At 65.5% G+C, this 115,343-nt stretch carries 82 protein-coding genes and 2 other RNA genes (1 of these 84 running past the window's edge); 55 read left to right on the top strand and 29 right to left on the bottom strand.

Translation table 11 applies throughout. From position 1 onward, the window contains the following. Positions 1-12,487 (bottom strand): non-ribosomal peptide synthetase (locus MF6396_RS10065; protein ID WP_078480227.1); only part of this gene is annotated, 12,487 nt, incomplete at its 3' end. A 251-nt stretch (positions 12,488-12,738) separates the two neighbouring features. On the opposite strand from MF6396_RS10065, the gene MF6396_RS10070 reads away from it, so the two are divergent. The 9 genes from MF6396_RS10070 (at position 12,739) to MF6396_RS10110 (ending at position 20,072) form a co-directional block, all read left to right on the top strand. Continuing rightward, positions 12,739-13,701 (top strand): siderophore-interacting protein, encoded by a 963-nt coding sequence (locus MF6396_RS10070; RefSeq protein WP_043862414.1) that lies wholly within the window; start codon positions 12,739-12,741, stop codon positions 13,699-13,701. Between the two features lie 198 nt (positions 13,702-13,899). Then, positions 13,900-15,099 carry a PepSY-associated TM helix domain-containing protein gene (locus MF6396_RS10075; protein ID WP_078480228.1) on the top strand — a complete coding sequence of 400 codons (1,200 nt, stop codon included), beginning with the start codon at positions 13,900-13,902 and terminating at the stop codon, positions 15,097-15,099. After that, positions 15,096-15,635: a thiamine pyrophosphate-binding protein gene (locus tag MF6396_RS10080; protein WP_078480229.1), complete on the top strand. Its 540-nt coding sequence runs from the start codon at positions 15,096-15,098 to the stop codon at positions 15,633-15,635. The genes MF6396_RS10075 and MF6396_RS10080 overlap by 4 nt, the downstream gene beginning before the upstream one ends. Then, positions 15,635-15,973 carry a hypothetical protein gene (locus MF6396_RS10085; protein WP_078480230.1) on the top strand — a complete coding sequence of 113 codons (339 nt, stop codon included), beginning with the start codon at positions 15,635-15,637 and terminating at the stop codon, positions 15,971-15,973. The genes MF6396_RS10080 and MF6396_RS10085 overlap by 1 nt, the downstream gene beginning before the upstream one ends. Further along, positions 15,970-16,548 carry a DUF6162 family protein gene (locus MF6396_RS10090; RefSeq protein ID WP_054915566.1) on the top strand — a complete coding sequence of 193 codons (579 nt, stop codon included), beginning with the start codon at positions 15,970-15,972 and terminating at the stop codon, positions 16,546-16,548. Before MF6396_RS10085 ends, MF6396_RS10090 begins: the two co-directional genes overlap by 4 nt. A 35-nt stretch (positions 16,549-16,583) precedes the next feature. Further along, positions 16,584-17,510 (top strand): metal ABC transporter substrate-binding protein, encoded by a 927-nt coding sequence (locus MF6396_RS10095; RefSeq protein WP_078480231.1) that lies wholly within the window; start codon positions 16,584-16,586, stop codon positions 17,508-17,510. Next, the gene (locus MF6396_RS10100) at positions 17,507-18,268 is read left to right on the top strand and encodes a metal ABC transporter ATP-binding protein (protein WP_078480232.1); all 762 of its coding nucleotides are present in this window, start codon (positions 17,507-17,509) and stop codon (positions 18,266-18,268) included. Before MF6396_RS10095 ends, MF6396_RS10100 begins: the two co-directional genes overlap by 4 nt. Continuing rightward, entirely contained in the window at positions 18,268-19,167 is a 900-nt protein-coding gene (locus tag MF6396_RS10105) for a metal ABC transporter permease (protein WP_043862407.1), read from the top strand. The genes MF6396_RS10100 and MF6396_RS10105 overlap by 1 nt, the downstream gene beginning before the upstream one ends. Further along, positions 19,164-20,072: a metal ABC transporter solute-binding protein, Zn/Mn family gene (locus tag MF6396_RS10110; protein WP_043862406.1), complete on the top strand. Its 909-nt coding sequence runs from the start codon at positions 19,164-19,166 to the stop codon at positions 20,070-20,072. Before MF6396_RS10105 ends, MF6396_RS10110 begins: the two co-directional genes overlap by 4 nt. Before the next feature lie 75 nt (positions 20,073-20,147). Here the strand turns inward: MF6396_RS10110 and MF6396_RS10115 are convergent, their stop codons facing one another. Continuing rightward, the gene (locus tag MF6396_RS10115) at positions 20,148-21,674 is read right to left on the bottom strand and encodes an MFS transporter (RefSeq protein WP_054915568.1); all 1,527 of its coding nucleotides are present in this window, start codon (positions 21,672-21,674) and stop codon (positions 20,148-20,150) included. Positions 21,675-21,888: 214 nt separating this feature from the next. Here MF6396_RS10115 and MF6396_RS10120 point away from each other — a divergent pair, with 214 nt between their 5' ends. Beyond that, positions 21,889-22,761 (top strand): LysR family transcriptional regulator, encoded by an 873-nt coding sequence (locus MF6396_RS10120; RefSeq protein WP_078480233.1) that lies wholly within the window; start codon positions 21,889-21,891, stop codon positions 22,759-22,761. A 15-nt stretch (positions 22,762-22,776) separates the two neighbouring features. Here MF6396_RS10120 and MF6396_RS10125 read toward each other — a convergent pair whose 3' ends face one another. The 4 genes from MF6396_RS10125 to MF6396_RS10140 form a co-directional block, all read right to left on the bottom strand. Beyond that, positions 22,777-24,189: an aspartate aminotransferase family protein gene (locus MF6396_RS10125; protein ID WP_054915569.1), complete on the bottom strand. Its 1,413-nt coding sequence runs from the start codon at positions 24,187-24,189 to the stop codon at positions 22,777-22,779. Between the two features lie 125 nt (positions 24,190-24,314). Continuing rightward, positions 24,315-24,788 (bottom strand): GNAT family N-acetyltransferase, encoded by a 474-nt coding sequence (locus MF6396_RS10130; RefSeq protein WP_078480234.1) that lies wholly within the window; start codon positions 24,786-24,788, stop codon positions 24,315-24,317. A gap of 68 nt (positions 24,789-24,856) precedes the next feature. Then, a complete protein-coding gene (locus MF6396_RS10135) occupies positions 24,857-26,188 on the bottom strand; it encodes an ATP-binding protein (RefSeq protein WP_078480235.1) in 1,332 nt (443 codons plus the stop codon). After that, positions 26,185-26,868, bottom strand: a complete 684-nt coding sequence (locus MF6396_RS10140) for a response regulator (protein WP_043862400.1) — start codon at positions 26,866-26,868, stop codon at positions 26,185-26,187. The genes MF6396_RS10135 and MF6396_RS10140 overlap by 4 nt, the downstream gene beginning before the upstream one ends. A 175-nt stretch (positions 26,869-27,043) precedes the next feature. Here MF6396_RS10140 and dsbD point away from each other — a divergent pair, with 175 nt between their 5' ends. From dsbD to dsbG, 3 genes are read left to right on the top strand one after another with little or no spacing between them, the layout of a single operon-like run. Then, positions 27,044-28,762, top strand: coding sequence for a protein-disulfide reductase DsbD (gene dsbD / locus MF6396_RS10145; protein WP_078480236.1), 1,719 nt, complete (start codon positions 27,044-27,046; stop codon positions 28,760-28,762). Beyond that, positions 28,762-29,607: a TlpA family protein disulfide reductase gene (locus MF6396_RS10150; protein WP_043862398.1), complete on the top strand. Its 846-nt coding sequence runs from the start codon at positions 28,762-28,764 to the stop codon at positions 29,605-29,607. The genes dsbD and MF6396_RS10150 overlap by 1 nt, the downstream gene beginning before the upstream one ends. Continuing rightward, positions 29,604-30,359 (top strand): thiol:disulfide interchange protein DsbG, encoded by a 756-nt coding sequence (dsbG, locus tag MF6396_RS10155; protein ID WP_043862397.1) that lies wholly within the window; start codon positions 29,604-29,606, stop codon positions 30,357-30,359. Before MF6396_RS10150 ends, dsbG begins: the two co-directional genes overlap by 4 nt. A 153-nt stretch (positions 30,360-30,512) precedes the next feature. On the opposite strand, the gene MF6396_RS10160 is transcribed toward dsbG, so the two are convergent. Both MF6396_RS10160 and MF6396_RS10165 read right to left on the bottom strand, forming a co-directional pair. Further along, positions 30,513-31,886, bottom strand: a complete 1,374-nt coding sequence (locus MF6396_RS10160) for a sodium:proton antiporter (protein ID WP_229590412.1) — start codon at positions 31,884-31,886, stop codon at positions 30,513-30,515. 160 nt (positions 31,887-32,046) lie between these two features. Beyond that, positions 32,047-44,997 carry a non-ribosomal peptide synthetase gene (locus tag MF6396_RS10165; RefSeq protein ID WP_078480237.1) on the bottom strand — a complete coding sequence of 4,317 codons (12,951 nt, stop codon included), beginning with the start codon at positions 44,995-44,997 and terminating at the stop codon, positions 32,047-32,049. 329 nt (positions 44,998-45,326) lie between these two features. On the opposite strand from MF6396_RS10165, the gene MF6396_RS10170 reads away from it, so the two are divergent. Then, entirely contained in the window at positions 45,327-45,866 is a 540-nt protein-coding gene (locus MF6396_RS10170; RefSeq protein ID WP_043862395.1) for an RNA polymerase factor sigma-70, read from the top strand. Positions 45,867-46,011: 145 nt separating this feature from the next. On the opposite strand, the gene MF6396_RS10175 is transcribed toward MF6396_RS10170, so the two are convergent. Both MF6396_RS10175 and MF6396_RS10180 read right to left on the bottom strand, forming a co-directional pair. Beyond that, the gene (locus MF6396_RS10175) at positions 46,012-47,025 is read right to left on the bottom strand and encodes a GNAT family N-acetyltransferase (protein ID WP_058542023.1); all 1,014 of its coding nucleotides are present in this window, start codon (positions 47,023-47,025) and stop codon (positions 46,012-46,014) included. Positions 47,026-47,090: 65 nt separating this feature from the next. Next, a complete protein-coding gene (locus tag MF6396_RS10180; RefSeq protein WP_078480291.1) occupies positions 47,091-47,846 on the bottom strand; it encodes a substrate-binding periplasmic protein in 756 nt (251 codons plus the stop codon). Positions 47,847-48,035: 189 nt separating this feature from the next. Between MF6396_RS10180 and MF6396_RS10185 the strand changes: the two genes are divergently transcribed. Next, on the top strand, positions 48,036-48,587 hold the full coding sequence (locus MF6396_RS10185; protein ID WP_078480238.1) for an exonuclease domain-containing protein: 552 nt from the start codon (positions 48,036-48,038) through the stop codon (positions 48,585-48,587). Between the two features lie 70 nt (positions 48,588-48,657). Then, on the top strand, positions 48,658-48,942 hold the full coding sequence (ppnP, locus tag MF6396_RS10190; protein WP_043862392.1) for a pyrimidine/purine nucleoside phosphorylase: 285 nt from the start codon (positions 48,658-48,660) through the stop codon (positions 48,940-48,942). An 81-nt stretch (positions 48,943-49,023) separates the two neighbouring features. Here ppnP and MF6396_RS10195 read toward each other — a convergent pair whose 3' ends face one another. Next, on the bottom strand, positions 49,024-49,713 hold the full coding sequence (locus tag MF6396_RS10195; RefSeq protein ID WP_043862391.1) for an alpha/beta fold hydrolase: 690 nt from the start codon (positions 49,711-49,713) through the stop codon (positions 49,024-49,026). Positions 49,714-49,762: 49 nt separating this feature from the next. On the opposite strand from MF6396_RS10195, the gene ccoN (MF6396_RS10200) reads away from it, so the two are divergent. The 14 genes from ccoN (MF6396_RS10200) (at position 49,763) to hemN (ending at position 63,855) form a co-directional block, all read left to right on the top strand. Continuing rightward, positions 49,763-51,187: a cytochrome-c oxidase, cbb3-type subunit I gene (gene ccoN, locus MF6396_RS10200; protein WP_043862390.1), complete on the top strand. Its 1,425-nt coding sequence runs from the start codon at positions 49,763-49,765 to the stop codon at positions 51,185-51,187. Between the two features lie 10 nt (positions 51,188-51,197). Continuing rightward, on the top strand, positions 51,198-51,806 hold the full coding sequence (ccoO, locus tag MF6396_RS10205) for a cytochrome-c oxidase, cbb3-type subunit II (protein ID WP_043862389.1): 609 nt from the start codon (positions 51,198-51,200) through the stop codon (positions 51,804-51,806). A gap of 5 nt (positions 51,807-51,811) precedes the next feature. Next, on the top strand, positions 51,812-52,009 hold the full coding sequence (locus MF6396_RS10210) for a cbb3-type cytochrome oxidase subunit 3 (RefSeq protein ID WP_043862388.1): 198 nt from the start codon (positions 51,812-51,814) through the stop codon (positions 52,007-52,009). Then, positions 52,006-52,941, top strand: coding sequence for a cytochrome-c oxidase, cbb3-type subunit III (gene ccoP, locus MF6396_RS10215; RefSeq protein WP_043862387.1), 936 nt, complete (start codon positions 52,006-52,008; stop codon positions 52,939-52,941). Before MF6396_RS10210 ends, ccoP (MF6396_RS10215) begins: the two co-directional genes overlap by 4 nt. A 489-nt stretch (positions 52,942-53,430) precedes the next feature. Then, positions 53,431-54,873 carry a cytochrome-c oxidase, cbb3-type subunit I gene (ccoN, locus tag MF6396_RS10220; protein ID WP_043862386.1) on the top strand — a complete coding sequence of 481 codons (1,443 nt, stop codon included), beginning with the start codon at positions 53,431-53,433 and terminating at the stop codon, positions 54,871-54,873. Then, positions 54,873-55,481, top strand: a complete 609-nt coding sequence (gene ccoO / locus MF6396_RS10225) for a cytochrome-c oxidase, cbb3-type subunit II (RefSeq protein WP_043862385.1) — start codon at positions 54,873-54,875, stop codon at positions 55,479-55,481. Before ccoN (MF6396_RS10220) ends, ccoO (MF6396_RS10225) begins: the two co-directional genes overlap by 1 nt. Positions 55,482-55,486: 5 nt before the next feature. Next, a complete protein-coding gene (locus MF6396_RS10230) occupies positions 55,487-55,684 on the top strand; it encodes a CcoQ/FixQ family Cbb3-type cytochrome c oxidase assembly chaperone (protein ID WP_043862418.1) in 198 nt (65 codons plus the stop codon). Continuing rightward, a complete protein-coding gene (gene ccoP, locus MF6396_RS10235) occupies positions 55,681-56,661 on the top strand; it encodes a cytochrome-c oxidase, cbb3-type subunit III (RefSeq protein ID WP_043862384.1) in 981 nt (326 codons plus the stop codon). Before MF6396_RS10230 ends, ccoP (MF6396_RS10235) begins: the two co-directional genes overlap by 4 nt. A gap of 293 nt (positions 56,662-56,954) precedes the next feature. Beyond that, on the top strand, positions 56,955-58,370 hold the full coding sequence (ccoG, locus tag MF6396_RS10240; RefSeq protein ID WP_058542067.1) for a cytochrome c oxidase accessory protein CcoG: 1,416 nt from the start codon (positions 56,955-56,957) through the stop codon (positions 58,368-58,370). Between the two features lie 12 nt (positions 58,371-58,382). Next, a complete protein-coding gene (locus tag MF6396_RS10245) occupies positions 58,383-58,919 on the top strand; it encodes a FixH family protein (protein WP_043862382.1) in 537 nt (178 codons plus the stop codon). Between the two features lie 113 nt (positions 58,920-59,032). Continuing rightward, positions 59,033-61,486, top strand: a complete 2,454-nt coding sequence (locus MF6396_RS10250) for a heavy metal translocating P-type ATPase (RefSeq protein WP_078480239.1) — start codon at positions 59,033-59,035, stop codon at positions 61,484-61,486. A gap of 12 nt (positions 61,487-61,498) precedes the next feature. After that, positions 61,499-61,714: a cbb3-type cytochrome oxidase assembly protein CcoS gene (gene ccoS / locus MF6396_RS10255; protein WP_054915579.1), complete on the top strand. Its 216-nt coding sequence runs from the start codon at positions 61,499-61,501 to the stop codon at positions 61,712-61,714. Beyond that, complete coding sequence (locus MF6396_RS10260; RefSeq protein WP_043862379.1) at positions 61,707-62,390, top strand: sulfite exporter TauE/SafE family protein; 684 nt, start codon at positions 61,707-61,709, stop codon at positions 62,388-62,390. Before ccoS ends, MF6396_RS10260 begins: the two co-directional genes overlap by 8 nt. A gap of 82 nt (positions 62,391-62,472) precedes the next feature. Next, positions 62,473-63,855, top strand: a complete 1,383-nt coding sequence (hemN, locus tag MF6396_RS10265; RefSeq protein ID WP_058542025.1) for an oxygen-independent coproporphyrinogen III oxidase — start codon at positions 62,473-62,475, stop codon at positions 63,853-63,855. A gap of 1 nt (position 63,856) precedes the next feature. On the opposite strand, the gene MF6396_RS10270 is transcribed toward hemN, so the two are convergent. Further along, positions 63,857-64,321 carry a hypothetical protein gene (locus MF6396_RS10270; protein ID WP_043862377.1) on the bottom strand — a complete coding sequence of 155 codons (465 nt, stop codon included), beginning with the start codon at positions 64,319-64,321 and terminating at the stop codon, positions 63,857-63,859. 159 nt (positions 64,322-64,480) lie between these two features. Between MF6396_RS10270 and fnrA the strand changes: the two genes are divergently transcribed. Together fnrA and MF6396_RS10280 are read left to right on the top strand one after the other, a co-directional pair. After that, on the top strand, positions 64,481-65,215 hold the full coding sequence (fnrA, locus tag MF6396_RS10275; protein WP_043862376.1) for a Crp/Fnr family transcriptional regulator FnrA: 735 nt from the start codon (positions 64,481-64,483) through the stop codon (positions 65,213-65,215). 54 nt (positions 65,216-65,269) lie between these two features. After that, entirely contained in the window at positions 65,270-65,818 is a 549-nt protein-coding gene (locus MF6396_RS10280; protein WP_054915581.1) for an adenine phosphoribosyltransferase, read from the top strand. Between the two features lie 94 nt (positions 65,819-65,912). Here the strand turns inward: MF6396_RS10280 and recR are convergent, their stop codons facing one another. The 3 genes from recR to dnaX all read right to left on the bottom strand — a co-directional run bounded on the left by recR (position 65,913) and on the right by dnaX (position 69,069). Then, positions 65,913-66,515 (bottom strand): recombination mediator RecR, encoded by a 603-nt coding sequence (gene recR / locus MF6396_RS10285; protein ID WP_078480240.1) that lies wholly within the window; start codon positions 66,513-66,515, stop codon positions 65,913-65,915. A gap of 98 nt (positions 66,516-66,613) precedes the next feature. After that, positions 66,614-66,940, bottom strand: coding sequence for a YbaB/EbfC family nucleoid-associated protein (locus MF6396_RS10290; RefSeq protein WP_010226011.1), 327 nt, complete (start codon positions 66,938-66,940; stop codon positions 66,614-66,616). 65 nt (positions 66,941-67,005) lie between these two features. Next, a complete protein-coding gene (gene dnaX, locus MF6396_RS10295) occupies positions 67,006-69,069 on the bottom strand; it encodes a DNA polymerase III subunit gamma/tau (RefSeq protein WP_078480241.1) in 2,064 nt (687 codons plus the stop codon). A 493-nt stretch (positions 69,070-69,562) separates the two neighbouring features. Here dnaX and bcsQ point away from each other — a divergent pair, with 493 nt between their 5' ends. The 9 genes from bcsQ to MF6396_RS10340 are packed head-to-tail and all read left to right on the top strand — an operon-like array spanning position 69,563 to position 84,477. Then, complete coding sequence (gene bcsQ, locus MF6396_RS10300) at positions 69,563-70,777, top strand: cellulose biosynthesis protein BcsQ (protein WP_078480242.1); 1,215 nt, start codon at positions 69,563-69,565, stop codon at positions 70,775-70,777. Then, complete coding sequence (gene bcsA, locus MF6396_RS10305; protein ID WP_043862371.1) at positions 70,774-73,002, top strand: UDP-forming cellulose synthase catalytic subunit; 2,229 nt, start codon at positions 70,774-70,776, stop codon at positions 73,000-73,002. The genes bcsQ and bcsA overlap by 4 nt, the downstream gene beginning before the upstream one ends. Continuing rightward, entirely contained in the window at positions 72,999-75,332 is a 2,334-nt protein-coding gene (bcsB, locus tag MF6396_RS10310; RefSeq protein ID WP_043862370.1) for a cellulose biosynthesis cyclic di-GMP-binding regulatory protein BcsB, read from the top strand. The genes bcsA and bcsB overlap by 4 nt, the downstream gene beginning before the upstream one ends. A 4-nt stretch (positions 75,333-75,336) precedes the next feature. Further along, positions 75,337-76,575 carry a cellulose synthase complex periplasmic endoglucanase BcsZ gene (bcsZ, locus tag MF6396_RS10315; protein WP_078480243.1) on the top strand — a complete coding sequence of 413 codons (1,239 nt, stop codon included), beginning with the start codon at positions 75,337-75,339 and terminating at the stop codon, positions 76,573-76,575. Further along, complete coding sequence (locus tag MF6396_RS10320) at positions 76,551-80,534, top strand: cellulose biosynthesis protein BcsC (protein ID WP_078480244.1); 3,984 nt, start codon at positions 76,551-76,553, stop codon at positions 80,532-80,534. The genes bcsZ and MF6396_RS10320 overlap by 25 nt, the downstream gene beginning before the upstream one ends. Before the next feature lie 18 nt (positions 80,535-80,552). Then, a complete protein-coding gene (locus MF6396_RS10325) occupies positions 80,553-81,212 on the top strand; it encodes an SGNH/GDSL hydrolase family protein (RefSeq protein WP_043862368.1) in 660 nt (219 codons plus the stop codon). Continuing rightward, a complete protein-coding gene (locus MF6396_RS10330) occupies positions 81,209-81,880 on the top strand; it encodes an alginate O-acetyltransferase AlgF (RefSeq protein ID WP_078480245.1) in 672 nt (223 codons plus the stop codon). Before MF6396_RS10325 ends, MF6396_RS10330 begins: the two co-directional genes overlap by 4 nt. An 18-nt stretch (positions 81,881-81,898) precedes the next feature. After that, complete coding sequence (locus MF6396_RS10335; protein ID WP_043862367.1) at positions 81,899-83,314, top strand: MBOAT family O-acyltransferase; 1,416 nt, start codon at positions 81,899-81,901, stop codon at positions 83,312-83,314. Next, positions 83,314-84,477 carry an alginate O-acetyltransferase AlgX-related protein gene (locus tag MF6396_RS10340; protein WP_078480246.1) on the top strand — a complete coding sequence of 388 codons (1,164 nt, stop codon included), beginning with the start codon at positions 83,314-83,316 and terminating at the stop codon, positions 84,475-84,477. The genes MF6396_RS10335 and MF6396_RS10340 overlap by 1 nt, the downstream gene beginning before the upstream one ends. 53 nt (positions 84,478-84,530) lie before the next feature. Here MF6396_RS10340 and MF6396_RS10345 read toward each other — a convergent pair whose 3' ends face one another. Further along, positions 84,531-84,863 (bottom strand): hypothetical protein, encoded by a 333-nt coding sequence (locus tag MF6396_RS10345; protein ID WP_043862365.1) that lies wholly within the window; start codon positions 84,861-84,863, stop codon positions 84,531-84,533. 362 nt (positions 84,864-85,225) lie between these two features. Here MF6396_RS10345 and MF6396_RS10350 point away from each other — a divergent pair, with 362 nt between their 5' ends. Further along, positions 85,226-85,552, top strand: coding sequence for a hypothetical protein (locus tag MF6396_RS10350; protein WP_043862364.1), 327 nt, complete (start codon positions 85,226-85,228; stop codon positions 85,550-85,552). Between the two features lie 163 nt (positions 85,553-85,715). Here MF6396_RS10350 and ffs (MF6396_RS29450) read toward each other — a convergent pair. Beyond that, an RNA gene (ffs, locus tag MF6396_RS29450) (signal recognition particle sRNA small type) lies at positions 85,716-85,800 on the bottom strand. Positions 85,801-85,940: 140 nt separating this feature from the next. Here ffs (MF6396_RS29450) and MF6396_RS10355 point away from each other — a divergent pair. After that, a complete protein-coding gene (locus tag MF6396_RS10355; protein WP_078480247.1) occupies positions 85,941-86,288 on the top strand; it encodes a hypothetical protein in 348 nt (115 codons plus the stop codon). A 67-nt stretch (positions 86,289-86,355) separates the two neighbouring features. After that, positions 86,356-86,904 (top strand): hypothetical protein, encoded by a 549-nt coding sequence (locus tag MF6396_RS10360; RefSeq protein WP_153046073.1) that lies wholly within the window; start codon positions 86,356-86,358, stop codon positions 86,902-86,904. A gap of 466 nt (positions 86,905-87,370) precedes the next feature. Here the strand turns inward: MF6396_RS10360 and MF6396_RS10365 are convergent, their stop codons facing one another. The 9 genes from MF6396_RS10365 to MF6396_RS10405 form a co-directional block, all read right to left on the bottom strand. After that, the gene (locus MF6396_RS10365; protein ID WP_078480249.1) at positions 87,371-87,790 is read right to left on the bottom strand and encodes a hypothetical protein; all 420 of its coding nucleotides are present in this window, start codon (positions 87,788-87,790) and stop codon (positions 87,371-87,373) included. Between the two features lie 79 nt (positions 87,791-87,869). Further along, positions 87,870-88,880, bottom strand: coding sequence for a reverse transcriptase family protein (locus tag MF6396_RS10370; RefSeq protein WP_238596428.1), 1,011 nt, complete (start codon positions 88,878-88,880; stop codon positions 87,870-87,872). A 186-nt stretch (positions 88,881-89,066) separates the two neighbouring features. Next, positions 89,067-89,318 (bottom strand): hypothetical protein, encoded by a 252-nt coding sequence (locus tag MF6396_RS10375; protein ID WP_078480251.1) that lies wholly within the window; start codon positions 89,316-89,318, stop codon positions 89,067-89,069. A 594-nt stretch (positions 89,319-89,912) separates the two neighbouring features. Further along, positions 89,913-90,009, bottom strand: an RNA gene (gene ffs / locus MF6396_RS10380) — signal recognition particle sRNA small type. A 97-nt stretch (positions 90,010-90,106) separates the two neighbouring features. Next, a complete protein-coding gene (locus MF6396_RS10385) occupies positions 90,107-91,264 on the bottom strand; it encodes a zinc-binding metallopeptidase family protein (RefSeq protein ID WP_078480252.1) in 1,158 nt (385 codons plus the stop codon). A 159-nt stretch (positions 91,265-91,423) separates the two neighbouring features. Then, entirely contained in the window at positions 91,424-93,778 is a 2,355-nt protein-coding gene (ligA, locus tag MF6396_RS10390) for an NAD-dependent DNA ligase LigA (RefSeq protein ID WP_078480253.1), read from the bottom strand. A 117-nt stretch (positions 93,779-93,895) separates the two neighbouring features. Beyond that, entirely contained in the window at positions 93,896-94,765 is an 870-nt protein-coding gene (gene zipA / locus MF6396_RS10395) for a cell division protein ZipA (RefSeq protein ID WP_043862361.1), read from the bottom strand. A 203-nt stretch (positions 94,766-94,968) separates the two neighbouring features. Next, positions 94,969-98,457: a chromosome segregation protein SMC gene (smc, locus tag MF6396_RS10400; RefSeq protein ID WP_078480254.1), complete on the bottom strand. Its 3,489-nt coding sequence runs from the start codon at positions 98,455-98,457 to the stop codon at positions 94,969-94,971. Between the two features lie 2 nt (positions 98,458-98,459). After that, the gene (locus tag MF6396_RS10405) at positions 98,460-99,119 is read right to left on the bottom strand and encodes a GntR family transcriptional regulator (protein ID WP_043862359.1); all 660 of its coding nucleotides are present in this window, start codon (positions 99,117-99,119) and stop codon (positions 98,460-98,462) included. A gap of 279 nt (positions 99,120-99,398) precedes the next feature. Here MF6396_RS10405 and xdhA point away from each other — a divergent pair, with 279 nt between their 5' ends. The 4 genes from xdhA to guaD all read left to right on the top strand — a co-directional run bounded on the left by xdhA (position 99,399) and on the right by guaD (position 105,509). Continuing rightward, positions 99,399-100,853: a xanthine dehydrogenase small subunit gene (xdhA, locus tag MF6396_RS10410; RefSeq protein WP_078480255.1), complete on the top strand. Its 1,455-nt coding sequence runs from the start codon at positions 99,399-99,401 to the stop codon at positions 100,851-100,853. After that, positions 100,846-103,245: a xanthine dehydrogenase molybdopterin binding subunit gene (gene xdhB, locus MF6396_RS10415; RefSeq protein ID WP_078480256.1), complete on the top strand. Its 2,400-nt coding sequence runs from the start codon at positions 100,846-100,848 to the stop codon at positions 103,243-103,245. Before xdhA ends, xdhB begins: the two co-directional genes overlap by 8 nt. 103 nt (positions 103,246-103,348) lie before the next feature. Next, positions 103,349-104,194, top strand: coding sequence for a xanthine dehydrogenase accessory protein XdhC (xdhC, locus tag MF6396_RS10420; protein WP_054915594.1), 846 nt, complete (start codon positions 103,349-103,351; stop codon positions 104,192-104,194). A 10-nt stretch (positions 104,195-104,204) separates the two neighbouring features. Further along, positions 104,205-105,509, top strand: coding sequence for a guanine deaminase (gene guaD, locus MF6396_RS10425; RefSeq protein ID WP_058542039.1), 1,305 nt, complete (start codon positions 104,205-104,207; stop codon positions 105,507-105,509). On the opposite strand, the gene aqpZ is transcribed toward guaD, so the two are convergent. Next, a complete protein-coding gene (aqpZ, locus tag MF6396_RS10430) occupies positions 105,506-106,204 on the bottom strand; it encodes an aquaporin Z (protein ID WP_043862354.1) in 699 nt (232 codons plus the stop codon). The genes guaD and aqpZ overlap by 4 nt on opposite strands. 204 nt (positions 106,205-106,408) lie before the next feature. Next, positions 106,409-107,176, bottom strand: a complete 768-nt coding sequence (locus MF6396_RS10435) for a GntR family transcriptional regulator (protein WP_043862353.1) — start codon at positions 107,174-107,176, stop codon at positions 106,409-106,411. 353 nt (positions 107,177-107,529) lie between these two features. Between MF6396_RS10435 and MF6396_RS10440 the strand changes: the two genes are divergently transcribed. After that, positions 107,530-108,879, top strand: coding sequence for an NCS2 family permease (locus tag MF6396_RS10440; protein ID WP_078480257.1), 1,350 nt, complete (start codon positions 107,530-107,532; stop codon positions 108,877-108,879). Positions 108,880-109,041: 162 nt separating this feature from the next. Here the strand turns inward: MF6396_RS10440 and uraH are convergent, their stop codons facing one another. Next, positions 109,042-109,395, bottom strand: coding sequence for a hydroxyisourate hydrolase (gene uraH / locus MF6396_RS10445; RefSeq protein ID WP_043862351.1), 354 nt, complete (start codon positions 109,393-109,395; stop codon positions 109,042-109,044). Between the two features lie 383 nt (positions 109,396-109,778). Here uraH and puuE point away from each other — a divergent pair, with 383 nt between their 5' ends. The 6 genes from puuE to MF6396_RS10475 all read left to right on the top strand — a co-directional run. After that, complete coding sequence (gene puuE, locus MF6396_RS10450) at positions 109,779-110,708, top strand: allantoinase PuuE (protein ID WP_078480258.1); 930 nt, start codon at positions 109,779-109,781, stop codon at positions 110,706-110,708. Beyond that, on the top strand, positions 110,705-111,220 hold the full coding sequence (gene uraD / locus MF6396_RS10455; protein WP_043862349.1) for a 2-oxo-4-hydroxy-4-carboxy-5-ureidoimidazoline decarboxylase: 516 nt from the start codon (positions 110,705-110,707) through the stop codon (positions 111,218-111,220). Before puuE ends, uraD begins: the two co-directional genes overlap by 4 nt. Positions 111,221-111,295: 75 nt before the next feature. Beyond that, a complete protein-coding gene (locus MF6396_RS10460) occupies positions 111,296-111,799 on the top strand; it encodes an ureidoglycolate lyase (RefSeq protein ID WP_043862348.1) in 504 nt (167 codons plus the stop codon). 47 nt (positions 111,800-111,846) lie between these two features. Continuing rightward, positions 111,847-113,172: a urate hydroxylase PuuD gene (locus MF6396_RS10465; protein ID WP_043862347.1), complete on the top strand. Its 1,326-nt coding sequence runs from the start codon at positions 111,847-111,849 to the stop codon at positions 113,170-113,172. Between the two features lie 117 nt (positions 113,173-113,289). Further along, positions 113,290-114,645: a nucleobase:cation symporter-2 family protein gene (locus MF6396_RS10470; RefSeq protein ID WP_043862346.1), complete on the top strand. Its 1,356-nt coding sequence runs from the start codon at positions 113,290-113,292 to the stop codon at positions 114,643-114,645. Positions 114,646-114,781: 136 nt separating this feature from the next. Then, positions 114,782-115,343 carry the 5' portion of an outer membrane protein OmpK gene (locus tag MF6396_RS10475; RefSeq protein ID WP_043862345.1) on the top strand. 224 nt of this gene lie beyond the right edge of the window, so the window shows 562 of its 786 coding nt (coding positions 1-562); it begins with the start codon at positions 114,782-114,784; its stop codon lies off the right edge, out of view.

The raw sequence follows: 115,343 nt of genomic DNA on the forward strand, positions 1-115,343 counted from the left end.
GCTCGCCGAAGGCCACCGCGATGGCTTGCGGGGTCCTGTTCGCCTGCGCCGCGATGTGCTGGTGAATGCACGGCCCGGGCGCGTGCTCCGCCTCGACCGGGTTCCACGCCTGCACGATGCGCGCCTGTTCCTGGCCATCCAGCAACGCCAGTTCGGCAATGCGCTGCTGCGGCTGCTCGACGATACCCTGCAGCAACTGTCGCCAGTGGCTGGCCAGGCGCTGGATGCTCGCCTCGTCGAACAGGGCGGTCGCGTAGTTCAGCGTGGCGCCGAGCCCGTTCGCCTGCTCGACGGTCTCCAGGGTCAGGTCGAACTGTGCAGTGCCCTGCTCCCACGCCAGGCTCTCCACGGTCAGGCCCGGCAAGCTGTGACGCGCGCCCTTGACCTGGCTCTGGTGGCTGTACATCACCTGGAACAACGGCGTGTGGCTGAGGCTGCGCTGGGGATGCAACGCCTCCACCAACTGCTCGAATGGCAGGTCCTGATGGCCCTGCGCGGCCAGCGCCGTGCGCTGTACCTGCTGCAGCAACTGGGCAAAGGTGGTGTGCGAATCGAACTCGGCCTTGAGCACCTGGGTGTTGACGAAGAAGCCGATCAGGCGCTCGGTCTCCAGCCGGGTACGGTTGGCGATCGGCACCCCGACACGAATGTCATCCTGCCCGGTGTAGCGATGCAGCAAGGCCTGGAAGCTGGCCAGCAGCAACATGAACAGCGTCACGCCCTGGGCCTTGGCCAACTGCTCCAGCGCGCTGGCCAGCGAAGGGTCGAGTTCGATGCCCAGGTTGGCCCCGGCATGGCTTTGCGTGGCGGGGCGCGGCCGGTCGGTGGGCAACTCCAGCAACGCCTGGCCACCCGCCAGCTGCGTGGTCCAGTAGGCCAGTTGGCGGGCCTGCTCACCGGCCTCCATCCACTGACGTTGCCACACCGCGTAGTCGGCGTACTGGATCGCCAGCGCCGGCAACTGCAGCGGCTGGCCCCGGCGATGGCCTTCGTAGAACTGGATCAGTTCCTCGACCATCACCGGTATCGACCAGCCATCGGAAACGATATGGTGCAAGGTGAGCACCAGCACATGCTCGCCCTCGGCCAGGGCCAGCAGCTTGACGCGCAACAGCGGCCCCTGCTGCAGATCGAACACGCGACGGGTTTCGGCCTCCACCAGCATCTTGACCCATGCCTGCGCATCGGCACCGGCCGGCACGCCGACCTGCTCGACCTGCAGGGTGAATGGCGCGGGTGCATGGATCACCTGCACCGCCTGACCATCGGCCTGGCTGAAAGTGGTGCGCAAGGTCTCGTGACGTTCGATCAGCGACGTGAAGCTGGCCTGCAGGGCATCGATGTCCAACGCGCCCTTAAGGCTCAGTGCCAGCGGCATGTTGTAGGCCGTGCTGTGGGCATCCAGCTGCCAGAGGAACAGCTGGCGTTGCTGGGCATACGACAGCCGCAGTGGCTGGTTGCGCGCCACGTGCCGGAAGGCCGGCGCCGTGGCACGGCTGGCGCCCTGCACATCGGCGATGAAGTCGGCCAGCAGCGGTGCCTCGAACAGCGCACGCAAGGGCAGTTCGACCTCCAGTTGCTGGCGTAGACGCGACACCACCTGGGTCGCCAGCAGCGAGTGCCCGCCCAGCTCGAAGAAGTTGTCGTTCAAGCCCACCTGCTCGACCTTGAGCACCTGCGCCCAGATCGCCGCCACCTGCTGCTCGAGCACACTGACCGGTGCCACGAACTGCTGCTGCACCTGGCTGGTATCCGGTGCCGGCAGGGCCTTGCGGTCCAGCTTGCCGTTGGGGTTGAGCGGCAGCGTGTCGAGGAACACGAAGTACGACGGCACCATGTACTCGGGCAGCATCGCCTTGAGGTGGTCGCGCAGCGCACCGCGCAACTCGGCCTGCCCTGCCCCGCTGGCCACCACGTAGGCCGCCAGCTGCTTGCCGCCCAGGCCCTGCACAGCGAGCACCACTGCCTCGCGCACGGCGGCATGCGCCTGCAGCGCGATCTCGATCTCGCCCAGCTCGATACGGAACCCGCGAATCTTGACCTGATGGTCGGTACGCCCGACGTATTCGAGTACCCCGTCGGCACCATGGCGCGCCAGGTCGCCGCTGCGGTACAGGCGCCCGCCACCCTGCACACTGGTGTCGAACGGATCGGGCAGGAAGGTCGCCGCGGTACGCCTGGCATCGCCCAGATAACCGCGCCCCACACCGATGCCGGCCACGAACAGCTCGCTGATGGCGCCGTTGGGCACCGGGTCGAGGTTGCCGTTGAGCAGGTACAGGCGGTTGTTGTCGGTGGCCACGCCGATCGGCAGGCGAATCCCCGTGGTCGAGGCCGGCAGGACGTTGAACAGCGCCACGTCGTCGGAACACTCGGCCGGGCCATAGGCGTTCACCAGGCCCACCTCGGGATAACGCTGCACCCAGCGCCGCGCCAGCTCCGGCGCCAGCGCCTCGCCGGTGGTCAGCAGCCAGCGCAGCCGACCCAGTTCCTGGCCGGGGCTGCCCAGTTGTTCAAGCTCGTCGAGCATCACCTGCAATAACGACGGCACGCTCTCGAGCAGGGTGATGCCGCGCTCGCGAACGTAGCTGAGCAACGCCCGCGGGTCATGCGCAATGCGGTTGGGCACGATATCCACCTGCGCGCCGAACAACGGCGCGGCCAGCAGCTGCCAGACCGAAATGTCGAAGCTCTGCGAGGCGGTCTGGGCGATCACGTCCGCGTCGTCCAGTTGCAGGTAAGGCACCTTGCTCAACTGGTTGTTGAGCATGCCGCGCTGCTCCACCTGTACCCCTTTGGGCGTGCCAGTGGAGCCGGAGGTGTAGATCAGGTAGGCCAGCGCTCGCCCGCCCGTATGGCGACCGGGGTAATCGATCGGCACGTCCACCGGCGGCAGTGCATCGTCGATCAGCAGCGTCGCTCGGCGAGCCTCGGGCAGCAGGGCCAGCAGGCCCTGGGCACGGGCCGCGAAGTCGCTGCTGGCCAGCAGTACCGGCGCACCGGCCAGGGCCAGCACCTCGGCCAGGCGCTGGTCGGGCAGTTGCGGGTCCAGCGCCAGGTAGGCACAGCCGGCCTTGAACACCCCCACGGCCATGCCCAGCAGCTCCAGATTACGCTCGCTGAGCATCGCCACCGGCTGGTCCGGCTTGGCCCCGGCGGCCATCAGTGCCTGCGCCACCCGGCTGGCGTGCGCGTCCAGCTCGCGGTAGGTCCATGCCTGCGTTTCGCAGCGCGCCACCACCTGCTCGGGGTGGGCCGCCAGTTGCGCCTCGAACAGGTTCACATACCCGGCCTCCAGCGGGTATTCGGCCAGGGCCTCGGGCTGTTCATGCACCTTGGCCAGCTCCGGCGCGCCCACCAGGGCCAGCTCGTCGAAGCGACCATGAAAGCCCTCGGCCAGGGCCAGCAGCAGGCGACGGAAGTCTTCCAGCAGCGCGGCAATGGTGGGCTCGTCGAAGTAGCTCTGGTCGTAGGACAGGTGCAGGCCCAGCTCGTCGCCGGGGTAGATCACCACTGTCAGCGGGTAATTGGTGTGGGTTCGCGACGTGGAACCGGCCACGTTGAGCTGCTGCGCATTGCTCAGCACCTTGCTTTCCATCGGCGCGTTTTCATACACCAGCAGGCTGTCGAAGATCGGGTGCCCCGCTTCTACCGCACTGCACGCCTGGATCTGCACCAGCGGCAGGTACTCGTATTCGCGCAGGGTGAAGTTCTTCTCGAACAGGCGCTGCAGCCAGGCCTTCACGCTCAGGTCGTCACCGGCCTGCGGAATGTCCACGCGCAGCGCGATGCTGTTGATGAACAGCCCCACGGTGCTCTGCATCTCCGGGCGATTGACCGGGCGGCCCGCCACCGTCACCCCGAACAGTACGTCGTGCAGGCCGCTGTAGCGGTGCAGCACCAGCGACCAGGCAGCCTGGGCGAAGGTGTTGACGGTGATCTGATTGCGCTGGGCCAGTTCATGCAGCAGGCGCCCCTGCTCGGGGGCCAGGTACACGTAGTTGTCGCCGATGCCGGCCGACTCGCCATCGCCCTTCTTGCGGTCGAACGGCAGCGCGGTGACTTCGCTGAAGTCCTGCAGCTCTTCGCGCCACATTGCCAGCGCGGCCTGCTCGTCCTGTTGCTGCAACCAGCCGATGAAGCTGCCGAAGCGCTCGGCGGCCGGCAGGGTCTGACCGTTGTAGAAGGTGAAGAAGTCTTCGAACAGCTGCGAGTGGCACCAGGCATCCAGCAGGATGTGGTGGTTGCTGAGGATGAACCAGTAATGGTCGGTTTCACGGCGGATCAGACGCACCCAGATCGGCGGCTGCTCCAGCAGCCTGAAGCCCTGGTCGCGCTCCTCGCGCAGCAGCGCCTGCAACGACACCTCCTGCTGCTCAGGCGTCTGCTCGCTCCAGTCCAGGAAGCTCACGCTCAACTGCGCCTGGCGGTGCACGATCTGCAGCATCTGGCCATCACGGTCGAGGCTGAACGAGGTGCGCAGCGGTTCGTGACGCTGCGCCACCGCACGCCAGGCCACGGTGAAGCGCTCGAAGTCGATGGGGCTGCGGATGCTCTTGCGCGCCTGCATGAAGTAGATGCCCGAATGCGGGTCCATCAGGGTGTGCAGCAGCATGCCCTGCTGCATCGGTGACAGCGGGTAGATGTCTTCGATATCGCGCGCGGCAACCGGCAACTCGTCCAGGCGTGCCTGGGTCAGGCCGGCAATCGGGAAGTCCGATGGGGTCAGGCCGAAGCTGTCTGGCCGGACGCAATGCGCGATGAGCGCCTTGAGCTCTTCGGCATACGCCTGGGCCAGGGCCTGGATGGTCGGTTCGTCGAACATGCGGCGGCTGAAGCTCCAGCCCAGTTTCAATTCGCCGCCATACACCTGGCCATTGATCGCCAGCCAGTTGCCCAGCGGCGCCTCGGGGCTCTGGTTGGCCCCGGCGTGCTCGCTGGCCGGAGTGAGGAAGGCGTCCTGGCCGTCTTCGGCAAAGCTGCCATCGAACTGGCCCAGGTAGTTGAAGGTGATACGCGGCACCGGCAGCGCGGCCAGTGCTTCGCGGGCCTGCGCGTCACCCAGGTAGCGCAGCGCACCGAAGCCGATGCCTTTGTCCGGCACCGCACGCAACTGTTCCTTGATGCGCTTGATCGAGCCATCGAGGCTGTCGGTGGGGCTCAGCTTGACCGGGAACATGCTGGTGAACCAGCCCACTGTGCGGGTCAGGTCCACGTCATCGAACAGGTCTTCGCGACCATGCCCTTCGAGCTGGATCAGTACCTCATCACGCTCGGTCCAGCGTGCGATCACCCGCGCCAGGGCGGTCAGCAGCAGGTCGTTGACCTGGGTGCGGTAGGCGGCCGGGGCCTGTTGCAGCAACTGGCGGGTGGTGGCCGCGTCGAGCACGGTGTGGGCCGTGGCCAGATGCACGCCCTGCAGCGAACCCTGCGGATGGTCGCACGGCAGTTCGGCGCTGACGCCCGCCAGCTCGGCGGTCCAGTACGCCAGTTGCGGTTGCAGGGTGGCGGCATGGGTTTGCAAACGTTGCGCCCAGGCCTGGGTCGAGCTGGTCTTGGCCGGCAGGGTCACGGCCTGTCCGGCAGCCAGTTGCGTGTAGGCCGTTTGCAGGTCCTCCAGCAGAATGCGCCACGACACGCCATCGACCACCAGGTGGTGGATCGCCAGCAACAGGCGCTGACTGCCATCGGGCAGGGTCGCCAGTACCGCACGCAGCAGTTCACCGCGTTCGAGGTTCAGGCTGCGCTGGGCCTTTTCGCACAGCGCCTGCAACGCCTCGGCGTGTTCTGCCGCAGCCGCCCACACGATGGTCTGTTGCTGGGCCACGGCACCGTAGTGCGCGGCCCATTGGCCGTCGGCCTGGAGGCTGTAGTTCAGGCGCAGCGCATCGTGCTGGGTGGTCAGCGCCTGCAACGCCTGCTCCAGTGTCTGCGCCTGCAATGTCTGGCCGGGCTTGAGCAGCACAGCCTGGTTCCAGTGGTGCTGTTCGGGCATCTGCGCGCCGAAGAAATACTGGTGCACCGGCAGCAGCAGCGCCTGGCCGCTGGCAGCGCCCTGGTCGATCTGGCGGGCCTGCTCGCCCTGGCGCGCCACCGACGCCAGGCCCTGCACGGTCTGGTGCTGGAACAGCTCCTTGGGGCTGAAATGGATGCCGGCCTGGCGCGCGCGGCTGACCAGCTGGATGGAGATGATCGAATCGCCGCCCAGTTCGAAAAAGTTGTCGGTGACGCCCACCTGCTCGACCTTGAGCACGCCCGCCCAGAGGGCGGCGAGCTGATGTTCCAGGTCGCTCTGCGGCGCCACGTAGGCCTGTTGCAGCAGGCTGGCGTCCGGTTTGGGCAGCGCCTTGCGGTCGAGCTTGCCGTTTGGGGTCAGCGGCAAGGCGTCGAGCACGATCAGGTGCGCCGGTACCATGTAGTCCGGCAGCACTGCTTTGAGGTGTTCACGCAAGGTGTTGCGCAGCTCGGTGTGCTGCTGCGCATCCGGCGCGGCCACGGGCACCAGGTAGCCGGCCAGCTGTTTGCCGCTGGGGCCGGGGATGTCGACGACCACCGCTTCGCGCACCTGCGGGTGTCCCTGCAGACGGGCCTCGATCTCGCCCAGCTCGATACGAAAGCCGCGAATCTTGACCTGATAGTCGATGCGCCCCAGGTAGTCGACCAGGCCGTCGGCGCGCACCCGCGTGAGGTCGCCACTGCGGTACACGCGCGTGCCGTCGGCGGCGAACGGGTCGGGTACGAAGCGTTCGGCGGTCAGGCCGGGGCGGTCCAGGTAACCGCGTGCCACGCCCTGCCCGCCCAGGTACAGCTCACCGGCAAGGCCGTTGGGCAAAAGGTTCAGCTCGGCGTCCAGCACATAGGCCGTGCGGCGCCCCACCAGGCTGCCGATGGGCGCGTAGGCGGCGCCACAGGTATCGCCTTCACGGGCCTTCCACAGCAGCGGCGTTACCACTGTTTCGGTCGGGCCGTAGCCGTTGACGATGTACTGCGGGCGCAACACACGCCAAGCCAGTGCATAGCTCGCCTGCGGCACGGCATCGCCGCCAAAGCAGTAGATGCGCACGGCCGGCGGGTTGCCGGCCTGTTCGACATGCTCGGCCACCTGCTGCAGGTATACCGGCGGCAGCGCAGTGACAGTCACGCCCTGCTCGCGCATCACCTGGCAGGCCTGCTCCGGCGACCACAGCTCGTCGCCGCGCAGCAGCAGGCGGGCGCCGTGGCTCAGGGCGGTCAGCCAACGCTCGTGGGCACCGTCGAAGGCCAGCGACATGAACTGCAGCTCGCAGTCGCGCGGGGTCATTTCATAGCGCTCGCCGATGGCCAGCACGTGCGCCACCAGCGGGCCATGCGCCACCGCCACGCCCTTGGGCTGGCCGGTGGAACCGGAGGTGTAGATCACGTAGGCCAGGTTGCCTTCGTTCAGCGCCACCTGCGGCGTGGTGTCGGCCCGCTCCTGCCAGGCCTGGGGCTGGTCCACCAGCAAGGTCGCCATCGCGCCGGGCAGCGCCAGCTGGTCGAGCACGTCGTGCTGGGTCAGCACCAGTGCAGCCTTGCAGTCCTCGATCATGTAGTGCAGACGGTCCTGCGGGTAGGCCACGTCCAGCGGCACATAAGCACCCCCGGCCTTGAGCACCGCCAGCAGGGCCACCACGGTGTCGACCGAGCGGCGCAACGCCACGGCCACGCGCACCTCGGGGCCTACGCCCAGTTCAATCAGGTGATGCGCCAGGCGATTGGACTGGGCGTTCAGTTGCGCGTAGGTCAACTGGCGCCCTTCGCAGAGCACCGCCACCGCGTTCGGCGTCAGTGTCGCGTGGTCTGCGATCAACTGGTGAACCTGGCGCTGGCTCGACTGCTGGCCGGGCTGCCACTGGCCGAGGATCTGCCGGCGCTCGTCGGCGCCCAGCAGGCTCAGTTGCGCCAGGCGCTGACGCGGGGCCTGGCAGATGCCTTCGAGCAGGTTCTGCCAGTGCGCGGCCATGCGCTGGATGCGCGCGGCGTCGAACAGGTCGGTGCAATAGTTGAAGGTGGCCACCAGCCCGCTGGCGCGCTCGAAGGTGTTGAGCGAGATATCGAAATGCGCGGTCTGCTCGACCAGGTCGATTTCCTCGACGTGCAGGCCGTGCAGGCTGTCGGCCGAGACCTGGCCGCCAACGTCGCGCAGGTGGTTGTACATCACCTGGAACAGCGGGTTGTAACCCAGCCCGCGCTCGGGCTTGAGTTCATCGACCAGTGCGTCGAACGGTACGTCCTTGTTGGCCTGGGCCTGCAAGGCAGTGTCCTTGACGGCCTCCAGCAACTGGCTGAAGGTCAGCGCCGGGTCGATGCCCACCCGCGCCACCAGGGTGTTGACGAAGAAGCCGATCAGCCCTTCGAGCTCCAGGCGATTGCGGTTGGTGACCGGGATACCGATGTTGACCTTGGGCTTGCCGCTGTAGCGTGACAGCACGATGGCAAACGCCGCCAGCAATACGTGGAACAGTGTGGCGCTGTGCTGCACCGCCAGTTCGCGCAGGCCGCTGGCCAGCGTGTCCGGCAGGCGGATGTCGATACGCCCGCCCTGATGGCTCTGCTCCTTGGGTCGGCTGCGGTCGGCCGGCAGTTCGAGCACCGCGAAGTCGTCTTCGAGCTGGGCCTTCCAGTACTCGAGCTGGGCCTGTTGCAGCCCCTGGGCCAGACGCTTGCGCTGCCAGGCGGCGTAGTCGGCGTACTGCACCGGCAGCGCCTCCAGGTGCAGCGGCTCGCCGCGCACACGGGCGTTGTAGGCGTTCGCCAGCTCGCGCATCATCACCCCCATCGACCAGCCGTCGGAGACGATGTGGTGCAGCATCAGGCCCAGCACATGCTCGTCACCGGCGCACTTGAACAGGCTGACGCGCAGCAGCGGGCCGTGCGCCAGGTCGAACGGGGTGGCGGCCTCTTCGTCCAGGCGCTGCATCAGTGCCTGTACAGGCTCGGCGCTGAGGTCGTGAATCGCGATGGCCAGCGGCGCAGGCGGCAACACGCGCTGCCACGGCATGCCGTCGCGCTCGTCGAACACGCTGCGCAGCGACTCGTGGCGGCCCACCAGCGCATCGAAGGCCGACTGCAGGGCCGACAGGTCCAGCGCGCCGCGCAGACGCACAGCCAGCGGCGTGTTGTAGGCCGCGCTGTGCGGGTGCAGCTTCCAGAACAGCCACTGGCGGTACTGGGCATGCGAAACCGCCAGCGGCGCGCTGCGGTCCAGTACCTCGAAGTCGGCTTGCGTTACCGGCGCCAGGGCTTGCGCCACGTCGGTGAAGGCCAGCAGGTCGGCGCTGTCGAACAGCGCGCGCAGCGGGATATCCAGGCCCAGTTGCTTGCGCACCCGCGAGACCACCTGGGTGGCCAGCAGCGAGTGTCCGCCCAGGGCGAAGAAGTTGTCGTCCAGGCCCACCTGATCCATGTGCAGTACTTCGGCCCAGATCTGTGCCACCACTGCCTGCAATGGTGTCTGCGGCGCACGGTAGGTAGTCTGTGCCGCTGCCGGCTGCGGCAGGGCCTTGAGGTCGAGCTTGCCGTTGGCGGTCACCGGCAGGCGTTCGAGCAACGACAGGTGGGTGGGCACCATGTGTTCGGGCAGGGCCTGCTTGAGCGCGGTGCGGCTGGCATCGAGCAGGGCCTGCTGCGCGGCATCGCCGTGTGGCGCGTCAACCGGCACCAGGTAAGCGGCCAGTTGCTGCGCCTGGCCCTCGCCCACCACACGCACCACGGCAGCACGAATGCCGGGCAACTCGCGCACGCGACTCTCGATTTCTGCCAGTTCCACACGATAACCGCGAATCTTGACCTGACCGTCCATACGCCCGGCGAACAGCAGTTGCCCCAGGCCGTTGCGACGCACCCAGTCGCCGGTGCGGTACAGGCGCCCGCCGGCAGCGTCATCCGGGTCGGGCACAAAGCGTTCGGCGGTCAGCCCGGCACGCCCCAGGTACCCCCGGGCCAGCCCGGCCCCGGCGATGTACAGCTCGCCTCGCGCCGCGCCTGGCACCTGCTGCAGGCAAGCATCGAGCACCTTCACGCGAAGGTTGTCCAGCGGCGTGCCCAGCACCGGCTGGCCATCCATTGCATGGGTCAGCACACCCACGGTGGTTTCGGTGGGGCCGTAATGGTTGATCACCGCAAGCGTCGGGGCCAGCCCCGCGATGCGTTGCAGCAGAGCAGGCGTGCAGGCTTCGCCGCCGAGGATCAGGCACTGGCGGGGCAACGCTGCTGAACCTGCAGGCAGCATGGCCTCCAGGTGCGAAGGCACGATCTTCAGCGCATCCACCGCGTGCTCGTGCAGGTAGCGGGCGAAAGCGTCGGCATCCAGCACCGTCTGCTTGTCCAGCAGATGCAGGGTCTTGCCGCTGCACAGTCCACCGAACAGCACGGTGTGGCCCAGGTCGGCGGCAGGCGTGGTAACCATCGCCAGGCTCCGGATGGCCTGCATCGGCAGGCGTCGACCGACCCCGCGCACGTAGTTGGCCAGCGCGCCATGGCTGATGCCGACACCCTTGGGCCTGCCGGTGGTGCCGGAGGTGTAGATCACATAGGCCAGGTTGTCCGGCGCGACCGCCACTACCGGCGCGGCAGCGTCGGGGTACACGGCATCGGCGTGCATCAGGTGTACCTGCACCGGCAATGTTTCTGCCCAGGTCGAAGCGGCCAGCACCACGCGCACGTTGCTGTCAGCCAGCATGAAGTCGAGCCGCTCGCGCGGCTGCTCGGGCTCCAGTGGCAGGTAGGCGGCGCCTGCCTTGAGCACAGCCAGGATGGCCACCAGCATGTCGATGGAGCGGTCGGCAACCACGCCGACCCGCTCGTCCACCTGCACCCCGGCCTGGCGCAACGCCGCAGCCAGTGCGTCGCTGCGCTGGCACAGAGTGGCATAGGTGATCTGCCGACCGGCGCTGATGGCCGCGATGCCCTGCGCAGTGGCTGCGCCCGCCTGCTCGATCAGATGATGGATGCAGGTGTCGTCCAGCGCGAGGGCCGGCGTGTCGATGTGCGGGGTACCGGCGACCAGCAGCGGCAGCTCACCGACGGCACACGACGCGTCCGCCACCAGGCCTTGCAGCAATTGCACCCAATGCTCGCCCATGGCGACGATGGTGGCCGCATCGAACAGGTCCAGCGCATAGGTGAAGGTGGCGTGCAGGCGACCGGCGCTTTCGTAGGTGTCCAGCGCCAGGTCGAAACGCGCGCTGTGCTTGTCCAGCGCGACCTTCTCCAGGGCCAGGCCCGAGCGGGTGGTGATCTGCGCGGCATCGGCGATGTTGGCCTGGTGGTTGAACAGCACCTGGAACAGCGCGCCCTGGTTGGCGCTGCGTGGCAGATCAAGCGCTTCGACCAGGCGCTCGAACGGCAGGTCCTGATGAGCCTGGGCGCCGACAGCGGTGTGCTTGATGCGCTGCACCAGCTCGGCCACGTCGATCAGCGGGTCGATATCGGTGTGCAGCACCTGGGTATTGATGAAACAGCCGATCAGGCCCTCGACCTCGGCGCGGTTGCGGTTGGCCACCGGCACCCCGACGCGGATCGCGCGCTGGCCGCTGTAGCGTTGCAGCAGCAGCTTGAAGCCGCCCAGCAACACCATGAACAGCGTTGCGCCCTGGGCGCGGGCGAGGCTGCGCAACTGCTCGGCCAGCGCCGGCTGCACTTCGAAGGCATGTCGCGCCCCGCGCTGAGTCGGTATGGCCGGACGCAGGTGGTCGAACGGCAGCGCCAGCGGCGCATGGTCGTCACCGAGCTTTTCGCGCCAGTAGCCAAGCTGGCGTTCCTGCTCGCCGGCCTCCAGCCAGCTGCGTTGCCACAGCGCGTAGTCGCGGTACTGGATCGGCAGCTCGGGCAGGGCCGCTTCGCCCGAACTGCTGGCGGCGTCGTAAAGGCGGATGAACTCGTCGATCAGCACGTTCAGCGACCAGCCGTCGGCGACGATGTGGTGCAGGGTCAGCAGCAGCACGTGCTCGCACGCGTCGAGCCTGAGCAGTTGCACGCGCAGCAGCGGACCGTTGCCCAGGTCGAAGGGGCTGCCGGCATCGGACTCGACCCGTGCGCCGACTTGTGTTTCGCGGTCTGCGGGTGCGAGATGGCTCAGGTCATGGGTGACGATCGTGACCGGTGTGGGCGGCAGAACGCGCTGACGGACCTGCCCGTCGCCCTGTTCGAACAGCGTGCGCAGGGTTTCATGGCGAGCCACCAGCGCATCGAAGGCCTGTTGCAGGGCATGGTTGTCGAGTTCACCCTTGAGGCGCACGGCCATCGGCAGGTTGTAGGCGGCGCCTTGCGGATCGAGCTGCCACAGGAACCACATGCGCCCTTGCGCGTAGGACAGGCCGTCGCGCTCGCTGCTGGTGGCGTTGGCCGGGATCGGGAACTGCGAGAAATCGACGCCCTCCTTGCGCAGTGCTTCCAGGAACAGCGGACGCTTTTCGGTTGGCAGTTCAATAAAGCGGCGAGCGAGTTTCAGCGAGTCTTGGGCATTCATGCAATGCGTCCTTGTCGATAGGATGCGGGACCACAAGGTCCAGTCGTATCCACAAGAACGAAGCAGGTGCAGGGTGATTTAGGCTGTGAAAGCGCCGGCGCATGCGTTGGCCAGCAAGGCTGGCGCCTGCATAGCGTGCACACGGCACATGCAACGTGCCGGGGCCTGCGGAACTGGAGTGGCCAGCCCCCTAATTTCCCCCCGTCTTCCCTCGTCTCCAAAGAGAACCCGCTGCAAGAAAGGCCTATGCCATGTCCACCGCCTCCTCCCTGACCCGCGCCGTCGGGCGCGGCCTGCGCAAGCTGGCCGGCGCACAGCCCGAGCGCGCCTACCGCCTGTTCGATGTCACCCTCAAGCAACGCATCCAACTGAGCCCGTCGCTGAGCCGCCTGGTGTTCACCGGCCCGGACGTGGCCCGGATGCACACCCTGGCTGCCGATCAACGCGTCAAGCTGTTCTTCCCCGCCGCCGACGGCAGCCCGCCCGAACTGCCCAACGACCTGCACTGGAACGAAGCCCGCCGCGCCCTGGCCGAGGCCAGCCGCCCGCCCATGCGCACCTACACCATCCGTGCCCTGCGCCGCGAACAGGCCGAGGTGGATATCGATTTCGTACTGCACGGGGTCAACGGCCCCGCCTCGGCCTGGGCCACCCACGCCCGCACAGGCGACCGTCTGCAGATCCTGGCACCCAACCTGGCCTTCGCCGGCGACCCCGGGGGCTACGAATGGAACCCGCCCGCCGGGGTGCGCAACATTCTGCTGGTGGGCGATGAAACCGCCTTGCCAGCCATTGCCGGCATTCTCGAAACCCTCGCCGGGCAAGATGACCCGCCCCAGGTCGAAGCCTATGTCGAGGTGCCGCTGCAACAGGACTGCCTGGCCCTGCGCTGCAATGCCAGCACCACCTTGCACTGGCTGCCACGCGACCAGCAACAGCGCATCCAGGGCCAGGCCATGGTGCATGCCGTGACCCAGCTGGCCACCCTGCCCGCCAGACGCCCGCCCGCCGACACGCGCCTCGAGGAGGTGGACATCGACCAGCAGATCCTCTGGGAACGTGCCAGCGCCAGCCACCAGAGCTTCTACGCCTGGGTGGCCGGGGAATCGGCTGCGGTGATGCAGATCCGGCGCTTTCTGATCAACGAACAGGGCCTGGACCGCAACGCGCTGACCCTGATGGGCTACTGGCGCGCCGGCCGCACGTTCGAGTAGGACCGCAGGCGTTTTCCAGGGCTCCGGGCGGCAGGCCGGGAGCCTTGGAAACATTTGCTTGCATTTTTTAGTGCAGGATTTCTGCTTCTCATTCGTCCTAACAATTACCACTGCACCCTTTCGAGCGAGCCTGAGCCCAGACACCCCGTGCTCCGGAACCTCATGCTCACCACACTCCGAATCGAAGTTGCCTGCCCAATGTCGAAAAAGTCACGTTCAAAACTCTGGTTTCTGGTCCACAGCTGGCTAGCCCTGCCGATCTGGTTCTTCGTGCTGATCGTCTGCTTCACCGGGACGCTGGCCGTGGTCAGCCAGGAAATCGTCTGGCTGGCGCAGCCCGAGGTCCGCGCCTCCAAACCCGACGGCGACCCGCCGATGCTGGGCTTCGACCAGGTGCGCGCCGCCGTCGAGGCCGCGCAGCCGGGGGTGTATGTCAGCACCATCGTGCGCCCGGACGAATCGCATTTCGCCCTGACCGTCAGCGTCACCTACCCCGACTCGCGCTCCACCACGCTCTACGTCAACCCGTACACCGGGGTGGTCCAGGGCGAGGCGGCGCAGTTCAACTTCCAGGCCTTTACCCGCGCCCTGCACGGCTGGTGGCTGGTGCCGTTCACCAATGGCTACAGCTGGGGCTGGTACCTGGTGTCGCTGCTGGGGCTGCCGATGCTGGCCTCGCTGGTTACCGGGCTGGTGGTGTACAAGCGCTTCTGGAAGGGCTTTCTCAAGCCGACCCTGCGCCTGAAGCACGGTGCGCGGATTTTCTGGGGCGACTTCCACCGCCTGAGCGGGATCTGGTCGATCTGGTTCATCGCAGTCATCTCGATCACCGGTACCTGGTTCCTGATCCAGGCGATTCTGTTCGACAACCAGATCTCGATTTCCAGCAACCAGGTGCTGCCGGTGATCGCCCGCGAGAACGTGCCCACCGCGCCCGCCGGCCAGCCGGCCCCGGTGCTGAGCCTGGATGCCATCGAAAAGATCGCCATCGACAAGATCCCGGGGCTGGACGTGAGCTTCATCAGCCTGCCGAGCAACGCCTACAGCCACACCTCGGTGGGGGGGCGCAGCTGGTACCCGCTGATGTTCCAGACCGCATCGGTCAACCCCTACAGTGGCGTGGTCGAGGCCCATGAGCTGCTGTCCGACCGCAGCAAGCTCGAATTCGTCACCGAGTCGATGCGCCCGCTGCATACCGGCGATTTCGGGGGTATCTGGATCAAGCTGATCTGGTTCGTGTTCGGCCTGCTGCTGAGCATGATGGTGCTCAGCGGCCTGCTGATCTGGACCAAGCGCACCGCCATCGCCACGGCCACCGCCCTCAAGCGCAGCGAAAAACCGGCACGCGCCAAGCGCGCCGCCGCTGCCACCCCTACCCCTTCGGAGAGCCAGGCATGAGCAAGGCAATCGCTGCACAACCGCCTTCGCGCCTGCGCCAGTTCTGGCTGAAATGGCGTTTTCACATCAACATACTGCTGTTGTTGGTACCGCTGGGTTTCATGCCCAAGTACTTTGCTGATGCGGCCTTGTTTCGCGGTGACGTGGGCCTGGGCGAACGCGAGATCGGCGAGGTCCAGGTCGGCCCCTGGAGCCTGAAGCTGGCCGAGCTGCGCAACGAGGCGCCGCGCCAGGACGGGCCGGCCGGCTACATGAAGAGCTTCAACGCCAGCCTGTGCGAAGCCTGTATCCCACAGGTCAAGGCCACCTACCTGCGTATCGGCAAGCCGCGCAGCCTGCGCGCCGCCGGCGGAATCTTCTTCGGTTCCCCTTACCGCATGGGCGCCACGGTGCCGGTGCCGCTCAAGACCAGCCCCGACGCCGAACTGTGGGTGACCATGGAAGGCTGGGACGGCAGCATGCACCAGGGTTCAGTCCCGCTCAGCAAGGCTTCGCCAAGCACTGTCGCCTGGCTTCAAAAACAAGGAGGCAAATGATGCCTGTTTCTGACCTGCTGCGTCGCCTGGGTGGCGCGGCACTGCTCACTTCGCTCGCCACCTTCAGCAACCTGGCGCTGGCCCACAACCCGATCTGCGAATGCAAGCAGATCGAAGGCGGCCAGATCCAGTGCACCGGCGGCTTTTCCGACGGCAGCGGCGCCCCCGGCGTAACCCTCGACGTGATCGGCTACGACGAAAGCATCCTGGTGCCCGGCAAGCTGGGCAAAGACTCCAAGCTCACCTTCAAGCGCCCCGATGCCGAGTTCTACGTGCTGTTCGACGCAGGCCCCGGTCATGTGGTGGAAATCGACCAGGCCGACATCGAGGCACCATGAGCACCCCGACCACGACCCAGACCATCCGCCCGGCCGGTGCCGGCCATGAAACGCTGTACGTGCTGCTGTTCTGCGCCCTGGTGCTGCTGGTGGCCGGCGCGGTGGTCAGCTGGCGCGGCGAAACCACCGAAACCAGCGAAGTGGCGGCCCATCAGTTCGATGCGCGCCGCGACCTCACGGCCGGCGAGCAAGGGGTATACGCCGACCTGCGGGTTACCCTGGAGGAGATCCAGCTGCGTCAGCAGGAAGAACAGCGCCTGCCCACCCCGGCCGAGCTGGATGCCGAGGGCTACGCCCCGTTCGCCCGCGACGCCAGCGCCGTGAGCCGTGGCGGCCACACCTGGCAGTTGCTCGAAGGCGGCGCCTACCTGGGGCTCAGCCAGGCCAGCGAAGTGGCCGGCTCGTTCCTGATGCGCCTGGGCGCACAGCCCGACAGCCCGGCCGATATCTGGCTCAACCGCAGCACCGACCTCACCGCCCCCCACGACCTCAGCGACGCCGCCTTGAGCGCTGCGGGCTGGCAACAGGTCGTCGCGCAATTCGATGCCGGGGTCACTCGCCAGCATCGGCACTGAACCCACGGATACACCTGAGAGAAGACCGCCTGCCCATGTCTATTTCATCGTTTCTGGTCAACCGCCGACGCATCCTGGCCGGCATGCTCGCCCTGTGCCTGGCGCCCCTGGCGCACGCCGAAGAGGCCAAGCGCCTGCGTATCGGCATCACCCTGCACCCCTACTACAGCTACGTGGCCAACATCGTCGGCGACAAGGCCGAGGTGGTGCCGCTGATTCCGGCAGGCTTCAACCCGCACGCCTACGAGCCACGCGCCGAGGACATCAAGCGCATCGGCACGCTGGACGTGGTGGTGCTCAACGGCGTGGGGCATGACGATTTTGCCGACCGCATGATCGAGGCCAGCGAAAAGCCTGGCGTGGCCACCATCGAGGCCAACGCCAACGTGCCGCTGCTGGCGGCCACCGGCATCGCCGCACGCGGCGCGGGCAAGGTGGTCAACCCGCACACCTTCCTGTCGATCAGCGCCTCGATCGCCCAGGTCAACAACATCGCCCGCGAGCTGGGCAAGCTCGACCCGGCCAACGCCAAGGCCTACACCGCCAATGCCCGCGCCTATGGCAAGCGCCTGCGCCAGCTGCGTGCCGAGGCCCTGGCCAAGCTCACCAGCGCGCCCAATGCCGACCTGCGCGTGGCCACCGTGCACGCGGCCTACGACTACCTGCTGCGTGAATTCGGCCTGGAAGTCACCGCCGTGGTCGAGCCCGCCCATGGCATCGAACCGAGCCCCAGCCAGCTGAAGAAGACCATCAACCAGCTGCGCGACCTGGACGTGAAGGTGATCTTCTCGGAGCTCGACTTCCCGTCCACCTATGTGGACACCATCCAGCGTGAGTCCGGCGTGCGCCTGTACCCGCTGTCGCACATCTCCTACGGCGACTACAGCGCCGAAAAATACGAAAAGGAGATGACCAGCAACCTCGATACAGTGGTGCGCGCGATCCAGGAGGCCGGGGCATGAGCGCCATCGAGCCGATCACCCTTGCCAGCCAGGGCCCCGGCGTGGAGTTCGACGCCGTTGGCCTGACCCTGGGCCGCACCACCATCCTCGACCAGGTGAGCTTCAAGGTGCGCCCTGGCAGCGTGCATGCGCTGGTGGGGCCCAACGGCGGCGGCAAGAGTTCGCTGATCAAGACCCTGCTCGGCCAGATGCCCCACCACGGCCGCCTGAACCTGCACTGGGCCGGCGCCCCCGGTTGCATCGGCTACGTGCCGCAGGCCCTGGAATTCGACCGTGGCCTGCCGATGACCGTGGACGACTTCATGGCCGCCATGTGCCAGCGCCGCCCGGCGTTCCTGGGGCTGTCGCGCCACTACGCGGCGAGCATCGGCCAGGCGCTGGAGCGCGTGGGCATGCAGGACAAGCGCAAGCGGCGCATGGGCGCCCTCTCCGGCGGCGAGCGCCAGCGCGTGCTGCTGGCCCAGGGGCTGATTCCGGCGCCGCAACTGCTGGTGCTGGACGAACCGATGTCGGCACTGGATGAAGCCGGCATCCGCATCTTCGAACAACTGCTGCTGGACTGGCGCGCCAGCGGCACCACCGTGCTGTGGATCGAACACGACCTGGAGGCGGTGAAACGCCTGGCCGATCACGTCACCGGCCTCAACCGGCGCATCCTGTTCGACGCGCCGCCCGAGCAGGCCCTGCGCCCGGAGGCGCTGCTGCAACTGTTTTCCACCCACCCGCGCAGCGCTGCGGCGACCGGGAGCCACGCCTGATGAACTATGAAGAATTTCGCCTGATGATCCAGGGCCTGGCGTCCTCCGGCTACCTGCCCGAAGCCCTGGCCTATGGCTTCGTGGTCAACGCGCTGCTCGCCGGCCTGCTGATCGGGCCGGTGCTGGGCGGGCTGGGCACGCTGGTGGTGGTCAAGCGCTTTGCGTTCTTCTCCGAGGCGGTGGGCCACGCGGCCCTGACCGGGGTGGCCATCGGCATCCTGCTCGGCGAACCCTATACCGGCCCCTACGGCAGCCTGTTCGGCTACTGCCTGCTGTTCGGCGTGCTGCTCAACTACCTGCGCAACCGCACCGGGCTGGCCCCGGACACCCTGATCGGGGTGTTCCTGTCGGTGTCGCTGGCGCTGGGCGCAAGCCTGCTGCTGATACTGGCGGGCAAGATCAACGTGCACATCCTGGAGAACGTGCTGTTCGGCTCGGTGCTGACGGTCAACGGCAACGACCTGCTGGTGCTGGCCATCGTCGGCGCGCTGGTGCTGGGCCTGAGCCTGCCGCTGTACAACCGCATCATGCTGGCCAGCTTCAACCCGCAGCTGGCGGCAGTGCGCGGGGTGGCAGTGAAGACCCTGGACTACCTGTTCGTGGTGCTGGTGACGCTGATCACCGTGGCCGCGGTGAAGGTCATCGGCGCGATCCTAGTGGGCGCACTGCTGGTGATCCCGGCCGCTGCCGCCCGCCTGCTGAGCCAGTCGCTCAAGGGTTTTTTCTGGACCTCGGTGGTGATCGCCACCCTCAGCACCCTGAGCGGCATCCTGCTGCCGATCGTGTTCGACCTGCCGCTGCCCTCGGGCGCCGCGATCATCCTGGTCGCCGGCATGGCCTTCGCCCTGGCCGCCATCGCCCGTGGCACCCTGCCCAGCCTGAAAGGAAACATCGGATGAAGCCGACATTTCGCCAACTGACCCTGGTACTGGCCCTGAGCGGCGCCTTCAGTGTTGCCGCACAGGCCGCCGAAGCCGCGCGCCCGGTGCAGGTACTGGCGTCCCTGCCCATCACCTACGGCCTTGGCCAATTGCTGCTCGACGGCAGCGAGGTGAAGCTGCAACGCGCCGCCGCGGCCAACCTGCCCGGCTCGCGCCAGACCGCCTACTTCAGCGGGCGCGGGGCGCCGGCCCTGCAGAAGCTGGCCGTGAACGCCGATGCGGTGATCGGCCTGCGCTCGGTATGGGCGGACGACCCGCTGTACCCGATGGCGCGGCGCAGCAATATCCGCATCGTCGAAGTGGATGCCGCACGCCCGGTGGATGGCAGCCTGCCCGGCATTGCGGTGCAGCCGGGGGCGCCAAAGGACGGCCTGAACAGCCAGCCGTGGCTGTCGAGCAACAACCTGGGGCGCATGGCCGACGTGACCGCCGCCGACCTGGTGCGCCTGGCGCCGGCCGCCAAGCCGAAAATCGAGGCCAACCTGGCCACGCTCAAGCAGCAGTTGCTCAAGCTCAGTGCCGACAGCGAAGCGCGCCTGGGCGAAGTCGACAACCTCAGCGTGGTAAGCCTGTCGGAGCGCTTCGGTTACCTGATCGGCGGGCTGAACCTGGAGCAGGTGGCCTACAGCGTACCCGCCGAAGACCAGTGGACCCCCGAGGCACTGCAACAGCTGACCGCCCTGCTCAAGGACAACGACGTGGCGCTGGTGCTCGACCACCGCCAACCGAGCGAGGCGGTAGCTGCGGCAGTCGCCAAGGCCGGCAGCCGCCTGCTGGTGCTGGAGGGCGGCGGCGAAAACCCGGTGAGCGAACTGCAGGGCAGTATCGATGAAGTGATCAAGGCACTCGCCGCGAAGGCCTGAAGGTCGGCAAAAACAAAGCCCCAGTGCGCAACGCCTGGGGCTTTTCAGTTGCGCCGAACGCCCGCGTGCGCGCGATCAGCGCGCCGGCAGCGGTTGCGGCACCGGCAGCGGCCTGCCAAGCAGCACACCGACCACCACGGCGAACACCAGCGCCGCCACCCCGGCGCTTTGCAGCACCGTCTCGAAGCCGCCGATGAAGGCGTGCTGCGCCAGCGGCGCGAGGGTTTCGCGCAGTGCCGGGTCGACCATAGCCAGCGCTGCCGGCAGGTCACCGGCGGCAACCCGGGTGGCCATGTCGCCGACCTTGTCCAGTTGCCCAGGCGCCACCCCTGCCACCGCCTCGCGCAGCAACTGCCCGCTGCGCGCCGCCAGGATGCCGCCCAGAATGCCGATGGCCAGCACGATGGCACCAAAGCGCGTGGTAGTGCTCAGGCCCGAGGCCATGCCGGTGCGCTCGCGCGGCACGCAGGCCATGATGTTCTTCTGCGTGTCGCCGTTGAGCAGCCCGGCCCCGGCGCCCAGCACGATGCTGGCCAGGGCGAAGCTCAGGTAGCCGCCATAGCTGGCCGCCGCGCCGCACAGCAGGTTGCCCGCGCCCACCAGCAGCAGGCCCAGGGCGAACACCTGGGCGCTGCTCAGCCGCGCCGACAGGCGCATGCCCAGGCGCGGGGTCAGCAGCATCGCCAGGGCAAACGGCAGCATGCCCGCGCCGGCGGCCAAAGCCGACAGTTGCAGGCCGTTCTGCAGGTACAGCGGCAGCAGGGTCATCATCACCTGGGCGCAGGCGGCGTAGGCGAACATGCCCAGCAATGCACCGATGAAGCGTGCGCTGCGCATCAGTTGCAGGTCGATCATCGGCCGCGCCTGATTGCGCTCCACCAGAATGAACAGGCCGAACAGGAACGCTGCGATCACCAGGCGCCCAAGGGTCTGGGCACTGCCCCAGCCGACCTGGTTGGCATCGATCAGCGCCCAGATCAGGTAGCCCAGGCTGCCGGCGAAGGTCAGGCTGCCAAACGGGTCCAGCCGCGCGGCGGCGCTGTCGCGGGACTCCTCGACACTGCGCCGCACCATCACCGCCAGCACCGCCACCAGCGGCAGGTTGATGTAGAAGATCCAGCGCCAGCCCAGGGTGCTGGCGATCAGCCCGCCCAGCAGCGGCGCGAAGGTGATGGTCGCGCCCATGCACGCGCCCCAGAACGCCCAGGCCCGCATGCGCGCCTCGGGCTCGTGGAAGCGGTGGCCGATGGCAGCCAGTGCCGAGGTCAGCAGCAACGCCGCGCCCACGCCCTTGGCGGCCCGTGCGATGTCGAGGAACACCAGGGTGGGCGCCGCGCCGCAGGCCAGCGAGGCGAGGCCGAACAGGCCCAGGCCCAGTTGCAGCATGCGCCGGCGCCCGAAGCGGTCGGCCAGGCTGCCGGCGGGCAGCAGGAGCGCGGCGAAGGCCAGCAGGTAGGCGCTGACCACCCATTCGATATCGGCGAACGAGCCGGACAGGTCGCGGGCGATGCTCGGCAGGCTGACGGCGACGATATTGGTGTCGAGAATGATCAGGGCGCACACGGCCGAAGCCGTGAACAGGGTGAAACGGGCGGAGGACATTGCAAGGCTCCCGTGCAAGGCGATCTGGGGCCGGTGTCGCGGTGTCCGAGCAGGCTGCCGCGACAGGGCCGGTGTAGCCACCGGATGCTCATAGGCGCAGCGGCTTTGCCGCCACGTCACGCATCTTGTAGTGTTACTACACATTACCGCCGCAACGGCCTGGCCTTGTTAGCCAGGATCGCCTGCGTCATTAGCCTGCAGCTAACGAGACCCCATGGAAATCCGCCATTTCCGCTATTTTCTCAGCGTCGCCCGCCTCGGCCACTTCACCCGCGCCGCCGAGCAACTGGGCATCGCCCCGCCGACCCTGAGCCGGCAGATCCAGGACATGGAAAGGCAGCTGGGTGTGCGCCTGTTCGAGCGCAGCCAGCGCGAGGTGTGCCTGACCGCCGCCGGCGAGGCGCTGCTGCCCGAGGCCGAACAGGCGGTGCGCCAGTTCGATGCCGCGCAGCTGGGCGCACAACGGGCCGGGCGCGGTGACGTGGGGCGTATCGAGTTGGGGTATGTGGCCTCGGCGGCCTTTTCGGGGCTGCTCCAGCAGCAGGTGACGCGCTTCAGCCAGTCGCACCCGGGGGTGGTGCTGAACATCCGCGAGCAACCCATGGCCGAGTCCCCCGCGCTGGTGCGTGACGGTGTGCTGGATATCGCCTACGTGCGCACGCCGATGGACCTGCCCGACGAACTGGTCGCGATGGACCTGCACGAAGAAGGCTTTGTCCTGGCCCTGCCGGCCAGCTCGCGGTTGAACGAGCTGCCGCAGATCATGGCCGCACGCCTGGCCACCGAAACCTTCATCTTGCCCGAGCAGATCTCCGGCACCCTGGCCGTCGCCGCCCAGGGTGGCTTCGTGCCGCGCCTCGGGCCGCAGCCGGGTAGCCTGGTGGCGGTCATCACCCTGGTTTCGCTGGGCCAGGGCGTGGCGCTGGTGCCCGAGTCGGTGCTGCAACACATCACCCTGCCGCAGGTCAGCTACCGGCGCATCGCCGACAGCCAACCCACCTCGTGCCCCACAGTGCTGCATCGGCGTTTCGAGAAGGCGCCCGCGGTGATGCGCTACATCGAGGCCCTGCGCAGCGGCCAGGGCTGATCGCACCCGCGCGCCTTACAGACGCTGCAGGGCCGCCGGCAAGGCGCGGGCGAAGCGCTCGGCCACGTCGTCCACCTGCGCGGCGGTAATGATCAGCGGCGGCAGAAAGCGCACCACGCAACCGTTGCGCCCACCCAGTTCGATGATCAGCCCGCGCTTGAGGCATTCGTTCTGGATCAGCGAGGCCAGCTTGCCGAACCCCGGCGCATGCCCCAGCGCATCGGCGGCCCCTTGCGGGTCCACCACCTCGACGCCGAGCATCAGCCCGCGACCGCGAATGTCGCCCAGGTGCGGGAAGTCGCGCTGCAGCACCGCCAGATGCTCGCACAGCCGTGCGCCCATGGCCTCGGCGTGGGCAGCCACGTCGTGTTCCTTGAGATAACGCATCACCGCCGAGCCTGCAGCCATGGCCATCTGGTTGCCACGGAAGGTGCCGGCGTGGGCGCCCGGCAGCCAGGTGTCGAGCCAGTCGCGGTACACCACCACTGCCAGCGGCAGGCTGCCGCCGATGGCCTTGGACAGCACCACCACGTCCGGCACGATGCCGGCGTGCTCGAAGGCGAACATCCTGCCGGTGCGGGCAAAGCCGCTCTGGATCTCGTCGACGATCAGCGCCACGCCCGCCTGCTCGGTGATGCGCCGCACGCCGCGCAGCCAGTCGAGGTCGGCCGGGATCATGCCGCCCTCGCCCTGCACCACCTCGACGATCACCGCCGCCGGCAACTGCACGCCGCCTTCGGGGTCGCTCAGCAGGTTTTCCAGGTAGCGCAGGTTGACCTGCACGCCCTGCTCGCCGCCCAGCCCGAACGGGCAGCGGTAGTCGTAGGGGTATGGCAGGAACTGAACGCCGTTGCCCAGCAGCGCGCCCATCGGTTTCTTCGGCCCCAGGCTGCCCATCAGGCTCAACGCGCCCAGGCTCATGCCGTGGTAGCCGCCCTGGAACGACAGCACCGTGCTGCGCCCGGTGGCAGTGCGTACCAGCTTGAGCGCGGCCTCCACCGCATCGGTGCCGGTCGGCCCGCAGAACTGGATCCGGGCCTGGGCGCTGAAGGCCGGTGGCAGCAGGCCGAACAGGTCCTGCACGAACTGGTCCTTGACCGGCGTGGTCAGGTCCAGGGTATGCAGCGGCAGGCCGTCTGCCAGCACCTGCTGGATCGCCTCGATCACCACCGGGTGGTTGTGGCCCAGGGCCAGGGTGCCGGCGCCGGCCAGGCAGTCGATGAACTGGCGGCCCTCGACGTCTTCGACGTAAAGCCCCTGGGCACGCTTGAGCGCCAGCGGAATGCGCCGCGGGTAACTGCGTGCATTGGACTCCTGCTGCTTCTGTCGCGTCAGCAGCGGCGAATCTTCGAAGTGATAAAGCGTTTCGCCAGGCTCGTCGGCTGAAGAAGCCGGCTGTGCCTGGGCAAGGCAGGTAGCGACTGACATCGGAAGTAACCCTCGCAAGCAAGCGGATGGTCCCGCCACGCGCCGATGGCCAGCGTTGTGTCGGGATGTGTACTCGCTTGAAAGACGCACCAACGCCCTGCGGATTTAGCGTGCGGGGCGGTCTTCTAGAAGGTTTTGTGCATCAGTTGCAGGTGCAGGCCATGAAATCCCAGCGCCTCACCGCTGGGCGAATAACCCAGGCGTGCGAAAAAATTCTGGGCCGAGGCGGTGCTGTACAGCGATGCATGGGTACAGCCCCAGCGGCGCAAGGCGTGTTCCAGGTCCAGCACCAGTGCCCGACCGATGCCACGCCCGGTGTGGTCGCGCTGCACGAAGCACTGGCAGATCTCGCCGCTGCGCAAGGCCAGCGCGGTAGCCACCGGGCGACCCTGCCAGCGTCCCAGGTTCAGGTACAGGGCCGGGTCGCCCAGCCAGTCGGTGATCTGCGCACGCTGCTTGCTGCGCGACCAGGCGTCGATCACCTGCAGGTCGCCGTGATGGTCCTGGTCGGCTGTGGTGGCGATGCTCTGCTGCATCAGCCGCTCGATCAGGGCGGCCTCCGCCGGCCGGGCCCTGGCAATGCGAATCCGTTCGTCCATGAGTGCTCCCTGGTGCTGTGCGGCCCACACCTTACGGGGGCGACCGGCGCCTGACGAGGCCGGCGGGGTTACATTTGATGTGCACGCAACGGCATCTGCAGCAACACACGCAAGCCGTCGGCGTGGCTGTCGAACGTCAGCGAGCAGGCGCAGCGCTGCACGATCGCCTGCACGATCGCCAGGCCCAGGCCACAGCCTTCGCTATGGCCATTGCGCCAGAAACGCTGGGTCACATGCTGCAGGTTCTGTGCATCGATGCCCGGCCCATGATCGCGCACCAGAAAGCCCACGGTGTTCGCCTCGACCTGAACATGCAGCTCCACCGGCGCGTCGGCGGCGCTGTGGCGCAGGGCGTTGTCCAGCAGGTTGCGCAAGGCCGCCACCGCCAGCGCCGCGGGCATGTCGGGAAACACCTGGGCCGCCGGCGCCGAAGCCTGCAGCACGATGCGCCGATTGTCGCCCAGGCCCGCATCCTGGATGGCCTGGCGGGCGATCTGCTCGGCGCTGTACTGCACGCCATCATCGAACGACAGGCTGCCCTCCACCCGCGCCAGCAACAGCAGCTGCTCCAGGGTACGGTGCAGGCGATCGGCGCCCTGCTCGGCATGTTCCAGGGCCTGCTCGCGCACCTTGCCATCGGTCATGCGGGCCACTTGCAGGTGGGTCTTGATCGCCGTCAGCGGGCTGCGCAGTTCATGCGCGGCATCGCCGGTCAGGCGCCGTTCGCGCTCGATGGTCTGGCCGATGCGCTGGAACAGCTGGTTCTGGGTTTCGAGCAACGGCTGCAATTCGCTGGGCAGGGCACGCACCTGCAACGGCTCCAGCGAGTCGGGGCTGCGCCTGCGCAGCGCGTCGCGCATGCGGTTGAGCGGCGCCAGGCCCTTGCCCACCCCCAGCCACAGCAGCCCGAGGCTGCCCAGCAACGCCACCAGCACGGGTGCCGAGGCCGCCAGCAGGATCGAGCGGTTCAGCGCCTCGCGCTCCAGGTGCCGGTCGGCAGTGGTGATGCGCACATCGCCGCGTGCATAGGTGAAGCTGCGCCACAGTGCGCCATCGATCATCTGGTCGTGAAAGCCGCTGCGCTGATCGTCGAGGGTCTGGTCGGCATGGTTGTGGCTGCGCGCCAGGATCTCGCCGCGCAGCGAGCTGACCTGGCAGGCCATGCCATCGGGGATGCTGAACTGGTCGGTGCTCAGGCGCGTGCCCTCGCCCTTGCTGGTCAGCGGCTGCGGCAACTGGTCGATCAGGCCGGCGACCATGCGCGCCGACGCCACCAGGCGCTGGTCGAGGGAGAACATCATCTGCTGGCGCAGGTCGCACAGCATCCACGTCGCGGCCAGGGCCCAGATCAGGATGAAGGCAGTGCCCAGAATCAGGCTCAGGCGCAGGCGCAGGCTCATCGTTGCAACGCCTGCGGCACCTGGGCCGGCCCCAGGCGATAACCCAGGCCGCGCACGGTCTCGACGATGCCGTTGCCCAGCTTGCGGCGCAGGTGATGGATGTGCACGTTCAGGGCATTGCTTTCGACCTCGTCGCCAAAGCCGTAGACGCTGTCCTTGAGCTGCTCGCTGGACAGCACCCGGCCGCGGTTCTGCAGCAGGGCCTGGAGCAGCGCCTGTTCGCGGCGCGACAGGTCCACCGGCTGACCGGCCAGGTGCGCTTCGCAGCTGGAGGGGTCGAAGCTCAGCGGGCCGTGTTCGATGACGTTGACACAGCGCCCGGCCACGCGGCGCAGCAGGGTGTGCAGGCGCGCGGCCAGCTCGCGCAGATCGAAGGGTTTGAGCAGGTAGTCGTCGGCGCCGGCCTGCAGCCCGTCGACCCGGTCGGTGACCGCATCGCGCGCGGTCAGGATCAGCACCGGCAGGCTGTGGCCCTGCTGGCGCAGGCGTTGCAGCAGCTTGAGGCCGTCTTCGTCGGGCAGCCCCAGGTCCAGCACCATCACGTCGAAATGCGCGGCCTGCAGCATCGCCCGCGCCGCACTGGCGCTGGCCACGCGGTCGACGGTCAGGCCCTGGGCACTCAGGCCGGCAATGATGCCGCTGGCGATCAGGTCATCGTCTTCACAGAGCAGTACGTGCATGGGGCGGGCTCGGTCGTTGGCAGAAAGGCCCAGTGGGCCACAGGCGGATTAACCGGGGATTATGCCGCGCCCAGGCGCACACGTCGCCTGCAAGGCGACGGCTGCCCATCGGTTAACCCTGGGTTAATCCATGCCGGTCAGTCTTGCGGGCTTATCGCACTGCCAAGGCGTCGACATGCGCGTATTTCTGCTAGCCCTGCTGTGGCTGTTCAGTTCGCTGAGCCAGGCCCAGCCCTTCAACAACCCTTTTGCCCAGAGCGAATTCCTGCCCGTGGAAAAGGCCTTCGTGTTCAGCAGCGAGCGCCTGCCCTCGGGGCAGATGCGCCTGCACTGGCAGATCAGCGACGGCTACTACCTGTACCAGAAGCGTCTGAAGTTCGATGGCCTGGCCCCCGAGGCGGTACCACCATTGCCGCCGGCCCTGCCCCACAGCGACGAGTACTTCGGCGAAACCCAGGTGTACCGCGGCGAACTCGAGCTGCTGATACCGGCCAACGCCACCGGCCAGTTGCGCATGGGCTGGCAGGGCTGTGCCGACGCGGGGCTGTGCTACCCGCCCCAAACCAGCCCGGTCGACCTGGGCGGGCAGGCCGCAGGCGCCGAACAGGCCAGCGACCAGGCCCTGGCCGGCAGCCTCGGCGAACACCCGCTGGCCTGGAGCCTGCTGGCCTTCTTCGGCCTGGGACTGCTGCTGGCCTTTACCCCCTGTTCGTTGCCGATGCTGCCGATCCTGGCCGGGCTGGTGATGGGCAACGGCGCCAGCACCCGCCGCGGGCTGGTGCTGGCAGGCGCCTACGTACTGAGCATGGCGCTGGTGTATGCCGCCCTGGGCGTGGTTGCCGCACTGCTTGGCGCCAGCCTGCAGGCATGGCTGCAGCAGCCTTGGCTGCTGGGAAGCCTGGCCGCGCTGTTCGTGCTGCTGGCCCTGCCGATGTTCGGCGCCTTCGAGCTGCAGCTGCCCACCTTCGTACGCGACCGCCTGGAGCGCGCAGGCCGCAACACCCGTGGCGGCAATCTGTATGGCGCGGTACTGCTGGGGGCCTTGTCGGGCCTGCTGATGGGGCCGTGCATGACCGCCCCGCTGGCCGGCGCGCTGCTGTACATCGCGCAGAGCGGCAATGCCGTGCATGGGGCGCTGGTGCTGTTCAGCCTGGGGCTGGGCATGGGCCTGCCGCTGTTGCTGCTGGTGACCGTGGGCAACCGCTACCTGCCACGTCCGGGGGCCTGGATGAACCGGGTCAAAGCGGTGTTCGGCTTCGTGTTCCTGGGCATGGCGCTGTACACCCTGCGCGCGGTGCTCGACCCTGCGCTGTGGCTGGGCCTGTGCGGGGCCTGGCTGATCGCGCTGGCCTGGGGCGCCTGGCCCGCGGTCCACACCCTGCGCGCCCTGCAACCGGCCGTGCTGCTGGCGGGCCTGTGGGGCGCCTTGCTGGTGGTGGGCGCGGCCGGTGGCGCGAGCAACCTGCTGCAGCCCCTGCAACCCTATGCCGGTGGCACCGGCAATGCCGTGGCTGCGCCCCACGACGACGCCTTCACCACGGTGCGCACCCCGGCCGAGCTGCAGGCGCAGCTGGACGCCGCCAAGGCCCAGGGGCAGTGGGTGTTCCTGGATTACTACGCCGACTGGTGCGTGTCGTGCAAGGTCATGGAAAAACAGGTGTTCGCCCGCCCCGAAGTGCTCGCCGCGCTGGAAGGCGTGCGCCTGGTACGCCTGGACGTGACCGCCGATGCCCCGGCCAGCCAGCAGTTGCTGCAGCGCTACCAGGTGCCCGGCCCGCCGAGCATGCTGTGGATCGGCCCCGAGGGTGACGAGCGCCGGGCCAGGCGCATCACCGGTGAAGTCAACGCCGCCACCTTCCTGCAACACTGGACCGCCACCCGGAGCCAAGGCTGATGCTGACCGTTAACCTGGGCCCCCTGACCATCGCCCTCGACCACCTGCTGCTGCTCTGCGCCCTGGGCCTGGCCACGCTGGTGGGCTGGCGGGTGGCCAGGCGCGGCGGCGACAACCCCGAGGCCGCACTGTTTCGCCTGTTCCTGCTCGGCCTGCTGTGCGCCCGGCTGGGGTTCGTGGCGCGCTACTGGTCGATGTATGCCGAAGACCCGGTGCAGATCATCGACATCCGCGATGGCGGCTTTTTGCCCTGGGCCGGCCTGGTGGCAGTACTGCTGGGGGCGGCCTGGTACGCCTGGCGCCAGGCGAGCCTGCGCCGGCCACTGGGCTGGGGCCTGTTCAGCGGCGCGCTGTTCTGGCTGCTGGCCAGCTGGGCCAGCCACCTCTACGAACAGGGCACGCAACTGCCGGACCTGGCCCTGCGCGATGCCCAGGGCCATTCGGTGGCGCTGCACAGCCACCGCGGCCGGCCGTTGGTGATCAACCTGTGGGCCACCTGGTGCCCGCCGTGCCGGCGCGAGATGCCGGTGCTGCAACAGGCCCAGCATGATTATCCGGACGTGACCTTCCTGTTCGTCAACCAGGGCGAAACCCCGCAGATCGTCACCAACTTCCTGGCCACCACCGGCCTGAACCTGTCCCATGTACTGTTCGATACCGGTGGCCAGCTGGCCCAGCAGGTCGGCTCCATGGCGCTGCCAACCACCCTGTTCTACGACGCCGAGGGGCGCCTGGTGGGCAGCCACCTGGGGGAGCTGTCCCGTGCCAGCCTGCGCCATGCCCTCGAATCCTTCGACCGCGATACCGCGCTCGCTCCCACCGTTCCAGCAAGGACGACACCATGAAAGTTTCCGCCATTACCCTCGCCCTGGGCATGTTCGCCACCCAACTGGCCGTCGCCGAAGAATTGCCCAAGGCCGTGCAGCAGATCGAGGCCAAGGGCGCCAAGGTCACCGGCAGCTTCGATGCGCCCAATGGCCTGAAAGGTTATGCCGCGCAGTTCCAGAACCGTGGCGTGGCACTGTACCTGACCCCGGACGGCAAGCACGTGCTGGTGGGCAGCCTGTTCGACGAACAGGGCCAGGACCTGAGCGAGGCGCCGCTGGAGAAGCTGGTGTATGCGCCCATGGCCAAGCAGGTGTGGGCCAAGCTCGACAAGACCGCGTGGATTGCCGATGGCAAGGCCGATGCACCGCGGGTGGTGTACCTGTTCAGCGACCCCAACTGCCCGTACTGCAACATGTTCTGGCAGCAGGCACGGCCGTGGGTGGACTCGGGCAAGGTGCAATTGCGCCACATCATGGTCGGCATCATCCGCGCCGACAGCCCGGCCAAGTCGGCCGCGTTGCTGGCCAGCGCCGACCCGCAGAAGGCCTTGCAGGCCCATGAAAGCGCGGGCAAGGCCAGCACCCTCAAGCCGCTGGCGAAGATTCCGGCGCAGGTGCAGGCCAAGCTGGATGCGAACCTGGCGCTGATGGAGGAGCTGGGATTGTCGGCTACGCCGGCGATCTTCTACCTGGATGACAAGGGGCAGTTGCAGACCCAGCAGGGTGCGCCGCGGCCAGAGATGTTGGGGAAGATACTGGGCAAGCGTTGAGACTCACCACGCCAACAGATATCTGAAGCCGGGCACCAGGGCTGGCGATGCAAATCCCACAGGCCATGGCCTGCAGGATCGGTGTTGTCAGCCTTGTTTGTTCGGCCGAAGATCGCAGTAGGGCCATCATGGCCTTTGGGGGTTGGGGTGGCGCTACAGCATCACCAGCGTCAACACCACCAGCAACGGCAACAGCACCGCACACGACCACGCCATGTACCCGAAGAAGCTCGGCATCTTCACCCCGCGCTGCTCGGCTATCGCCTTGACCATGAAGTTCGGCGCGTTGCCAATGTAGGTCATCGCCCCCATGAACACCGAACCCATGGAGATCGCCAGCAAGGTCTGCGGCATGCGCTCCATCAACACCTGCGCATCCCCAGCCGCCATGTTGAAGAACAGCAAATAGGTCGGCGCATTGTCCAGGAAGCTCGACAAGGTCCCGCTCAACCAGAAGTACATGCTGTCGATCGGCTCGCCCTGCGCACCACTCACGCTCGCCACCAACCACGCCAACTGGCCGTCACTGCCGGCCCGCAATATCGCAATCACCGGGGCAATGGTGAGAAAGATGCCCGCAAACAACTTGGCCACCTCGACGATCGGCCCCCAGTCGAACTCGTTGGCAACCCGCAGGCCGCGCGGGGTGAACCACAACGACAGCAAGGCCAGTACCACCAGCAGGCCGTCACGCAACAGGTTCTGCACCTCGACCCGAGTGCCCATCAGCTCGACGCCAATCCCCGGTTTCCAGAGGCCCGACATCAATACCGCCAGCACCACGCCCGCCAACAGCAGGAAGTTGCGCTTGCCCAGCAGGCGCAACGGCGCATCCGGCGTCGGGTCTTCGGCCAGCATCTCGTTTTCGCGGCGATAGTAGTAGCGGTCGATCAGGTAGAACACGCCCAGCAACGGCACCGCCAGCAGCACCACCGGCAAGGCCATGTGCTGCAGGGTCCAGGCAAAGCTCACCCCCTTGAGAAAACCCAGGAACAACGGCGGGTCGCCCAACGGGGTCAGGCCGCCGCCGACGTTGGCCACCAGAAAGATGAAGAACACCACCACGTGCGCGGTGTGCTTGCGGTTGTCGTTGGCACGCAGCAGCGGGCGGATCAGCAGCATCGCCGCCCCCGTGGTGCCCATCACCGAGGCCAGCACCGCCCCCAGCGCCAGCAACCGCGTGTTGAGCCACGGCGAGCCATGCAGGTTGCCCTCCACCACGATCCCGCCCGAAATGGTGAACAGCGCAAACAGCAGGATGATGAACGGCAGGTACTCGGCCAGCAGTACGTGCACGCCCAGCCCCAGGCTGGCGTGCCAGCCGAAGGCAAAGCAGAACGGCAGCGCGAACAGCAGCGTCCAGCCCAGGGTGATCTTGCCGAAATGGTGATGCCACAGCGGTGCGGCCACGATGGGCAGCAAGGCGATGCTCAGCAGGATGCCGGCAAACGGCACGCCCCACAGCAGGCCCATGCGCGCGCCATCGACCTCGGCGGCGCTGGCGATGCCCGGCAGGCACAGCAACAAGAGGGCCGCCAGCAGCGACAGACAGGAACAACCACGAAACAAAGCAGGGAAAAGGCGCATCGATACCGACCGTGTGCAGATGAACAGCAGCGCGCCAGCCCGAAGGCTGGCGCGCATGAGCGAAGCATGGATGCTAAACCAAAATGCCCCGCTCGGCTGCCTACAACGCCTCCAGCGAAGCCATCAGGTCACTCAGCCGGTCGACCTTGTCGTCGCTCAGCACCGTGGCCTCGAGGCCCTCCACATAGATCGCCAGTTCCTCCACGCTGCTGCATTCGAACATGGCCCGCAGCGGCACGTTCAGTTGCAGCACCTTCTGCACCCGCGAAGCAATCTGGGTGGCCAGCAGCGAATGCCCGCCCAACTCGAAGAAGTTGTCGCGCACCCCCACCCGCTCGACCTTGAGCACATCGGCCCAGATGTCAGCCAGTTGCTGCTCCAGTTCGCTGCGCGGCGCCAGGTAGGCCTGGCTGTGCTGCTGGCCGAACTCGATGGCCGGCAGCGCCTTGCGGTCGAGCTTGCCGTTGGCGTTGCGCGGCAACTCGGCCAGCCACGCCCAGTGCAGCGGCACCATGTACTCCGGCAGTTCGGCGCGCAGGCGCTGGCGAACCTGTTCCAGCAATGGCGCCGTGTCGGCACGGCTGTCGGCCGCCACCAGGTAGCCGACCAGGTGCTTGCCGTTGGCACCCTCCTGCACGCCCACCGCCGCGTCACGCACCTGGACCTGTTCATGCAGGCGTGCCTCGATTTCGCCCAGTTCGATGCGGTAGCCGCGAATCTTCACCTGGTGATCGATGCGCCCCACGTACTCCAGCACCCCGTCGGCACGCCGGCGTGCCAGGTCGCCGGTGCGGTACAGACGCTCGCCCGGGGCGCCGAACGGGTGCGGGATGAACGCCTGGGCCGTGCGCAGCGGGTCGCCCACGTAGCCGCGCCCTACCCCGGTGCCGGCCACGCACAGCTCGCCCACCGCGCCCAGCGGCACCAGCTCGTGATCTTCACCGAACAGGTACAGGCGGTTGTTGTCGGTCGGCGTGCCGATCGGCAGGTAGCTGCCCTGGGTGGAGGCCGCATCGACGCGAAAGAACGCCACGTCATCGGAGCACTCGGCCGGGCCGTAGGCATTCACCAGGCCGACCTGCGGGTAGCGCTCCAGCCACTGCCAGGCCAGCTCCGGCGGCATCGCCTCGCCGGTGGGCAGCATCCAGCGCAGGCCGCTCAGGTGCTGGCGCTCGTTGCCCAGCATGCCCTGGATCAGCGACGGCACGCTTTCGAGCACCGTGATGCCGGCGGCCTGCACATGCTCCAGCAGCCCTTGCGGATCGTGCGCGATGGCATTGGGCACGATCGCCACCTGCGCGCCGAACAGCGGCGCGGCAAGGAACTGCCACACCGAGATATCGAAACTCTGCGAGGCGGTCTGCGCGATCACGTCCGCTTCGCCCAGTTGCAGGTACGGCACCTTGCTCAGCTGGTTGTTGAGCATGCCGCGCTGCTCGACCATCACGCCCTTGGGCAGGCCGGTGGAGCCGGAGGTGTAGATCACGTAGGCGAGGTTGTCCGGCGCGCTGTAGATGCCCGGGTTGGCTTCGCTGCCGTCGCCGGCCTGAATGTCCTCCCACACCAGCAGGCGCGGCCGCCCGGCACACCCCAGTTCGTCCATCAGGGCCTGTGCCTGGGCCAGGCAGGCCCGGGTGCAGACGATCACCGGGGTGCGGCTGAGCTCGACGATGCGTTGCAGACGCGCGCCGGGCAGGCCCGGGTCCAGCGGCAGGTAGCCGGCGCCGGCCTTGAAGCTGCCGACGATCATGCCCAGCAGCGCCAGCCCGCGCTCGGCCAGCAGTGCCACCGGCTGGTCGACCTGCACCCCGGCCGCCACCAGGGCATGCCCGAGGCGGTTGGCCTGGCAGTTCAGCTCGGCGTAGCTGCACTGCTGTTCGAGGCAGCGTGCGACCACCCGATCGGGATGCGCCGCCACCCTCGCCTCGAACAACGCCGCGTAGCTCTGCTGCAGCGGATAGGCATGCTCGCTGCGGTTGCAGTCCTGCAGCAGGAAGCGCTGTTCCTGCTCGCCCAGCAGTGCCAGCTGCGCCACATCGCCGTGCAAGCCCTCCATCAGCGCCAGCAGCAGGCGCTTGAATTCGCCCAGCAGGCGTTCGACTGTGGCGCGGTCGAAGTAGCGCTGGTCGAACGACAGGTGCAGGCCCAGGTCGTCGCCGGGGTAGCACACCGCCGTGAGCGGGAAGTTGGTGTGGGTGCGGCCCGAGTCGGAGGTTGCATTCAGGCTCTGGGCGCGGTCCAGCACCGCCACTTCGACCGGGGCGTTCTCGAACACGAACAGGCTGTCGAACAGCGGCTGGCCCTTGGGCAGTTCGCTGCATTCCTGGATGTTGACCAGCGGCAGGTACTCGTACTCGCGCACCTCCATGTTGCGTTCCAGCAGGCCCTGCAGCCACTGGCGCACCGAACACCGCTCGCCGGGGGCCGGCAGGGTGACACGCAGTGCGATGCTGTTGATGAACAGGCCCACGGTGTGCTGCATCTGCGGCAGGCTGACCGGGCGCCCGGCCACGGTCACGCCGAACACCACGTCACGCTCGCCGCTGAAGCGGCTGAGCACCAGCGCCCAGGCCGCCTGGGCGAAGGTGTTGACGGTCAGCTGATGGGCCTGGGCCAGCTCGCGCAGGCGTACCCCGTCCTCCACCGCCAGGCGCGTGTAGCAGTCGCCCACCTGCATGCCGCCGTGATCGCCCGCGTGCTCGCGCAGCAGCGGGCGGTCGCTTGGAAGGTAGGTGGTGCGCTCGAAGCCCTGCAGGTTCTGCCGCCACCACTGGCGCGCCTCGTCCAGGCTCTGGTGCTGCAGCCAGCCTATGTAGTCGCGGTAGCGCGGCGGCGTCGCCAGCTGCGCCTCACGGCCCTCGCCCAGGGCCAGGTAGAGCTCGAAGAAGTCGTTCATCAGCAGCGAGCGGCACCAGGCATCGATGAGGATGTGGTGGTTGCTCATCATGAACCAGTACTGCGCCTGGCCCACGCGGATCAGGCGCAGGTGGAACGGCGCCTGCTGCAACAGCTCGAAACCGGCCTCGCGCTCCTGCTTGTGCAGGGCCTGCAGACGTGCTTCGTGATCGGCCTGCGGGTCGGCGCTCCAGTCCTGATAGTCGATGGGCGTGGTGCCGGGCTTGTGGATGATCTGCAGCATGCCTTCGCCGGCATTCCAGCAGAACGAGGCGCGCAGGGCTTCGTGCCGCGCCACCACCGCCTGCCAGGCCTGGGCGAAGCGCTGCGGGTCGATCTCGCTGTTGATGCGGTAGCGGTCCTGCATGTAGTAGATGCCGGTGCCCGGTTCGAGCAGGGTGTGCAGCAGCATGCCCTCCTGCATCGGGGTCAGCGGGTACACGTCCTCGATCTGCGCGGCGGGCACCGGCAGGCTGTCGATCTGTGCCTGGGTCAGGCGCGCCAGCGGGAAGTCCGACGGCGTGAAGCTGCCGTTGGCGTCATCCAGGCAATGGACGATCAGGCTCGCCAGCTCGCCGAGGTAGGCGCGGGCCAGCGCTTCGATGGTCTGGGTGTCGAAGCGCTCGCGGCTGAAGGTCCAGCGCAGCTGCAACTGGCCGCCGTACACCTGGCCGTCGACGCTCAGCCAGTTGGGCAGCGGTGCGTCGAGGTCGTGGGCCAGGCCCGCGGGTTCGTCCACCGGCTGATACAGCGCCGCACTGCCGAACTGCTGGTCGAACTGGCCCAGGTAGTTGAAGGTGATGCGCGCCTGGGGCAGCGCGGCCATGGCTTCGCGGGTGGCGTCATCGGCCAGGTAGCGCAGTACCCCATACCCCAGGCCCTTGTGCGGCACGCTGCGCAGTTGCTCCTTGATCGCCTTGATCGAGGCCGCCTGCCCGGCGGCCTCCTCGATGTTCAGCGGGCTCAGGCGCAGCGGGTAGGCGCTGGTGAACCAGCCGACGCTGCGGCTCAGGTCGATCTCGTCGAACAGGGTTTCGCGGCCGTGCCCTTCGAGCTGCACCAGCACCGAGGTATCGCCACTCCAGCGGCACAGCACCCGGGCCAGCGCGGTCAGCAACAGGTCGTTGACCTGGGTGCGGTAGGCCGCGGGGGCCTGCTGCAGCAACTGGCGCGTCTGCCCCTGGCTCAGTTGCACGCTGACGGTGTGCGCCTGGCGGTGCAGGTTGGCACCCTGGGGGTGGTCGCACGGCAGCTCGCGGGTGGCGGCACTGAGCTGCGCCTGCCACCAGTGCTGCTCGTCACGCAGCGAGTCGCTGCCGGCATAGGTGGCCAGGCGTGCGGCCCAGTGGCTCATCGCGCTGGTCTTGGCCGCCAGCGGCTGGCCACGGTACAGCGCCTGCAGGTCTTCGAGCAGCACGCGCCACGACACGCCATCCACCACCAGGTGATGGATCGCCAGCAGCAGGCGCTGGGCGCCCTGCCCGTCCTCCACCAGCAGCGCACGCAGCAGCGGGCCGTCGGCGAGGTCGAGGCTGCGCTGCACATCGCTGTACAGGGCCTGGCAATCCTGCAGATCGGCCACCGAGGCCTGCCACAGCAGTGCGCGCGTATCGGCCGGGGCGTAGCTGGCGCGGCCCTCGCAAAAGCGCAGGCGCAGTGCATCGTGATGCGCCACCAGCGCCTGCAGGGCCTGTTCCAGCGCGTCGCTGGCCAGGCGTTCGGCAGGCGCCAGCAGCACGGCCTGGTTCCAGTGCTGCGGTTGCACCACGTCGCTGTCGAAGAACCAGTGCTGGATCGGCGTGAGCGCTGCAGCGCCGCTGAGCGGGCCCTGTTCGATCAGCGTGACCTGGCTGCGGCTGACCACCGTGGCCAGGGTCTGCACGGTCTGCTGCTGGAACAGGTCGCGGGCGCTGAAGTGCAGGCCCAGCTGGCGGGCGCGGCTGACCACCTGGATCGACAGGATCGAGTCGCCGCCCAGTTCGAAGAAGTTGTCCTGCAGGCCCACGCGCTCGACGTTGAGCACATCGCGCCAGATCGCGGCCAGTTGCTGCTCCACCTCGCTGCGTGGCGCCTCGTAGTGCTCGCGGCCCTGCTCCCTGTCCGGCAGCGGCAACGCGTGACGGTCGAGCTTGCCGTTGCCGGTCAGCGGCATCTGATCCAGCAGCACCAGGTGGGCGGGCACCATGTAGTCGGGCAGGTTCACCCGCAGTTGCGCCTTGAGGCTGTCGCGCAGCGCCGCCTGCTGTTCGGCGCCGGCCTGTGCCTGCTCGCACACCAGGTAGGCAGCCAGTTGCTTGCCGCCGGGCATGTCCAGCGCCAGCACCACGGCCTCGCGCACGTCGGCATGTTCCAGCAGGCGGCTTTCGATTTCACCCAGCTCGATACGGAAGCCGCGGATCTTCACCTGATGGTCGATACGCCCCATGTACTCCACCAGCCCGTCGGCGCGCTGGCGCACCAGGTCGCCGGTGCGGTACAGGCGCCCGCCCCGCTGGCTGAACGGGTCGGCGACGAAGCGTTCGGCGCTCAGCCCAGGTCGATCATGGTAGCCCTGGGCCAGGCCTGCGCCACCGATGTACAGCTCGCCAATGGCGCCCTGCGGCAGCAGCGCCAGGTCGGCATCGAGGATGTACGCCACGCGGGCGCCGATCACCCGGCCGATCGGCACACTGCCGACGCCCGCTTCAAGGGCCGGTGGTGCCAGGCAGGCCAGCGGCATCACCACGGTTTCGGTGGGGCCGTAGGCATTGAAGAACTGCGCCGGCTTGAACGCCTCGCGAATGCGTTGCAGGTGCTCGCCGGTCAGTGCTTCGCCGCCGGTGATGCACAGGCGCACCGGCAGCTGTTCGTCGCGGCTGGCCAGCCATTGCGCCAACTGGCTGCCGTAGCTCGGCGTGAAGCCCAGCACGCTGACCTGCTGCTGGCGGATCAGCGTGCAGATTTCCTCGGCGCCCCACTGCCCCTGGGCGCGCAGCACCACCCGTGCGCCGCTGAGCAATGGCACCAGCAGGCGCTCGGTGGCCGCGTCGAAGTTGATCGAATAGAAGTGCAGCTCGCAGTCGTCGCTGCGCATGCCGAACGCCTCGATCACCGCCAGGCAGTGCATGGCGATCTCGCCATGGCTGACCACCACGCCCTTGGGCTTGCCGGTGGAGCCGGAGGTGTAGATCAGGTAGGCCTGATGGCCCGGCAGGCTGAGTGACGGCAAGGCCTCGGCGCTGTAGCCGTGCAGCGCCGCCGCGTCGTCGTCCAGGCACCAGCGGGCCACGCCGGACGGCAGCTCGCCCAGCCTGTCGAACAGCGCGCGCTGGCCCAGCAGCAGGCCGATGCCGCTGTCCTGGATCATGTACTGCAGGCGTTCGAGGGGGTATTCCGGGTCCAGCGGCACGTAGGCACCGCCGGCCTTGAGAATCGCCAGCAGGCCGATCACCAACTGCGCCGAACGCTCCAGCGCCAGGCCCACCCGCACCTGCGGGCCCACGCCACGTTCGCGCAGCACCCGCGCCAGGCGGTTGGCCCGGGCATCGAGCTGGGCGTAGCTCAGGTGTTCACCGGCAAAGGTCAGTGCCAGTGCATCCGGGGTGCGCTGGGCCTGTGCACTGAACAGGTCATGCACGGTGCGGTTCAGGCCCGGCGCTGCGGGGTCGCCGGCCAGGTTGTCGAACAGGGCCTGGCGCTCGCCCTGGCCCAGCAGCGGCAGTTCGCACAGGCGTTGCTGCGGGTCGGCCAGCAAGGCGTCGAGCAACCGCTGCCAGTGCGCCGCCATGCGCGCGATGCGGGGCGCGTCGAACAGGTCGCAACTGTAGGTCAGGCAGCAGCCCAGGCGACGGTCGAGGTCGGTGACTTCCAGGTTGAGGTCGAACTTGGTCGCCCGGGCATCGTTGACCAGGTACTCCACCTGCATGCCGGCCAGTTGGCGGCTCTGCTGGAATTCCCAGCGCTGCACGTTGCACATCACCTGGAACAGCGGGTTGTAGGCGGCGCTGCGCGGTGGCTGCAAGGCTTCGACCAGGTGATCGAACGGCAGGTCCTGGTGCGACTGGCCGTCGATCACGGTCTGGCGCACCTGCTCGATCAGGTCGGCCACGCGCATCTGCCCGTCCAGCTGGCAACGCAGCACCTGGGTGTTGAGGAAGGCGCCGATCAGCCCCTCGCTTTCCGGGCGGATGCGGTTGGCCACCGGTGCGCCGATGCGCAGGTCGGTCTGCCCGCTGTAGCGGTACAGCAGCAGCGCCAGGGTGGCGGTCATGGTCATGAACAGGGTCAGGCCATGCTCGGCATTGAAGGCGCGCACCCTGGCGGCCAGCTCATCGCTCAGGTCGAAGCGGTACAGCTCGCCGCGGTGGCTCTGCACCGCCGGGCGCGGACGATCGGCGGGCAATTCCAGCACCGGGTGTTCATCGCCCAGCTGTGCGCGCCAGTAGTCCAGCTGGCGCTGGCGCTCGCCGGCCTCCAGCCACTGGCGCTGCCACACGCTGTAGTCCAGGTACTGCACCGGCAGCGGTTCGAGCGGCGAATCGCGGTCGTCCAGAAACGCTTCGTACAGCTCGCCCAGCTCGCGGGCAAAGATGTCCATGGCCCAGCCTTCGGTGACGATGTGGTGCAGGGTGAGCACGAAGTAGTGCTCCTGCTCGCCGGCCTTGACCAGGCAGGCACGCAGCAGCGGGCCGGTCTCCAGGTCGAACGGCTGGTGCGCCTGCTCGTCGGCCAGGGCCTGCAGGCGCTGCTGGCGCTGCGCCTGGTCGTGGGCCGAAAAATCCAGCCAGTTCATCACCAGCCCGGTGTCGGGCGAAACGGCCTGGTACGGTACGCCATCGATGCTCGGGAAGGTGGTGCGCAGGGTCTCGTGGCGCACGATCAGCGCCTGCAGGGCCTGTTCGAAGCGGCTGACGTCCAGCACCCCGCGCAGGCGTGCCATGCCGCCGACGTTGTAGGCCGGGCTGTCCGGCTCCATCTGCCAGAGGAACCACATGCGCTGCTGCGAGTACGACAGCGGCACCGGCTGGCTGCGGTCAATGCGCGTTATTTCGCCTTGCAGGTTGTGCTGCCCGGCCAGTTGCAGGGCCTCGATGCGCGCGGCGAAGGCGCCCAGCGCGCTGGCTTCGAACAGGGTGCGCAGTGGCAGTTCGACGTCGCAGGCCTGGCGCGTGCGGGCGATGATCTGGGTGGCCAGCAGCGAGTGCCCGCCGAGGGCGAAGAAGTCATCGTCCAGGCCGACCCGCGCCAGGCCCAGCACATCGCACCAGATGGCGGCGATCTGCTGTTGCAGCGGCGTGACCGGGGCAACATGCACGCGCTGCTGCCAACTCGGCTCGGGCAGCGCCTTGCGGTCGAGCTTGCCGCTGGGGCCCAGCGGCATCTGCGCCAGGTGCACCAGTTGCGCGGGCACCATGTAGGGCGGCAATTGCGCCGCCAGTGCGCTCAGCAATGCTTCGCCGCAGTCGTGCGCGTGGGTGTAGTAGCCGACCAGTTGCGGGCCGGCCGCCGTGTCGCGTACCAGCACCACGGCCTGCTCCACGCCCGGCTGGGCCAGCAGGCAGGCCTGCACCTCTTCGGGCTCTACACGAAAACCGCGCAGTTTGACCTGCTGGTCGATGCGGCCCAGGTATTCCAGTGCCCCCAGGTCGGCCAGCCAGCGCGCACGGTCGCCGCTGCGGTACAGGCGCTGGCCGTCGGCGCCGGGCACGAAGCGTTCGGCGGTGAGGCCCGGCCGGCCCAGGTAGCCACGGGCCAGGCCCGCACCGCCCAGGCACAGCTCACCGGGCACCCCCACAGGCGAAAGCGCCAGCTCCTCATCGAGCACCTGGCACTGCACGTTGGCCAGGGGCCGGCCGAGGGGCGAGCGCAGGCCGTCTTCACGGCGGCAGTGCCAGTGGGTGACGTTGATCGCGGTTTCGGTCGGCCCATAGCGGTTGTGCAGTGCCACGTGCGGCAGTACCTGCAGCACACGGTCGCGCAGCGCCGCCGGCAACGCCTCGCCGCCGGAGAACACCCGGCGCAGGCTGGTACAGGCGGCCGCCAGGGGCTCCTGCACGAACACCTGCAACAGCGGCGGCACGAAGTGCAGCGTGGTCACGCCATGCTGCTGCACCAGTTCGGCGATGCGCTGCGGGTCGCGGTGCTCGCCGGGGCCGGCCAGCACCAGCGTGCAGCCCTGGGCCAGCGGCCAGAAGCATTCCCACACCGACACGTCGAAGCTGATCGGGGCTTTTTGCAGCAGCACGTCGTGTTCGTCCAGCGCATAGGTGGCCTGCATCCAGTGCAGGCGCTCGGCCAGGGCCGCATGGGTGTTGCCCACGCCCTTGGGCTGGCCGGTGGAGCCGGAGGTGTAGATCACGTAGGCCAGGTTGTCACCGTGCAGGTGCAGGCCCGGCGCCTGGCTGGGCCAGTTGTCCAGGTGCAGGGTGTCCATGGCGATGGTACTCACGCCCTCGACCTGGGGCAGGCGTTCGAGCACCTCGCTGTGGCTGAGCAGCAGGCTTGCGCCGCAGTCGGCGAGCATGTAGGCCAGGCGCTCGGCCGGGTAGTCGACGTCCAGCGGCACGTAGGCACCACCGGCCTTGAGAATCGCCAGCAGGCCCACCAGCAGCTGCGGCGAACGCTCGGCGGCAATCGCCACGCACACGTCCGGGCCCACGCCCTTGTCGCGCAGGTAATGGGCCAGGCGGTTGGCCTGGGTGTGCAGGCTCGCGTAGTCCAGGCTGCCGCCGGCCCATACCAGCGCGGTGCGCTGCGGGGTGCTGCGCGCCTGTTCGTTGAGTTGCTCCACCAGCCACTGGCCGGGGGCCGCTGCCGGGGCCTGGCCCCAGTCGAGCAGTTGGGCGCGGCCCGGGGCGTCGAGCAGGTTCAGCTCGGCCAGCGGCAGCTGCGGCGCGCTGCTCACCTGCTGCAGCAGGCTGACCAGTTGCGCGGCCAGGCGCTCGATGCTGGCAGCGTCGAACAGCTCGTCGGCATAGTCGAAGGAAAGGCTGATGCGGCCCTGGTGGCCTTCTTCGCTGTGCAGTTGCAGGTCGAACTTGGCCTCGCGGCTGTGCCACGCCAGTTCGTCGGCCAACAGCCCCGGCAGGCGGCGCAAGGCGCCGAGGTCGCGCTGCTGGTGGTTGAACATGACCTGGAACAGGCCCTGCTCGCGGGCCTCGGGGAAGGCTTCGACCAACTGCTCGAACGGCAGGTCCTGGTTGGCCTGGGCTTCAAGGGTGCGCTGGCGCACCTGGGCCAGCAAGGCACTGAAGGGCTGGCGTGGGTCAAGCTCGGCGCGCAGCACCTGGGGGTTGATGAAGAAGCCGACCAGGCCCTGGGTTTCAAGGCGCGGGCGGTTGGCATTGGGCACGCCGACGCGGATGTCGCGCTGGCCGCTGTAGCGGTGCAGCAGGGTTTGCCAGGCCGCCAGCAACAGCATGAACAGGCTGGCATCGTGGGCCTGGGCCACCTGGCGCAGTGCAGTGCCCAGCGCCGGCTCAAGACGCAGGCTCAGGCGCTTGGCACTGTTGCACTGCTGCACCGAGCGCGGGCGATCGGTGGGCAGGTCGAGCACCGGCTGCGCATCGCCGAGCAAGGTCTTCCAGTAGGCGAGCTGGCGGGTACTTTCCCCCTGGGCCAGCCACTGGCGCTGCCAGCTGGCATAGTCGGCGTAATGCACCGGCAACGTATTCAGTCGCGCCTGCTGGCCCTGGCAGGCGGCGGCATACAGGCGCGCGAATTCGTCCAGCAGAATGTTCATCGACCAGCCGTCGGCGATAATGTGGTGCAGGGTCACCCACAGCTGATGGGTTTCGTTGCCCTGGCGTACCAGGGTGACCCGCAGCAGCGGCCCGCGCTCCAGGTCGAAGGGTTGGCGCGCCTCGTCTTCGCGCAACTGCTGAACGCGGGCCGGGGTTTCGTGCCCCAGGTCCAGGCTGTGCACCTGCAACGCCAGGTTCGCCAGCACGCGCTGCACCGGTTGGCCGTGGTGGTCGGCAAACACCGTGCGCAGCGCTTCATGGCGGGCCACCAGCGCCTGGAAGCTGCTGCGCAGCGCAGCCTCGTCCAGTTCGCCGCGCAGGCGCAGGCCACCCGGGATGTTGTAGGCCGCACTGCCAGGCTCCAGTTGCCACAGCAGCCACAGCCGGGCCTGAGCCAGCGATTGCGGCAGCGCCTGTTCGCGGGGCAATTGCGCGATGGCGCCCTGGGCCACCCCGCCGTCGATGTGCAGGCGGGCCACCTGGGCAGTGAAGCCGGCCAGGGTCGGCGCTTCGAACAGCAGGCTCAGGCTCAGTTCCAGCCCCAGTTCGTCACGCAGGCGCGCCGTGAGCTGGGTGGCGGCGATGGAGTTGCCGCCGAGCAGGAAGAAGTGATCGTCGTCGCCCACCTCGGCCACGTTCAGTTGCTCGCACCACAGCCGCGCGATCAGCGCCTGCAACCCGTCGCCGCTCGGCGCCGCGTGGCGTGCGGCAGGCGCCTGAGCCTCCGGGAAGCGGGCGTAGCAGTCCAGGCTGCCATCGTGCAGGCGCAGGCGGCAGGCCGAACGCTGCAACTTGCCGCTGGAGGTCTTGGGCAACGCACCGGGGTTGAGCAGCAGCACCACCGCCGGGGCCTGCTGGCAGGCATCGGCGATGACCTGGCGCAGGGTGCGGATCAGGTTCGCCGGCTCGATGACCTTCTGCACGTTGCGGCTGATCTCCACCGCGATGCCGATACCCTCCTCGCCCTGGTCGTCGACGGCGAACACTGCCACGCGGCCCTTGCGCAGCACGTCGACCTCGCGCTCCAGGGTCTTTTCCAGGTCCTGCGGGTAGAGGTTGTGCCCGCGTACGATGAGCATGTCCTTCAGGCGCCCGGTGACGAACAGTTCGCCGTCACGCATGAAGCCCAGGTCGCCGGTGCGCAGCCAGGTGCGCCCGCCGTGCTCGACGAAGGTCTTTGCGCTGGCCTCGGGGTTGCGCCAGTAACCGTGGGCGATGCTCGGGCCGGCGGCCCAGATCTCGCCCACCTGGTTGTCGCCCAGCACAGCCAGGGTGTGCGGTTCGACGACCTGCACCGCGTGCAGCGGCTGGCTGAAGCCGCAGCTCATCTGCACGCTGCCCTCGCCTGCTTCGGCGCGGTTGTGCGCCAGTGCCGCGCTGTCCAGCGCCAGCGCGGGGATACCGCCGCCGCGCACGCTGCCACTGACGAACAGGGTGGCTTCGGCCAGGCCGTAGCTGGCGAAGAAACTCGAGGGCACGAAACCGCACGCGGCGAATTTGTCGGCAAAGCTGTCGAGGCTGTCCTGGCGGATCGGCTCGGAGCCCGAATAGGCCACGCGCCAGCAGCTCAGGTCGAGGCTGGCCAGCGCCGCACTGCTGACGCGCTCGTTGCACAGGCGGTAGGCGAAGTCCGGCCCGCCGCTGATGGTGCCGCGGTAATCGCTGATCGCCTGCAGCCAGCGCTGCGGCCGCGCCAGGAAGTAGGCCGGGGCCATCAGCACGCAGGGCACGCCGCTGAAGATCGGTTGCAGCAGGCCGCCGATCAGGCCCATGTCGTGGTACAGCGGCAGCCAGCTGACGATCACGTCGTCGGGGTTCACGTCGATGCCGAAACCGTGGCGGATCAGCACTTCGTTGGCCACCAGGTTGCCGTGGCTGACCTGCACGCCCTTGGGCAGCGCGGTGGAGCCGGAGGTGTACTGCAGAAAGGCGATGTCGTCCGGCTTGAGCGACGGGGCCTGCCACTGCTCGCCCAGGCCGGCGTCAAGGTGATCGACGCTGAGCAGCTGCGGCGCATCCTCGCCCTTGAGTGCATCCAGGGCCAGCAGGCTGTTGTGCAGGTTGTCGACGGTCAGCAGCAGGCGCGGCTGGGCGTCCTCGATGATCGACAGCAGGCGGGCCTGGTGGTGGGTGCGCGAGGATTCCGGCGGATAGGCCGGCACGGCGATCACCCCGGCATACAGGCAGCCGAAGAACGCGGCGACGTAGTCCGGGCCACTGGGGAACAGCAGGATCGCGCGGTCGCCCGGCACCGCACGCGCCTGCAATGCGGCGGCGATGCTGCATGCACGCAGGTGCAGGTCACGGTAGCTGAGCACGGCCTGGTCGCGGGCGTCTTCGGCGAGAAAGCGCAAGGCCACCCGCTCAGGGGTCAGCGCAGCACGCTGGGTGAGGGCCTGGACCAGCGTAACCGGGAGTTCGAAGGCGTCCGTCATGGAAAGTTCCTGCCAGTGTCTGTACGTGAAAATCGGCATCGCGGGGCGCAGGGAGCCGGGTGTTCGGGCACCGGCACACGCCCTTCAGGGGCCGAGGATGTACACAGGGGAACGGATGAACGGGTGAAATAATTAGGCGCCACTGTGGCGCGGCGACCGGTGATTTTCGAAGCGGATCACGGAGTGGTGCTTAGAACCAAAAAACAGTTTGAAGTATTACTTTTCGCATTTGACAATAATTATCATTAAGAATAGCTTGTCGCACGTCGTAGGAAGCATCTCCTCGCGGAGTGCTTCGCTTCCCTCTTCGAGAACAAGGTGAAATTTCCATGGCGGAACAACTGTCCACAAGTAAGTGCGATTCACCGTTACTCCAAGCGTTCGTCGACAATCGCAGCATTCTGGTGAAAATTGCCGCCCGGATCACCGGGTGTCGCTCACGCGCCGAGGATGTCGTGCAGGACGCTTTCTTCCGGCTCAGTGCAGCCCCGCAGATCACCTCGTCGTTCAAGGCGCAGTTGAGCTACCTGTTCCAGATCGTGCGCAACCTGGCCATCGACCATTACCGCAAGCAGGCGATGGAGCTGAAGTATTCCGGCAGCGAAGAGGAAGGTCTGAATGTGGTCATCCATGGTGCCTCGCCCGAAGCCACGCACATCAATTTCGCGACGCTTGAGCACATTGCCGATGCGCTGAGCGAGCTGCCGCAGCGCACCCGCTATGCGTTCGAGATGTACCGCCTGCATGGCGTGCCGCAGAAGGACATCGCCAAGGAGCTGGGCGTGTCGCCGACCCTGGTGAACTTCATGATTCGCGATGCGCTGGTGCATTGCCGCAAGGTGTCGCTGGCGCGGGGTGAGGTGGCCTGAAGGGGCCACCCTGCGCCGCTGCTGCCCTGTAGGAGCCGGCGTTGCCGGCGATCCTCCCTCCAGGCCAGATGCCGGGTGTCCGGCAGCACGAGCGCCTTGTGCTGGTTCGCCGGCAACGCCGGCTCCTAAAGGATCGGGTGCCGGCCTATACCAGCCTGCAGCGCTCGAAGAAGCGCTCGCGTCCCAGGATCATCAGCGCCGCACGCTTGTGCGGGAAGTCGAATTCCTTCTCGCAGTGAAAGCACTGGTCATGCATGTACCCGATCATCTTGGCATTGTCGGCCCGAGGCTCGGCCACCACGCGCTGGGTGCGCGGGTCGTCCAGGAACAGGTAGTGCACCAGCGCCGACAGCCAGCTGGCCACCTTGTGCGGCCCGCGGTGCGTCTGCTCCCCTACCAGCATGTGAATGCCACGGTCGTAGTCGTCGGCCGCATAGAACGGTGCAATCCGGTCCTCCTTGGCCCAGTAGGCTTCGAAGTAGGCAAACGGCTGGTCGTCGAAGCAGCCGATCAGGGTCAGTGTGTGCGGGTCGGCCTCAAGCTTGCTCAGGTAGTCGCGGTGCTGTTCGAGGCTGCCGCCCTCCTGCCAGAAGCTCAGCACCCGCGGGTTGTTCTGCCAACGGTTGAAGCGCTCCAGGTCGTGGTCGATTTCCAGGGTCCGCAACGAGATCCACGCCCCCAGCCGCGCATCGAAGCGCCGATACACTTCCCCCCGCGGCTTGGGCGCACGGCGCGGATGACGCTTGCCGGCACTGATCTGCATCTGCTGCGGGTACACGCCCGACAGCGATTCGCCCAGCCACGGTTGCGGCAACTGCCAGAACAGCGTGCGCTCGCAGCGGTAGCGCCCCGCCTGTTCGTCGGCCACCAGCAGGCCGCTGGCCAGTGCCGCCTCGGGCACCTGCGCCAGATGCCAGCACAGGCGCTGACACCCCGGATCGCGGGAAAACAGCCAGTAGCACGCGGCCCACAACGCCTGCTGTGGGCGCTCGGGGCAGGTGTATTGCAGGTGCACGTTAAGGTCATCACCGCGCTCCAGACGCAGGCGCACCAATGGCGTGTCTTCGAGCACCAGGCTCAGGTGGCAGTCGGTTTCATCGGCGCTGAGGCTGCGCCAGCGCGGCAGGGCCAACGCGCAGGTTGCGGTATCGGAAGGCATGGTCTTGGGCTCACGAAGTGGAAGAGACAATCTCACTGCTGTTGACGTGAAAACCGTGGGCGAATTTAGGGCGAATGGGCCGCGCTGACACCGATCTGGTAAGGCCCGAAGATGTCCTGCAACTGACCGTTCTCGTGCAGTTGCTGCAACAGACGGGCAAAGGCCTCGCCACTGATCGGTGCCTGGGGACGCAGCAGTGCGTAATGGTGATAGGTCTGGTCGGTACGCTCGGAGGCCAGGAACTGGCCTCGGTAATCCTCGTGGCGCGCCAGAAAGTCGTACAGGTACGAACGGGTCACCAAGGCCACGTCGGCGCGGTCGCGCTGCACCATCATCAGGTTGCTGTCGTGGGAATAGGTCAGGGTGGCGCCGAATGTTTGCTGCAGGTACCTGGCGTCGGCATTGAAACCGGCGAAGGCGTAGTGATAGCCGCTGTACAACGCCAGGCGCTTGCCCTGCAGGCTGTCGAAGTAGACCTGGCCGCGGCCTTCGATATTGTGCGTGACGAAGACTTCGGCATCTTCGAGGCCGAGATCGACCTTGACGAAGTCGATGCCTTTCCAGCCCCAGTCAGGGTTTTCGAAGATCGCCATGTCGATGCGACCCTCGTTGAAGTCGCGAAAGCGTCGCGGTATGGAGGTGGGCACCAGCGTGAAATGGTAGGTGTCCTGAAGCGCGTTCAAGGCCTGGATCAACTGCGCCAGCAGGCCGCTGCCGGTATCGCGTTCGGGATTGACGGTGTACGGGGGAAAGTGCGCTGCGCCGATCCTGATCTGCTCCTGGGCACACGCCGGTGTGGTCAGCCACGCCACCGCGAGCATCGACAGGGAGAGCACGACCTGTGGCAGTGACGCTGAACTCAAGGCAACACACTCTTTACGGGTTCGCGCCTAAACTAGGCGTTTTCCTACGCTTGCACAACTGGCAGAACCATCAGGCAAATGGCCACGGGATACCGCACAGGCCACAGATTGGCTACGCTCAGGCGAGTATCTGTCAAGGAGCCTGCCATGGGCCACTGGTTGGTGATCGACCTGGAAGCTACCACCGACGAGGGTGGCTGGCCGATCGAAGACATGGAAATCATCGAGATCGGCGCCAGCCTGGTCAACCGCGAAGGCCGCGAGGTGGACCACTTCCAGCGCTTCGTCAAACCCCGGCGGCGCCCGCTGCTGCCGCCCTTTTGCCGTGAGCTGACGCATATCGCCCAGGCGGACATCGACGCCGCCGCCCCCTTTGCCCAGGTGTGGGACGGGTTCGAGCACTGGCTGCAGCATCAGCAGGCGCACCTGCAGGGCTGGGTCAGCTGGGGCGACTACGATCGCCGCCAGCTGCTGCAGGAATGGCAGGTGCACCAGGTGCACAGCCTGCTGGCCGACACCTGCCACCTCAACCTCAAGCAGCGCTTCGCCAAGGCCCGCCACCTGAAACGCCCGCCCGGGCTCAAGGGCGCGCTGGCCCTGGCCGGGCTGCAGTTTGTCGGGCAGCAGCACCGCGCCCTGGAAGATGCGCGCAATACCGCACGCCTGCTGCCGCTGAGCCTGCCGGCCCAGGGCGCCTGAAAGCGGATGACGCCACCGGGAGGCTTGGGCATACTGGCCAGCCCTTTTTTGCCCCTTTCAGGAGTCGCCCATGTTTAAGGTCAACGAGTACTTTGATGGCACGGTCAAGTCGATCGCCTTCACCAGCGCCGAAGGCCCGGCCACTGTCGGCGTGATGGCCCCGGGCGAGTACGAGTTCGGTACGGCCAAGCGCGAGATCATGCACGTGGTGTCCGGCGCCCTGATCGTCAAGCTGCCGGGCAGCGACAACTGGGAAACCTTTACCGCCGGCAGCCAGTTCAATGTGCCGGCCGACAGCAAGTTCCAGCTGCAGGTGAAGGTCGATACCGCCTACCTGTGCGAATACCGCGACTGATTCAAAGGCTTCGCCGGCAAGGCAGGCTCCTGCAGGGGACTGCGGTCGTTGCAGGAGCCGGCCTTGCCGGCGAAGCGGCCATCAGCGTAAAAACGCCACGATGCTGTCCGCCGCCGCCCCCAGGTGGTGCGCATGGCTGAACCCCGAGGCCTTCAGCGGCTTCAAGTCATGATCCCCTGCCACCAGCCAGCACAGCTCGATGGCTGACGACAGTGCATACCCCTCCACCGTCTCGCGATTGCCCAGCGCATCACGCTCGCCCTGCACGATCAGGGTTGGCGTCTTCAGTTCGGCCAGGTGCGCCACCCGCGGCTTCTCGGGCTTGCCTGCGGCATAGAACGGATACCCCAGGCACACCAGCGCATCCACCCCCAGTTCGTCCGCCACCAGGCTGGCCATGCGCCCGCCCATGGACTTGCCGCCGATCACCAGCGGCCCAGCGACCAATGGTCGCACCTGGGCCACCACTTCGCGCCAGCAGTCGAGCAGGCGGGCCTGGGGGTTTGGCGGCCTTCTGCCACCATCGAGCCGGCGCTGGGCCATGTAGGGAAACTCGAAGCGCAGTACCGCCAGCCCTTGCGCGGCAAGCCTCTGCGCCATGTCGGTCATGAACGCGCTGTCCATGGGTGCGCCCGCGCCGTGGGCCAGGATCAGGCACCCCAGGGGCGACGCATCTGCCTGATTTTGCGGGGCATCGTACAACCAGCCGCGTTGTTCGACCCACTGCGCCCATTGATCCCCGTCAATACCGGCCACTTGCCCATTACTCATGCTTGCCTCGCTGTTTAGCCTGCCTATAACCGTGGATGGGAACCCATACATGAACACAACCAGCAGTACCGCCTACAACTACCAGGTGGTCCGCCAATTCGCCATTATGACGGTGGTGTGGGGAATCGTCGGGATGGGGCTCGGCGTTTTTCTCGCCGCGCAGCTCGTCTGGCCTTCACTCAACTTCGACCTCCCGTGGACCAGCTTCGGGCGCCTGCGCCCCTTGCACACCAACGCGGTGATCTTCGCCTTCGGGGGCTGTGCACTGTTCGCCGCCTCCTACTACTCGGTACAGCGTACCTGCCAGACCGTGCTGTTCTCGCCACGCCTTGCCGCCTTTACCTTCTGGGGCTGGCAACTGGTGATCGTGCTCGCGGCCGTCAGCCTGCCGCTGGGTTATACCAGCTCCAAGGAATACGCCGAACTGGAATGGCCGATCGACATCCTGATCACCATCGTCTGGGTGGCCTACGCCGTGGTGTTCTTCGGCACCCTGATGAAGCGCACCACCAAGCACATCTACGTGGGCAACTGGTTCTTCGGTGCGTTCATCATCACCGTGGCGATCTTGCATATCGTCAACAACCTGGAAATCCCGGTCAGCCTGACCAAGTCGTACTCGCTGTACGGCGGCGCCACCGACGCGATGGTGCAATGGTGGTACGGCCACAACGCCGTAGGCTTCTTCCTGACCGCAGGCTTCCTGGGCATGATGTACTACTTCGTGCCCAAGCAGGCCGAGCGCCCGGTGTACTCGTATCGCCTGTCGATCGTGCACTTCTGGGCCCTGATCACCCTGTACATCTGGGCCGGCCCGCACCACCTGCACTACACCGCCCTGCCCGACTGGGCGCAGTCGCTGGGCATGGTGATGTCGCTGATCCTGCTGGCGCCCAGCTGGGGCGGCATGATCAACGGCATGATGACCCTCTCGGGCGCCTGGCATAAGCTGCGCAGCGACCCGATCCTGCGCTTTCTGGTGGTGTCGCTGGCGTTCTACGGCATGTCGACCTTCGAAGGCCCGATGATGGCGATCAAGACCGTCAACGCCCTGTCGCACTACACCGACTGGACCATCGGCCACGTACACGCCGGCGCCCTTGGCTGGGTAGCGATGATCTCGATCGGCGCGCTGTACCACATGATCCCGAAAGTGTTCGGCCGCGAGCAGATGTACAGCCTTGGCCTGATCAACGCGCACTTCTGGCTGGCGACCATCGGCACCGTGCTGTACATCGCCTCGATGTGGGTCAACGGCATCGCCCAGGGCCTGATGTGGCGTGCAGTCAACGCCGACGGCACCCTGACCTACTCCTTCGTCGAAACCCTGGTGGCCAGCCACCCTGGCTTCATCGTGCGGTTCGTGGGCGGTGCGATCTTCCTCACCGGCATGTTCCTGATGGCCTGGAACACCTGGCGCACCGTGCGTGCCCCAGCGGGCGAGACCGCCAACGCCACTGCGCAGCTGGCCTGAGGAGAACCTGATGAAACACGAAGTAATCGAGAAGAACGTCTTCCTGCTGGTGCTGTTGATGGTGTTTGCCGTCAGCATCGGCGGCCTGACCCAGATCGTCCCGCTGTTCTTCCAGGACGTCACCAACAAGCCGGTCGAAGGCATGAAGCCCTACACCGCGCTGCAGCTGGAAGGCCGCGACATCTACATCCGTGAAGGCTGCGTACAGTGCCACTCGCAGATGATCCGTCCGTTCCGCGCCGAAACCGAACGCTACGGCCACTACTCGGTAGCCGGTGAAAGCGTGTGGGACCACCCGTTCCTGTGGGGCTCCAAGCGTACCGGGCCTGACCTGGCCCGCGTCGGCGGCCGCTACTCCGACGACTGGCACCGTGCGCACCTGTACAACCCGCGCAACGTGGTACCCGAGTCGAAGATGCCGGCCTACCCGTGGCTGGTGGCCAACCCGGTCGACAGCAGCCATACCGAGACCAAGCTGCGCGTGATGCGCACCCTGGGCGTGCCCTACAGCGACGACGATATCACCGGCGCCGTGGCCTCGCTCAAGGGCAAGTCCGAGATGGACGCGCTGGTCGCCTACCTGCAGGTGCTCGGCACCGCGATCAAGAACAAGAGGTAAGCGCCATGGACTTCACACTGGATATCGGCCAGTTGCGCGGCCTGGGCACCCTGCTGGTAGCCATCGCCTTCATCGGCCTGGCGCTGTGGGTGTTCAGCGGCCGGCGTGACCGCGAGTTCGCCGAAGCGAGCCTGCTGCCGTTCGCCGACGATCGCCTTGTACCTGCCGCCAAAGAATCCGAATCGAGGAGTAACGGGCAATGACCACCTTCTGGAGTACGTACATCTGCGTACTGACCATCGGTAGCCTGATCGGCCTGACCTGGCTGCTGCTCAGCACCCGCAAGGGCCAGAGCAAGGGCACCACCGACCAGACCATGGGCCACAGCTTCGACGGCATCGAGGAGTACGACAACCCGCTGCCCAAGTGGTGGTTCTGGCTGTTCGTGGGCACCCTGGTGTTCTCGGTGGGCTACCTGATCCTGTACCCGGGCCTGGGCAACTGGAAAGGCATCCTGCCCGGCTACGAGAACGGCTGGACCGGCGCCAACGAGTGGCAAAAGGAAATGGACCGCGCCGACGCCAAGTTCGGGCCGATCTTCGCCAAGTTCGCCGCCATGCCGGTGGAAGAAGTGGCCAAGGACCCGCAGGCGCTGAAAATGGGCGGTCGCCTGTTCGCCTCCAACTGCTCGGTGTGCCACGGCTCGGACGCCAAGGGTGCCTACGGCTTCCCCAACCTGACCGACAATGACTGGCGCTGGGGCGGTGACCCGGAAACCATCAAGGCTTCGATCATGGGCGGTCGTCACGGCGTGATGCCGGCCTGGGCCGAAGTGATCGGCGAGCAGGGCGTGGCCGATGTGGCCGGGTTCGTGCTGACCAACCTCGATGGCCGCAGCCTGCCCAAGGACGCCAAGGCCGACGTGGAAAACGGCAAGCAGCTGTTCGCCACCAACTGCGTGGCCTGCCACGGACCGGAAGGCAAAGGCACCCCGGCGATGGGCGCACCTGACCTGACCCACCCGCAGGCATTCATCTACGGTTCGAGCTATGCCCAGCTGCAGCAGACCATCCGTTACGGCCGTCAGGGCCAGATGCCGGCGCAGCAGGACATTCAGGGCAACGACAAGGTCCACCTGCTGGCGGCCTATGTCTACAGCCTGTCGCAACCGGCAGAGAACGTAACTGCCAAGTGAAACGATGATGTAACTGAGCCTTGACTCAAACCGCCGCATCGACAACGGTGCGGCGGTTCCCACCGCCCCTTGCGACCAAGTGTCGCACCCCGCCGCACACCCGCCTTGCACCCCCCCTGATCGAGACTAAGCTTGTTGCCACAGTGGCTTGAAGTCTTGCACCTGAATGCACCTTTTTGGCGCACTTTCTGTTCGCGAGCCACCACCAAAGGCTGATGGATCCCGGCCCAAGTGCGAATTGCCTGCCCTGACCACGCAGGACGATAGTGCCAAGGCAGCTTAATGCGTGCACAACGAAAGCGGAATAATGGTGCACATTATCGCCTTGCGATTGTGTACACTTCCCACCGCCAATCGGCTGGAAACGCCGTAAAATCGGCCTTCGCAAGGTGCGGCGCGATTTCCATCGCGTTGCAATAACCACACGGTTTATACATACTTGCGCCGATTTTTTAACCAACAAAAACACCCAAACCGTGGAACCTTAGAATGAGCACAGCAATCAGTCCGACTGCTTATAACTATAAGGTCGTCCGCCAGTTCGCCATCATGACGGTGGTCTGGGGGATCCTTGGCATGGGCCTCGGTGTCTTCATCGCCTCGCAACTGGTCTGGCCTCAGCTGAACCTGGACCTGCCGTGGACGAGCTTTGGACGCCTGCGCCCCCTGCACACCAACCTGGTGATCTTCGCCTTCGGTGGGTGCGCACTGTTTGCCACTTCCTACTATGTCGTGCAGCGAACCTGCCAGACGCGACTGATTTCCGACAGCCTCGCGGCCTTCACCTTCTGGGGCTGGCAAGCGGTGATCGTCGGCGCGCTGGTCACCCTGCCGCTGGGCTACACCACGACCAAGGAATACGCAGAACTGGAATGGCCTATCGCCATTTTGCTGGCCATCGTGTGGGTTACCTACGGTGCGGTGTTCTTCGGCACCATCGTCAAGCGCAAGACCAAGCACATCTATGTGGGCAACTGGTTCTACGGTGCCTTCATCGTGGTGACCGCGATGCTGCACATCGTCAACCACGCCTCGCTGCCGGTCAGCCTGTTCAAGTCGTACTCGGCCTACTCGGGCGCGACCGACGCGATGATCCAGTGGTGGTACGGCCACAACGCCGTGGGCTTCTTCCTGACCACCGGCTTCCTGGGCATGATGTACTACTTCGTACCCAAGCAGGCCGAACGCCCGATCTACTCGTATCGCCTGTCGATCGTGCACTTCTGGGCGCTGATCACCCTGTACATCTGGGCCGGCCCCCACCACCTGCACTACACCGCACTGCCCGACTGGGCGCAGTCGCTGGGCATGGCGATGTCGATCATCCTGCTGGCCCCGAGCTGGGGCGGCATGATCAACGGCATGATGACCCTGTCGGGCGCCTGGCATAAGCTGCGCACCGACCCGATCCTGCGCTTTCTGGTGGTATCGCTGGCGTTCTACGGCATGTCGACCTTCGAAGGCCCGATGATGGCGATCAAGACCGTCAACTCGCTGTCGCACTACACCGACTGGACCATCGGCCACGTACACGCCGGCGCTCTGGGCTGGGTAGCGATGATCTCGATCGGCGCGCTGTACCACATGATTCCGAAAATCTATGGCCGCGTGCAGATGCACAGCGTGGGCCTGATCAACGCGCACTTCTGGCTGGCGACCATCGGCACCGTGCTGTACATCGCCTCGATGTGGGTCAACGGCATCACCCAGGGCCTGATGTGGCGCGCCATCAACGACGACGGCACCCTCACCTACTCCTTCGTCGAAGCGCTGCAGGCCAGCCACCCGGGCTTTATCGTGCGTGCACTGGGCGGTGCGTTCTTCGCCTCCGGCATGCTGCTGATGGCCTACAACGTTTGGCGCACCGTCCGCGCCTCGCAGCCGGCCGAAGCTGAAGCCGCCGCTCAGATCGCTGTCGTTGGAGCTCACTGATGAAGCACGAAGTAGTCGAGAAGAATATCGGCCTGCTGGCCTTCTTCATGGTCATCGCCGTGAGCATCGGCGGCCTGACCCAGATCGTCCCGCTGTTCTTCCAGGACGTCACCAACAAGCCGGTCGAGGGCATGAAGCCCCGCGTCGCGCTGGAGCTGGAAGGCCGCGACATCTACATCCGTGAAGGCTGCGTACAGTGCCACTCGCAGATGATCCGTCCGTTCCGCGCCGAAACCGAGCGTTACGGCCACTACTCGGTAGCCGGTGAAAGCGTGTGGGACCACCCGTTCCTGTGGGGTTCCAAGCGTACCGGGCCTGACCTGGCCCGCGTCGGCGGCCGCTACTCCGACGACTGGCACCGCGCGCACCTGTACAACCCGCGCAACGTGGTGCCGGAGTCGAAGATGCCGGCCTACCCGTGGCTGGTGGAGAACACCCTCGACGGCAAGCTGACCGCCAGGAAAATGGAAGTGTTGCGCACCCTCGGCACGCCCTACACCGACGAGGACATCGCCGGTGCCCGCGACGCGGTCAAGGGCAAGACTGAAATGGACGCTCTGGTTGCCTACCTGCAAGGGCTGGGCACCATCATCAAAAGCAAACGGTGACCTTGATGGATATCGGGATGATTCGTGGCCTGGGCACCGTCGTGGTGATGGTGGCCTTCATCGGCCTGGCGTTGTGGGTATTCAGTTCTCGGCGCAAGTCCGAGTTCGACGAAGCGACCATGCTGCCCTTCGCGGATGATCCCGAAGCCAGCAAGCACGTCGAGCAAGCGCAAGCGAGCGCTTCTAGGAGTAACAAAGAATGACTACCTTCTGGAGTCTGTACGTCACCGTTCTGAGTCTGGGTACCATCTTTGCCCTGACCTGGCTGCTGCTGTCCACCCGCAAGGGCCAGCGCAGCGAAACCACCGAAGAAACCGTGGGCCACGCCTACGACGGCATCGAGGAATACGACAACCCGCTGCCCAAGTGGTGGTTCATGCTGTTCGTGGGCACCATCGTGTTCGCCCTGGGCTACCTGGTGCTGTACCCGGGCCTGGGCAACTGGAAAGGCCTGCTGCCGGGCTACCAGTACCTGGACAACGAAAACAAGGTGGCCTTTGCCAACGGCGAGTCGGGCTGGACCGGCGTGCACGAGTGGGAAAAGGAAATGGCGCGTTCGGATGCCAAGTTCGGGCCGATCTTCGCCAAATTTGCAGCGATGCCAATTGAAGAAGTGGCCAAGGACCCGCAAGCCCTGAAGATGGGTGGCCGCCTGTTCGCCTCCAACTGCTCGGTATGCCACGGCTCCGACGCCAAGGGCTCCTACGGCTTCCCCAACCTGACCGACGACGACTGGCGCTGGGGCGGCGAGCCCGAGACCATCAAGGCCACCATCATGGGCGGTCGTCACGGCGTGATGCCGGCCTGGGCCGAAGTGATCGGCGAGCAGGGCGTGGCCGATGTGGCCGGGTTCGTGCTGACCAACCTCGATGGCCGCACCCTGCCCAAGGACGCCAAGGCCGACGTGGAAAACGGCAAGAAGCTGTTCGCCGCCAACTGCGTGGCCTGCCACGGACCGGAAGGCAAAGGCACCCCGGCGATGGGCGCGCCCAACCTGACCCATCCGCAGGCGTTCATCTACGGCTCGAGCTACGCCCAGCTGCAGCAGACCATCCGTTACGGCCGCCAGGGCCAGATGCCGGCGCAGCAGGACATTCAGGGCAACGACAAGGTCCACCTGCTGGCGGCCTATGTCTACAGCCTGTCGCACCAGCCAGAGAAAACCGCCGAAGCGCAGTGAACATGCCCCGGCTGTGAAAAGGCCCCGCCAGTGTTGCTGGCGGGGCCTTTTTATTGGCGCAGGCCCCTTCTGCCGGCTAGCCGGCCAAGGGGCCGGATCTGCCACCCACGTGACTCAGGTCAATTGACAAGCTCCACTACACTATCGCCCGCCACTAACCAACGCGACCAAAGGTCGCACTGCACCCTGTACCGCAATGACAGGCGTATCATGCGCCCTAGAGCAGCAACAACTTCTGACTGCGGTCGGCATGTACTGGCCGCGGCACTTTTCCACTGCCGTGGGACTCAATGATGAGCAAACAGATTCCAGTACATGACGTCACCCCACCTGCCAAGAAAGATGCCGGCGGCGTCGACCTCTATGCCGCACGGGAAAAGATCTACACCCGCGCCTTCACCGGCCTGTTCCGCAACCTGCGCATGGCCGGCGGGGCCCTCCTGTTCCTGCTGTACTTCGGTACCGTCTGGCTGAACTGGGGCGGGCACCAGGCCGTGTGGTGGAACCTGCCCGAGCGCAAGTTCTACATCTTCGGCACCACCATCTGGCCCCAGGACTTCATCCTGCTCTCGGGCATCCTGATCGTCGCGGCCTTCGGCCTGTTCTTCATCACCGTGTTCGCCGGGCGCGTGTGGTGCGGCTATACCTGCCCGCAAAGCGTGTGGACATGGATCTTCATGTGGTGCGAGAAGGTCACCGAAGGCGACCGCAACCAGCGCATCAAGCTCGACAAGGCGCCCATGAGTGCCAACAAGCTGGTGCGCAAGCTGGCCAAGCACAGCCTGTGGCTGAGCATCGGCTTCGTCACCGGCATGACCTTCGTCGGCTACTTCAGCCCCATTCGCGAACTGAGCATCGAATTCTTCACCGGCCAGGCCGACGGCTGGGCCTACTTCTGGGTCGGCTTCTTCACCCTGGCCACCTACGGCAACGCCGGCTGGCTGCGTGAGCAGGTGTGCATCTACATGTGCCCGTATGCGCGCTTCCAGAGCGTGATGTTCGACAAGGACACGCTGATCGTGTCGTACGACCCGCGTCGCGGCGAAACCCGCGGCCCGCGCAAGAAGGACATGGACTACAAGGCCAAGGGCCTGGGCGACTGCATCGACTGCACCATGTGCGTGCAGGTGTGCCCGACCGGCATCGACATCCGCGACGGCCTGCAGATCGAGTGCATCGGCTGCGCCGCCTGCATCGATGCCTGCGACACCATCATGGACAAGATGGAGTACCCGCGCGGGCTGATCAGCTACACCACCGAGCACAACCTGTCGGGGCAGAAGACGCACATGCTGCGCCCGCGCCTGATCGGCTACTTCGTGGTGCTGCTGGTGATGATCGGCCTGCTGGCCACCGCCTTCCTCATGCGCCCGCTGGTGGGCTTCGACGTGAGCAAGGACCGCGTGCTGTACCGCGAGAACGCCCAGGGCCGCATCGAGAACGTGTACAGCCTCAAGGTGATGAACAAGGACCAGCGCGACCACGTGTACGTGCTCGATGCCTCCGGCCTGCCGGACCTCAAGCTCGAAGGCGCGCGGGAGATCCGCGTGGCGGCCGGCGATATCGTCAGCCTGCCGGTACAACTGTCGATGGCACCGGAAGATCTGCCTTCGACTGCCAACGAAGTCACCTTCACCCTCAAGGACGCCGACGACAACGGCACCCAGGTCGAAGCCAAGAGCCGTTTCATCGGCCCCAACATTCGCTAAGAGAGTAGAGACATGCCTGCAAACGCCTCCAGCCCCTGGCACCACCACCTCTGGCCGTGGATCATCATCGGCGTGCTGGCCACGTCGGTGACCTTGAGCCTGACCATGGTGACCATCGCGGTGAACAACCCGGACAACCTGGTCAACGACAACTACTACGAGGCTGGCAAGGGCATCAACCGCTCGCTGGACCGCGAGCTGCTGGGGCAGAGCCTGAAGCTCAAGGCCAGCGTGCACCTGGACGAGCTGACCGGCGAAGTGGACCTGCGCCTGAGCGGTGACAGCCAGCCGCAGACCCTGGAGCTGAACCTGATCTCGCCGACCCAGCCGGAGAAGGACCGCAAGATCATGCTGACCCGCAGCGAAAGCGAGCCCGGGCGTTACCTGGGGCAGTTGAGCGACAAGGTCGAGGGCCGGCGTTTCGTCGAGCTGCTGGGTACCGAAAAGGGCCAGGTATGGCGCCTGTTCGAAGAAGAGCAAGTGGCGCACGACACCACGCTGATGCTGGGTGACGAGGCGCTGCAAGGGGCTGAACACCTCGAGAAATGAGTCGACTGCAATCGCGGGTCAAGCCCGCTCCCACAGGGTTTTCGGTGCTCAGACACCCTGTGGGAGCGGGCTTGACCCGCGACAAGGTCACCACCCATCTGCGATAGATAACAATGACCAGCCCCACGCCTTGCTACCACTGCGCCCTGCCCGTCCCGGCCGGCAGCCACTTCACCGCCGTGGTACTCGGCGAACCCCGTGCATTCTGCTGCCCCGGCTGCCAGGCCGTGGCCGAAGCCATCGTCGCCGGCAACCTGGAAAGCTACTACCAGCACCGCAGCGAAGCCAGCGCCAACCCCGACGCGCTGCCCGTGCAACTGGTCGACGAACTGGCCCTGTACGATCGCAGCGACGTGCAGAAGCCTTTTGTGCGCCACACCGGCGAACTCGCTGAAACCACCCTGATGATCGAAGGCATCAGTTGCGCCGCCTGCGGCTGGCTGATCGAAAAGCACCTGCGCAACCTGCCGGCGGTGGCCGAGGCGCGACTGAACCTGTCCAACCATCGCCTGCAGGTGCAATGGGCCGACAGCCAGCTGCCGCTCTCGCAACTGTTGGGTGAACTGCGCCATATCGGCTACGCCGCCCACCCCTACCAGGCCGACCGCGCCGCCGAGCAACTGGCCAGCGAGAACCGCACCGCCCTGCGCCAGCTCGGCGTGGCCGGCCTGCTGTGGTTCCAGGCCATGATGGCAACCATGGCCACCTGGCCCGAGTTCAACATCGACCTGAGCCCGGAGCTGCACACCATCCTGCGCTGGGTGGCACTGTTTCTCACCACGCCCATCGTGTTCTACAGCTGCGCGCCGTTCTTCAAGGGGGCCGCCCGCGACCTGCGCACCCGCCACCTGACCATGGACGTCTCGGTGTCGCTGGCCATCGGCTTGGCCTACTTCGCCGGCATCTGGACCGCCATCACCGGCAGCGGCGAGCTGTATTTCGATGCGGTGGGCATGTTCGCGCTGTTCCTACTGGCCGGGCGCTACCTGGAACGCCGTGCCCGCGAGCGCACCGCCGCAGCCACCGCGCAACTGGTCAACCTGCTGCCGGCCTCGTGCCTGCGCCTGGATGCCGACGGCAACAGCCAGCGCATCCTGCTGCGCGAGCTGCAGACCGGCGACCGGGTCCTGGTACACCCGGGCGCGGTGCTGCCCGCCGACGGGCGCATCATCGACGGCCAGTCGAGCGTCGACGAATCGCTGCTGACCGGCGAGTACCTGCCGCAACCGCGCCAGCGCGGCGATGCGGTGACGGCCGGCACGCTGAACATCGAGAGCGTACTGACCGTGCAGGTACAGGCCCTGGGCCAGGACACCCGACTGTCGGCCATCGTGCGCCTGCTCGAACGCGCCCAGTCGGAAAAACCTCGCCTGGCCGAGATCGCCGACCGTGCCTCGCAGTGGTTCCTGCTGTTCTCGCTGGTGGCCGCCGCGGCCATCGGCCTGCTGTGGTGGGAACTGGACCCCTCGCGGGCGTTCTGGATCGTGCTGGCCATGCTGGTCGCCACCTGCCCCTGCGCACTCTCGCTGGCCACCCCCACCGCGCTCACCGCGGCCACCGGCACGCTGCACAAGCTCGGCCTGCTGCTCACCCGCGGCCATGTGCTGGAGGGCCTGAACCAGATCGACACGGTGATTTTCGACAAGACCGGCACCCTCACCGAGGGGCGCCTGACATTGCGCGCCATCCGCCCGCTGGGGACGCTGGACGCCGACCAGTGCCTGACCCTCGCCGCCGCCCTCGAAAGCCGCTCCGAGCACCCGATCGCCCGGGCCTTCGGGCGCACCATCACGGTCGCCGACGACGTGCAGAGCACGCCGGGGCTGGGTCTTGAGGGGCAGGTGGAGAACCGCCGCCTGCGCATCGGCCAGGCCAACTTCGTGTGCGCCCTGAGCCACAGCGCAGCGCCGGCGATGCCCGACGAACCCGGGCAGTGGCTGCTACTGGGCGACAGCCACGGGCCGCTGGCCTGGTTCGTGCTCGACGACCGCCTGCGCCACGACGCCGCCGACCTGCTGGCAGCCTGCCGTGCCCGCGGCTGGCAGACCCTGCTGCTGTCGGGCGACAGCTCGCCGATGGTGGCCAGCGTCGCCGCCGAGCTGCGCATCGACCAGGCCGTCGGCGGCCTGCGCCCGGACGACAAGCTGCAACGGCTCAAGGCCCTGCAGGCCAAGGGACACAAGGTGCTGATGCTGGGTGACGGGGTCAACGACGTGCCGGTGCTGGCCGCGGCCGACATCAGCATTGCCATGGGCTCGGCCACCGACCTGGCCAAGACCAGCGCCGATGCGGTGCTGTTGTCCAACCGCCTGGAGGCGCTGGTGCAGGCTTTCGGCCTGGCGCGCCGCACGCGCCGGATAATCATCGAGAACCTGCTGTGGGCTGGCCTGTACAATGGCCTCATGCTGCCGTTCGCCGCACTGGGCTGGATCACTCCGATCTGGGCGGCGGTCGGCATGTCGGTCAGTTCGCTGATCGTGGTGCTCAACGCCCTGCGCCTTACGCGCATCCGCGAGCTGCCTGCCACCGCCCCTATCGTCGACGCCGCACACCCCGCGACGGCCTGACCCGGAGACCCCATGCCCGCGCTCTACGTCATGATTCCCGCCGCGCTGCTGATCGTCGCGATTGCCGTGTACATCTTCTTCTGGGCCGTGGACAGCGGCCAGTACGACGACCTCGAAGGCCCGGCCCACAGCATCCTGTTCGACGACCAGGACCCCAAGCACCAGGCCGCCCTGGACCAGGCCGAGCCGCGCAAGCCCGACGACAGCGGCGCCCCGCCCCATGCTTGACCTGTTGCCGCTGCTGAGTTCGGCGCTGATCCTCGGCCTGCTGGGGGGCGGCCACTGCCTGGGCATGTGCGGCGGCCTGATGGGCGCACTCACCCTGGCCATCCCCAAGGCGCAGCGCAGCCGGCGCTTTCAGCTGCTGCTGGCGTACAACCTGGGGCGCATCCTCAGCTATGCCGCTGCCGGCCTGCTGCTGGGCCTGGCCGGCTGGGCGGTGGCGGGCGGACCGCTGGCCACCGGCATGCGCGTGCTCGCGGCGCTGCTGCTGATCAGCATGGGCCTGTACCTGGCCGGCTGGTGGAGCGGCCTGACCCGCATCGAAAGCCTGGGGCGCGGCCTGTGGCGGCACATACAGCCGGTGGCCAATCGCCTGCTGCCGGTGTCGAGCCTGCCGCGCGCGCTGCTGCTGGGCGCGCTGTGGGGCTGGTTGCCGTGCGGGCTGGTGTACAGCACCCTGCTGTGGGCCGCCAGCCAGGGCAACGCCACCCACAGCGCCCTGCTGATGCTGGCCTTCGGCCTGGGCACCTGGCCGGTGCTGCTGGCCACGGGGCTGGCCGCCGAGCGCACCAGCGCCCTGCTGCGCAAGCGCGGGGTACGCGTGACGGGGGGCCTGCTGGTGATCCTGTTCGGCCTGTGGACCCTGCCGGGGCCGCACCAGCACTGGCTCATGGGGCACTGAACACCCGTTGATACAAATCAACACGCCCTGACACAACGCTCCCTAGACTCCGGACACTGCCGCCATTCCAGGGACTGCCACCATGCTCGACGCCCTCCACTGGGACCCCGACCTTATTCGCCGTTACGATCTGGCGGGCCCGCGCTACACCTCCTACCCGACCGCCGTGCAACTGCACAGCCAGGTCGGCTCGTTCGACCTGTTGCACGCCCTGCGTGACAGCCGCCGCGCCGCGCGCCCGCTGTCGCTGTACGTGCACGTGCCGTTCTGCGCCAACATCTGCTACTACTGCGCCTGCAACAAGGTGATCACCAAGGACCGCGGCCGCGCCCAGCCCTACCTGCAGCGCCTGGAGCAGGAAATCCAGCTGATCGCCTGCCACCTGGACCCGCGCCAGACCGTGGAGCAGTTGCACCTGGGCGGCGGTACACCGACGTTCCTCAGCCACGCCGAACTGCGCCAGCTGATGACGCACCTGCGTCAGCACTTCAACCTGCTGGATGATGATTCGGGCGACTACGGCATCGAGATCGACCCGCGCGAGGCCGACTGGTCGACCATGGGGCTGCTGCGCGAACTGGGCTTCAACCGTGTCAGCCTGGGCGTGCAAGACCTCGACCCGGTGGTGCAACGGGCCATCAACCGCCCGCAAAGCCTGGAGCAGACCCGCGCGATCATCGAGGCCGCGCGCACCCTGCAGTTTCGCTCGATCAACCTCGACCTGATCTACGGCCTGCCCAAGCAGAGTACCGAAGGCTTTGCACGCACCGTCGAGGAAGTGATCAAGCTGCAGCCCGACCGCCTCTCGGTGTTCAACTATGCGCACCTGCCCGAGCGTTTCATGCCCCAGCGGCGCATCGACAGCAGCGACCTGCCGGCGCCTGCGCTGAAACTGGAAATGCTGCACAACACCATCGAGCAGCTGACCGAGGCAGGCTATCGCTACATCGGCATGGACCATTTCGCCCTGCCCGACGACGAACTGGCCATTGCCCAGGAAGAGTCGACCCTGCAGCGCAACTTCCAGGGCTACACCACCCACGGCCACTGCGACCTGATCGGCCTCGGCGTGTCGGCCATCAGCCAGATCGGCGACCTGTACTGCCAGAACAGCAGTGATCTGAACGAATACCAGAACACCCTCGGCGCCTCGCAGTTGCCCACCAGTCGCGGCCTGATCTGCAACGAGGACGACCGCATCCGCCGCGCGGTGATCCAGCAGCTGATCTGCCATTTCGAACTGGAGTTCGAGACCATCGAGCGCGCCTTCACCCTCGATTTTCGCGGTTACTTCAACGCGCAGTGGCCTGCCCTGCTGGGCATGGCCAAGGACGGCCTGATCAGCCTGGATGCCAACGGGATCAAGGTGTTGCCGGCGGGGCGCCTGCTGGTACGCTCGGTATGCATGGTGTTCGATGCCTACCTGGACCTGCACAACCGCCAGCGGTTTTCGCGGGTGATTTGAATCAGCCCATCAACTCGAACACCTTCGCGACCTGATCAAGGCTCAGGTTCTCCTGCTTCATGGCCTTGTTCAGGTTGGCGGTGGCGGTGGTGATTGCCCCCGTCAGCGTGGCGATCTCACCCTGCAGCGATGAGACCTTTTGCCGCATCTGCTCGGGGGTCAGGGAGTTGTCTCGCATGACGGCCTGCATCTGCTGCATCTTTTCAGCCAGTTGCTGCTGCAGCTTGCGGATGGTCTTGAGGGTCTGCTGGATGGTCTGGGGCAGACCGCTTTCCTCGATGTCCTTGTTGCCGCCGCTGCTTTTGGACGCCTGCAGGCCCGCCAGGGACAGGTTGACCCTGACCCCCTCCTTGGCAGGAGCCTCGGCCGGTTGGGCGCTCTGGGCACCGTCGACATTGGTCTTGGCGACAGGGGGTTTGAGCTGGGTTGCAGCGCTATTCAGAGGATTTGAATCGATAGAGAGCATGGACAGTCTTTCCTGTTAAGGACACTATTCCAGGTCATCGGCCAAACATCGCCGATCTTGAGCCCAGCACGCACCAAAAGCGCGCACGCTGGCCTGAACCCGGCCGTCTGAGTTACCCTTACGGCTTATGTGTGCTTTCCCCAGAAGGATCGAATGAAAATGTCCGAGCCAGTTAAACTGCGCCCTCACAACCAGGCCCATTGCAAGGATTGCAGCCTGGCGCCCTTGTGCCTGCCTCTTTCGCTGAATCTGGAAGACATGGACGCACTGGACGAAATCGTCAAGCGCGGGCGTCCGTTGAAAAAAGGCGAGTTTCTGTTCCGCCAGGGCGACAACTTCGGCTCGGTTTACGCCGTGCGCTCCGGCGCCCTGAAGACCTTCAGCCTGAGCGACGCGGGCGAGGAGCAGATCACCGGCTTCCACCTGCCCAGCGAACTGGTCGGGCTGTCGGGCATGGACACCGAGGCCTACCCGGTATCGGCGCAGGCCCAGGAAACCACTTCGGTGTGCGAGATCCCCTTCGAGCGCCTGGACGAGCTGTCGGTGCAACTGCCGCAGCTGCGTCGCCAACTGATGCGGGTGATGAGCCGCGAGATTCGCGACGACCAGCAGATGATGCTGCTGCTGTCCAAGAAGACTGCGGACGAGCGCATCGCCACCTTCCTGGTCAACCTGTCGGCGCGCTTTCGCGCACGCGGCTACTCGGCCAACCAGTTCCGCCTGAGCATGTCGCGCAACGAGATCGGCAACTACCTGGGCCTGGCGGTGGAAACCGTGTCACGGGTGTTCACGCGCTTCCAGCAGAACGGCCTGATCGAGGCCGAAGGCAAGGAAGTACGCATCATCGACCCGATTCAGCTGTGCGCCCTGGCCGGCGGCTCGCTGGACAGCTGACACCTGGCGCAGCAGGTATACTGGCTGGCGTTTGCCCTTCAGGATACCTGCCCCATGCCGACCGATGCGTTCGACCTCAAATCCCTGATCCGCCCGGTAACGGACTTTCCCAAGCCGGGGGTGATCTTTCGCGACATTACCCCGCTGTTCCAGTCCCCTCGGGGCCTGCGCCACGTTGCCGACCAATTCATCGAACGCTATGTCGAGGCTGACTTCAGCCATGTCGGGGCGCTGGATGCGCGCGGCTTCCTGATCGGCTCGATCATTGCCCACCAGCTCAACAAGCCGCTGATCCTGTTTCGCAAGCAGGGCAAGCTGCCGGCCGATGTGCTGGCCGAGGGTTACCAGACCGAATATGGCGAGGCGTTTCTGGAAGTGCATGCCGACAGCCTGTGCGAGGGCGATGCGGTGCTGATCATGGATGACCTGATCGCCACCGGCGGCACCCTGCTGGCAGCGGCCAGCCTGATACGGCGCATGGGGGCGGCCGTGTTCGAGGCGGCGGCGATCATCGACCTGCCGGAGCTGGGCGGCTCGCAGAAGCTGCAGGCGGCAGGGGTGCAGACGTTCTGCCTGACCGAGTTTTCGCTCAGCGAATATTGAGCGCGCACTGACCCCTTCGCCAGCAAGGCTGGCTCCTACAAAGGCCGCATGCTCTTGTAGGAGCCAGCCTTGCTGGCGAAGGGGCCCCGCACGCTCACAGCGCGATTGGTTTACGCCCCGCGAACGAATGCGCCAGCGTTCCGCCATCCACCAGTTCCAGCTCCCCGCCCAGCGGCACACCATGGGCGATGCGTGAAGCCACCAGCCCCTTGTCCGCCAGCAGCTGCGCGATGTAATGCGCCGTGGCCTCCCCTTCCACCGTGGGGTTGGTGGCCAGGATCACCTCGGTGAAGCTGCCCTGCTCGGCAATGCGCGCCAGCAACTGCGGAATCCCGATGGCCTCCGGCCCCAGGCCGTCCAGTGGCGACAGATGCCCCTTGAGCACGAAGTAGCGGCCGCGATAACCGGTCTGCTCCACCGCGTACACGTCCATCGGCCCCTCCACCACGCACAGCAGGGTGTCGTCACGCCGTGGGTCGGCGCACTGCGGGCACAGCTCCTGCTCGGTCAGGGTGCGGCACTGACGGCAATGCCCCACCCCCTCCATGGCCTGGCTCAACGCCTGGGCCAGGCGCACGCCGCCGCTGCGGTCACGCTCCAGCAGTTGCAGGGCCATGCGCTGGGCGGTTTTCTGACCCACACCCGGCAGCGTGCGCAAGGCGTCGATCAGTTGGCGAATCAAGGGGCTGAAGCTCATGGTAAAAGGCCTGGCAGATCATCGGTTGAACGGAAAAACGACGATGGGAGCGACAACCGACTGGCTGTGCTCCCACCGAGGGTCACGCAGGCAATGCCTCAGAACGGCATCTTGAAGCCCGGCGGCAGTTGCATGCCGGCGGTCATGCCGCCCATCTTTTCCTGGCTGTTGGCCTCGACCTTGCGCACCGCATCGTTCACGGCCGCAGCGATCAGGTCTTCCAGCACTTCCTTGTCTTCCTGCATCAGGCTGTCGTCCAGGCTGATGCGCTTGACGTCATGGCGACCGGTCATCACCACGCTGACCAGGCCGGCGCCCGATTGGCCGGTCACTTCGGCGTTGGCCAGCTCTTCCTGCATCTTGGCCATTTTTTCCTGCATCTGCTGTGCCTGCTTCATCAGGCCGGCCATGCCACCTTTCATCATGGGAATCACCTCGGTATCAAGTTACTTGGCACACCGCGGCAGACCGCGGTGCTGGGGTAAACGGATTAGTCGCCCTGGGCCACCAGGGCGTCGACAGGTTCAATAGTATCGTGACGCACGGTGGCGCCGAACTGCTGGATCATCTGCTGGATGAACGGATCGTTCTCGATCGACGCCTCGGCCTCGCGCTGACGGTCGGCACGCTTGCGCGATGCGGCCTGGGCCGGGGTTTCCTGCTCGGGGCGTATCAGCTCGATGCTCAGGTTCAGGGTACGCCCAAGGTGCTGGTTGAGCGCATCGTTCAGGCGCCGCTGCTGGGTGGCGTTGAACAGGGCGCTGTGCGCCGGGTCCAGGTGCAGCAGCCAGTTGTCGCCGTCCATCGCGATCAGCGTGCAGTTGGCGGCGATGCTGGCGGTCATGCCCGAAATCGGCAGCAGCGGGAACATCTCCAGCCATTGCAACGCCAGGCCGGTGGCCGGTTGCGCAGCAGGCTCTGGCTCGGGCTCCGGTGCAGGCTCCGGCGCGGTCTCGCTGGCCAGCTCGTCCAGGTAGCTGTAGCCCACCGGGTCGATCTCGGCGTCGTAGTAATCTTCGTCCAGCGGTGGCTCGTCGTCGCGCTCCATGCCCGCCGGGCTATAGCTGGCGTGGTCGGCGATCGGTGGCTCATCGTGATGCGCGATGGCCGGCGCGGGCGCGGCTGGCACGGGCGCAGCAATCGCCTCGGGTTCAGGTTCGGGCTGCGGCTCGGGTTCCGGTTCGGGTTCAGGCGCCGCAGCGAGTTCGGGCGCAGGCGCGGCCGGCTCGTTCCAGGGCAGGTCGACCTCGGGCACGGGCGGCTCGGCAACCTGCGCTTGCAGTACTGGCGCAGCCTGCACCGGCGGCTCGGGTTCGGGCTGCGGGCGGGCAACAGGTTCGGCAACGGGCGTGGGCACGACCGGTGCAGCCACCACCGGCGCGGCGACCGCTGCCACCGCGGGTGGGGAGTCAGCTGTGGCCTGGCTGATCCCCGTCGACTTTAGCGTCGGTGTCGGCGCATCGACGGTGTCGGCCGGGCGGAACGCCAACATGCGCAACAGCACCATCTCGAAGCCGCCACGCGGGTCGGGGGCCAGCGGCAGATCGCGCCGGCCGATCAGGCCCATCTGGTAATAGAACTGCACATCTTCGGCCGGCAGAGCGCCGGCCAGCGCCAGCACGCGGTCACGATCACCCTGGCCGTTGTCCACCGCCTCGGGCAGCGCCTGGGCCACCGCCACGCGGTGAAGCACATTGAGCATTTCAGACAGCACGCCGTTCCAGTCCGGCCCCTGCTCGGCCAGGTGCCGCACGGCTTCGAGCAGGGCTCGTGCGTCCCCTTCGAGCAGGGCCTGGAGCACGCCATAGACCTGGCCGTGATCGAGGGTGCCGAGCATCGCGCGCACATCCGCCGCCAGCACCTTGCCTTCGCCAAAGGCGATGGCCTGGTCGGTGAGGCTCATGGCATCGCGCATCGAACCGTCGGCGGCGCGGCCCAGCAACCACAGGGCGTCGTCTTCGAACGGCACGTTCTCGACCCCAAGCACATGGCTCAGGTGCTCGACCACCCGCTCGGGGGTCATGTTCTTGAGCGAGAACTGCAGGCAGCGCGACAGGATGGTGGCGGGCAGCTTCTGCGGGTCGGTGGTGGCAAGAATGAACTTGACGTAGGGCGGCGGCTCTTCAAGCGTCTTGAGCAAGGCGTTGAACGAGTGGCTGGAGAGCATGTGCACTTCGTCGATCAGGTAGACCTTGAAGCGCCCGCGGCTTGGCGCGTACTGCACGTTGTCGAGCAGCTCGCGGGTATCCTCGACCTTGGTGCGGCTGGCGGCGTCGATCTCGATCAGGTCGACGAAGCGCCCCTCGTCGATCTCGCGGCACACCGAACAGGTGCCGCACGGTGTCGAGGTAATGCCGGTTTCACAGTTGACGCATTTGGCGATGATGCGCGCGATGGTGGTCTTGCCCACCCCGCGGGTACCGGTGAACAGGTAGGCGTGGTGCAGCCGCTGGTTGTCCAGCGCGTTGATCAGGGCCTTGAGCACATGGGTCTGGCCGACCATTTCGCGGAACGAGCGCGGACGCCATTTACGTGCAAGAACCTGATAACTCATCGAAAACCGTCGGATAGATAGACCAAAGACCGCTAATCCTAGCGGAGCAGGGGCAAAAATGCATCCGCCGTGCATGGGCACGCCGGCCAGTCACCGTTGATCGGACAACGGCCCGGGCTGGCCGGTTGCCTGTCCTCTGACTGAACACGCGCCAGGCAAAGCTTGGTAACCTATGTGCCAATCGTGAAACAAACTGATATATGTCAGCACGACTTATCAGTCATTTCCTACAAGCTAGGCTAAGCTTTATGCCGTTCGTGCCGACCTTGTTCAAGAACGGCATCCATCGTGCAGATGCGCTGCACAGGCAGCGACAAAATAGTCAAACTTATGGCGGTATTTTTTTAACTCGGCGAAAATGCGAAAAACCAGCCCAGAAATAAACAAAATATTGACACTATCAGTTTGATATCACACATTAGCATCCTAGCAGTGTGACAGACCTTATCTGCCCCAGCAGTTGATCAGATAGCCGTAGGCCGGGATTACACATATGAGTCATGCAGACGACATTGGAAATCTGTTCACCAGGTTTGGGGCAAGTGCGGACAGCTATAAAGAAATCGACACCGAGTTCGAATACTTCGAACCCGCGCTGACGGTGGCTGAACCGATCACACCTGCTGCCGCGCCCGAGCCGGTTGCCCCGGTGGCCGCGACCCTGGCGGCCCTGAAGCTGCCGCCGACCCTGGCATCGGTGCCTGCGCCGGTACAGGCACCAGCTCCTGCGCCGGCAGTCGTTGCGGTGCCCGCGCCCGTGAAGCGTATACCGCCCGCTCCCGAACCGGCTGCACAGCCCGCCGGCGCCCCCCTGTCGCTGCGTGAACAACTCGAAGCGGCGGCTCGCCTGCGCCATGCCACGGCCCAGGGGCTGAATCAGGGTGCACTGGAGCATGCCATGCACAAACCGGCACCGACACGCCCCCAGGCCAGCATCATCGCTGTGGTTTCGGCCAAGGGTGGTGTGGGCAAGACCACCTTTGCCGCCGCGCTGGCCAAGCTGCTGGAGCGCCCGCACGGTCGCGTGGTGGCACTGGACCTGGACCCGCAGAACAGCCTCGCCAGCCAACTGATGCTGCCGCGTACCGCCCCCGGTCTGAGCCAGGCTACCGACAGCGACGAACCCTGGAGCATCCACTGCCACCCGGTGCCCGACTCGACCGCCGAATGCCTGCCATTCGGGCACGCCGACGCCACCCAGTTGCGCAGCCTGGAGCAGCGCCTGGCCAACCAGCCTGGCTGGCTACTGCAGCAATTGGCAACGCTGGCACTGACACCCGCTGACGTACTGATCATCGACATGCCCACCGGCGCCACCCCATGGCTTGCGCCAGTGCTGGAGATGGCCGACCAGGTGGTGGCCCTGACCCTGCCGACTCCAGCCGCCTACCGCGTGCTGGATGAACTGCAGGCCTGGCTTGCGCCCCTGCACCAGCGCAGCCCCGCGCCGCGCTGCGGCTACCTGATCAACAAGGTCGACCCCACCCGCGCGCTGGACCTGGACATGTGCCAGGTACTGCGCCAGCGCATCGGTCGCGAGCTGCTGGGCATGGTCCGTCTCGACCACAGCCTGGACGAAGCCCAGGCCTTCGAATTCGATCCGTTCGTCAAGGTGCCCGACAGCCCTGCCTGCCAGGACCTGCGCGACGTGGCGCATGCCCTTGGCGCCCACCTCGCCCATCACCACCAACAGTCCGGTACCCCATGACCGCCCCCTTAGACCAGGCGTCTGCAGTGCAGGCGCCCAACACGGTTGCGCGCTTGAATGTCTGGCTCGAACGCTTCGGGCAATGGCCCGCCCCGGTGCTGCGCGCGCTGAAGATCGGTGCCGGCCTGATCGGCGCCCTGCTGCTAGTGGCCGTGGTCACCGCACCCCTGGAGCTGGAGCGTCAGTTCGCCTTCGCCGCCCTGTGCTTCGCCGGCCTGCTGATACTGCGCAAGCTGCCCGGGCGCCTGCCAGTGCTGGCCATGGTGGTGTTGTCGCTGGTGGCCACCCTGCGTTATGTGTACTGGCGCGTCACCGACACGCTGGGCTTCGACAGCTGGCTGGACATCGTGTTCGGCTACGGCCTGGTGGCAGCAGAGTTCTATGCCCTGGTGGTGCTGGCGTTCGGCTACATGCAGACCGCCTGGCCCTTGCAGCGCAAGCCCAAGATTCTTACCCAGGACCCCAAGGACTGGCCCACGGTGGATGTGTTCATCCCCACCTACAACGAAGCGCTGAGCATCGTGAAGCTGACGATCTTCGCCGCCCAGGCCATCGACTGGCCGCGCGACAAGCTGCGCGTGCACGTGCTGGATGATGGCCGCCGCGACGATTTTCGCGAGTTCTGCCGGCAGATCGGGGTCAACTACATCGTGCGCGCCGACAACGTCCACGCCAAGGCCGGCAACCTCAACGAGGCCCTGAAGGTCACCGACGGCGAGTACATCGCCATTTTCGACGCCGACCACGTGCCCACGCGCTCCTTCCTGCAGGTGGCGATGGGCTGGTTCCTGAAGGACCCGAAACTAGCCCTGCTGCAGACCCCGCACTTCTTCTTTTCGCCCGACCCGTTCGAGAAGAACCTCGACACGTTCCGCTCGGTGCCCAACGAGGGCGAGCTGTTCTACGGCCTGGTGCAGGACGGCAACGACCTGTGGAACGCCACCTTTTTCTGCGGCTCGTGTGCAGTGATCCGCCGCAGCCACCTGCTGGAAGTGGGCGGCGTGGCCATCGAGACGGTGACCGAAGATGCGCACACCGCGCTCAAGCTCAACCGCAAGGGCTACAACACCGCGTACCTGGCGATCCCCCAGGCTGCGGGCCTGGCCACCGAGAGCCTGTCGCGGCACATCAGCCAGCGCATCCGCTGGGCACGCGGCATGGCGCAGATCTTCCGTACCGACAACCCGTTCATCGGCAAGGGCCTGAGCTTCGGCCAACGCGTATGCTACGTGAACGCCATGCTGCACTTCTTCTACGGCCTGCCGCGCCTGGTCTTCCTGACCGCGCCGCTGGCGTACCTGATCTTCGGCGCGCAGATCTTCCACGCCTCGGCGCTGATGATCACCGCCTACGTACTGCCGCACATCTTCCACGCCAGCCTGACCAACTCGCGTATCCAGGGGCGCTTTCGCCATTCGTTCTGGAACGAGGTCTACGAGTCGGTGCTGGCCTGGTACATCATGCGCCCGGTACTGGTGGCGCTGATCAACCCCAAGCTTGGCGGCTTCAACGTGACCGACAAGGGCGGCATCATCGACAAGGAATACTTCGACTGGGAGCTGGCGCGCCCCTACATCATCCTGCTGACCCTGAACCTGATCGGCATGGTGTTCGGTGTGGTGCAACTGATCTGGGGCGACCCGGCCGCAGCCATCACCATCATCATCAACCTGGCCTGGACGATCTACAACGTGATCATCACCAGCGCTGCCGTTGCGGTTGCCAGTGAAACCCGCCAGGTGCGTTCCGAGCCGCGCGTGCGCGCCGAGCTGCCGATTCAGGTGCAGACCGCCGACGGCACCACCATCGACTGCACCACCGTGGACTTCTCGCAAAAGGGCGTGGGCTTCAAGCTTCCCGAGGGCCAGAGCCTGCACAAGGGCCAGGACATCCAGGTGATCCTGATGCGCAAGCAGCAGGCCTGCGTACTGCCGGCCACCGTGGTGTTCAGCCGTGGCGCCATGGTCGGGGTGCAGTTCAAGCCGCTGACCTTGCGCCAGCAGAGCGACTTCGTGCGCCTGACCTTCTCGCGGGCCGACACCTGGGCCGCAACCTGGGGTGGCAGCAAGCCCGACACCCCGTTGAGCGCCCTGCACGATGTGAGCCGCATCGGCGTGCGCGGCATCATGGACCTGGCCCAGGCGACCCTCAGCGCCTTGCGCCATCGTCGCTACAAGCGCAAGCAAGCCCCCACCCACCTCGAACCTTCGTTGGACTCGCAATGACCGTCATGCTTCATACCGACCAACAAGTGAACCTGTCGCGCCGTTCTCGCCGTCTGCTCGCCGGCTCGCTGCTGTGCCTGGGCAGCCTGCTGCAACCTGCCCAGGCCGATGAGGTCGCGGCCAGCGCAGCGGCGCCCGCCACGGAGCCCGCCGCCAGCGAAACGGCGCCGGCGGCACCGGATGCGGCTGGCGAAAAGTACCAGCTCAGCCTCAAGCAGCTGGGCAAGAACTACACCATGAGCCTGCGTGGCGTGGAGTCGACCGACACGGTCAACTTCGACGTGCGGGCCGACGAGGTGGTGACCGGCGCGCAACTGACCCTGCAATACACCTATTCGCCAGCGCTGCTCAGCGACCTCTCGCAGATCAACATCATGGTCAACGACGAAGTGGCCGCCAGCCTGCCGTTGCCCAAGGAAAACGCCGGCGTCCTGCAAAAGCAGGTGATCGACATTCCGCCGTACCTGATCACCGAGTTCAACCGGCTCGGCGTGCAGCTGATCGGCCACTACACCATGCAGTGCGAAGACCCGCTGCATTCGAGCCTGTGGGCCAAGATCAGCAACGAAAGCCAGCTGAGCCTGCAGGTCAAGCCGGTGGTGCTGCCCAACGACCTGGCCCTGCTGCCGCTGCCGCTGTTCGACCGTCGCGACCCACGCGCCCTGAGCCTGCCGTTCGTGTTTGCCGTAGCCCCCGACAACACCACCCTCGAAGCGGCGGGCGCGGTGTCGTCGTGGATCGGTGCACTGGCCAGCTACCGTGGCGCAAACTTCCCCACCAACCTGCACAGCCTGCCCGCCAGCGGCAACGCGGTGGTGCTGGTCAACACCGCCGAGGCCAACCAGGTCGAGGGCCTGACGCTGCCCGACCTCAAGGGCCCGACCCTGTCGCTGGTGAGCAACCCCAACGACCCGCACGGCAAGCTGCTGGTCATCGCCGGACGCGACAGCGCCGAACTCAAGCGCGCCGCCACCGCCCTGGTGATCGGCTACCGCAGCTTCTCCGGCCCCAGCGTGCAGATCGACACCGTCAATGCGCTGCAGCCACGCCAGCCGTATGACGCGCCCAACTGGCTGCCGACCGATCGCCCGGTGCGCCTTGGCGAGCTGATCGACCCGCGTCAGCTCAATGTGTCGGGCTACAACCCCGGCATGATCACCGTGCCGGTGCGCCTGCCACCCGACCTGTTCAACTGGCGCGAACAGGGCGCCCGGCTGGACCTCAAGTACCGCTACACCCCACAGCAGACCTCGTCCAACTCTTCGCTGCTGGTGAGCTTCAACGACACTTTCATCAAGTCGATGAACCTGCCCTCGATCGAGCGCCTGGGCGGCGGCGACAGCCTGCTGGCAGCCCTGAAGAAAGACGACAGCATCGCCCGCGAGGCGAGCATGCTGCTGCCGCTGGACTCGGTCGCCCTGCAGTCGCGCCTGCAGTTCCGCTTCATGTACGACTACATCAAGCAGGGTGAATGCCGCGACATCATCATCGACAACATGCGCGGCGCCATCGACCCGGACTCCACCCTGGACCTGAGCGGCTACGACCACTTCATCGCCATGCCCAACCTGGGCGTGTTCAAGGACAGCGGCTTCCCGTTCACGCGCCTGGCCGACCTGTCCGACTCGGCGGTGATCCTGCCCGACAACGCCGGCAGCGCCGACTGGAGCGCCTACCTCACCGTGCTCGGACGCTTTGGCGACTCCACCGGCTACCCGGCCACCGCCGTCACCGTGGCCCAGGCCGGCCAGGTCGATGCCCTGGCCGACAAGGACCTGCTGGTGCTGGCTTCCGGCGACAACCAGCCACTGCTCAAGACCTGGGCCGACTACCTGCCCAGCAGGACCCAGGACGCCAGGCATTACGTGGAGTTCTCCGACCTGCCGATGCGCCTGCGCGAATGGATCAGCCCCGATCCCAAGGCCAACCTGCGCGCTGCGCGCGGTGCGCTCACCTTCACCGGCGAGAACCGCAGCTCGTACGTCACCGGGTTCGAGTCGCCGCTCAAGAGCGGGCGCAGCGTGGTGGTGCTGTCCAGCCCGCAGCCGCAAAACCTGGTGGAGGTCACCGACGCCCTGATCGGCGGCGAACAGTACACCCAGGCACTGCAAGGCAGCCTTGTGGTGATCAACGGCAGGAATGTCGAATCGCTGGTGGCCGAGCAGGCTTACTACGTGGGGCACCTGGGGCCGTTCCGTTACATCCAGTGGCTGCTGTCCCAGCATGTACCGGCGCTGCTGCTGTTGACCCTGCTGGGGGTTGCCCTGGTCAGCCTGGTGGCGTTCTTCTCGCTGCGCGCCCAGGCCAAACGTCGCCTCAACATCGAGTAATCGCATGCCTCTGCCAACCGGACACACCGCACCGTTGCCCGCCAGGCGTTCGCGCTCGCTGCTGCGCCGCCTGCTGGGCGCCAGCGCCCTTACCCTGCTGCTGCCCGGCGTGAGCCAGGCCAACAGCTGCCAGGCCGACCCCTGGCCGTTGTGGCAGGTGTTTCGCCAGCACTTCGTGCAGCCCGACGGGCGCGTGCTCGATGCCAGCACGCCGCAGCAGCACAGCTCGTCCGAAGGCCAGTCCTACGCGATGTTCTTTGCCCTGGTGGCCAACGACCAGGCCAGCTTCGACAAGCTCTGGCTGTGGGCCAGCAACAACCTTGCCGGTGGCGACATCAAGCAGAACCTGCCGGGGTGGATCTGGGGCCTGGACGACAAGGGCCAGTGGCGCCTGCTGGACCACAACTCGGCCTCGGACGCCGACCTGTGGTTCGCCTACGCGCTGAGCGAGGCCGCGCGGCTGTGGAACACCCCGGCCTACAACGCCCAGGCTGCCCAGCTGCTGGCCAATATCAAGGCCCGCGAAGTGGCCGAGCTGCCGGGCCTGGGCATGATGCTGCTGCCCGGCGTGGAGGGCTTTGCCAAGCCCGATCACTTCTGGCAGCTCAACCCCAGCTACCTGCCGGTGCCTGTGCTGCGACGCCTGGCGGTGGTCGACCCCAAGGGGCCGTGGAGCCAGATCGCCCGCAGCACCGCCAGCCTGATCAAGGGCGTGAGCCACAACGGCTATGTGGCCGACTGGGTGGGCTACCGTGGCACCGGCCCGGACAAGGGCCTGTTCGTGATCGACCCGGTCAAGGGCGAAACCGGCAGCTACGACGCCATCCGCACCTACCTGTGGGCCGGCATGACCCCGGCCAAGGACCCACTGGCCAAGCCGATCCTCGACAGCCTCGACGGCATGGCACGCAGTGTCGCGACCCACGGCGTACCGCCAGAGAAAGTGCAGGTGCAGGCCAATACCAGCAGCGGCGATGGCCCGTTCGGCTTTTCTGCCGCCCTGCTGCCGTATTTCAAGGCGCGCCAGCAACCCTGGCTGCAGGAGCAGCAGCGTGCCCGTGTCGACCAGCTGATGAGCAAAAGCCTGAGCCCCGAAGCGCTGCAGGCCAGACAACCCCCTTACTACGACTTCGTGCTGAGCCTGTTCGCCCTCGGCTTCATGGATGATCGTTACCACTTCCTCGACGACGGGAAGCTGCAACCACTCTGGGAGACTTCATGCCCTCGCGCCGCCAAACCCTAGCCATTGGGGTGCTTGCCGCCCTGATCCACAACAGCAGCTTTGCCGAGCTCAGCGAGAACGGCAAGGTCCTGCTGGAACAGGGTCAATACTGGCAGGCCCGCAAAGACACCACCCGCGCCACCGAGGCATGGCGCAAGCTGCTGCTGATCGATCCGCAGCAGGCCGACGCGTTGTACGGCCTTGGCCTGCTGGAGCTTGATGGCAATCGCCCGCAGGGCGCCAAGCGCTACCTCGACCAGCTCAGGCAGGCGCACCCCGGCGAGCGTCAGACCCTGTTGCTGCAACAGGAGATCGCCCTGCACAGCGCCGATAACACCGCGCAACTGGAGCAGGCCCGCCAACTCGCCGAATCGGGCGAGCTGGATCAGGCCGTGGCGGCATACCGCACGCTGTTCGGTGGCAGTGCACCGCAGGGCGAGCTGGGCCTGGAGTTCTACAGCTACCTGGGCTACACCGCCACCGGCTGGCAGGAAGCGCGCCAGGGCCTGGAGCGCCTGCAGGGCCAGTCGCCGGACAACCCCAAGATCAAGCTCAACCTGGCCAAGCTGCTGCTGCGCAACGAAAGCACGCGGGTGGAGGGCATTCGCCGGCTGGCGTCCTATGCCAACGACCCGGTGATCGGCAGTGAATCGATCGAGGGCTGGCGCCAGGGCCTGTCCTGGCTGGGTGCGCCGCGCCCCGCCGAGGTGCCGTTGTTCGATGCCTACCTCAAGGCCTACCCGGACGACGAAGAGATCCGCAACCAGCTCAAGAGCGGTGCCCGTGCCAGCCAGGCCAGCGCCGTCCAACGCCAGAACAGCCACCTGGTGCGCGGCTTCAAGGCGCTGGACGCCAACGACCTGCCCCAGGCCGAGCAGTCGTTCCAGGCCCGTTTGCGCGAGCAGGCGCAGGATGCCGACGCCCTCGGCGGGCTGGGCATCGTGCGCCAGCGCCAGGGCCGCCTGGGCGACGCCGATGCACTGTTCAAGCAGGCCATCAGCCGTGGCAACAGCAGCCGCTGGCAAAGCGCCCTGCAAGGCAACCGCTACTGGGTGCTGCTGGACCAGGCCAATGCCGCCCGCGACGCCGGCAATCTGCAAGACGCCCGCGAGCTGCTGCAACGCGCCATCGCGATGAACCCGCGCCCGGTGCAGGGGCCTGTCAGCCTGGCCGATCTGCAGGCCGCCCAGGGTCAGTTCGACAGCGCCGAAACCACCTATCGCCAGGCCCTGAGCCTGGATGCCGGCAACCCCGATGCGCTGCGCGGGCTGGTCAGCGTGCTGGCGCAGAACGGCAAGCTGGGCGAAAGCCAGCGCCTGATCGACGGGCTCAGCGATGCCCAGCGCGAACGCCTGGGCGACCTGCGCGTGCTGCGCGCGGCCATCGCCGTAGGCCAGGCCCGCGACGCCGAGCGCAGTGGCGACCTGGCCGGCGCTCGCAAGGCGCTGGAAGAGGCCGTGCGCAACGACCCGCAGAACGTGTGGGCGCGTTACGACCTGGCGCAGGTCTACCTCAAGAGCGATGCCTCCGGCAAGGCGCGCCAGACCATCGACGAGATGCTCAAGGCCAACCCGCAGCGGGCCGAGGCGCTGTATGCCAGCGCGCTGTTCTCCAGCCGCCTGGGCGAGTGGCAGTCGGCCCAGCGCAGCCTGGCGCAGGTGCCCGCGGCCCAGCGCAGCGCCGCCATGCACACCCTGGCCGAAGAGATCGAACTGCACCTGCTGACCCGCCAGGCGGCAGACCTGGCCAAACAGGGCCAGCGCCAACAGGCCATGAAGCTGCTGCAACGCGCCGAACCGGCAGCGGCCAACAACCCCGGCATGCTCTCGGCGCTGGCCGCGACCTATATCGATATCGGCCAGACCGAACATGCGCTGGGCATGCTGCGCACCGCCATTGCCCAGAGCAGCACGCCCTCCCCGTCCCTGCGCCTGGCCTATGCCGGCGCACTGCTCAAGGCCGGTGACGACGTGCAGGTGAACCAGATTCTGCGCGAGCTGCGCAGCCAGCCACTGCAGGCCGGCGACCAGCGCAGCTACGACGACCTGGTGTTCCAGTACACCGTGCGCCAGGCCGACCTGCTGCGTGAAAAGGGCGACCTGGTGGCCGCCTACGACACCCTCGCCCCGGCCCTGGCGCAACGCCCGCAAGACCCGCAGGCAGTGTCGTCGCTGGCGCGCATGTACCTGGACAACCGCAACCCGGCCAAGGCGGTGGAGCTGTTCACCCCGCTGCTGCGCCAGTACCCGGACAATGCCGACGTGCAGATGGGCGCCGCCCAGGCCTTCGTACAGGCCGGCGATGCCGACAAGGCCGAGCGCGCCGTTGAAAAGGCCCTGCAACTGGCCCCGCAGAACCCGCAGATTCTCACCAGTGCTGCCGGCTATTACCGTGGCCGCGGCAAGCTGGCCAAGGCCGAGCAGCTGTATGCCCAGGCCCTGGCCTTGCAGGCGCCGCCGGAGCAGAACGTGCTCAACCCCTTCGGCCAGGCGATTGCCGTCAACCCCTTCGTCGGCCAACCGGGCCAGCGCAAGCAGTCGCGCCTGAGCGAAACGGTGCTGGCCGAGATTCCCGAGCCGGCACAGACCCAGGTCAGCAGCCGCGCCAACGAGGCGTTCGACGCACCGGTGCTGCTGGCCAGTCGCGACAGCGAACCTGGCCTGCGCACGGCCAGCCAGGCCACGCCGCAGCTCGCCACGCCGGCACCGGTCGACCCGCGCGCCGCGCTGCAGACCGAGCTGGATACGATTCGCGAGGCGCGCAGCCCGCAGATCAAGCAGGGTGTCACCTTTCGCAGTAACGACAGCGAATCGGGGCTGGGCAAGATCACCGATGTAGAGGCGCCGCTGGAGATCAGTTTCCCCGTCGGCGACGATCGCATGGCCTTGCGCGTTACCCCGGTATCGCTCAACGCCGGAGGCGTGAGCAGCGACCCGGCGAATCGCTTCCGCTTTGGCGGCTTTACCGCCGAGCAAATTGCCAACCTGGCCAATGCTGGCACCGAAGCACAGATCGAGCAGGCAGCCTCCGACCTGTTCTTCGGCAGCACCGGCAAACAGAAGGATTCGGGCGTCGGCTTCGCGGTAGCCTATGAGAACCCGTCGCTAGGGCTCAAGAGCGACCTTGGCGTAAGCCCGGTCGGGTTCCTCTACAACACCGTTGTCGGCGGCATCAATCTGGATCGCCCGTTCAGCGAAGGCAGTAACTGGCGTTACGGGCTCAACCTGTCAAGGCGTTCCGTGACCGACAGCCTGACATCCTTTGCCGGTGCCCGCGACGCGCGCAGTGGTCTGGAATGGGGTGGTGTGACTGCCAACGGGGGTCGCCTGCAAGTGGGCTACGACAATCAGCGCTACGGCGTCTACGGCTACGGATCCTGGCACAAGCTGATCGGTCATAACGTCGACGACAATACCCGCACCGAACTGGGCAGCGGTATCTACTGGTACCTGCTGAACAACCAGGACCAGCGCCTGACTGCGGGCTTGAGCGTTTCGGGTACCCACTACGCCGAGAACCAGAGCTTCTTCACCTATGGTCACGGCGGCTACTTCAGCCCACAGAACTTCTTCTCCATCGCCATTCCGGTGAACTGGGCCCATCGCGGGCCGGACTGGAGCTACCAGGTCAACGGCTCAGTCGGCATGCAACATATCGAGCAGGACGGCGCACCTTACTTCCCGCGAGACCCGCGTCTGCAATCGGCGTTCGATCAGGCGTCGCAGCTTCTGGCTGAAAACGACGTCGACTTTCGCACCCGTTACTCATCTCAAAGCAAGACCGGCATCGGCTACTCGCTGGGCGCCAGTGGCGAATACCGGCTGGGCGATGGGTTCTTCTTCGGCGGCACCCTGGGTGTGGACAACGCCCGCGACTACCAGCAATGGACCGGTGGCCTGTACCTGCGCTACCTGTTCGACGACGGCCGCGGCGCCATGCCGTTGCCCGTCAACCCGTACCGTTCCCCTTATTCGAATTGATTTGCAGGAGTATCAACCATGGCTAGTTCACTTCTCGCAGGCCTGACCATTCTGATGATCGGCGACAGCCACCTGGCGACCCCCGATTACCTGATCAAGAGCCTGCACGACAACCTCGTGCAGCAAGGTGCCCAGGTGCACTCGCTGGGTATCTGCGGCGCCAATGCCGGCGACTGGCTCAAAGCCACCCCTGGCACCTGCGGCGGTGCCGAGCGCCGTGGCACCGAAAAGCCCGTGGTACTGGGCAGCAAGGCGGCCACCCGGCCGATCGGCGACCTGATCAAGGCCGACAAGCCGGACCTGGTGGTCGTGGTGATGGGCGACACCATGGCCAGCTACACCAAACCGGCCTTCCCCAAGGCCTGGCTGTGGCAGCAGACCACCAGCTTTGCCAAGGAAATCGCCAACACCGGGGCCAAGTGCGTATGGGTCGGCCCCAACTGGGGGACCGAAGGCGGCAAGTACGGCAAGACCTACGCCCGCGTCGAACTGACCTCCAAGTTCCTCGCCGCCAACGTGGCGCCGTGCGACTACGTCGACTCGCTCAAATTCTCCAAGCAAGGCGAGTGGGCCACGGTCGACGGTCAGCATTTGACCGCCCCGGGCTACCTGGCCTGGAGCAAGAAGATCAGCGAAGAGATCGTCAAGGCGCCGGTCGTGACGAGCATCAAGAAATGAAGCGCGCCCTGCACGCTGTACTGCTGGCCCTGCCCGCCGCCCTCGGCGCGGGCCTGGCCCAGGCCGAGATCGCGCTGTACCCCACCGGCCCCAGCGAAGACTCGGCGTTCTTGCGCTTCGTCAATGCGGCCCCCGGCACCCTGCAACTGGTGGCGGACGGCTCCAGGGCCAGCCTGCAGCTGGACGCGGCCAAACCGGTGTCGGCGTACCTGCCGGTACCGGCCAACAAGGCCATCAAGGGCACCCTGAGCCGTGACGGCCAGCGCTCGGCCCTGCAGCTGAGCGTTGCTCCTGGCGAATTCGCCACGGTAGTCGCCCTGCAGGACGCCAGCGGCATCCGGCAACGCGTGGTACGCGAGCAACCCGAGGACTTCAATGCGCTGAAGGCTTCGCTGGCCTTCGTCAACCTCGACCCTTCCTGCCAGGGCGCAAGCCTGCGCCCTGCCGGGCGCACGGCGGACCTGTTCAAGGACGCGCCAGAGGCCAGCGTGCAGCGTAGATCGATCAACCCGGTGAAGCTGTCGGTGCAACTGGTGTGCGCCAATGCCAACGTCGGCGGCCCGGTGGACCTGGGCGAACTCAAGGCCGGCGAGCGCTACAGCGTATTGCTGCTGCCCACGGCGAGCGGCCCGCAGCTTGTGCCCGTCACGGACACGCTCTCCAACTGATCGGACGTCTTCACCACCATGGTATTCGCCTCACTCGAGTTCCTGACGCTGTTTTTGCCGATCTTCATGCTGGTGTACGCGCTGAGCCGTCCGGCCTGGCGCAACGGCGTACTGCTGATCGGCAGCTGGCTGTTCTATGGCTGGCTGAGCCCGCTGTTCCTGCTGCTGCACATGGCGCTGACCGTGGTCGCGTGGGTTGGCGGGCTGCTGGTGAACCGCAGCCATGAGGACTCGCGCGGGCGCATACGCCTGCTGGCCGCGCTGATCGTGTTCAATACGCTGGTGCTGTGCTGGTACAAGTACGCCAACATCCTGGCCGCCAACTACAACGAGCTGATCACCTATTACGGTGCATTGCCGATGGAGTGGCAGCGGGTGGCGTTGCCGGCGGGGCTGTCGTTCATCGTGCTGCAGGCGATTTCCTACCTGGTGGATGTGCACCGCCATACCGTGCCGGTAGAGCGCAGTTTCGTGAACTTCGCCACCTACATCTCGATGTTCGGCCACTCGATCGCCGGCCCGATCATCCGCTACGACTGGGTACGCCGCGAGCTCAACCAGCGCTACTTCAACTGGCAGAACTTCTCGCTGGGCGCGCGCCGCTTCATGATCGGCATGTGCATGAAGGTGCTGGTGGCCGATACCCTGTCGCCGCTGGTGGACGTGGCCTTCCACCTGGACAACCCGTCGTTCCTGGACGCGTGGCTGGGCTGCCTGGCGTATTCGCTGCAACTGTTCTTCGACTTTGCCGGCTACAGCTGCATGGCCATCGGCCTGGGCCTGATGCTGGGCTTCCACTTTCCCGAGAACTTCAACCGCCCGTACCTGGCCAGCAGCATCCAGGACTTCTGGCGGCGCTGGCACCTGTCGCTGTCGAGCTGGCTGCGCGACTACCTGTACATCGCCCTGGGCGGCAACCGTCACGGCACCTGGAACACCTACCGCAACCTGTTCCTGACCATGGCCATTGCCGGCCTGTGGCATGGCGGGGACAGCTGGAACTACCTGCTGTGGGGCTCGGCCCACGGTATCGCGCTGTGCGTCGACCGGGCCTGGAGCCGTTCCAGCCTGCCGGCGATCCCCAAGGTGCTGTCGCACACCCTGACGCTGCTGTTCGTGTGCCTGGCCTGGACGCTGTTCCGCGCCCCGGACTTTCATACGGCGCTGTCGATGTACGCCGGCCAGTTCGGCCTGCACGGCTTTGCCCTGGGCGAGGCACTGGCAGCCACCGTACGCCCGGTGCACGGTCTGGCGGCGTTGCTGGGCGTGGCGTGCATCATCCTGCCGATCTGGCAGGCACGCGCCGAGCACCGCTTCGCCAGCCGCGCGTGGTTCGTGCATGCCGCTGCCCTGTGGCCCGTGGCCGGCTTCGTGCTGTCGTTCGCGTTGATCGCCAGCCGTGATTCGGTCCCCTTCCTGTACTTCCAGTTCTGATGACGATGAAGACACCTCCTCCCAGTACAGCGCCCACGCCCCCCAGTGCACTGGCCCTGCGCACCAGCCCGATCGCCGGCGTCACCCTGGCGCTGTTCCTGGGTGCCGGCCTGCTGTCGTGTGGCTGGCTGGTGGCCAGCGGCAAGCTCGAGCTGATGCCCGACAAGCACCTGTCCAATGGCCAGGTGCTGCACGGCGAAATCACCCACCGCATTGCCAAGGAGCTGGCCAAGGCGCCGCTGCCGAGCGAGGCCGCCGACCTGGAACGGGCCGGCAGCTGGCTGCTGCTGGGCGACACCGGGCCGCGGGTGCGGCCGGGCTGCACGCAGTGGCTGTTTCTGAGCGATGAACTCAAGCTCGACCGGCACGCGGCCGACAACGCCCAGGCCAAGGCCGATGCGGTGATCGCCCTGCAACGCAGCTTGCAGCAACGGGGTATCCGCCTGCTGGTGAGCGTGGTGCCGGACAAGAGCCGTATCGCCGCCAGCGAGCTGTGCGGGTTGACTCGCCCCACGGCCTCGCAGGCGCGCATCCAGCAGTGGGCGCAGAAACTCCAGGCGGCCGGCGTGACCACCCTGGACCTGACTGCCAGCCTGCAGCCGCTGGGCGCCAGTGCGTTCCTGCGTACCGATACCCACTGGAGCGAAGCCGGCGCCCAGGCCGCTGCCCAGGCCATTGCCGAGCAGGTCAAGGGCATGGGCTTGAGCGCCACCCCCAGCAAGACCTTCGACACCCGCCAGGAGCCTCTGGCACCGCGCCCCGGGGACCTGGTGCGGCTGGCCGGCATCGATTGGCTGCCAGTGGCCTTGCAGCCGCCACAGGAACAGGTGGCGCCAACGGTCATCACCGAGCGGGCCGAGGCCGTCAGCGATGCGGGCGATAATCTCGATGACCTGTTCGGCGACGACAACCTGCCGAACGTCGCGCTGATCGGCACCTCGTTTTCGCGCAACTCGAGCTTTGTCGGCTTTCTGCAACGTGCGCTGTCGGCGCCTGTGGGCAACTTCGCCAAGGACGGCGGCGAATTCTCCGGAGCCGCCAAGGCCTACTTCGACAGCCCGGCGTTCAGGCAGACGCCGCCACAGCTGGTGATCTGGGAGATACCCGAGCGCGACCTGCAGACGCCCTATGCGGGTGACGTGCAGCTGCCCTCCAAGCCATGACGCACCACGCCCGCTGCGCGCGTTGACACGGCGCGGCGGGCGCTGGCGACTGCTCAGGCAAGCTTTTTCAGATCTGCCGCTGAATCGAACGTGGTGAAGTGGTAGATGCCGTGGATCTTCTCCAGCTGGCAACACCAGCCCTCCTGCTCGCCGGCTTGCACCACGAACCTCAGTTCTTCGATACCCGCCATATTGGCGGCAGCTTCGAGCAGGGTCTTGACGCGCTTTTCGACAAGGGCGTCGTAGGCCAGTTCGTATGACTTCTCCCAGGTGGCGTCGGCATTGCGAAATCGCTTCCAGTTATCGTCCTTGAGCACCTTGCAAAAGGCCACGCGCTGAACTTCGCCAGTATTGGACAGGTCGAGGGACAACAGGCAGAGGGTCATGGTGGGCTCCCATAAGCAGTGAAATTCCCTTGCAACCTAGTCACTCACTTTTCATCCATCAATGCTAAATGGCCATCACCTGAGAGTTAAAATAATTCAAGAATTTACCAAAAAACAGCAACTAAACAACTTAGCCAAGGCCATGTAGGAAAGTTACTACGCAAAGAAACACGAGCTATAAAGTCTTTTTATGGAACAAAGGGCTTTCAGGCACTTTAAAATAAACAGAAACATTCAAAGGCGTGCCGTTTCGGCGCAATTACAGCGTCTTGAAGCGAGCGCTGCGCTTCTGCAATCATGCCCGCCGGGCGCTGCCAGCGGGCAGCGTCGTCCCTTAGCGCACCGCACAAAGGAATGACTCAATGATCAGGGTATTGCTTTCGCTGGACCTCACCAACAAGGAATCGGAACGAGACAACTTCAACAACTTCCTGGCAGAACAACAATGGAAGAAGTTGGCTGGTGTGAATACCGTCTGGGCCATCGAGTATGATGATTTCAGCCAGACCAACGAGCAACATGTGACAAACGTCAAAAGAGACCTGTCCAAAGTGCTGCTCACCGCGGCACGGGAATTCAAACCGGACCGTATTACCTACGTTGCACAGATAGCCAACATTGAATGTATCGGGCGCTACATCTACCGGGAGGGTGGCGATTACAAGGCGTTCATTTACGAGCCCTGCTGATAGCGCTGAAGAGAGTGAGGTGTCTGCGACAGTGATCCGGTCGCAGGCATTTTTCGTGCGCGCGAAGGGAAAGCAGTGCACTGCATGCGTATTCGGAGGAAAGGGAACTGGATAGAGGCGGCCCCTGGCAGACAAGGGCTTGCGTTATGGAGGCAACCCCACCAGCCACCCCCCGGCACACGATGTTCCCGCTGTGGCTGCTCCCTTCCGGGCCTGACCAAGTCGCATGCAAGCATGCTCGGGAATCAATGCGGGCCTTATGGGTCAAGGGTTTCAGGCTGATGAAGTAGCAAGCCATCTACCCCTGCAGACACTCAGCACGGTCGCTCAAAACTTGGGGTGTAGCCAGCACTGTCACACTTTGCTGTAACACTTTGGTGTCACACCCATGGCCTATCACACATCATTGAATGGGCAAGGACCAACGAGCGAGGAAAAACCTTCGAAGGACAGGGGCGAGTCGATATCAGAGTATCGTGGTGAGCTCTTTGACCTTTCCAAGGGGCTGACCAACAGCGAGGGTAGGCTCTTGTTAATGGGGTACGCACAGCAACAGCAAAAACTGCGGGAGTTTGGCGCACTGGTGTCTGAATACCATCGTTACTCATCCCGCAATAACGAACAGATAAAATCGACGGAGTTGGAAGCATGGCTCCTAAAAATTCTGGATGGTCGAGAGGCGCTGTATGCATCACTGAACAAAGCCTACAGCGCTGAATCGTGGCGCAACCTGTAATTGCTCCACCGTTACTCCACCGCTATCATCGCTGGCCTTGTGCTACGGATAGAACGGTGAGGTTGCGATGGCGGGATTATGGGAGCCGGTGAACGGCGTGTTCTGGAGCACTCCACCTGCTGTACTGGATGACACATGGTCGTATTGGCCGGTAGCCCCAGTGCTTCTGGCGGCAATCGCAGCTAGTCTCGAAGTGCGGAAGCGCATCAAGGCGAAGCGTCTGCAGCCTGACTGGAAGTTGCGCCAGCACATGACAGCGATTGGCGCCGCCATTACAGCGGTTTATTTATTCGCCATGCTTGTGCTGGTCTGTGGGCGCTTCACTCAAGTGCTGAACATGCCCTTGAACGAAGTGGGCGACTTCCTAGCCGGCGCCTTCGGCCCGGTCGCTTTCCTGTGGCTTGTCCTCGGCTTCCTCCAGCAGGGTGACGAATTGCGACAAGGCACTGAGGCGCTACTACTTCAAGCCGAAGAATTGAAAAACTCCGTCAAACAGCAATCGATCATGGCAGATGCGGCCAAGCAGCAGATCAGAGCACAACGAAATGCGGAAAGACGACAGTCCCCCATGTACCGCACTAGTGAATTCCGCACCAGTGAAGTGAAGACAGAGTAATCACAAGCAAGGCAAAACAGGCTGCGCTCTCCACAGGCAGCCCTTGAGGCGCTGCATATGAACCAGACTGCCTTGAGGGCAGCGGTCGAGGAAGTTATCACCTGGATAAGGCAGCGGGGGTCAGTCAGTGTCCACTGATAACGTGATGACCAAACTGGAGGCGTTTGACCTAAATGCAAGTGTCTTAGCCTCAGCGATAGAACGCCTACGCTCATAGCCGCCCTCGGGGCGGACTAGTAACGCCTGCTCATATTTTGAACAGAGACTGCGAGATGGCCAAGGCCAGGAGCAAGGGTGTTAAGCATCACCCCTCATAGGCTGAGATTTCAACCGATTACCCATCCTCTTTGCATATTTCCTTCCATGGATTGCAGGCGGCATTTCCGCCCCATCAAAGTGCCGCAGAAAAATTATGGACAGCAGACCCAGAAAAGCGCGCCCTCTCTGCCGCCCGACTCACAAGTGGTTATCCGTTTAACCACCCTACGACCGGTACGACAATAGAAACAGCCAGAGCTACACCAGACATAACCGTGGCCCACAAGAATTTGCTGTTCTCCTGCTCAAGACCAGCTAATACGGATGCCATCAACGGGAAGTTTATACACCAGTTTTCCTCGCCGGCTATCTTGGTATAAAAAGCGACTCTGCCCCCACTATCTCTTCTGGCGTAACCGTATTTTTCTTCCATGTGGTAATACAGCCTGCCGAACACGATGTCGTCATCTACATTCAATTGCTTGGCGATCAGCTTGCAATCAATCGGTACGAGTATTTTCGACCTACGTCCGTTCTGGACATACTTTTCACCCGAATGATTCGTGAATTCTTCGTAGTACAACTTATAAATAATGTTCAAGACTTTACGATCAGTGGGAGTCTTCATCTTGGGCATCCATTGCTGAGATAGCTCAGCTTACCATGTTGGCCCCTGAGCATCTGGCCACCCCGCTACCAGCGCCACATCAGTCCCAAGGCAAAGGACCATCTCGCTCCGCTGAATAAGGCTCGCGCAGCCCACCTCCGGTAGGCGGAATAGCGGTTTCAGGCACGCCAGTCGCTGCTAGTTTGTAACGATCAAGTAATGGCGTTTGATGCGAAAGCTTCACAGCATTGAGACGCGCCTTGAATGCTTTGCCATCTGGATGACCGCACGCGATGAGTCTTCCCACCCGCCCCATCGCACGGTTGTAGAACGGTTCAAGATCGAGCCAACCACTACCGGCCTCGCTCATTAGCTCAAACTGCCGCACTGCTGAGCGTATACATTTACGCTCCGATTTAGTCAGCCCTGGCGTAGGATTGAACACACTCAATCCGGTCACAGTAACCGGCTGGAACGTTGCGTCATCAGCTTTGATGCCCTGACCACGAACACGTACATGAAGTTTCGCACGCTTCTGGCGACACCCTTTGGAAGCCAGCATCCCAGTGATGGTTGAAACGATGTCGGATAGCTCATTCGACGACGGCTCATGGCGACATGAAACAGTGATGTCATCAGCGAATCGGGAGTACTGAAAGCCGCGACCCATGAGGTCTTTTACTATATTGGGCTCTACATCCCAGAACAACAAATTGGCAATGTAGCCGCTGGTGCTAGCGCCTTGCGGAGTACTACCCTCACGGGTGCATATAGACGAAAGCAAGGCTGCTACAGACGTGCCGAATCCGAACAACTGGCGAAACAAGGCCTCAACGTGTTGAATTGAAATGGACGGGTAGAAGTTCTGGATGTCTTGAAGAACGAGGTACTTTGAACCTGCATGCACAGCGGCATTACTATGGATGCTTCTCGGAGACTGACGATCCTTGATCCCTCCATGGAGGTAGGCAGGGAAAATCGCTTTTGATAACAGTCTGTCTACGAGTTTACGTTGCACCCTCTTGAGAGGTTCGTGAGCATCGTAGGTATCTCGCGTCTCGCGCGGCTTACCTGGCTTGACTTTCTTCTCTTGGGGGACGTGGCGGTACATTCGGTCAGCTCTGGCGGCAAGCCTTTCAAGCAGTTGCTCGCTCTCGCCAAGCGCTAGGGCCAACGCCTTAACACTATGAATTGGCCTGAAGGGGTACGTGGGAGCGTCCATATTCCAAACCCTGAAATGAAGAAGGGCCGATACTTAGATCGGCCCTTCAGAATTCGAATGATGTGATTTGTTGCGTCATGAGATCAACCCAATGAGCTTGTCCATAGCATCACAGACATACTCCCAGTACTCAAGCTTGTTCTCCCAGAGATCCAGAAGTGCTTGGCGAATCACAAGTTCCTTCACTACGTCACGAAGGCGCTTTATACGATTGCCTTTCCCCCTTTCTTTCTTTGATTCCTTGCCATCGACTGTAACGCGGGTGCCTTGGTTATCGTGCTTTTGCAGCTTAGTCCGAGGACCAGCCGCCTTCTTCAATCGCAACATGGTTGTAGCTCCTTGACCGGCGAAATTGCCGCCGCCAAAGCATTCCGGGCCGAATGGAACTACCAAGACACCACTACAAACCACAGTTCTGCTTTTCGATCTTGTTTATCAAGATCGAAAAGCCGTCGCCGCCACATCTCGTCACCGTGAAGAGCTTCGCCGTAAGGACTTAACGCACAGCATCACGTTAGCGCTGCCCAGCATCACCGTAATGGCCGAAACCGTGGGGGACGTGAGGAGCGTGACGTTTATCGGTGACGCGTATCGATAGCGCACAGTGACGGGTCGTGCGGAGAGGTAGCCTTGACGAACATCAAAGCTGGTCGGTTTCCCAACCACCAACTGCAAGCCCAGAGAATTTAACCATGTTTAAAGAGCACCTGGACGGTACGCCCAGCGAATTCTTTATACCCTTCGATAGAACACGAAGCAATGCCAATGTGCCACTAAATGTGACAAGGCTTGGAGATCGGGCTTCACCAGCTTAGAGTGCTGAGTACAGTGCACCACTTAGGTGTGCTACGGCACTGGTCCACTTCGAGATTTTGAGCGAGGAAAGTCCATTAAAATTAAGGACTTATAAAATGGAGGCAACCCCACCAGCCACACCCCGGCACACGATGTTCCCGCTGTGGCTGCTCCCTTCCGGGCCTGACCAGGTTTACGGGTAATCGTTGCGGGGGGACCGATGGGGTCACCATAACGATGCTCGCCTGGCAGCGAGCGGGGCCATTGTACCGGTCTGACGCGAAGTTACAACCTCTGTACCGTGAAAAAACCACTCTGGCTCAAGGACTTGTGACTGCCGCCGGGGCATCGCCCTGGATCACGCAGTGAATGAAGTGCAGCTTGGCCACCACCGGCGCACTCAGCACGAACGGGTAGAAGTCGGTCTGGCCCATGCTGCGTGACAGCTCGTTGAGCATCGCCGACAGCTCCACCCAGGCATTGATGAACGCCAGGAACGCAGGCGCCCCAGGGTGCTCTGGCTGGTACAGGCTGCGGGCATCGAACGGCGGATAGTCCAGGTCCATCACCGAGGCGTCCATGCCCAGCGCAAGGGCGGTGTCCACCGCATCGGTCATGTGCAGGTAGTGCGCCCAGGTTTCGGCCCAGTCCTCCCAGGGGTGCATGGTGGCATAGGCGCTGACGTGGGCGACGGCCCAGTCCAGCGGTGCACCTTGCTGGTAGTGGCGCTCCATGGCCTGGGCGTAGCTGGCGCGCTCGTCGCCGAACAGGCGGCGGAAGTCCTGCAGCCAGGCGCTGCTGGCCACCAGACGGTCCCAGTAGTAATGCCCGATCTCGTGGCGCAGGTGGCCCAGTACGGTCCGGTAGGGCTCCTGAAGCTGCACGCGCACCTGCTCGCGCCAGTCGTCGTCGGCTTCGCGGATATCCAGGGTGATCAGGCCGCCAGCGTGGCCGGTGGTGGGGGGATTGCCGGCAATGTCGATGCCGATGAAGTCGAAGGCGATGCCCTCGCCGGCTGCGCCTTGCTTGGGCGTGACCGGCAACCCCAGGTGCAGCAGTTGCGCAATCAGGCGGCGCTTGGCGGTTTCCAGCTTGCGCCAGCGCAGGTGGTTTTCGGTGAACGACAGGTCGGGGATGGTGCGGTTGAGGCGACAGGCCAGGCAGAACACTTCGGGGTCGTCGACAGCCAGCAGCCAGTTGCAGCAAGCCGGGGTGTCGAGGTTGGCGCAACGCTTGAGCGGGCCGAGTTCTGGCTGGCCGTCCAGGTACCACTGGCCGTCCACAGCGGCCGGCAGCAAGGTACCGACATGGTGGGTATCGGGCCAGTAGCCCAGCGACGCCTGGCAGGCCAGGCATTGGCTGTTGCGAAAGAACACGGACTGTCCGCACTCGCATTGCCACACGCGCGTGCTGCGGCGTGCCTGGCTGACGAAGGGTGCGGCGATACGGGCGACGAGCTGTTCGAAGAATGGGTACATGGGGCCACCTCCTGGCTGGAGCCTAGCCTACACCATGTGCGTGACAGCGCTTGCGGTGTGCCTGACGCACCGTGCGCTCAGGTGTTGCGAGCGCTTCGCGCTCGATCGCGGGTCAAGCCCGCTCCCACGCCCTTCGGGCAGAAGCGGGCCGCGTGACCGCTACACCGCTATGCCCTGCTCCGACAGAAACGCCACGAACGCATCCTCATCCAACACCCTGAGCCCCAGCTCAGTGGCCTTGGCCAACTTGGAGCCTGCCCCCGGGCCCGCCACCACGCAGTGGGTCTTGGCCGAAACAGACCCCGCCACCTTGGCCCCCAGGCTCTCCAGCTTGTCCTTGGCGACATCCCGGCTCATGCGCTCCAGCGAACCGGTCAGCACCCAGGTCTGCCCCGCCAGCGGCAAGCCCTGGGCAACCTTCTTCTCGCTCTCCCAGTGCATGCCGAACTCGCGCAGTTGCGCCTCGACGCTGCGCGCCAGCGCCTGGTTGGCCTCGACCAGGAAGAACTCGCGCACCGCATCAGCCTGCTTGGCTGCCAGCGCCTGGCCCAGGTCGATGCCGTCGGCGGCAATGATGCGCTCAAGGCTTTGCAGCTTGGCCACCAGCTTCTCGGCACCCGTCGGGCCGACAGAAGGGATGTCGAGCTTGGCGATCAACCCGGCCAGGGTCGTACTGGCCGCGAACTCGGCGGCCAGCTCGCCCTCCTCCTGCAACTGCAGGCCGTTCTCGAGCAGTTGCGCGATGACGCTGCGGTTATGTTCGTCCTCGAAGAAGTTGTGGATCTCGTACGCCACTTCCAGGCCGATATCCGGCAGGTAGGTCAGCACCTGCGGCAACGCCACCATCACGCGCTGCAACGAGCCCAGCGAGCGCGCCAGCACCTTGGCGGTCTCCTCGCCCACATCCGGGATGCCAAGGGCGTAGATGAAGCGTGCGAGGCTCGGGCGCTTGCTGTCGGCAATGGCAGCCAGCAGCTTGTTGCTGGACACCTCGGCAAAGCCTTCGAGGTCGACGATGTCTTCGAATTTCAAGCGGTACAGGTCTGCCGGCGAGGCAATCAGCCCTTCATCCACCAACTGCTCGACGCTCTTCTCGCCCAGGCCCTCGATGTCCATGGCGCGGCGCGACACGTAGTGGATGATCGCCTGCTTGAGCTGCGCGCGACAGGCCAGGCGGCCGACGCAGCGGTACACCGCGCCTTCGCTGACGGTTTCCTTGCCCTTGCTGCGCTTGACCAGCTGGGTGCGCTCGACCTGCGAGCCACACACCGGGCACTGGGTAGGGATGTGCACCGCACGCGCATCGGCCGGGCGACGCTCGGTGACCACCTGCATGACCTGCGGGATGACATCACCGGCACGGCGGATGATCACCGTATCGCCGATCATCACCCCCAGGCGCGCCACTTCGTCCATGTTGTGCAAGGTGGCATTGGCCACGGTCACGCCGGCCACCTTGACCGGCTTGAGCCGTGCGACGGGGGTTACCGCACCGGTGCGACCAACCTGGAACTCGACGTCGAGCACCTCGGTCAGCTCTTCCATGGCCGGGAACTTGTGCGCTATCGCCCAGCGCGGCTCACGGGCACGAAAGCCCAGTTCGCGTTGCGAGGCCAGGCTGTTGACCTTGAACACCACCCCGTCGATCTCGTAGGGCAGCGCGTTGCGCCGCTCGCCGATGTCACGGTAGTAGTCCAGGCATTCCTTGATGCCGGCGGCATGCCGCAGTTCGCGGCTGATGGGCATGCCCCAGCCCTTTAGCTTTTCGAGGGTGCCGATGTGGGTGTCGGCGATGGCCTCGGACACCTGGCCCACGCCATAGCAGCAGAACTCCAGGGGGCGGCTGGCGGTGATCTTCGAATCGAGCTGGCGCAGGCTGCCGGCGGCGGCGTTGCGCGGGTTGGCGAAGGTCTTGCCGCCGATCTCGGCCTGGGCTGCGTTCAGCCGTTCGAAGCCCTCCTTGCTCATGAACACTTCGCCGCGCACCTCCAGCACCGCCGGCCAGCCCTTGCCCTGCAGCTTGAGCGGCACGTTGCGGATGGTGCGCACGTTGACGCTGATGTCTTCGCCGGTGGTGCCGTCGCCACGGGTGGCGCCCTGCACCAGCAGGCCGTCACGGTACAACAGGCTGACCGCCAGGCCGTCGAGCTTGGGTTCGCAGCTGTAGTCCACAGCCGCCCCTGCGCCGAACAGGTCGCCGGTCGGCAGGTCGAGGCCTTCGACCACGCGCCGGTCGAACTCGCGCAGGTCATTTTCGTCGAAGGCGTTGCCCAGGCTCAGCATCGGCACCTCGTGACGCACCTGGGTGAAGGCCGAGAGCGCCGCGCCGCCCACCCGCTGGGTGGGGGAATCGGGGGTGACCAGCTCGGGGTGTTCGGCCTCCAGGGCCTGCAGCTCGCGGAACAGGCGATCGTATTCGGCGTCCGGGACGCTTGGCTCGTCGAGCACGTAGTAGCGGTAGTTGTGCTGGTCGAGTTCGGCGCGCAGTTCGAGGATGCGGGTTTGGGCGGTCATGTGTGTCGTCTCTTGCAAAGCAAAAGAGCAGCTCGGGGCTGCTCTTGGCGTTCAAATCGGTGGATCGGCGGGGCAGCTTCCGGCAAGGCCAGCTCCTGCAGGGAGCGGCCATACCTGTCAGCGTTTCTGGGTCAGGGCGCGGCGCTCGAACTCGACGATGCGCTGGCGGTAGTGTTCGATGGTCTGCGCGGTCATCACGCTGCGCTGGTCATCCTTGAGCTCGCCATTCAGTTCATGGGCCAGCTTGCGCGCCGCCGCCACCATCACGTCGAACGCCTGCTTGGGATGGCGCGGGCCCGGCAGGCCAAGGAAGAAGCTGACCGCACGGGTGCTGAAATGGTCGATGTCGTCCAGGTCGAACACCCCAGGCTTGACCGCGTTGGCCATGGAGAACAGCACTTCGCCATTGCCGGCCATGCTTTCGTGACGGTGGAAGATGTCCATCTCGCCAAAGCGCAGGCCGCTTTCCAGGATGTTCTGCAGCAGCGCAGGGCCCTTGAAGCCGCTCTCGTCGCGGGCAATCACGCTGATCACCAGCACTTCCTCGACCGGCGGCAGGTCCTTGCCTTCGCTGGCACCGAAGCCAGTGCTCTTGGGGCTTTCGTCCGGGAAGTCGTCGTCGGCATTGCCGAACAGGTCAGGCTCGCGTGGCTCGGCCGCCAGGTTCAGGTCGCCCTGCTGCGGCTCGCTGGTACGCTTGGCACGCTTGGACCCCTTGCCCACCTTCGGCTCGCGCTGCTCGCGCGCAGCCGTCATCGACGGCAGGTCGTGCTCGTCGAGCTGGGGCTCCTTGTGGTCATCAAGCACCCGCGGCGGGCCCAGCACTTCGGCGCTGGTCTCTTCGTCCGGCAGGTTGGAGAAGCTGCGGTCCAGACGGAATTTCAACTTGCCCTTGCCGCCGCGCATGCGACGCCAGCCGTCAAAAAGAATACCGGCAATGACTATGATGCCGATGACGATCAGCCACTCGCGCAGACCGATTTCCATGTAATCCCGTGCCTCTGTGAAAAATGCTGAAAAATAAAGGGTTTAAACCCCTTTAAAACGTGGCGCCAACTCTATGTTCTGACAGGCGTTTTACCCACGCATAGAAAAATTTACATTAAGCTAGCACGACCAAAGATAACTTTACACCGTCTGTCGCAACTGACAGGGGCATTTGCTGCAAGTTCGTGCGTTATATCCGTTTTTCAGGCGTCGACCATGGCCATCGCCTCCTCCACGTCCACCGCCACCAGCCGCGAGCAACCGGGCTCGTGCATGGTCACCCCCATCAGTTGATCGGCCATTTCCATGGCGATCTTGTTGTGGGTGATATAGATGAACTGCACGGTCTGGCTCATCTCCTTGACCAGGCGCGCATAGCGTCCGACGTTGGCGTCGTCCAGCGGCGCATCGACTTCGTCGAGCATGCAGAACGGTGCCGGGTTCAACTTGAAGATGGCAAACACCAGGGCCAGGGCCGTCAGCGCCTTCTCGCCGCCCGAGAGCAGATGGATGGTGCTGTTCTTCTTGCCCGGCGGGCGCGCCATGATCGTTACCCCTGTATCGAGTAGATCTTCGCCCGTCAGTTCCAGATAAGCGCTGCCACCACCGAAAACTTTTGGGAAAAGTGCCTGTAATCCGGCATTTATCTGATCAAAGGTATCCTTGAAGCGGTTGCGGGTTTCCTTGTCGATCTTGCGAATCACGTTTTCCAGGGTATCGAGGGCCTCGACCAGGTCGGCATCCTGGGCGTCGAGGTAGCGCTTGCGCTCGGACTGCTGCTGGTACTCGTCGATGGCCGCCAGGTTGATCGCGCCCAGGCGCTGGATGCGCGCATCGATGCGCTCCAGCTCAAGTTCAGCCTCCTGCTCGCTGGCCTCGGCCAGCAAGGTCGCCAACACGCCTTCCAGATCATAGCCGTCAGCCTGCAACTGTTCCTGCAGGGCCTTGCGCCGCACACTCAGCCCCTGCCATTCCATGCGGTGCTGTTCGAGCTGACCACGCAGCAGCTGAGATTGCTGTTCGGCCTGGGTACGACGCTTTTCGGCCTCGCGCAGTTCGCGGTCGGCCTCGTCCATGTGCAGGCGTGCCTGACGCATTTCCTCGTCGACACTCATGCGCTTTTCCAGCAGCGCCTCGAGCATCATGCGCAGCTCTTCGAGGGGCGCCTCGCCCTCCTCCAGGTTCAGGCTCAGTTGTTCACGTTTTTCGTTCAGGCGCTCCGACTGCAGCTCCAGGCGCTCGAGGGCCTGGCGCGTGGAGTCGTGCTGGGCGCGCAGCGAGCCCAGGCGTACCGCCAACTGATGGGCGTGGTCCTTGTGCTGGCGGGCTTCCTGGCGCACGCGGTCGAGGCGTTCGCGCAGGTTGTCGCGCTGGGCCAGCAAGGCCTCGCGCTGTTCGGTGTCGTGGGCCATCAGGTCGCGGGCTTCCTGCAGGTGCAGGCGCGACTCGCCCAGGCTTTCGTGTTCGATGGCGCGCTGTTCCAGCAGCTCGGCCAGCCCTTCTTCAAGGCGCCGGCGGCGCAATGTCAGCTGCTCGGCGCGGGCCTTGCCGGCCGACAGACGGGCCTTGAGCTCACCTTGCTGGCGGGCTTCTTCCTGGGTGCGACGACGCAGTTGTTCACGGCTGTCTTCCTGCCCGCGCTGCTGTTCACGCAGGGCCAGCAACTGCGCTTCGAGCTGCTCCAGGGCAGCTTCCTGCTCCAGACGCTCCAGGCCCAGCAGCTCAAGCTCCTGCCCGCGGGCCAGCACGCCGCCTTGGGCATCGTTGCCTCGGCTGACCCGCAGAAAGTGGCGCCCCACCCAGTAGCCGTCGCGGCTGATCAGGCTTTGGCCGTCGGCCAGCTGGCCGCGCAGGCTCAATGCCTGCTCGAGGCTCTCGACCGGCTTGACCTGGCCCAGCCAGGGGGCCAGGTCAACGCCGCCCTGTACTTTGTCCAGCAGGCTGCCGGCAAGGCGCTTGCCGGTGCCGGCGGCCTCCAGCAGACGCAACTCGCCCTGCTCGAAGCCCGCCAGGTCGAGCCCGGCCAGGTCGTCCACCAGTACCGCGTGCAGGTCGGCGCCCAGCACGGTTTCCACCGCCAGCTCCCAACCCGGCTCCACGCGCAGGCCTTCAGCCAGGCGTGGGCGTTGCTCCAGGCCCTGCGCGCGCAACCAGTCGAGGGTACCGCTGCCTGGGTCCAGCGCGGCCTGCTGCAAGGCTTCGAGCGATGCCAGCCGGCCACCCAGGCGCTGCAGTTCACCCTGGGCCTGCTGCTGCGCCTGGGCGGCCTGCTGCAATTGCTCGCGCAGCGCGTCGAGGCGCTCGATCACCTGCTGTTCTTCCAGGTGCAGGTCTTCGAGCAGCAATTCGCTGCTGGCCAGTTGTTCGTTCAGTTCCAGGATGGCCGCATCTTCAGGGTCGGCGCTCAACTGGTCGCGTTCTTCGCCCAGCTTGCGCTGGCGCTCCGAGACGCGCTCCAGGCTCTGCTCCAGCTGCTGGATGCGCGACTGCTGCACCTCGGCCTGGCGGCGCGGCTCGGCGGAGCGGGTATTGAAGCTGTCCCACTGCTCCTGCCAGCCATGCATGGTGGTCTCGGCTTCCTCAAGGGTCGCGGCGGCCTCCTCGGCTGCCGCCAGCGACAGTTCCTGCTCGGGCTCGATCATCTCCAGCTCTTCGCCCAGGGTCGCCAGCAAGGTACGGTCGTGGCCCAGGTGCGATTCGGTTTCCAGACGCGCGCGTTCGGCTTCCTTGAAGTCATCCTGCAACTGGCGCAGACGCTGCTGGCCGTGCTGGATGTTCTGCTCGACCCGGGCGATGTCGCCGCCTACCGAATAGAAGCGCCCCTGGACCAGGTTGAAACGCTCCGACAGGTCGTGGTGACCGTCGCGCAGGCGCTCGATGCTCGCATCGGCATTGCGCTGCTCGGCCACCAGGGCCTCGAAGGCCACTTCCTGGTCGCCGATGATCGCCTCGCGCTGGCCCACCTGATCGTTCAGCGCACGCCAACGCAGGGCCGCCAGCTGGGCCTTGAGCTGACGCTCCTCGGCCTTGTATTCCTTGTACTTCTCCGCTGCCTGGGCCTGGCGGTGCAGGCGTTCGAGCTGACGTTCCAGCTCTTCGCGCAGGTCGGTCAGGCGCTCCAGGTTCTCGTGGGTGCGGCGGATGCGGTTTTCGGTTTCGCGGCGGCGCTCCTTGTACTTGGAGATGCCGGCGGCCTCTTCGATGAAGTTGCGCAACTCTTCGGGCTTGGCCTCGATCAGCTTGGAGATCATGCCCTGCTCGATGATCGAATAGCTGCGCGGGCCCAGGCCGGTACCCAGGAAGATATCGGTGATGTCGCGCCGACGGCACTTGGTGCCGTTGAGGTAATAGGTGTTCTGCGCGTCGCGGGTCACCTTGCGCCGGATCGAGATCTCGGCATAGGCGGCATACTCGCCCACCAGGGTGTTGTCACTGTTGTCGAACACCAGTTCGATACTGGCCTGGCTGACCGGCTTGCGGCTGGTGGAGCCGTTGAAGATGACGTCGGTCATCGACTCGCCACGCAGGTTTTTCGCCGAGCTTTCGCCCATCACCCAGCGCACCGCATCGATGATGTTGGACTTGCCGCAGCCATTGGGGCCGACCACGGCCGCCATGTTGCTGGGGAAGTTGACGGTAGTCGGGTCGACGAACGACTTGAACCCCGCCAGGCGAATGCACTTGAGGCGCATGCTCAGCCAGCAACCAGCGAGGACAGCACCAGCGTGCAACTGCGCTCGCAGTACTGCGTCAGCACCTCGCGGATACGCGGCAGGTCGCCACCCACCACCGCTTCTAGCAGTTGGGCGAACAGCACCAGGAAGTCGTTCATGTTGGCCTTGCGCTGGTCCAGCGCCAGGTAATAGGTGCGGCTCATGGCCGGCTGCAGGTTCTCGACGGTTTCCTGCAGGTAGGGGTTGTTGGCGAACGGGTACGCGGCGCGCATCACCGCGAAGCTCTCTTCGACGAAGGCCTTGATGTCCTGGCGCGCACTGGCGGCGTGCAGACGCTGCTGGATGACCAGAAACGGTGCAAGTTCGGCTTCGCTGCGCGGCGCGCTGGCCACGGCATTGCCCAGCAGGATGTACAGCTCGCTCATCAGGGTGCAGAGGCTGCGCACGTTGTGCTCGTTGAGCGCCGTAACCTGCGCGCCACGGCGCGGCAGGATGGTCACCAGGTGCCGGCGCTCGAGTATAAGCAGTGCCTCGCGCACCGAGCCACGGCTGACATTGAGCGCCTGGGTGACCTTCTGTTCCTGGATGCGCTCGGCAGGTTTGAGCTCACCGCGGATGATCCGCTCGGCCAGGTAATGGGCAATTTGCTCGGAGAGGCTGTCCGGCGCCTTGAACGTCATGGTTTTCCTTCAAAATCATTGAACTGTGCACAAGCGCCGATTGTAGCGCACTTGCCTGCACCTCGCGCAGCGGCACAGGCACGCAGTTGGCACGATTGAAGCAAAACAATCGTCAACCCGGCCCCGGTTCTATGCTGAATACAGAGGCTATCGAGGATGACAGGATCAGCACGCACAAAAAGCTGACCTTGAAGTCAGAAAGCAGTTGACCGGCAAGTCAAGTCTGCCTACAGTCGACCCCGTCCACTCAACAACAATAATTCGCTTGTGAGGCCTTCCGTGATCCAGTTTCTACTCAACCAGGAGCTGCGCAGTGAGCATGCCCTGGACCCCAACCTGACGGTGCTCGAGTACCTGCGCGAGCACCTGGGCAAACCCGGTACCAAGGAAGGCTGCGCGAGCGGCGATTGCGGCGCCTGCACCGTCGTGGTCGGTGAACTGGCTGCAGATGAACACGGCCGGCAGCACCTGCGTTATCGCAGCCTCAATTCGTGCCTGACGTTCGTCTCGTCGCTGCATGGCAAGCAGCTGATCAGCGTCGAAGGGCTCAAGCACCAGGGCAAGCTGCACAGCGTGCAGCAGGCCATGGTCGACTGCCATGGCTCGCAATGCGGCTTCTGTACCCCGGGCTTCGTGATGTCGCTGTTCGCCCTGCAGAAGAACAGCGACGCCCCCGACCTGCACCGCGCCCAGGAGGCCCTGGCTGGCAACCTGTGCCGCTGCACCGGCTACCGGCCGATCCTGGCAGCCGCCGAGCAGGCCTGCTGCCAGGCCGCCCCCGACCAGTTCGACAGCGCCCAGGCACAGACCATCGCCCGGCTCCAGGCGATTGCGCCCAAGGAAACCGGCGAACTCAACAGCGGCGACAAGCGCTGCCTGGTGCCGCTGACCGTGGCCGACCTGGCCGAGCTGTACGGCTCGCACCCCGAAGCCCGCCTGCTGGCCGGCGGCACCGACCTGGCGCTGGAGGTCACGCAGTTCCACAAGACCCTGCCGGTGATGATCTACGTGGGCAACGTCGCCGAGATGAAGCGGGTCGAGGCCTTTGACGATCGCCTGGAAATCGGCGCCGCCACACCGCTCACCGACTGCTATGACGCGCTGAGCCGTGAATACCCCGACTTCGGCGAACTGCTGCACCGCTTCGCCTCGCTGCAGATCCGCAATCAGGGCACCCTGGGCGGCAACATCGGCAACGCCTCGCCGATCGGCGATTCGCCGCCCCTGCTGATCGCCCTGGGTGCGCAGATCGTGCTGCGCCGGGGTCAGGACACACGCACCCTGGCGCTGGAGGACTATTTCATCGACTACCGCATCACCGCACGCCAGGACAGCGAGTTCATCGAGAAGATCATCGTGCCGCGGGCCAACCTGGCCTGGGCGTTCCGGGCCTACAAGGTGTCCAAGCGACTGGACGACGACATTTCGGCGGTGTGCGCCGCCTTCAACCTGCGCATCGACAACGGCGTGGTGGCCGAGGCCCGTATCGCCTTCGGCGGCATGGCCGCCATCCCCAAGCGCGCCCGCGCCTGTGAAGCCGCCCTGCTCGGCAAGCCGTTCAACCAGGCCGGCATCGAGCGCGCCTGCCAGGCGCTGGGCGAAGACTTCACCCCGCTGTCGGACTTCAGGGCCAGCAAGGAATACCGCCTGCTCGGCGCGCAGAACCTGCTGCGCAAGTACTTCATCGAACTGCACACGCCGCACATCGAAACCCGGGTGACCGCCTATGTCTAACCATCCTCACGTGGCCAGGAGCCAGGCCGAACTGGCCGAGCTGTTCGCCCAGGGCCTGACCAGTGGCGTCGGGCGCAGCATCAAGCACGACAGCGCCGACAAGCATGTGTCCGGCGAGGCGGTGTATATCGATGACCGCCTCGAATTCCCCAACCAGTTGCATGTGTACGCTCGCTTGTCGGACCGCGCCCATGCCCGGGTGCTGAGCATCGACACCCGCCCGTGCTACGCCATCGAAGGCGTGCGCATCGCCATCACCCACGAAGACATCCCGGGCCTGAAGGACATCGGCCCGCTGCTACCGGGCGACCCGCTGCTGGCCATCGACACCGTCGAGTTCGTCGGCCAGCCGGTGCTGGCCGTGGCCGCCTGCGACCTGGACACCGCCCGCCGCGCAGCGATGGCCGCAATCATCGAATACGAAGACCTGGAGCCGGTGCTGGATGTGGTTCAGGCCCTGCGCAAGAAGCATTTCGTGCTCGACAGCCACACCCACCAGCGCGGCGATTCGGTCACCGCGCTGGCCAGCGCCCCGCATCGGGTACAGGGCACCCTGCATATCGGCGGCCAGGAGCACTTCTACCTCGAAACCCAGATCTCCTCGGTGATGCCCACCGAGGATGGCGGCATGATCGTGTACTGCTCCACGCAGAACCCCACCGAGGTGCAGAAGCTGGTGGCCGAAGTGCTGGACGTGCCGATGAACAAGGTCGTGGTGGACATGCGTCGCATGGGCGGCGGCTTCGGCGGCAAGGAAACCCAGGCCGCCAGCCCCGCCTGCCTGTGCGCGGTGATCGCGCGCCTGACCGGGCAGCCGACCAAGATGCGCCTGCCACGGGTCGAGGACATGCTGATGACCGGCAAGCGCCACCCCTTCTATATCGAATACGACGTGGGGTTCGATGACAGCGGCCGCCTGCATGGCATCAACCTGGAACTGGCCGGCAACTGCGGCTGCTCGCCGGACCTGTCGGCCTCGATCGTCGACCGTGCGATGTTCCACTCCGACAACGCCTACTACCTGGGCGACGCCACCATCAACGGCCACCGCTGCAAGACCAACACCGCCTCCAATACCGCCTACCGCGGCTTTGGCGGCCCGCAGGGCATGGTTGCCATCGAAGAGGTGATGGACCGCATCGCCCGCCACCTGGCACTGGACCCGCTGGCGGTACGCAAGGCCAACTACTACGGCAAGACCGAGCGCAACGTCACCCACTACTACCAGACGGTCGAGCACAACATGCTCGAGGAGATCACCGCCGAGCTCGAAGCCAGCAGCGACTACCAGCAGCGCCGCGAGTCGATCCGCCGCTTCAACGCCAACAGCCCGGTGCTGAAAAAGGGCCTGGCGCTGACCCCGGTGAAGTTCGGCATCTCGTTCACCGCCAGCTTTCTCAACCAGGCCGGTGCGCTGGTGCACATCTACACCGATGGCAGCATCCACCTCAACCACGGCGGCACCGAGATGGGCCAGGGCCTGAACACCAAGGTGGCCCAGGTGGTGGCCGAAGTGTTCCAGGTGGACTTCAGCCGCATACAGATCACCGCCACCAACACCGACAAGGTGCCCAACACCTCGCCCACGGCGGCGTCCAGCGGCGCCGACCTGAACGGCAAGGCGGCGCAGAACGCGGCCGAAATCCTCAAGCAGCGCCTGGTGGAGTTTGCCGCGCGCCAGTACAAGGTCAGTGAAGAAGACGTCGAGTTTCGCAACGGGCACGTGCGCGTGCGCGATGAAATCCTCACCTTCGAGAGCCTGGTGCAGCAGGCCTACTTTGCCCAGGTGTCGCTGTCGAGCACCGGCTTCTACAAGACCCCGAAGATCTACTACGACCGCAGCCAGGCGCGCGGGCGCCCGTTCTACTACTTCGCCTTCGGCGCGGCGTGCGCCGAGGTGATCGTCGACACCCTGACCGGCGAGTACAAGATGCTGCGCACCGACATCCTGCATGACGTGGGCGCCTCGCTGAACCCGGCCATCGACATTGGCCAGGTGGAGGGCGGGTTCATCCAGGGCATGGGGTGGCTGACCACCGAGGAACTGGTGTGGAACGCCAAGGGCAAGCTGATGACCAGCGGCCCGGCCAGCTACAAGATCCCGGCGGTGGCGGACATGCCGGTGGACCTGCGGGTGAAGCTGGTGGAGAACCGCAAGAACCCCGAGGACACGGTGTTCCATTCCAAGGCGGTGGGCGAGCCGCCGTTCATGCTGGGGATCGCGCCGTGGTGCGCGATCAAGGATGCAGTGGCCAGCCTGGCGGATTATCGCGAGCAACCGCAGATCGATGCCCCGGCCACCCCCGAGCGGGTGCTGTGGGGCTGCGAGCAGATGCGCAAGGTGGTGGCGGGCCGGCAGGCAGCTGCCGAGGTGGAAACCGTTACACCGTAGTGCGCCCTTCGCCGGCAAGGCCGGCTCCTACAGGGCGTGATTGCTGTAGGAGCCGGCCTTGCCGGCGAAGAGGCCCGATCAGGCACTGAAGAGGCAACCGACTATGCACACCTGGATCAACGCCCTGTCCGACCTGCACACCCGGGGCGAACCCTGCGTGCTGGTGACCATCATCGAAGAGCTGGGCTCCACCCCGCGCAATGCCGGCTCGAAGATGGTCGTCAGCGCGACCCAGCTGTTCGACACCATCGGCGGTGGGCACCTGGAATACAAGGCCATGCACATCGCCCGGCAGATGCTTGCCGAAGGCCGCGAAACCACCCACCTGGAGCGCTTCAGCCTCGGCGCCAGCCTTGGCCAGTGCTGCGGCGGCGCCACCGTGCTGCTGTTCGAGCCCATGGGCGGCGTGCAGGCGCAGATCGCGGTATTCGGCGCAGGCCATGTCGGCCGCGCTCTGGTACCCTTGCTCGCCGCGCTGCCCTGCCGGGTACGCTGGATCGATTCGCGCGAGCAGGAATTCCCCGACACCATCCCCACGGGGGTGAGCAAGGTCGTCAGCGAGGAACCGGTCGACGAGGTCGATGAACTGCCCGCCGGCAGCTATTGCATCGTCATGACCCACAACCATCAACTGGACCTGGAACTGACCGCCGCGATCCTCAAGCGCAACGATTTCACCTGGTTCGGCCTGATCGGCTCCAGGACCAAGCGCGTGAAGTTCGAGCACCGCCTGCGCGAGCGCGGCTTTGCCGCCGACAGCCTGGCACGCATGCGCTGCCCGATGGGCCTGGCCGAGGTCAAGGGTAAGCTGCCGATCGAGATCGCCGTGTCCATCGCCGCCGAAATCATCGCCACCTACAACGCGAACTTCGGCCAGCATACCGGCTCGGCCACCACCCAACCCATTGCCAAACTGCTGCCGCCGTCACGGCGCAGCCAAGCCATTTGACGAGAGCCACATGAGCGCAACCCGCAAAGCCTACCGTGCCGCCCTGCTGCACAGCCTCGCCGACCCTGCCGAGGTGGGCGTCGAAGCATCGTATGAGTATTTCGAAGACGGCCTGCTGGTCATCGACCAGGGCAAGATCAGCGCCATCGGCCACGCCAGCGAACTGCTGCCAGGCCTGGACGCCGACATCGAAGTGGTGCACTACCAGGACGCCTTGATCACCCCGGGGTTCATCGATACCCATATCCACTTCCCGCAGACCGGCATGATCGGCTCCTACGGCGAGCAGTTGCTGGACTGGCTGAACACCTACACCTTCCCGTGCGAGCGCCAGTTCGAAGACAAGGCTCACGCCGACAAGGTGGCCAAGCTGTTCCTCAAGGAGCTGCTGCGCAACGGCACCACCTCGGCGCTGGTGTTCGGCAGCGTGCACCCTGCCTCGGTCAACGCCCTGTTCGAGGAAGCCGAGCGCCTGGACCTGCGCCTGATCGCCGGCAAGGTGATGATGGACCGCAACGCCCCCGACTACCTGACCGACACCGCCGAGTCGGGCTACGCCGACAGCAAGGCGCTGATCCAGCGCTGGCACGGCAAGGGCCGCCTGCACTATGCGGTGACCCCGCGCTTTGCGCCCACCAGCACCCCGCAACAGCTGGCCCTGGCCGGCCAGTTGCTCAAGGAGTTCCCGGACCTGTACCTGCACACCCACCTGAGCGAAAACCTCAAGGAGATCGAGTGGGTCAAGGCGCTGTTCCCCGAGCGCAGCGGCTACCTGGATGTGTACGACCATTTCGAACTGCTGGGCGAGCGCTCGGTGTTCGCCCACGCCGTTCACCTGTGCGATGCCGAGTGCCAGCGCCTGGCCGAGACCGGTTCGGCCGTGGCGTTCTGCCCGACCTCCAACCTGTTCCTGGGCAGCGGCCTGTTCAACCTGCCCCAGGCCGAGCAGCACAAGGTCAAGGTCGGCCTGGGCACCGACGTGGGCGCCGGCACCAGCTTCTCGCTGCTGTACACCCTGAACGAAGCCTACAAGGTCATGCAGTTGCAGGGCGCACGCCTGAGCCCGTTCAAGTCGCTGTACCTGGCCACCCTGGGCGGTGCGCGGGCATTGAACCTGGAGGAGCGCATCGGCACCCTGCAACCGGGCAGCGATGCCGACTTCATCGTGCTCGACTACAAGGCCACCCCGTTGCTGGACTACCGTCTCCAGCAGTCCGGCAGCATCGAGGAGACCCTGTTCGTGCTGACCACCCTGGGCGACGACCGTACCATTCGCGAAACCTTTGCCGCCGGGCGCAGCGTGCACCAGCGCTAAGGCGTTCGAAACAGGCCGCGGTACAACGCGCCGCCGATCACTGCCCCGATCAGCGGCGCCACCCAGAACAGCCACAGCTGATGCAGCGCCCAGCCACCGACGAACAGCGCCGGCCCGGTGCTGCGTGCCGGGTTCACCGAGGTGTTGGTAACCGGTATCGACACCAGGTGGATCAGCGTCAGCGCCAGCCCGATGGCGATCGGCGCAAAGCCGGCCGGCGCCCGCGAATCGGTGGCGCCCATGATGATCAGAATGAACATCGCGGTCATCACCACCTCGCTGACAAAACCTGCCCCAAGCGAGTACTGCCCCGGCGAATGCTCGCCATAGCCGTTCGAGGCAAGCCCGTTCGACAGCTCGAAGCCGACCTTGCCGCTGGCGATGAGGTAGATCACGCCGGCAGCCAGGATGGCGCCCACCACCTGGGCGATCACGTACGGCACCAGGTCCTTGAGCGGAAACCGCCCGCCCACGACCAGGCCCAGCGATACCGCAGGGTTGAGGTGACAACCGGAGATATGACCGATGGCAAATGCCATGGTCAGCACAGTCAGCCCGAAGGCCATGGAGACACCGACCAGGCCAATGCCGATCGGAAAAGACGCAGCCAGTACCGCGCTGCCACAACCCCCCAACACCAACCAGAACGTCCCTATCAATTCAGCTCCCATGCGTTTGCTCATGGGCATCGACATCAGTCAGTCCTCAAGAAGTGGTACGCCTGAAGCGCAAGCCCAACTGCTTGATGAAGGTTTGCGGGAGTGCAACAGATAGAAATCTAGCAGAGGTTGGCTCAAGTGCCAGCAGCCCTGAAAGCATCGCGGGTCAAGCCCGCTCCCACAAGGACCGAGACAATCCTGTGGGAGCGGGCTCGACCCGCGATTGCAGGCGACGCGGTATCAGCCCTTGGCCGGCACCGAGCTGCCGCGCTTCTTGGTTTGCAGCAGGTGCGAGAACACCGCGTGCAGGTCATCCGACGCACTCTCCTCGTCGAGGTTGAGCTTGCTGTCGATGTGGTCCATGTGGTGCATCATCAGGCTCACCGCCTGGGCCGCATCACGCGCCTCGATGGCGTCGATCAGTTGCATGTGCTCGTCATACGAGCAGTGCGAGCGGTTGCCGCTTTCGTACTGGGCAATGATCAGCGAAGTCTGCGATACCAGGCTGCGCTGGAAGCTGATCAGCGGTGCATTGCCCGCCGCTTCCGCCAGCTTGAGGTGAAACTCGCCAGACAGGCGAATGCCGGCACCCCGGTCGCCGCGCGAGAAGCTGTCGCGCTCGTCGCGCACCATCTGGCGCAGTTCGTTCAACTGCTCGGCGGTGGCGTGCTCCACTGCAAGTTCGGTGATGGCACGCTCGACCATGCGCCGCGAAAAGAACACCTGGCGCGCCTCTTCGACGGTCGGGCTGGCCACTACCGCACCGCGATTGGGGCGCAGCAGCACCACGCTTTCGTGGGCCAGGCGCGACAGCGCACGCCGGATGATGGTGCGGCTGACGCCGAAGATCTCGCCCAGGGCTTCCTCACTCAACTTGGTACCCGGCGCCAGGCGTTGTTCGAGGATTGCCTCGAATATGTGCGCGTAAACGATATCGTCCTGGGTGCCGCTACGACCGGCCTTGCCGGTGCGCGTGGGTTTCTTGAGGGGTTGCAGCTGTTCGTTCATGGGCGCTCGAGCACGGAGATCCACCTATCGGACCCTGACTGTAATACCAGCCAGTAGGGCGATGGCAAGTCCTGGATAGAAAATTAGACGTTCATGGTATTGACGCATTGTACACAGGCTTGGCGATTTCTGCAGAGTGCCATCACGTTATAGCCGTGGCGACAATTTACCTGCACACACCGACAAAAACATTATTTGCATTATTTGTATACAAACGCATAATCCAGCCGTGCAACTTCCTGACCCGCAGGTCAACAACAGGTCCGGTCGCCATGCCCTCCCCCTCGCAGAGCCCCCAGTCAACGCGCAGGACAAGCTCTGAACAACAAGAAAAGACGTGAGGAGTACACGCTGTGGAAAGCCGCAAACCCCAAGCCCCTACGCTGGATCTTGCCCCACCGCTCGAAACGAGCTGGCTGGAGCGGATTTTCAAACTCAAGCTGCACGGCACCACTGTCAGGACCGAACTGATCGCGGGTGTAACCACCTTCATCACCATGGCCTACATCATTTTCGTCAACCCCAACATCATGGCCGACGCCGGCATCGACCACGGCGCCGCGTTCGTGGCCACCTGCATCGCGGCGGCGCTCGGCTGCCTGCTGATGGGCCTGTATGCCAACTGGCCGGTGGGCCTGGCACCCGGCATGGGGCTGAACGCCTTTTTCACCTACACCGTGGTCGGCACCATGGGCTACACCTGGGAGGCCGCGCTGGGTGCGGTGTTCGTATCGGGTGTGCTGTTCATGCTGCTGACGCTGTCGCGGGTGCGCGAATGGCTGCTCAACAGCATCCCGCTGAGCCTGCGCCACGCCATGGGCGCGGGTGTGGGGCTGTTTCTCGGGGTGATCGGGCTGAAGACGGCCGGCATCATCGTCGCCAGCCCAGCCACCCTGATCAAGCTCGGCTCGCTGCACGAGCCTGGCCCGCTGCTGGCGGCGGCGTGCTTCCTGATGATTGCCGTGCTCAGCTATCGCCGGGTGTTCGGCGCGATCCTGATCAGCATTATCGCCGTGACACTGGCCGGCTGGGCCCTGGGCCTGGTGGAATATGGCGGCGTGTTCTCCCTGCCGCCGAGCCTGGCGCCCACCTGGATGGCCATGGACGTGGAGGGCGTGTTCAACGTCAGCATGATCAGCGTGGTACTGGCATTTCTGTTCGTGCACATGTTCGACACCGCCGGCACGCTGATGGGCGTGGCCCAGCGCGCCAACCTGGTGAACGCCGAGGGGCGCATCGAAAACCTGTCGCGGGCGCTCAAGGCCGACAGTGCATCGAGCGTGTTCGGTGCAGTGGTGGGTGTGCCGCCGGTAACCAGCTACGTGGAAAGTGCTGCAGGTGTGGCGGCCGGCGGGCGCACGGGGCTCACGGCCGTGGTGGTCGGCCTGCTGTTCGTCGCGGCGATGTTCTTTGCGCCGCTGGCGGGCATGATCCCGGCGTATGCCACCGCCGGCGCACTGATCTATGTGGCGATGCTGATGATGGGCAGCATGGCTCACATCAACTGGGATGAAGCCACCGACAGCATTCCGGCGATCGTCACGGCGATCATGATGCCGCTGACATTCTCGGTGGCGGACGGCATTGCGCTGGGCTTCATCACCTATGTGGTGCTCAAGGCCGGCACCGGGCGCTACAGGGAGATCTCGGCGAGCCTGTGGGTGCTGTGTGCGATCTTTGTGGCCAAGTTCGTGTTCCTGTAAGCACTGCGTCGGTTCAAGGAGCCTCGCCTTCGGGCGGGGCTTTTTGTTGCCTGTGCCGCTCTGCCAGCGAACAGGCCTGCAGGCACGCCCTCGAATCCGAGGCAAAAAAAAGCCCGCCAGTGAGAGCGGGCAAGGACCTACGAAGATTCATCTAGCGACCAACTAGCTTCCGCGATAGGTCGAGTAACTGTACGGCGAGATCAGCAACGGCACGTGGTAGTGATCCTGCTCGGCGCTGATGCCGAAACGCAGCACCACCACATCCAGGAACGCCGGCTCCGGCAACTGCACACCACGGGCACGATAATAGTCACCGGCACTGAACTGCAGCTGGTACACACCGCTGCGGTAATCCTCACCCTGCAGCAGTGGCGCATCGCAACGGCCATCGCTGTTGGTCAGCGCCGTGTTCACCAGCTCAAGCTGCTGGCCTTCGACCCGGTACAGCTCGACCTTGATCGAGCTGCCAGGGCAGCCATGTGCGGCATCCAGTACATGCGTGGTCAAACGTCCCATTGCGTGCGCCTCGTTTCAATCTATGGGCAAAAAATACCCGCACGGCACCAGGATGAAGCAGGGCAGCGTGCGGCTGTCGGATTATTAAGACATTTTAAGCTAAAATTGTACACAATAAATTCGACGATTTTGCTAGCCTGCCGAGCGTGGCCTGTAAATACGCCATCAGTCGCAAAGCCGCGGTCCTGGCGGACGCTATCGTCATTTACTGACCAATCAGGCAGGTTTCTTGCAACCTTTTTCAAGGCCAAATGGCGGAAGAAATGCGAAAAAACAGGCTTACAAATCGTCAATAAAGTTGTATACAATCACTCCATCGTTGTGGCCGATGACCTGACTCAGACACCACACCCCCGTTTTCACGTACAAGAAGGAAGGCTGCAGTGAGCGCTGATTATCCTCGCGACCTGATCGGTTACGGCAACAACCCACCCCATCCGCGCTGGCCGGGGAATGCCCGCATCGCTTTGTCTTTCGTGCTCAACTATGAAGAAGGTGGCGAACGCAACATTCTTCACGGGGACAAGGAATCCGAAGCCTTCCTTTCCGAGATGGTCTCGGCGCAGCCCCTGCAGGGCGCCCGCAACATGAGCATGGAATCGCTTTACGAGTATGGCAGCCGCGCCGGTGTGTGGCGCCTGCTCAAGCTGTTCGAAGACACCGGCGTGCCGCTCACCGTGTTTGCCGTGGCCATGGCCGCCCAGCGCCACCCCGACGTGATCCGCGCCATGGTCGCCGCCGGCCATGAGATCTGCAGCCACGGCTACCGCTGGATCGACTACCAGTACATGGACGAGAACCAGGAGCGCGAGCACATGCTCGAAGCCATCCGCATTCTCACCGACCTCACCGGCGAGCGCCCCCTGGGCTGGTACACCGGCCGTACCGGGCCCAACACCCGCCGCCTGGTGATGGAGGAAGGCGGCTTCCTCTACGACAGCGACACCTACGACGACGACCTGCCCTACTGGGAGCCCAACAACCCCACCGGCAAGCCGCACCTGGTGATCCCCTACACCCTGGACACCAACGACATGCGCTTCACCCAGGTGCAGGGCTTCAATTGTGGCGAGCAGTTCTTCCAGTACCTCAAGGACGCCTTCGACGTGCTCTACGCCGAAGGTACCGAGGCGCCGAAGATGCTCTCGATCGGCCTGCACTGCCGCCTGATCGGCCGCCCGGCACGCATCGCCGCGCTCAAGCGCTTCGTGGAGTACGCCAAGAGCCATGAGCAGGTGTGGTTCGCCCGGCGCGTGGACATCGCCCGCCACTGGCATGCCACCCACCCTTTCCAAGCCGAGAGCGCCAAATGACCGACTTCAAGACCCTCAAGCCTTCGACCCTGGACCGTGCCGCGTTCGTCGCCGCCTTCGCCGACATCTACGAGCACTCGCCGTGGGTCGCCGAAAAAGCCTACGACCTGGGCCAACTGCACGAGCTGGACCAGATCGAAGCCCTGCACCAGCGCATGAGCGACATCCTGCTCAGCGCCGATCACGCCAGCCAGCTGGCCCTGATCAATGCTCACCCGGACCTGGCCGGCAAAGCCGCCGTCCAGGGCGAACTGACCGAATCGAGCACCAACGAACAGGCTGGCGCCGGCATCCACCAGTGCACCGCCGAAGAGTTCGCCCGTTTCACCGAACTCAACGACGCCTACAAGGCCAGGTTCCAGTTCCCGTTCATCATGGCGGTAAAAGGCAGCAACCGGCACCAGATCCTCGCCTCGTTCGAGAAACGCATCCACAACTCGGTCGAGGCCGAGTTCAAGGAAGCCCTGGCGCAGATCAACCTGATCGCCCTGTTCCGCCTGCAGCAGCTGTAACCGGCGCGCCTTGGCAGGCACTGGCCTGCCGGCAATCGCCAAAGCCCCGACAACACATAATTAGAGAACACCCGCATGCGCACTTTAGTGATTGAGCCCCTGACCAAAGAAGCCTTCGCCCCTTTCGGTGACGTGATCGAAACCGACGGCAGCGACCACTTCATGATCAACAACGGTTCGACCATGCGCTTCCACAAGCTGGCCACGGTAGAAACCGCCCAGCCCGAGGACTCCGCCATCATCAGCATCTTCCGCGCCGACGCGCAGGACATGCCGCTGACCGTGCGCATGCTGGAGCGCCATCCGCTGGGCAGCCAGGCCTTCATCCCGCTGCTCGGCAATCCCTTTCTGATCGTGGTCGCGCCCGTTGGCGATGTACCTGTATCGGGTCTTGTCCGCGCCTTTGTCAGTAATGGCAGGCAGGGCATCAATTACCATCGCGGCGTCTGGCACCACCCGGTGCTGACGATCGAAAAGCGGGATGACTTCCTGGTGGTTGATCGCAGCGGTTCCGGCAACAACTGCGACGAACATTTCTTCAATGAGGATGAGCAACTGATCCTCGCACCCCACCAATAAGAGAAGGTCGGTCACTGGCCTGCGGTGACCGGCAAGAGGTAAAGACTGTGGAAGCACATCTGTTGGAATGGCTGAACCTGAGCGTGCGCTGGGTTCACATGATCACTGGCGTGGCCTGGATCGGCGCGTCGTTCTATTTCGTATGGCTGGAGAACAACCTCAACCGGGCCAACCCGCGCGACGGTCTGTCGGGCGACCTCTGGGCGATTCACGGTGGCGGTATCTACCACCTGGAAAAGTACAAGCTGGCCCCGCCGAAAATGCCGGAGAACCTGCACTGGTTCAAATGGGAAGCCTACTTCACCTGGATGTCGGGTATTGCCCTGCTGTGCCTGGTGTTCTACTGGAACCCCAGCGTCTACCTGCTGGCCCCCGGCAGCACCCTGAGCGGTGGTGAAGGCATCGCCATCGGCGTCGGTTCGCTGATCGCCGGCTGGTTCATCTACGACGTGCTGTGCGACTCGCCCCTGGGCAAGCGCCCCGGCCTGCTCGGCCTGGTGCTGTTCGTGCTGATCATTGCGGCCTGCTACGGCTTCAGCCAGGTGTTCAGCGGCCGTGGTGCGTACCTGCACACCGGCGCGATCATCGGCACCATCATGGTCGGCAACGTGTTCCGCATCATCATGCCGGCCCAGCGTGCACTGGTCGCCGCCATCGAGAAGAACGAAACCCCCGACCCGACCCTGCCGGCCAAGGGCCTGCTGCGTTCGCGCCACAACAACTACTTCACCCTGCCGGTGCTGTTCATCATGATCAGCAACCACTTCCCGAGCACCTACGGCAGCCAGTACAACTGGCTGATCCTGGCCGGGATCGCGATTGCAGCGGTGCTGGTGCGTCACTACTTCAACACCCGCCACGACAGCGCCAAGTACGCCTGGACCCTGCCCGTCGGCGCCCTGGCGATGATCTGCCTGGCCTACGTCACCGGCCCCAAGCCGATGCCGACCGCCCCTGAGCAGGCCGCTGCCAAGGTCCAGTACCAGCCGCTGCCGGAAACCGCACTGGGTGGCAAGACCGCTGCCGAGAAAGCCGCCGAACAGGCTGCCAACCCGGCACCTGCCGCCACCCCGGCCGAAGCACCCGCCACTGCCACCGCTGCGGCGGACAGCGGCAACTTCGACAAGATCCACAGCGTCATCCAGGAACGCTGCACCGTGTGCCATTCGGCCAAGCCGACCAGCCCGCTGTTCAGTGCCGCCCCGGCCGGCGTGATGCTCGATACCCCGCAACAGATCCAGCAACTGGCCCCACGCATCCAGGCACAGGCCGTCGCCAGCCAGATCATGCCCCTGGGCAACATCACCCAGATGACCCAGCAGGAACGTGAACTGATTGGTGCATGGATCGCCAAGGGTGCTCCAACCAACTGATACAAGCTTCAAGCGGCAAGCTACAAGCTGCAAGCCAGGCGCGGCCTCCTGCTTCTTCGCAAGCAGGGCGCCTGAGCCTGCAGCTACCCAGAATAAAAACAAAACCTGAGGTGCTGCATGTCCGAGTCACGCAAGGCGTACATCCCCGTTGCGCCGCCACGACAGCCACTGCCCCTGCTGCAACTGATCCTGGTGGGTTTGCAACATGTTCTGCTGATGTACGGAGGTGCCATTGCGGTGCCGCTGATCATCGGGCAGGCCGCCGGGCTCTCTCGTGAAGAAATCGCATTCCTGATCAATGCCGATCTGCTGGTCGCCGGTGTCGCCACCGTGGTCCAGTCGCTCGGCATTGGCGCACTGGGCATCCGCATGCCGGTGATGATGGGCGCCAGCTTCGCCGCCGTCGGCAGCATGGTGGCCATGGCCGGCATGCCCGGCGTGGGCCTGCAGGGGATTTTCGGCGCGACCATCGCCGCCGGCTTCTTCGGCATGCTGATCGCCCCGTTCATGTCCAAGGTGGTGAGGTTTTTCCCGCCACTGGTCACCGGCACGGTGATTACCTCCATCGGTCTGTCGCTGTTCCCGGTCGCCGTCAACTGGGCCGGCGGCGGCGCGGCGGCCGCGCCGTTCGGCTCGCCGATCTACCTGGCCGTGGCCGGCCTGGTGCTGACCACCATCCTGCTGATCAATCGCTTTATGCGTGGCTTCTGGGTGAACGTGTCGGTACTGATCGGCATGGGCCTGGGCTACATCATTGCCGGCGCCATCGGCATGGTCGACCTCAGCGGCCTGGCCCAGGCCCCCTGGGTACAGGTGGTCACCCCGCTGCACTTCGGCATGCCCACCTTCAGCCTGGCGCCGATCCTGTCGATGTGCCTGGTGGTGGTGATCATCTTTGTCGAGTCCACCGGCATGTTCCTGGCGCTGGGCAAGGTCACCGAGCGTGAAGTGACCCCGGGCATGCTGCGTCGCGGCCTGTTCTGGGACGCCGGCGCCTCGTTCGTGGCAGGCTTTTTCAACACCTTCACCCACTCCTCGTTCGCACAGAACATCGGCCTGGTCCAGATGACCGGCGTGCGCTGCCGCTACGTGACCGTGGTGGCCGGGCTGTTCCTGATCGTGCTCAGCCTGCTGCCCAAGGCGGCATTCCTGATTGCCTCGATCCCGCCGGCGGTACTGGGCGGCGCCTCCATCGCCATGTTCGGCATGGTCGCGGCCACCGGCATCAAGATCCTGCAGGAGGCCGACATCGGCGACCGACGCAACCAGTTGCTGGTGGCCGTCAGCGTCGGCATGGGCCTGATCCCGGTGGTACGTCCGGAGTTCTTCGCGCAGATGCCGCAATGGATGGAGCCGATCACCCACAGCGGCATCGCCATGGCCACCGTCAGTGCCCTGGTACTGAACCTGCTGTTCAACGTATTGGGCGGCGCCGAACGCGCCGCGCACAACGACGCCGTGCACCAGCACTGATACACGGAGCGGCGCCTGCCGCCCCGCTCAACCCGAGCACCACGCAGTACCGTCGGCCCCTGGGAGTGGGCCGCTCGGGGCGCGTTTGCGCCGAAAAAACCGCAATCCAACAATAACAATAGCCGGGAATAACCACATGAAACGCATCACCTCTTCCCTCTTGCTGGGCAGCAGCTTGCTGGCCACGCTTCCTGCGGTAGCGGAGGACCTGCTGCTCTGGCACACCAACAGCCTGACGTATCTGTACGGCAAGGACTTTCAGGTCAACCCGCGGATCCAGCAGACGGTGACTTTCGAGCACGCCAACAAATGGAAGTACGGCGACAACTTCCTGTTCGTCGACAAGATCTTCTACAACGGCGGCCAAGACCGTAACAAGGGCAAGAACACCTACTACAGCGAGATCAGCCCGCGCCTGTCGTTCGGCAAGATCTTCGACCAGAAGCTGGAGTTCGGCCCGATCAAGGACGTGCTGCTGGCCATGACCTACGAAACCGGTGAAGGCGACAACGAGGCCTACCTGATCGGCCCGGGCTTCGACCTGGCCATCCCCGGCTTCAACTACTTCACCCTCAACTTCTACCAGCGCAACACCGAAGGCAGCCGCCCGGGTGATCGCGTGTGGCAGATCACCCCGGCGTTCTCCTACACCATCCCCATGGGCCGGTCCGACCTGCTGATCGATGGCTACATGGACT

The organism is Pseudomonas sp. MF6396, from assembly GCF_002018915.1.
In the GTDB taxonomy this organism is placed as follows: domain Bacteria; phylum Pseudomonadota; class Gammaproteobacteria; order Pseudomonadales; family Pseudomonadaceae; genus Aquipseudomonas; species Aquipseudomonas palmensis.

Coding starts and splice junctions, on each gene's coding strand:
- MF6396_RS10070 (WP_043862414.1), top strand. CDS start 12,739: ATGTCCACCGCCTCCTCCCTGACCCGCGCCGTCGGGCGCGGCCTGCGC.
- MF6396_RS10075 (WP_078480228.1), top strand. CDS start 13,900: ATGTCGAAAAAGTCACGTTCAAAACTCTGGTTTCTGGTCCACAGCTGG.
- MF6396_RS10080 (WP_078480229.1), top strand. CDS start 15,096: ATGAGCAAGGCAATCGCTGCACAACCGCCTTCGCGCCTGCGCCAGTTC.
- MF6396_RS10085 (WP_078480230.1), top strand. CDS start 15,635: ATGCCTGTTTCTGACCTGCTGCGTCGCCTGGGTGGCGCGGCACTGCTC.
- MF6396_RS10090 (WP_054915566.1), top strand. CDS start 15,970: ATGAGCACCCCGACCACGACCCAGACCATCCGCCCGGCCGGTGCCGGC.
- MF6396_RS10095 (WP_078480231.1), top strand. CDS start 16,584: ATGTCTATTTCATCGTTTCTGGTCAACCGCCGACGCATCCTGGCCGGC.
- MF6396_RS10100 (WP_078480232.1), top strand. CDS start 17,507: ATGAGCGCCATCGAGCCGATCACCCTTGCCAGCCAGGGCCCCGGCGTG.
- MF6396_RS10105 (WP_043862407.1), top strand. CDS start 18,268: ATGAACTATGAAGAATTTCGCCTGATGATCCAGGGCCTGGCGTCCTCC.
- MF6396_RS10110 (WP_043862406.1), top strand. CDS start 19,164: ATGAAGCCGACATTTCGCCAACTGACCCTGGTACTGGCCCTGAGCGGC.
- MF6396_RS10115 (WP_054915568.1), bottom strand. CDS start 21,674: ATGTCCTCCGCCCGTTTCACCCTGTTCACGGCTTCGGCCGTGTGCGCC.
- MF6396_RS10120 (WP_078480233.1), top strand. CDS start 21,889: ATGGAAATCCGCCATTTCCGCTATTTTCTCAGCGTCGCCCGCCTCGGC.
- MF6396_RS10125 (WP_054915569.1), bottom strand. CDS start 24,189: ATGTCAGTCGCTACCTGCCTTGCCCAGGCACAGCCGGCTTCTTCAGCC.
- MF6396_RS10130 (WP_078480234.1), bottom strand. CDS start 24,788: ATGGACGAACGGATTCGCATTGCCAGGGCCCGGCCGGCGGAGGCCGCC.
- MF6396_RS10135 (WP_078480235.1), bottom strand. CDS start 26,188: ATGAGCCTGCGCCTGCGCCTGAGCCTGATTCTGGGCACTGCCTTCATC.
- MF6396_RS10140 (WP_043862400.1), bottom strand. CDS start 26,868: ATGCACGTACTGCTCTGTGAAGACGATGACCTGATCGCCAGCGGCATC.
- dsbD (WP_078480236.1), top strand. CDS start 27,044: ATGCGCGTATTTCTGCTAGCCCTGCTGTGGCTGTTCAGTTCGCTGAGC.
- MF6396_RS10150 (WP_043862398.1), top strand. CDS start 28,762: ATGCTGACCGTTAACCTGGGCCCCCTGACCATCGCCCTCGACCACCTG.
- dsbG (WP_043862397.1), top strand. CDS start 29,604: ATGAAAGTTTCCGCCATTACCCTCGCCCTGGGCATGTTCGCCACCCAA.
- MF6396_RS10165 (WP_078480237.1), bottom strand. CDS start 44,997: ATGACGGACGCCTTCGAACTCCCGGTTACGCTGGTCCAGGCCCTCACC.
- MF6396_RS10170 (WP_043862395.1), top strand. CDS start 45,327: ATGGCGGAACAACTGTCCACAAGTAAGTGCGATTCACCGTTACTCCAA.
- MF6396_RS10175 (WP_058542023.1), bottom strand. CDS start 47,025: ATGCCTTCCGATACCGCAACCTGCGCGTTGGCCCTGCCGCGCTGGCGC.
- MF6396_RS10180 (WP_078480291.1), bottom strand. CDS start 47,846: ATGCTCGCGGTGGCGTGGCTGACCACACCGGCGTGTGCCCAGGAGCAG.
- MF6396_RS10185 (WP_078480238.1), top strand. CDS start 48,036: ATGGGCCACTGGTTGGTGATCGACCTGGAAGCTACCACCGACGAGGGT.
- ppnP (WP_043862392.1), top strand. CDS start 48,658: ATGTTTAAGGTCAACGAGTACTTTGATGGCACGGTCAAGTCGATCGCC.
- MF6396_RS10195 (WP_043862391.1), bottom strand. CDS start 49,713: ATGAGTAATGGGCAAGTGGCCGGTATTGACGGGGATCAATGGGCGCAG.
- ccoN (WP_043862390.1), top strand. CDS start 49,763: ATGAACACAACCAGCAGTACCGCCTACAACTACCAGGTGGTCCGCCAA.
- ccoO (WP_043862389.1), top strand. CDS start 51,198: ATGAAACACGAAGTAATCGAGAAGAACGTCTTCCTGCTGGTGCTGTTG.
- MF6396_RS10210 (WP_043862388.1), top strand. CDS start 51,812: ATGGACTTCACACTGGATATCGGCCAGTTGCGCGGCCTGGGCACCCTG.
- ccoP (WP_043862387.1), top strand. CDS start 52,006: ATGACCACCTTCTGGAGTACGTACATCTGCGTACTGACCATCGGTAGC.
- ccoN (WP_043862386.1), top strand. CDS start 53,431: ATGAGCACAGCAATCAGTCCGACTGCTTATAACTATAAGGTCGTCCGC.
- ccoO (WP_043862385.1), top strand. CDS start 54,873: ATGAAGCACGAAGTAGTCGAGAAGAATATCGGCCTGCTGGCCTTCTTC.
- MF6396_RS10230 (WP_043862418.1), top strand. CDS start 55,487: ATGGATATCGGGATGATTCGTGGCCTGGGCACCGTCGTGGTGATGGTG.
- ccoP (WP_043862384.1), top strand. CDS start 55,681: ATGACTACCTTCTGGAGTCTGTACGTCACCGTTCTGAGTCTGGGTACC.
- ccoG (WP_058542067.1), top strand. CDS start 56,955: ATGAGCAAACAGATTCCAGTACATGACGTCACCCCACCTGCCAAGAAA.
- MF6396_RS10245 (WP_043862382.1), top strand. CDS start 58,383: ATGCCTGCAAACGCCTCCAGCCCCTGGCACCACCACCTCTGGCCGTGG.
- MF6396_RS10250 (WP_078480239.1), top strand. CDS start 59,033: ATGACCAGCCCCACGCCTTGCTACCACTGCGCCCTGCCCGTCCCGGCC.
- ccoS (WP_054915579.1), top strand. CDS start 61,499: ATGCCCGCGCTCTACGTCATGATTCCCGCCGCGCTGCTGATCGTCGCG.
- MF6396_RS10260 (WP_043862379.1), top strand. CDS start 61,707: ATGCTTGACCTGTTGCCGCTGCTGAGTTCGGCGCTGATCCTCGGCCTG.
- hemN (WP_058542025.1), top strand. CDS start 62,473: ATGCTCGACGCCCTCCACTGGGACCCCGACCTTATTCGCCGTTACGAT.
- MF6396_RS10270 (WP_043862377.1), bottom strand. CDS start 64,321: ATGCTCTCTATCGATTCAAATCCTCTGAATAGCGCTGCAACCCAGCTC.
- fnrA (WP_043862376.1), top strand. CDS start 64,481: ATGTCCGAGCCAGTTAAACTGCGCCCTCACAACCAGGCCCATTGCAAG.
- MF6396_RS10280 (WP_054915581.1), top strand. CDS start 65,270: ATGCCGACCGATGCGTTCGACCTCAAATCCCTGATCCGCCCGGTAACG.
- recR (WP_078480240.1), bottom strand. CDS start 66,515: ATGAGCTTCAGCCCCTTGATTCGCCAACTGATCGACGCCTTGCGCACG.
- MF6396_RS10290 (WP_010226011.1), bottom strand. CDS start 66,940: ATGATGAAAGGTGGCATGGCCGGCCTGATGAAGCAGGCACAGCAGATG.
- dnaX (WP_078480241.1), bottom strand. CDS start 69,069: ATGAGTTATCAGGTTCTTGCACGTAAATGGCGTCCGCGCTCGTTCCGC.
- bcsQ (WP_078480242.1), top strand. CDS start 69,563: ATGAGTCATGCAGACGACATTGGAAATCTGTTCACCAGGTTTGGGGCA.
- bcsA (WP_043862371.1), top strand. CDS start 70,774: ATGACCGCCCCCTTAGACCAGGCGTCTGCAGTGCAGGCGCCCAACACG.
- bcsB (WP_043862370.1), top strand. CDS start 72,999: ATGACCGTCATGCTTCATACCGACCAACAAGTGAACCTGTCGCGCCGT.
- bcsZ (WP_078480243.1), top strand. CDS start 75,337: ATGCCTCTGCCAACCGGACACACCGCACCGTTGCCCGCCAGGCGTTCG.
- MF6396_RS10320 (WP_078480244.1), top strand. CDS start 76,551: ATGCCCTCGCGCCGCCAAACCCTAGCCATTGGGGTGCTTGCCGCCCTG.
- MF6396_RS10325 (WP_043862368.1), top strand. CDS start 80,553: ATGGCTAGTTCACTTCTCGCAGGCCTGACCATTCTGATGATCGGCGAC.
- MF6396_RS10330 (WP_078480245.1), top strand. CDS start 81,209: ATGAAGCGCGCCCTGCACGCTGTACTGCTGGCCCTGCCCGCCGCCCTC.
- MF6396_RS10335 (WP_043862367.1), top strand. CDS start 81,899: ATGGTATTCGCCTCACTCGAGTTCCTGACGCTGTTTTTGCCGATCTTC.
- MF6396_RS10340 (WP_078480246.1), top strand. CDS start 83,314: ATGACGATGAAGACACCTCCTCCCAGTACAGCGCCCACGCCCCCCAGT.
- MF6396_RS10345 (WP_043862365.1), bottom strand. CDS start 84,863: ATGACCCTCTGCCTGTTGTCCCTCGACCTGTCCAATACTGGCGAAGTT.
- MF6396_RS10350 (WP_043862364.1), top strand. CDS start 85,226: ATGATCAGGGTATTGCTTTCGCTGGACCTCACCAACAAGGAATCGGAA.
- MF6396_RS10355 (WP_078480247.1), top strand. CDS start 85,941: ATGGCCTATCACACATCATTGAATGGGCAAGGACCAACGAGCGAGGAA.
- MF6396_RS10360 (WP_153046073.1), top strand. CDS start 86,356: ATGGCGGGATTATGGGAGCCGGTGAACGGCGTGTTCTGGAGCACTCCA.
- MF6396_RS10365 (WP_078480249.1), bottom strand. CDS start 87,790: ATGAAGACTCCCACTGATCGTAAAGTCTTGAACATTATTTATAAGTTG.
- MF6396_RS10370 (WP_238596428.1), bottom strand. CDS start 88,880: ATGTACCGCCACGTCCCCCAAGAGAAGAAAGTCAAGCCAGGTAAGCCG.
- MF6396_RS10375 (WP_078480251.1), bottom strand. CDS start 89,318: ATGTTGCGATTGAAGAAGGCGGCTGGTCCTCGGACTAAGCTGCAAAAG.
- MF6396_RS10385 (WP_078480252.1), bottom strand. CDS start 91,264: ATGTACCCATTCTTCGAACAGCTCGTCGCCCGTATCGCCGCACCCTTC.
- ligA (WP_078480253.1), bottom strand. CDS start 93,778: ATGACCGCCCAAACCCGCATCCTCGAACTGCGCGCCGAACTCGACCAG.
- zipA (WP_043862361.1), bottom strand. CDS start 94,765: ATGGAAATCGGTCTGCGCGAGTGGCTGATCGTCATCGGCATCATAGTC.
- smc (WP_078480254.1), bottom strand. CDS start 98,457: ATGCGCCTCAAGTGCATTCGCCTGGCGGGGTTCAAGTCGTTCGTCGAC.
- MF6396_RS10405 (WP_043862359.1), bottom strand. CDS start 99,119: ATGACGTTCAAGGCGCCGGACAGCCTCTCCGAGCAAATTGCCCATTAC.
- xdhB (WP_078480256.1), top strand. CDS start 100,846: ATGTCTAACCATCCTCACGTGGCCAGGAGCCAGGCCGAACTGGCCGAG.
- xdhC (WP_054915594.1), top strand. CDS start 103,349: ATGCACACCTGGATCAACGCCCTGTCCGACCTGCACACCCGGGGCGAA.
- guaD (WP_058542039.1), top strand. CDS start 104,205: ATGAGCGCAACCCGCAAAGCCTACCGTGCCGCCCTGCTGCACAGCCTC.
- aqpZ (WP_043862354.1), bottom strand. CDS start 106,204: ATGTCGATGCCCATGAGCAAACGCATGGGAGCTGAATTGATAGGGACG.
- MF6396_RS10435 (WP_043862353.1), bottom strand. CDS start 107,176: ATGAACGAACAGCTGCAACCCCTCAAGAAACCCACGCGCACCGGCAAG.
- uraH (WP_043862351.1), bottom strand. CDS start 109,395: ATGGGACGTTTGACCACGCATGTACTGGATGCCGCACATGGCTGCCCT.
- uraD (WP_043862349.1), top strand. CDS start 110,705: ATGACCGACTTCAAGACCCTCAAGCCTTCGACCCTGGACCGTGCCGCG.
- MF6396_RS10460 (WP_043862348.1), top strand. CDS start 111,296: ATGCGCACTTTAGTGATTGAGCCCCTGACCAAAGAAGCCTTCGCCCCT.
- MF6396_RS10470 (WP_043862346.1), top strand. CDS start 113,290: ATGTCCGAGTCACGCAAGGCGTACATCCCCGTTGCGCCGCCACGACAG.